This is a genomic window from Kitasatospora sp. NPDC032150 (assembly GCF_055579945.1).
On record NZ_JBVIMH010000029.1, the window covers coordinates 1 to 98,424 of the forward strand.

The window sequence follows — 98,424 nt, forward strand, 5'->3', positions numbered from 1 at the left end:
GCGACACCCCGGGGGTGTTGTCCACGAAATTGGTGATCAGCCAGTTCAGGTTCTGTGCGGCCTGGCTCATCTGACTCAACTCAACGCTCCTGGTGATCTGGGCCGAACTCGCCGAAGCCTCCGTTGCCCCGAGGGGCGTCGAAGCCGTCGAACCGCTGCGGACGGGTGGGCCGCTGGCCCGGGTATGCGGCGCCACCGGGGTTACCCATGGGTGCACCGGAACCGGGGACCGGCGTACCACCTGCGGGTGTCGTACCGCCCGCGCCGGCCTGGCGGCCCTGCTGGATGCCGCGGCGCAGGTTGGTCAGACGACCGCGGACCTCCTCGGGGGCTCGGGAGACCTGCGGGCCGGTCAGCGGCGCCGCCTCGGCGGTGCCGGAGACCAGGTTGGCCTGCGGCGTACGCCGGGGCAGGCCGGAAAGCGTCATGCCACTGGTCGAGGGCTGGCGGACCTGCTCGGCGCGGCGCCAGCGCTCGTCGTTCGCCGACGGGCGCCACGGGGCCTCGGAGGCCTGACCGGCCTGACCTGGCTGACCGGCCGGGCCCTGCTGGCCCTGCTGGTCCGGCATGACCGGCCGCGGGCGCTCCTGCTCCATGCGCTGCTGCGGGGCCTGGGCCTGGGGCTGCTGCACGGGTGGCTGCTGGCCGGCCTGCGGGGCCTGCGGCTGCTGCTGCGCGGCCGGGTCCGCGGGGAAGTTCGGCGCGGTGGTACCGGGACGCTGCGGCTGGTACGCCGGACGCGGGCGGCCGAGCGCCGGCTGCTGGAACTGCCGGCCGTCGCCGATCGTGCCCTGCGGGCCCTCGATGCCCGGACCGGTCGGAAGCGCCATCGGCTGCTGCCGCTGCGGGGCCGGACGCTCCTGAGCGGGCTGCGGCAGGTTCGGCTGCGGCTGTCGGCCGTCCGGGACCTGCGGAGCCGAAGCCGCCTGCGGGGCGGCCGGGTTGGGCACGCTCGGGAGGACCGGCTCTACCAGGCCGAGACCCAGCGGGTCACGCGGGTCGATCTGGCTGGCCTCGAACCGCGGCCGGGCGAGCGAACCGGTGGTCTCGGCCGGGGCGGGGGGCTGGGCCTGCTGAGCCGGTGCCTGGGAAGCCGGGGGCTGGGCCTGCTGAGCCGGTGCCTGGCCCTGGGCCTGCGGCTGCTGCGCGGGCGGCTGCTGGCCGGCCTGCGGGGCCTGCGGGGCCTGCGGGGCCTGCGGGGCCTGCGGACGGGCGGCGGGAGCGGGCTGCTGCGGCTGGCCGGGCGCGGCTTGCGGACGACGGGTGGGCCGCTCCTGCCCGGGACGGCCCTGCTCGCCCCGGGCGGGACGGGTCGGCAGTCCGCCGTTCGACGGCTGCTCGGCCCAACCGTGCTGCGGCTGCTCGGCGTTGGGCCGCGGACGTTCCTGCGCGGGGCTGGGACGGTTGGCCCCGGGCCCGGCATCGCCACGGCGCGGCAGACCGCCGCCGGGGCCAGCCGGCGCACCGGAGGCGCCCGGCGTACGGCGGGGCGGCTGGCCGGGGGCCGGGTTCTCGCGCAGTGACTTTCCGACCGAGCGGGTCGGCAGGCCGCCGCCGGCCTGGGGCGCGTTCGGGGCGCCAGCCGGCTGGCCGCCCTGCGGACCGCCCGGCAGGGTGGCCTGGGGGTTGCGGGTGGGCAGGCCGCCTCCCGGGCCGGCCGGTGCACCGGGTGCACCGGGTGCACCGGGAGCACCCGGAGCACCCGGAGCGCCGGGCATACCCGGAGCGCCGGGCATACCCGGTGCACCCGGGCGGCTGCCGCCCTGCGGGCCCTGGCCGAGCTGCGGACGCCCGGTCGGGGCACCGCCGGACGGGCCCTGGCCGAGCGCGGCGGCCTGGCGGCCGGACAGCGCCTCGGCGGCACCGCCGCGGCCCTGGCGCGGTGCCGGGGCGACGCCGCGCTGCTGCTTGGCCTGCGCTGCGCCGCCTCGGCCGCCGCGCCGGTCGGCCGAGGTGGTGACGTCGAGCGGGAGCATGACGAGTGCGGTGGTGCCGCCGGAGTCGCTGGGGCGCAGCTGGATCCGGATGCCGTGACGCAGGGACAGGCGGCCGACCACGAAGAGGCCCATGCGGCGGGAGACGGAGACGTCCACGGTCGGCGGGCTGGCCAGGCGCTCGTTGATGTCCGCCAGGTCGTCGGGGGAGAGGCCGATACCGGTGTCGTGGATCTCGACCAGCACCCGGCCGTCCGGCAGCGCGTGGCCGGTGACCCGGACGCGGGTCTGCGGGCTGGAGAACGAGGTCGCGTTCTCCAGCAGCTCGGCGAGCAGGTGGACGAGGTCGTTGACGACGCGGCCGGCGACCTCGGCCGAGGGGACCGCGGCGAGTTCGATGCGCTCGTACTGCTCCACCTCGGAGGCGGCGGCGCGGAGCACGTCGACCAGCGGGACGGGACGGGTCCAGCGACGGCCCGGGTCCTCACCGGCGAGAACGAGCAGGTTTTCGCCGTTGCGGCGCATACGGGTGGCGAGGTGGTCCAGCTTGAAGAGGCTGGCCAGCTGGTCCGGGTCCGCCTCGCGGCTCTCCAGCTCGGAGATCAGCGACAGCTGGCGCTGGATCAGACCCTGGCTGCGGCGCGAGAGGTTGGTGAACATCGCGTTGATGTTGCCTCGCAGCAGGGCCTGCTCGGCGGCGAGGCGGACGGCCTCGCTGTGCACCATGTCGAACGCGTGCGCCACGTGGCCGATCTCGTCGGCCGAGTCGATGCCGACGGGGGCGATGGAGATGTCGACGTCCTGCGGGTCGCTCTCGGAGAGCGTCTTGACCAGTTCCGGCAGTCGCCGCTCGGCGACGTCCTCGGCGGCCGCCTGCAGACGGGTCAGCGAGCGCACCATCGAGCGGGCCACGATGGCGGCACCGGCGATGGCGACGATGAGGACGAGGACGATCAGCGAGATGTTGATCAGGGTCTCGGTGTCGGCGTCGTCCTGGAGCTGCTGGGCCTTGCCGTTGAGCTGCTCCAGCAGCGAGGACTCGATCTTCTGCTCGGCGGTGATCTTCGCGCTGGCGTCGTCGTACCAGCTCTTGTAGGTGCGGACGTCGCTCTGCTTGATGCCGTTGGTGTTGAGGACGGCCTTGGTGTAGCGCTCGGCCTCGGCGATCACCTGGTTGTAGGTGAGCGGGGCGCGCAGCGCCACGGCTGCGGCGTCGCCGTAGATGGCGGTGAAGTTGGTGTTGGCGTTGTCCTCTTCGGTCTGCAGCCGGATACCGAAGGTCTCGTCCGAGGTGCTCAGGTCCTGGCCGCCGGTGCGGGCGAGCGCGGCGCTGATCAGCGCGCGCTGCATCGAGGCGGACTCCTTGGCCAACGAGAACTGCTGCAGGGCCCGGGTCACCTTGACCAGCTCGGTGCTGTTCGAGGCGATCGCGATGTCCTGGGTGATGCCCAGCAGGTCCTTGATGATCACGTCGTAGTTGGTGATCGTGGCCTGGATGTTGTCCTGGTTGGTGTACGCGGTGCTGCGGGCCTCGGAGAGCTGGTTGAGGTCCTTGCGGACCTGGAGCAGCAGCGCCTGGCCACCGGCGAGGTCGAGGTTGTCGAAGTTGTCGGCGCTGGCCGCGAAGGCCTTGCTGAGGGTGTCCGTGGTCTTCCGGGCGTTGAGGACGTCGGGGTCCTGCTGGTTGCTGCTGCTCACTGTCAGCGGACCGGCGCTGATGTCGCGCTCGGTCTGCAGCGCGTTCGCCAGCGCGGTGGCCTTCTGGGCCAGGTCCGACAGGCCGGTCATCTGCGACAGCTGCTTGGAGTTCTGCTCCGAGGACTGGATTCGCAGTCCACCGAGGACCAGGGAGACGACCACGGGGAGCAGCAGCAGGGCGATCAGACGGGTGCGGATTCGCCAGTTGCGCATGGCGAACCGGGACATACCGGTGGCACGGCGGCGGTTCAGCGAGCCCCGCAGCCGGGACCGGCGGTTCTCGCCGGCCTGCTCTGCCTCCGGAGCACCGTCCTTGCCTGCGGACTGCTCGGGGCCGGTACCGGCGCCGGTCGCCTGCTGGTCCGGCTCGTTGACCGGTGCTGCCTGGTGGGGGCCTGCCACGGGCTCGCGCGACTCCGGGTCACCCGCGGCGCCGCTGCCCCTCTTGAAACGTCCCTGCACTGGCGTCGCAACCTCTGGACCGGGCGTCCCTCTCCGCTGTCGCGGACGGGACGGTGTCGAGTTTTTCCGTGGCATTCCAGCACAGCGGGAGAAGTCCAACAAGGGCCGTTACCTGGCGGTGTCCTGAGCTACCCAGCGCATGCAGATTCTCACTGACTGTGTGGTAACCCCACCCGAATACGGTCTTTTTCGGACACTCGCCGGATACATGCCAACTTGGCCGTGGATCGCCAAGAGTCGCAGACGTTCTCATCTGTCCGAAATGCCGTAATTGTCAGGCCGATCGGCGGGGATGAAATGTCCGCAATGCACATTCTGTTACTCAATTTGTGAGTAAGATCACAGCCGAATGTATAGCTTTGATCGCGGCGCCTGTGGAATGAGATCCCTAATCTGGCTGTGCGGAGCAGTGCACCCATGAGCCTGCCCAAAGTCACGCAGGCCGACTCCTGTGAGTCGGCCCCGAGCCCCGAGGTGCTACGCGATGTCCCAGCCGGAGCAGAAGGCCGTCACCACGTCCACGCCCGTCAGCGATGCCACGGCGAACCCGCGCCGGACCACGCTGGCGGCCGCCGAGGGCTACGGAGACGCTCCGGAGCAGGTCGTCTACGCGACCGACCTGCCCGCCAGCACCGCCAACCCGCGCCGCACCGTCCTGATGGTCGCCCCGGCGCCGCGCAAGCCGCTGGACTGACCGGCGGGTGCACTAGGACCCGGACGGGGCGTCGGCCGCGACGCGCGGCGGGCGCCCCATTTCTCTTCTTCCGGGCCGCTTTTCCCTCCTTCCGGGCCGCGCCGGGCGCGGTGGCTGATTCGTCCGGACCGTCCCGCCCGGCCGTGCGCGAAGGGCCTGCGGCGGGCCACGCGATAGCCTGGGGAGCGTTCGAGCAGGGCCCGGTAAGGCCGGTGCCCGACTGACCGAGAGGCTCCCAACCGTGCGCATTGCCAGGTTCTCCGTCCGGGAAGGGAGCCCTGCCGCCGGCAGTGTCTCCTTCGGCGTGGTCGAGGGCGACCCCTCCCAGCCCGAGTCTCTGGTGGTCCACGCGCTGGCCGGCCACCCGATCGTCTCCATGCAGCTGAGCGGGGAGAGCTACCGGATGGAGGACGTCCGGCTGCTGGCGCCGATCCTCCCCAACAAGATCGTCGCGGTCGGCCGGAACTACGCGGCGCACGCGGCGGAGCTCGGCAACGAGGTCCCGGACGTCCCGCTCACCTTCTTCAAGCCCTCCACCGCGGTGATCGGCCCCACCGAGTCCATCGCGTACCCGCCGTTCTCCTCGGACGTCCAGCCGGAGGCCGAACTGGCCGTGGTGATCGGCCGGATGGGCCGGGAGGTGCCGCTGGAGCGGGTTCCGGAGATCGTCTTCGGCTACACCTGCGCCAACGACGTCACCGCGCGCGACGTACAGCAGCGCGAGGGGCAGTGGGCGCGGGCCAAGGGCTTCGACACCTCCTGCCCGCTCGGACCGTGGATCGAGACCGAACTCGACCCGGGTGATCTGGCGATCACCTGCACGGTCAACGGCGACCTGCGGCAGACCGGTCGGACCTCCCTGATGGTCCGTTCGATCGCGGAGCTGATCGTCCACATCTCCGAGGCGATGACACTGCTCCCGGGCGACGTCATCCTCACCGGCACCCCGGCGGGTGTCGGCCCCATCAACGTCGGCGACGAGGTCGCCGTCTCCATCGAAGGCATCGGCACTCTCACCAACAAGGTGATCAAGCGTGGTTAGCACTGAGCCGGGTACGACCCCGGCCACCCCGAAGGACTCGACCGTCCGGGTCCGCTTCTGTCCCTCCCCGACCGGCAACCCCCACGTCGGCCTCGTCCGCACCGCCCTCTTCAACTGGGCCTTCGCCCGCCACCACGGCGGCAAGCTGGTCTTCCGGATCGAGGACACCGACGCCGCACGCGACTCCGAGGAGTCGTACGACCAACTGCTGGACGCGATGCGCTGGCTCGGCTTCGACTGGGACGAGGGCCCCGAGATCGGCGGCCCGCACGCGCCGTACCGGCAGTCGCAGCGGATGGACATCTACGCCGACGTCGCCCAGCGCCTGCACGAGGCCGGCCACGCCTACCACTGCTACTGCACCACCGAGGAGCTGGACGCCCGCCGCGAGGCCGCCCGGGCGGCCGGCAAGCCCTCCGGCTACGACGGCCACTGCCGTGAGCTGACGGAGGACCAGGTCGCCGTCTACGAGCAGGAGGGTCGCAAGCCGATCCTCCGCTTCCGGATGCCCGACAAGACCATCTCCTTCGACGACCTGGTCCGCGGCGAGCTGAGCTTCGAGTCGGAGAACGTGCCGGACTACGGCATCGTCCGGGCCAACGGCGCCCCGCTGTACACCCTGGTCAACCCGGTGGACGACGCCCTGATGGGCATCACCCACGTCCTGCGCGGCGAGGACCTGCTCTCCTCCACCCCGCGTCAGATCGCCCTGTACGCCGCGCTGGCCGAGATCGGCATCGGCAACGGCGTCACCCCGCGCTTCGGCCACCTGCCGTACGTGATGGGCGAGGGCAACAAGAAGCTGTCCAAGCGCGACCCGCAGGCCAGCCTCAACCTGTACCGCGAGCGCGGCTTCATCCGCGAGGGCCTGCTCAACTACCTGTCGCTGCTCGGCTGGTCGCTCGCCGAGGACCGCGACCTGTTCTCCATGGACGAGCTGGTCGCCGCCTTCGACATCTCGAAGGTGAACTCCAACCCGGCCCGGTTCGACCTGAAGAAGTGCGAGGCGATCAACGCCGAGCACCTGCGCAGGCTGGCCCCGGAGGACTTCGTCCGGCGCCTGGTGCCGTACCTGCAGGCTCCCGGCCTGCTGCCGGCCGAGCCGAGCGCCGAGCAGCTCGACCTGCTGGCCAAGGTGGCGCCGCTCACCCAGGAGCGCATGGTCGTACTGAGCGAGATCGTCAACATGGCGGGCTTCCTCTTCGTCGGGCCGGCCGACTTCAAGGTCCAGGAGGAGGACGCGGCCAAGGCGCTCACCGCCGACGCCCGTCCGGTGCTGGAGGCCAGCATCAAGGCGCTGGAGGGGCTCGGCGACTTCACGCCCGAGCCGATCCAGGCGGTGCTGCGCGAGTCGCTGGTGGACGGCCTGGGCATCAAGCCCAAGTTCGCCTTCACCCCGCTGCGGGTGGCGGTCACCGGCCGCCGCGTCTCCCCGCCGCTGTTCGAGTCGATGGAGCTGCTCGGCCGCGCCGAGACGCTGCGCAGGCTGACGGCCGCCCTGGACCTCGTCCCGGCCTCCTGAGCCCCGGCTGCGGGGCGGCTGCGGGCCCGGTCCTGACCTGGCACGTAGCCGCCCCGCCCCCGGCCTGGGGTTATCGATTTTGGACCCAGGCCAGACGTCGGGTAATGTTCTTTCTGCGCCGCCCGGGAGGGAACGGACGAGGGAGTGAAACCCCGTCGGGAACCGAGCGAGAGGCGCAACGCTCGAGGAGAGCTCGCAAGGGTTCAACTCTGGTGGGGTATGGTGTAATTGGCAGCACGAGTGATTCTGGTTCATTTAGTCTAGGTTCGAGTCCTGGTACCCCAGCGCAGTACAAAACAAGATCAAGCCCCCGTTGTGTAGCGGCCTAGCACGCTGCCCTCTCAAGGCAGTAGCGCCGGTTCGAATCCGGTCGGGGGTACTGGTTCCGCAAGGAGCCGTTCGGAAAGCCCCCGTTGTGTAGCGGCCTAGCACGCTGCCCTCTCAAGGCAGTAGCGCCGGTTCGAATCCGGTCGGGGGTACTGGTTCCGCAAGGGACCATCTGAAAGCCCCCGTTGTGTAGCGGCCTAGCACGCTGCCCTCTCACGGCAGTAGCGCCGGTTCGAATCCGGTCGGGGGTACCAGAGCGGCTGGGCCGATGGGTGGAAATCCCATCGGCCGAGCGCTTTGTTGGGGTATGGTGTAATTGGCAGCACGAGTGATTCTGGTTCATTTAGTCTAGGTTCGAGTCCTGGTACCCCAGCCAGAAATTGAGTCCCGGTTCATCCGGGACTTTTTTGTTTTCCCAGAATGTGTCGGGTCAATGCGGAAGGGCCACTCCGAATTTCCGGAGCGGCCCTTCCGCATTGCTTTTCAGCCGCGGCGCAGTGCCTCGGTGAGCCGGTTCGCGGCCTCGATGATGGCCTGGGCGTGCAACCGGCCCGGGTGGCGGGTCAGGCGCTCGATCGGGCCGGAGACGGAGACGGCGGCCACCACGCGGTTGGAGGGGCCCCGTACGGGCGCGGAGACGGAGGCCACGCCGGGCTCCCGCTCCCCGATGGACTGGGCCCAGCCGCGCCGCCGTACGCCGCTCAGCGCGGTCGCGGTGAAGCGGGCGCCCTGGAGGCCCCGGTGGAGCCGTTCGGGCTCCTCCCAGGCCAGCAGGACCTGGGCGGCCGAGCCGGCCTTCATCGGCAGCGTGCTGCCGACCGGGACGGTGTCCCGCAGGCCGGAGAGCCGCTCGGCGGCGGCGACGCAGATTCGCATCTCGCCCTGCCGGCGGTAGAGCTGTGCGCTCTCGCCGGTGACGTCGCGCAGGTGGGTCAGGACCGGGCCCGCGGTGGCGAGCAGCCGGTCCTCGCCCGCCGCGGCGGAGAGTTCGGCAAGTCGGGGGCCGAGGATGAAACGGCCCTGCATGTCCCTGGTGACCAGGCGGTGGTGTTCGAGTGCGACGGCGAGTCGGTGGGCGGTGGGCCGCGCCAGACCGGTGGCGGCGACCAGCCCCGCCAACGTGGCGGGGCCCGACTCCAGTGCGCTGAGCACCAGAGCGGCCTTGTCGAGAACGCCGACGCCGCTAGTGTTGTCCATGTCTCGATACTGCAGTCTCAGTCCGCGAGACGCAAGTTCAATCCGGCTGGAAAAGCGCCACTCTTGAAGCAGCAGCCCGGGAGAAACCCAGGATCGACCCCTCGCCGGTGTGTCCACATCCTGGACAACAGATCCGGCGTGCGGGTCCGCCCGCGGAGCCCCACCGGGGCGGCACGGGAAGCGACCCCGACGACACGAGAAGGCCGGCAGAGCGGCCGGCTGGAGGGAAAGCGATGGGACGGACACTCGCGGAGAAGGTCTGGGACGACCACGTCGTCCGGCGCGCCGAGGGCGAGCCTGACCTGCTCTACATCGATCTGCACCTGCTGCACGAGGTGACCAGCCCGCAGGCGTTCGACGGGCTGCGGCTGGCCGGGCGGAAGGTCCGCAGGACCGATCTCACCATCGCCACCGAGGACCACAACACCCCCACCCTGGACATCGACAAGCCGATCGCCGACCCGGTCTCCAAGGTGCAGCTGGAGACCCTGCGCAGGAACGCCGAGGAGTTCGGCGTGCGCATCCACTCGCTCGGCGACGTCGAGCAGGGCGTGGTGCACGTGGTCGGCCCGCAGCTGGGCCTGACCCAGCCCGGCATGACCGTGGTCTGTGGCGACTCTCACACCTCCACCCACGGCGCTTTCGGAGCGCTGGCGTTCGGCATCGGCACCAGCCAGGTCGAGCACGTGCTGGCCACCCAGACGCTGCCGCTGGCCCCGTTCAAGACCATGGCGATCACGGTCGAGGGCGAACTACCCGAGGGCGTCACCTCCAAGGACCTGATCCTGGCCGTCATCGCCAGGATCGGCACCGGCGGCGGCCAGGGCTACGTCCTGGAGTACCGCGGCTCGGCGATCCGCAGCCTCTCCATGGAGGCCCGGATGACCGTCTGCAACATGTCGATCGAGGCCGGCGCCCGCGCAGGCATGATCGCCCCCGACCAGACCACCTTCGACTACCTGCGGGGCCGTCCGCACGCCCCCGAGGGCGAGGACTGGGACGCCGCCGTCGAGTACTGGAAGACCCTGGCCACCGACGAGGACGCGGTCTTCGACGCCGAGGTCTTCATCGACGCGGGCGAGCTGACCCCGTTCGTCACCTGGGGCACCAACCCCGGCCAGGGCGCACCGCTCGGGGCCTCGGTGCCGGACCCGGCCTCCTTCGCCGACCCGCAGGAGCGGATCGCCGCCGAGAACGCGCTCAAGTACATGGGCCTGGAGGCCGGTACGCCGCTGCGCGAGGTCGAGGTGGACGCGGTCTTCGTCGGCTCCTGCACCAACGGCCGGATCGAGGACCTGAGGGCCGCCGCCGCGGTCCTGCAGGGCCGCAGCGTCGCCGAGGGCGTCCGGATGCTGGTCGTCCCGGGCTCGGTCCGGGTCGCCCTGCAGGCCGTCGAGGAGGGCCTGGACAAGGTGTTCACCACCGCCGGCGCCGAATGGCGGCACGCGGGTTGCTCGATGTGCCTGGGTATGAATCCCGACCAACTGGCGCCCGGTGAGCGTTGCGCCTCCACCTCCAACCGCAACTTCGAGGGACGACAGGGCAAGGGCGGCCGTACCCACCTGGTGTCACCTCAGGTCGCCGCCGCGACCGCCGTTCTGGGCCGCCTGGCGGCACCGGCCGATCTGACCGCCGCCGTTTCGAACGTTCCCGTGGAGGCCTGATCATGGAGAAGTTCACCACTCACACCGGCCGGGCCGTCCCGTTGCGCCGCAGCAACGTGGACACCGACCAGATCATCCCGGCGCACTGGCTGAAGAAGGTCACCCGTTCAGGTTTCGAGGACGGCCTGTTCGAGGCCTGGCGCAAGGACTCGGAATTCGTGCTCAACCGGCCCGAGCGGCAGGGCGCCACGGTCCTGGTGGCCGGCCCGGAGTTCGGCACCGGTTCCTCGCGTGAGCACGCGGTCTGGGCGCTGCAGAACTACGGTTTCGCGGCGGTGATCTCCTCGCGGTTCGCCGACATCTTCCGTGGCAACTCGCTGAAGAACGGCCTGCTGACGGTGGTCCTGCCGCAGGAGACGGTGGAGCGGCTGTGGGCACTCACCGAAGCCGATCCGGCCGCCGAGATCACCGTCGACCTCGAGGCCCGCGAGGTGCGTGCCGAGGGCGTCAACGCCCCGTTCGAGCTGGACGACAATGTCCGCTGGCGGCTGCTGAACGGGCTGGACGACATCAGCATCACGCTGCAGAACGAGGCCGACATCGCGGCCTTCGAGCGCACTCGCCCGAGCTTCAAGCCGCGTACGCAGCCGGTCGCCTGAGTACGTCCTTTCTGACGGCCTGACGGATGGCCCGCTCCCCATCGGGGGGGCGGGCCATCCGCTGTTCCCGCCCTGAGTTCGGGTCTCACGCGGGCTCGGGATACTTGCCGGGATTTGTCGGAGAGGGGTGCGGACAGCGCAACTCTGTACAGATGGCACAATCGTTGCATGCACTGGCACCGTGAACCTCCGTACGAGGGTGGCGAACCCGCGTCGACGGAGGGGACGGACGGTGTCGCCGAGAGTCGAATTGGCGATCGGCAGGACGACCAGACCTCACCTGCTGAGGAACCGGACGAGCCGGAAGTCGCAGCGCTCTACGCGCTTGTGGCCGAGTGGTTGAAGCAAGCTCATGCACGCGTTCATGCGCTGAACGTGTCAGCAGAGGCAAAGACCGCTCTCACCCGTCAACTGTTGATGGTCACGGAGACCGCCAAGCGTGATCTTCCGGAGGCGGCAAGGCGGTTGAGTCGCTTTGTGCAAGACCTCGACGAGGGGCACCTGCCTCTCGGCTGAGGTCGCCGACGCGCAAATCCATTGCGACACTAGGGTGATTCGCGCGTTTGGTAATTGAAAGTCCGCAGATACATACCTAACGTGCGAAAAGAACGGATGGAATCATCCGGCGCCCGTTTCTGAAGGGGAAGACGTGAACAAGGCTCAGCTTGTCGAAGCGGTGGCCGAGCAGCTGGGTGGTCGCAAGGCTGCCGCAGAGGCCGTCGATGCAGTGCTCGACACGATGGTGCGTGCCGTGGTGGCCGGAGACCGGGTTTCGGTCACCGGTTTCGGCACCTTCGAGAAGGTGGAGCGCTCCGCGCGCTTCGCCCGTAACCCGCAGACCGGCGAGCGGGTCAAGGTCAAGAAGACCTCGGTGCCGCGCTTCCGTCCGGGCCAGGGTTTCAAGGACCTGGTCAGCGGCGCCAAGAAGCTGCCGAAGGAAGGCCCCTCGGTGAAGAAGGCCCCCAAGGGCTCGCTCACCCCGGGTAAGGCCGGCGTCGCCGCGACCCCGGCCGCCAAGCGTGCCGCGGCCAAGCGTGCCGCTGCGGCCGCCGCCCCCGCCAAGAAGGCGGCTGCGAAGAAGGTCACCGCTGCTGCGGCGAAGAAGGCCGCCCCGGCTGCGGCGAAGAAGGCCGCTCCGGCTGCGGCGAAGAAGGCCGCGGTCAAGAAGACCACCGCCACCAAGACCGCCGCGGCGAAGAAGACCACCGCCACCAAGACCACCGCGGCGAAGAAGACCACCGCCACGGTGGCCAAGAAGGCGGCGGCGGTCAAGAAGACCGCTCCGGCGAAGAAGACCACCACGCGCAAGACCACCGCGCGCAAGTCGACCGCCAAGTAAGGTCCGGCAGGTTTTCCGGGCGGTACCAGCGGACGGCCGGATCGGCCGTGAGCCGTGGCGGCTCGCTACCGGGAGATCCCGGGGCGAGCCGCCACGGCTCTTCCGCGTTCGGGGACCGGCCGGTCGGCGCCGGGTGGAAGGCGTGAACGGCAGGGGGACCGGTGCCCGGACGGCCGTCACGGTGCGTCGACCCGCCCGCCGTCCTCAGCCGGTTCCCGGACGCGCCAGAGCGCTCCGGGAAAGGCGCTCAGGGCACCGTCGCCGGGGTGGACGCGGTACGGGGCCCACCGGTACTTCCGCGGGCCCGGTGCGTCGGGAGCGGGTGGCGGCACCCCTGGGACGCTACGGAGAGTTGGCGCTCGGATTCACGCCGGCTGGACGCTCGCACGCCGTACGGGGGTGCCGGCTCGGGGCTAGTGCTGCCCCTCGGCCGGGTCGGGGAAGGTCTGCAGGGTCACGAAGACCACCCGGAGGCTCTCGCCGCTGCCCTCGGTACGGATCCGCACCCGCTGGCCGGGCCGCAGCAGGCGCAGGCCGCCGGCGTCGAAGGCCGCCGCGTCGAACGGCACCGGGGTGCCGTCGTCGAGCAGCACGGAACCCGCGTGCGTGTCGGGGTCGAAGGTGAACGCGGTGGCCTGCATACCCGCAGCATATCGGCGAGTTGGTGCGCGGGTGCCCGGGGGCGGCGCCGCCGGGGGGCGGCAGGTTCCCCACCTCGGTGCGCTGCACGGCCTCAAGGAGCCCGGAGTGCCGCGGGGGACGGGCTCTCCGTGAATACCGCGCACACCGCGCGCCCGGGAGGGGCCGGTCAGCGGCACCGCCCGCTCGGGGTGAACAGCGCGGCGGAGGCGGTGGTGCTGCGGGGGCCGAGGCCCAGGCTGCGGGCGGCGGCGAGGTCGTCGCCGGTGTCCACGTCGCGGCGGACCGAGGGGACGTCGGGCAGGGTGATCTCGTGCGCGCCGCCGGCCGCGTGGCGCTCCCGGCTCGCCCCGCCGAACTCCGGTCGCAGGGCGGAGCCCGCCGCGCAGGCGAGCAGTGTGGTGCCGATGCCGGGCGCGTCCGCCAGGAACGCCCGCCCGGTGGCCGGTACGGCGGCCAGCACCCGGGCGAGTTCGGCGGGCCGCAGCGCCGGGAGGTCGGCGGAGAGCGCGGCGACGGGGGAGTGCGGCGCGAGCCGGCGGGCGTACGCCGCGCCGTGCGCGAGGGCCGGGTTGAGGCCGCCGCCGGGTTCGTCGTCCAGGACCAGCGCGCCGAGTCGCGCCAACTCGGGCCCGGCCAACGGGTCCCGGGTGACCACCAGGACCCTGGCCACGTCCTGGCAGGCCAGCGCGGCCGTCACGGTGTCCAGCGCGAAGGCCAGCGCGAGCGCCGCGCGCCGTTCGCCGGCGAAGGCGCCGAGCCGGCTCTTGGCCATCGCGAGCGGCTTCACCGGCAGCACCAGCGACCAGCTGGGGCGGGCAGCAGGCGGAACCGCCTCGACGGGGCGTACCGTGTCCTGGGTCATCGGCGTCATTGTGGCGTCGGTGCCGAAGCCCTGGCCAGGCGGGTACCGCGTAGGTTGACGTGCGATTGGTCACTTGCCGCGGGCCGCGGGGGAAGGCTCCTCGACAGCCGGTGAGGCGACGGGCGAGACTGATCCGCGCCCGGGGGCCCGGGCACCGGGAACGGACTGCGGCACCTCGGAGTGCCGCACTTGATCGAGGAGGAGCTGGGGTGGCCCGCCGCTCGTACGCCAGATTCGGCAACGCCGACTACGGGTTCTGGTACCGCTTCGCGGCCGTGCTCGTGAAGCCGGTGACGACGGCACTGGTGAAGCCCGAGTGGCGCGGCTGGGAACACCTGCCCGAGAAGGGCGGGTTCATCGCGGTGGTGAACCACAACTCGATCATCGACCCGGTGGTGTACGCGCACTGGCAGTACAACAGCGGCCGCCCGCCCCGGATACTGGGCAAGTCTTCGCTCTTCTCGGTGCCGTTCATCGGGTTCATGCTGCGCAAGACCGGCCAGATCCCGGTGTTCCGCGAGTCCACCGACGCCGCCGAGGCGTTCCGCGCCGCGATCGACGCCGTCAACACGGGCCAGTGCGTGCAGTTCTACCCCGAGGGCACCCTCACCCGTGACCCCGACCTGTGGCCGATGACCGGCAAGAGCGGGGCGGCCCGGGTCGCGCTGATGACCGGCGCGCCGGTGATCCCGGTGGCGCACTGGGGCGCGCACGAGATCATCCCGCCGTACGGCCGGGGCGGAAAGGGCAAGTACCACCTCTTCCCCCGGCACAAGGTGACCGTCGCGGCCGGCCCGCCGGTGGACCTGAGCAAGTACCAGGGCCAGGAACTCACCGCCAAGGTGCTCCGTGAGGCCACCGACGACATCATGGCGGCGATCACCGCCGTGCTCGCCGACATCCGCGGCGAACAGCCGCCGGCCGAGCGCTACGACATGCGCAAGGCCGCCCAGGAGCGTGCCGCGGCCGCCGCCGCCAAGCGCGAGCGGGCGAGTGGCGGGCAGGACGAAGGCACCACCCCCGAGGAGAGTTCCAAGTGACCCGCTGCGCCGTCTTCGGAACCGGCTCCTGGGGTACCCCGTTCGCGATGATCCTGGCCGACGCCGGCTGCGAGGTGACCCTCTGGGGCCGTCGCCGGGAGCTGGTGGACACCATCGAGCGGACCCACGAGAACCCCGACTACCTGCCCGGGGTGCGGCTGCCGGACAGTGTCCACGCCACCACTGACCCCGCCGAGGCGCTGACCGGCGCGGACTTCGCCGTGCTTGCGATTCCGTCCCAGACGCTCCGTCAGAACCTGGCCGCCTGGGCGCCGTTGATCGGTCCGCAGACGGTTCTGGTGAGCCTGATGAAGGGAATCGAGCTCGGCACCGCCAAGCGGATGAGCGAGGTCGTCCAGGAGGTCGCCGGGGTCGGCCCGGAGCGGGTCGCGGTGGTCAGCGGACCCAACCTGGCGAAGGAGATCGCCAACCGGCAGCCGGCCGCCTGTGTGGTCGCCTGCACCGACGAGGGGGTCGCCAAGCGCCTCCAAGCCGCCTGCCACACCCCGTACTTCCGCGCCTACACCAACACCGACGTGGTCGGCTGCGAACTCGGCGGCGCGGTCAAGAACGTGATCGCGCTGGCGGTCGGCATGGCCGACGGGATGGGCCTGGGTGACAACAGCAAGGCCACCCTGATGACCCGTGGACTGGCCGAGACCACCCGCCTCGGCCTCGCCCTCGGCGCCGACCCGCTCACCTTCTCGGGGCTGGCCGGGATGGGCGACCTGGTCGCCACCTGTTCCTCGCCGCTCTCCCGCAACCACACCTTCGGCACCAACCTCGGCCGCGGCATGACGGTCGAGGAGACCATCGCCGCCACCAAGCAGACCGCCGAGGGCGTCAAGTCCTGCGAGTCGGTGCTCGATCTGGCCCGGCGCAACCACGTCGAGATGCCGATCGTCGAGGCCGTGGTGGACGTGGTGCACCACGGTCGGCCCACCCAGGAGGTGCTCGCCGGACTGATGGCCCGCTCCGCGAAGCCGGAGCGACGGTAGCGGCCGGACGGCGGGGAGAAGGCCGGACGGCGGGGAGAAGGCCGGACGGCGGGTAGCGGGGCGGCCCGGTTCGCGAAAGCGGCTGAAGTGTGCTGAAAACGGACAATGCCCGATTCGAGTAGTCGGCGTGACTTTCCCGAAACCGCTCGCACGGTAGTCTCAAGCGCGATATGAGCATCGAACAGCACTCCCCGAACCCGGGCGCTTCGGGCGCCAAGCCGCGCGTCGCGATCGTCTTCGGCGGTCGCAGCTCCGAACACGCCATCTCGGTCTCCACGGCCGGCAGCGTGCTCAAGGCCATCGACCGCACCAAGTACGAGGTGCTGCCGATCGGCATCACGCACGAGGGCCGCTGGGCCCTGGTCAGCGACGAGCCGGCCCGGATGGCGATCACCGACGGCAAGCTGCCGGCCGTGTCCCAGATCGCCGAGTCCGGCGAGGGCCAGGTCACTCTGCCGGTCAGCCCGGACAACCGGGAGGTGGTCCTGGCGACCTCCACCGAGGCGCCCAAGGCCCTCGGCGAGGTCGACGTGGTCCTGCCGCTGCTGCACGGCCCCTGGGGCGAGGACGGCACCCTCCAGGGCATGCTGGAGCTCTCCGGCGTCCCGTACGTCGGCTCCGGCGTGCTGGCCAGCGCGGTGGGCATGGACAAGGAGTTCACCAAGCGGATCCTCCAGTCGCACGGCATCGGCGTCGGCGCCTACACGGTGGTCAAGTCGCGCGAGTGGGAGTCCGAGGCGGGCCGCGCGGCGGCGCGCGAGCGGATCGCCGAGCTCGGTCTGCCGCTCTTCGTGAAGCCCTGCCGGGCCGGTTCCAGCGTGGGCATCAGCAAGGTCAAGGACCTCGCCGACCTGGACGCCGCGATCGAGGAGGCCCGCCGGCACGACCCCAAGGTGATCGTCGAGGCCGGGCTCGAGGGCCGCGAGATCGAGTGCGCCGTGCTGGAGTTCGAGGACGGCCCGCGGGCCAGCGTCCCGGCCGAGATCCTGGTCGGCGGCGACTACGAGTTCTACGACTTCGACGCCAAGTACATCGACTCCTCCGAGGTGCAGATCCCGGCGAAGCTGACCGAGGACGAGACCGCCGAGATCCGCCGCCAGGCCGTCGCCGCCTTCGAGGCGCTCGGCTGCGAGGGGCTGGCCCGGGTGGACTTCTTCCTGCTCACCGACGGCCGCTGGGTGGTCAACGAGATCAACACCATGCCCGGTTTCACCCCCATCTCGGCCTACCCGAAGATGTGGGAGGCCAGCGGCGTGGGCTACGCGGAGCTGATCGACCGGCTGCTCCAGGCGGCGCTGCGCCGCTCCACCGGCCTGCGCTGAGCCGTCGGGTCCGGAGCCCGCTCGCCCGGTCCCGGAGGGTTACAGGCCGTCCGGGACCGTGGACTTGATCGCGTCGGTGAGCGAGCTGAGCGGGTCGATGTAGTTCGGGTAAGCGCCCTGCGGCACGGTGATCTCGACGTACGCCTTGCGCAGCGTGGTGACGAAGCGGTAGCCGCCGTGGCCGTCCGGCGCCATGCCGAACTGCACGTCGTTCACCTCGGGCGCAGAGGCCGTGGGGTCGTCGTCGAGGTAGCCGGGACGGTCGATGCCGCACTTCAGCACGGTGTGCGGCGAGCTGTTCCAGGCGGCCGTGTACGGGGAGTCGGGCTTCGGGTCCTGCCGCTCGTGCCCCAGCACGGTGTCGGGCAGCGCCTTGTCCAGCGCGGCGCAGATCTTCGCCACGGCCGGTGCCGGCGTGGGCGGGGTGACGTTCGGAGGGGTGCTCCAGTCGACGAGCAGCAGTGCGATCCCGCCCAGCAGCGCGACCGGCGGTGCAGCCCAGCGCAGCGGGGCGGGCAGCGACATCAGGCGGGCGCTCGGACCGGGGAATCGGGGCATCCGCCGATGGTAACCGGGCCTACAGATGGACCACCGGGCAGGTCAGCGTACGGGTGATCCCCTCGACCTGCTGGATCCTGGCCACCACGAGGCGCCCTAGATCGTCCACCGTCTGGGCCTCGGCGCGGACGATGACGTCGTAGGGGCCGGTGACGTCCTCGGCCTGCACTACTCCGGTGATCTCGGAGATGGCCTGGGCCACCGCGGTGGCCTTGCCCACCTCGGTCTGGATCAGGATGTATGCCTGTACCACGGGAGACCTCCAGGCGGGGGTGGGCTGACCGGCAGTCTGGATCACCACGCTACCGCGCAGGGGGGTCGGGAGGGGAGACTTCGGCAGGGTCCGAGGGCGTACGCTGCGCGCGGGGGAGTGCGGAACGAGCGCGGGCGGGGACGGACGGGCACGGGGCGCGGCCGGGCGGGAGCCCGGAGCGGATCCGGATCCCTGAGGTGCTTCAGTCATCAGTTGCTTCAGGCATCAGTGGAGAGGACGGCAGATGCAGGGGACCGTGGGCGAGCTGGGCGAGTTCGGACTCATCCGGGAGCTGACCGCCCGGCTGCCGCTGACTCCGGCCGTCGAACTCGGCCCCGGGGACGACGCCGCCGTGGTCAAGGCGCCGGACGGCCGGGTGGTGGCCACCAGCGACGTGTTGATCGAGGGACGGCACTTCCGCCGGGACTGGTCCACCGCCTATGACGTGGGCCGCAAGTCCGCCGCCCAGAACCTGGCGGACGTCGCCGCGATGGGCGCCGTCCCGACCGCGCTGCTGCTGGGCCTGGTGACCCCCGCCGACCTGCCCATCACCTGGGCCACCGAGCTGATGGACGGGCTACGCGACGAGTGCCAGGTGGCCGGGGCGGCCGTGGTCGGCGGCGACGTGGTCGGCGGCGACACCATCACCCTGGCGATCACCGCGCTCGGCGACCTGCAGGGCCGGGCCCCGGTGAAGCGCTCGGGCGCGCAGGTCGGCGACGTGGTCGCGGTGACCGGTTGGCTCGGTTGGTCGGCGGCCGGACTGACCGTGCTGCAGCGCGGGTTCCGCTCCCCGCGCGCCTTCGTGGAGGCGCACCGGCGGCCCGAACCGCCGTACCACGCGGGCCCGGCCGGTGCGGACCTCGGCGCGACCTCGATGGTCGACGTCAGCGACGGCCTGGTGGCCGACCTCGGCCACGTCGCCAAGGCCAGCGGCGTCGACATCGACCTGCGCGCGGCCGACTTCGACATCCCCGCGCAGATGGCCGACATCGGCCAGGCGGTCGGGGTGGACCCGCTGGTCTGGGTGCTCTCCGGCGGCGAGGACCACGCGATCGCGGCCACCTTCCCGGCCACCGTCCAGCTGCCCGCACGCTGGCGGGTGGTGGGCAGTGTGGTCCGGATCGCCAGCGCCGCCCGCGGCGGCCAGGTCACCGTGGACGGCGCTCCCTGGGACCGCGTCGGCGGCTGGGACCACTTCGCGGCCCAGTAGCGGGCAACCGCGCGGCGCGGGACGGGCGTTCGTACCGGCGGGAGCGCCCGTGCGGGCCCGGGGGCAACCGCGGGCGACGTCGGGAGGAGACCAACTGCGCGCCTGGGTTGAGGTGTTGGGCCCACCCGCGCCGGCACCGCGCGATGGGTGCGGCAACTGCGCGTGAAGCCGGGCGGGTTCACGGCGGGGGCAGCGTACGGCTTGCACACCCCGGGAGGTCGCCCCGCCGCCGGAGTTTCCCCCAGGGGGTGGTACTGGCGCGGGGATACGGTTCGGGAGGGGTTCGGCGCGTAGGCTTGCGCTGTCGGTCCTGGCCGGGTTTGTCCGGTCTGTCCGGCCCGTACGGATCCATCGGCCCGGGGCGGTGCCGCCCCTGGAGCGGGAGAGCGCACCCACCATGCGAATCGGCGTCCTGACCAGCGGAGGCGACTGCCCCGGCCTCAACGCGGTGATCCGCTCGGTGGTGCACCGGGGTACCGATGTCCACGGTGACGAGATCATCGGCATCGAGGACGGCTTCCTCGGGCTGATCGAGGGCCGTGCCCGCCCGGTCTCGCACGACGACGTCACGGGTCTGCTCACCCTCGGCGGCACCATCCTGGGCTCGGCCCGGGTGCGGCGCGACCGGATCAACTGGGCCGTGGAGAACGCCCGTACGCTGGCCCGGAACCTCGGCATCGACGCCCTGATCGCGATCGGCGGCGAGGGCACGCTGACCGCCGCCAGGATGTTCTCCGAGGCCGGACTGCCCGTGGTCGGCGTCCCGAAGACCATCGACAACGACATCGAGGCGACTGACGTGACCTTCGGCTTCGACACGGCCGTTCACGTCGCGACCGAGGCGATCGACCGGCTGAAGACCACCGCCGAGTCCCACCAGCGGGTGATGGTGGTCGAGTTGATGGGACGCCACACCGGTTGGATCACCCTGACCGCCGGGATGGCGGGTGGCGCGCACGGCATTCTCATCCCCGAGAAGCCGTTCGACATCGAGGCGGTGGCCCGGATGGTCGAGGAGCGCTTCGACCGGCACAAGAAGTTCGCCATCATCGCGGTCGCCGAAGGCGCCAAGCCGGCGCCGGGCACGTTCCGCTTCGACCACGGCGAGGTCGACCAGTACGGCCACCAGACCTTCGGCGGGATCGGCAACCGGCTCGCGCACGAGCTGGAGGACCTGCTCGGCAAGGAGGCCCGCCCGGTCATCCTCGGCCACACCCAGCGCGGCGGCACCCCCACCGCCCGGGACCGGGTGCTCGCCTCCCGCTTCGGCTGGCACGCCGTGGAGGCCGTCCACCGGGGTGCCTTCGGACACTTCACCGCGCTGCGCGGCACCGAGATCAGGCTGGTGCCGATCGCGGACGCCGTGGTCAAGCTGAAGACCGTGCCCGAGGACCGCTGGCTGGAGTCGGAGGCGGTGCTCTGACCCGCGGGCCGGGACGGACGGCCGGACGCCGCCCGGGGCCCGGTAGGTTGGCGGCATGAGCAGCCAGTCAGCACCTCCCGTCGCGGCACCCCCGCGCGTCCTCACCGTCGCCGGCTCCGACTCCGGTGGCGGTGCCGGCATCCAGGCCGACCTCAAGACCATGCTCGCGCTCGGGGTGCACGGCATGAGCGTGATCACCGCCGTCACCGCGCAGAACTCGGTCGGCGTGCAGGGCTACTGGGAGCTGCCCGCCGAAGCCGTCCGCGCCCAGTTCCGCAGTGTGGTGGACGACATCGGCGTGCAGGCCGTGAAGACCGGCATGCTGGCCTCCGTCGAACTGGTCGAGACCGTGTCCGAGCTGCTCGCCGGTGTGCCGGCGCCGGTGGTGGTGGACCCGGTCGGCGTCTCGAAGCACGGCGACGCGCTGCTCGCCGCCGAGGCCGTCGCCACCGTACGGGAGCGGCTGCTGCCGGTCGCCACCCTCGCCACGCCCAACCTGCACGAGGTGGCGCAGCTCACCGGCATCACGGTGGAGCGGGAGGAGGGCATGCTGGACGCGGCCAGGGCGCTGCACGACCTCGGCCCCCGCTGGGTCCTGGTCAAGGGCGGACACCTGGCGGGCGAGGCCGTGGACCTGCTCTACGGCGGCCCAGGCGAGGAGCACTGGTACCGCGCCGAGCGCTATGACAACCGGCACACCCACGGCACCGGCTGCACCCTGGCCAGTGCCGTCGCCGCCGAGCTCGCCAAGGGCCTGGCGATGCCCGAGGCGGTCGGCGCGGCCAAGGCGTACGTCACCGGCGCGATCCGGCAGGGTTTCCCGCTCGGCGCCGGCATCGGCCCGGTCGACCACGGCTGGCGCTGGCGCTGACCCGGAGACGCGTACGGCCCGGGGTGGGAACCCCGGGCCGTACGGTCTAGACAGGACGTCCGTCCCGGCGCCGCGCGGGCGAGGCGCCGGACGGGTCCCGGGCGTCGGGACAAAGCAGATAGCCGACCCACCCGAGGGTGGATCGGCTGTCCGGAGGACCGGCTTACCGGTCTGCGCGTCAGCGCGAGACCTTACCGGCCTTGATGCACGAGGTGCAGACGTTGAGCCGCTTCGGCGTCCGCCCAATCACAGCGCGCACCGTCTGGATGTTGGGGTTCCAACGACGGGAGGTACGGCGGTGCGAGTGGGAGATGCTGTTGCCGAAGCCCGGCCCCTTGCCGCAGACGTCGCAGTTGGCAGCCACAGGAGTCACTCCAAGACTTCAGATCATTTACGTTCGAAAACCCCGGCTGAGCCTCCCGGACCACTCACGTGGACCGGATCGGTTCAAGGGGTGAGCCCGGATTGTTCCAGGCAACCGGAAGAGCATACAACGCCGCGTCCGGTTCAACGAAACTACCACGCCCCGGGCGGTGATCGTTCCCACCGCCCGCGCCGGTGCGCGATTCGCCCGCTCGCCTCCGGGCCCTCGTGCCCGGTGCCGACGCTCTTCGCTCGCCCCCTTGCCTGCCGACGGCCGGGCGCCGGCCTGCGCCGGGGGCGAGGGGCCCTCGCTCCTCGCTTTCACGCCGTACGTCAGCGGCTTCGCCGCGAGCAGCGGGCCGCCCCCAGCCTCCGGCCGGGGGCACCCCCTCGGCTCGGGGCGGGACCCCGGCGGTGCTCGCCCTGCGCGCGGCCCGCCGACGGCCACCGATAACCTGCGGGTATCGCCCCTCGCCACCGCGTTCATTCGCGTTCCCGTGGCGTTCACCCGGAGGAGAGCTGGTGCTGGACACGCTCGACGCCCCGACCGTCCGCACCTGGAGCCGGCTCGCCCTGACCGCCCTCGGCCAGGCCCGCGAGGAGATCGACGCGCTCAACGTCTACCCCGTCCCCGACGGCGACACCGGTACCAACCTGTACCTGACCGTCGAGGCCGCGGCCGCCGCCGTCGAGCGCTGCTTCGCCGAGCACGCCGGCGAGCCGGACCTGGCCGCCGCCGCCGCGGCGATGGCCAGGGGCGCGCTGGTCGGCGCCCGGGGCAACTCCGGTGTGATCCTCGCCCAGCTGCTGCGCGGCATGGCCGAGGTGCTCGCCCGGGGCGGTGACCCCGCGCTGCTGCGCCAGGCCCTCCAGCGGGCCGCCGAGGCCGCCTACCAGGCCGTCGCCGAGCCGGTCGAGGGAACCCTGCTCACGGTCGCCGCCGAGGCCGCCAGGGCCGCCGCGCTGACCGCCGGCGGCCTGGCGGAGACCGCCGACACCGCCTACCGGGCCGCCCGGACCGCACTGATGCACACCCCCGAGCAACTGGACGTACTGGCCGAGGCCGGAGTGGTGGACGCCGGCGGCCGCGGCCTGGTCGCCGTCCTCGGCGCCCTCGCCGACGCCGTCGCCGGACAGACCCCGATGGGACCGGTCGCCCTCCGGCAGGGCCTCGGCGCCACCGGACTCGCGGAGAGCTGCGAGGGACACGAGCGCCCGGCCGGTCCCGGCCACCCCGCCTTCGAGGTGATCTACCTGCTGGACGCCCCCGACGACGCCCTCCCGGCGCTCCGCGCCAGGCTCGGCGCCCTGGGCGACTCCCTGGTGGTCGGCGGCGGCGACGGCCTGTGGAGCGTCCACGTGCACGTGGACGACGCCGGGGCCGCCGTCGAGGCCGCCCTCGAGGCCGGACGGCCGTACCGGATCCGGATCACGCACTTCGCCGAGGCCGCCGCCCGCGCGGGGAAGCGGGCCAGGACCGCGCCCGAGGGCCGCGCCGTGCTCAGCGTGGTCTCCGGCACCGGCCTGGCCGAACTCTGCGAGCAGGTCGGATCCGCCGTCCTGCTGGCCGACCCGGACCGGCCGCCCGCCAGCGCCGAACTCGCCGAGGCCGTCCGCCGATGCGCGGCCCGCGAGGTCGTGCTGCTGCTCAACGACCCCGAACTGCGAGCCGCCGCCGGAGCCGCCGCCGACCAGCTCCGCGAGGAGGGCGTGCGGATCGCCGTCCTGCCCACCCGCTCGCCGGTCCAGGGGCTGGCCGCGCTCGCCGTGCACGAGAGCGCCCGACGCTTCGACGAGGACGTGGTCGCCATGACCTCCGCCGCAGGAGCCACCCGCTACGCCGAACTCGCGATCGCCGAGGGCGAGTCCTGGACCATGGCCGGGGTCTGCCAGGCCGGGGACGTCCTCGGCCTGATCGACGGCGACGTCGCGGTGATCGGCACCGGCCTCGCCGAGACCGGTGCCGTGGTGCTCTCCCGGATGCTCGCGGCCGGCGGCGAACTGGTCACCCTGGTGCTCGGCGAGGGCGTACCGGCGGGACTGGCCGAGGAGTTGGTGGCACTCGCGCGCAAGCAGCGGCCCGAGGTCGACACCGTGGTCTTCGAGGGCGGGCAGGAGGCCGCGCCGTTGCTGATCGGGGTGGAGTGACCCGGTCTGTCGCAGCCGTGGTGTACACAGGGTGCGATGGGCGCTCTCGATGAACCACTGACCAAGCTGGTCGGCGACCGCACCGCGAAGGTGCTGGCCGACAGCCTCAAGCTGCGCACGGTCGGCGACCTGCTGCACCACTACCCGCGCCGCTACGTCGAGCGCGGCCAGCTCACCAGCCTGGACGAGCTGGAGGTGGACGAGCACGTCACGGTGCTCGCCCGGATCGAGAAGGTGACGCTGATCCCCTTCAAGGCGCGCAAGGGTGACCGCCTGGAGGTGATCGTCACCGACGGCCGCAGCCGGCTCTCACTGGTCTTCTTCAACCAGGGCTGGCGGCAGAAGGAGCTGCGACCGGGCGCCCAGGGCCTGTTCGCCGGCAAGGTCGGCCTGTTCAATCGCACCCGCCAACTAGCCTCGCCCGACTACCAGTTGTTGGACGAGGAGGCAGATCCGTCGGCCGCCCGGCAGTTCGCCGGCCGGCTGATCCCGGTCTACCCGGCCAGCGCCCAGATGCCCAGCTGGAAGCTGTCCATCTGCATCGAGACCGCCCTCGCCAAGCACCTCGGCGACGTCGGCGAGCCGCTGCCCGCCGAACTCCGGGAGAAGCACCGGCTGATCCCGCTGCCCGAGGCGCTCGAACTCATCCACCGCCCGCGCAACCACGCCGAGCGCGAGCGCGCCCAGAGCCGCCTGCGCTGGGACGAGGCGTTCGTCCTCCAGGTCGCCCTGGCCCAGCGCCGGGCCGCCGACGCGGCACTTCCGGCCGTCCCCCGACAGGCCCGTCCCGGTGGTCTGCTGGCCGCCTTCGACGCCCGGCTGCCGTTCACCCTCACCGACGGCCAGCAGAAGGTCTCCGCCGAGATCGCCGCCGACCTCGCCTCCGCCCACCCGATGCACCGCCTGCTCCAGGGTGAGGTCGGCTCCGGCAAGACGCTGGTCGCACTGCGGGCCATGCTCACCGTGGTCGACGCGGGCGGCCAGGCGGTGCTGCTGGCGCCGACCGAGGTGCTCGCCCAGCAGCACCACCGCTCGATCGTGGAGATGATGGGCGATCTGGCCGAGGGCGGCATGCTCGGCGGCTCCGAACTCGGGACGAAGGTCGTGCTGCTCACCGGTTCGATGGGCGCGCCGGCCCGGCGGCAGGCGATGCTCGACATGGCCTGCGGCGACGCCGGGGTGACCATCGGCACCCACGCCCTGATCGAGGACAAGGTCCAGTTCCAGGACCTCGGCCTGGTCGTGGTGGACGAGCAGCACCGCTTCGGCGTCGAGCAGCGGGACGCGCTGCGCAACAAGGGCGAGCAGCCCCCGCACCTGCTGGTCATGACGGCCACCCCGATCCCGCGCACCGTCGCCATGACGGTCTTCGGCGACCTGGAGACCTCCGTCCTCGACCAGCTCCCGGCCGGGCGCTCGCCGATCTCCAGCCATGTGGTGCCGGCGGTCGAGAAGCCCAACTTCCTCGCCCGGGCCTGGGAGCGGGTCCGCGAGGAGGTGGCCAAGGGCCACCAGGCGTACGTGGTCTGCCCGCGGATCGGTGACGAGCCGGACGAGGCTGCTACCCGCCCGCTCGCCTCCGGGCGCTCTGACCCGGCTCGAGCCGGTGCGAAGAAGCGGGCCAAGTCCCTGCCGGACGACCCGGAGGACCTGGGCGCCGGTAGCGACGACCGCAGGCCGCCGCTCTCCGTGGTGGAGACCGCCGAGACGCTCACCAAGGGTCCGCTGGTCGGGCTGCGGGTGGAGATCCTGCACGGGCGGCTGGCGCCGGAGGCCAAGGACGACGTGATGAAGCGCTTCGCGGCGGGCGAGGTGGACGTCCTGGTCGCCACCACCGTGATCGAGGTCGGCGTCAACGTGCCCAACTCCACGGTCATGGTCATCATGGACGCCGACCGCTTCGGCGTCTCCCAGCTCCACCAGCTGCGCGGCCGGGTGGGCCGCGGCAGCGCCCCCGGCCTCTGCCTGCTGGTCAGCGACATGCCCGCGGGCAGCGCGGCCCGGGCCCGACTGGACGCGGTGGCCGCCACCCTGGACGGCTTCGAGCTCTCCCGGATCGACCTGGAGCAGCGCCGCGAGGGCGATGTGCTCGGGCAGGCCCAGTCCGGGGTGAAGTCCTCGCTGAAGGTGCTCTCCGTGCTGGACGACGAGGAGATCATCGCCACCGCCCGCGCGGAGGCCGCCGCCCTGGTCGCAGAGGACCCGGTCCTGGCCGGCCACCCCGAGCTGCGCACGGCCCTGGAGAGCCTGCTGGACGAGGAGCGCGCCGAGTTCCTGGAGAAGGGCTGACGGCCCGCCCGCGGCGGCCTCCGCACCCGGGGGACCGGCCCGGCCGGGCCCCCTCGATTGTCAGTGCCCCACGAGAGAATGAAGGTGTTCAGGGCGCACCTCAAGGCGCGTACCTGGCACGACATTTGGGGGTCCTGCCATGGCATTCCGTCATCTCAACGAGCTCCCGCTCGGCGACAAGATCTTCCGGATCGAGCTCGCCAGTGAGGACGACCGCGAAGTCACCCTGACCCTGACCGGCTGGCGCGAGGGTGCCGCCGCCAGCCCGCTCGCCTCCGGCAAGCTCCGCCTCCCCGTCGAGGACGTCGCCAACCTCCGGATCGCGCTGAACCGCGCGCTGCGGGCGCTGGCGATCGTCGCCGAGGTCTCCGAGCCCATCCCCGACCGTGACGTGCTGCGCGAGCTGTACCCCGGCCACGGCGCCCCGTGGGTGCCGCAGCACGAGGAGGAACTGGTCCGCCGCTTCCACGAGAGCGAGACCATCGCCCGGATCGCCGCCCGCTTCGGCCGTACGCCCGACTCCGTCCGCACCAAGCTGCGTGAGCTCGGTCACGACCCGCGGCGCCCCGACCACTGCCCGCCCGACGGCTGCCTGTCCTGGTCCCGCTATGCCTCCCCGGCCCTGCTCGGGGCGGCCCCGGCGGCCGAGTAACCACGGCCCGGCGGCGCCGTGGGGCGCCGCCGGGCCGCCCGGCGAGTGGGCGCCCGGGCGAGCGGCCCGTATAGCGTGGTGGCTGACCCACGAAAGGACTCTGCAGCTCATGACCCGCGTGATCGCCGGCGCGGCCGGCGGCCGGCGCCTGGCCGTGCCGCCCGGCCGCAACACCCGCCCGACCTCGGACAAGGCGCGGGAGGCGATGTTCTCCACCCTGGAGTCCCTGCGCGGGACGATCCACGGCGCCCGGATGCTGGACCTGTTCGGCGGTTCGGGCGCGGTCGGCCTGGAGGCGCTGTCCCGCGGTGCCGAGCACGCCCTGCTGGTCGAGTCGGACGCGAGCGCGGCCCGCACCATCCGCGCCAACATCCGTACCGTCGCCCTCCCGGGCGCCGAGCTCCGCGCCGACCGCGCCGAGCGGGTGCTCGCCGGCCCGGCTCCCGCGACCCCGTACGACCTGGTCTTCCTCGACCCGCCGTACGCGGTCACCGACGACGCGGTACGGGAGATGCTGATCACACTCCTCGCCGGAGGCTGGATCGCGGACGGCGCACTCGTCACCGTGGAACGCAGCACCAGGGGCGGAGAGTTCGGCTGGCCCGAGGGCTTCGAAGTGCTGCGCTCACGCCGGTACGGCGAGGGCACCCTCTGGTACGGTCGCGCCGCTGCCGAGGTTGATCAAGACTCGTAGCACTGCACCCCACAAGGGAGTCCACGCCATGCGCCGCGCCGTCTGCCCGGGATCGTTCGACCCGATCACCAACGGCCACCTCGACATCATCGAGCGTGCGTCGAAGCTCTACGACGTCGTCCACGTCGTGGTGGCGATCAACCCGAACAAGAAGGGCATGTTCAGCGTCGACGAGCGCATCGCACTGATCGAGGAGACCACCGCCCAGTGCGGGAACGTCGTGGTCGAGTCGCACCAGGGGCTGCTGGTGGACTACTGCCGGGAGCGCGGGATCCCGGCGATCATCAAGGGCCTGCGTGCGGTCAGCGACTTCGACTACGAGCTGCAGATGGCCCAGATGAACCACGGCCTCACCGGCGTGGAGACGCTCTTCGTACCGACCTCGCCGACATACAGCTTCCTCTCCTCCAGCCTGGTCAAGGAGGTCGCCGCGTACGGCGGCGACGTCTCGCACCTGCTGCCGGAGCCGGTGCACCGTCAGCTGCTCGCGCGGATCGCCGAGCAGAAGGCCCAGGCATAGCGCCGCGCCGGCCGGGCGTTTCTGCCGGCCGGTCACGTCGTACGTCCACCGTCGGGATGGCCGGAAGGGCACGGCCGTTGTGAGCTGCGGGGTGAGTGGACGTACAGTCAGTACTCCACTGCCCGGTGGCGAGCCGCGCCGTCCGGGCCTGCCTCCGCCACAGCCCGGCGGCACACGGAAAGACAGAAGCGCCCGTGGACGTGCAGAACAGACTCGACGCGATCGTCGCGGCGGTGGAGAATGCCCGCTCGATGCCCATGTCGGCGTCCTGCGTGGTGAACCGGGCCGAGCTGGTGGGCCTGCTCCAGGAGCTGCGGGAAGCCCTCCCCTCCGAACTCGCCCAGGCCAAGTCGGTGATGGCCGACCACGAGCAGGTGGTGGCCGAGGCACAGGCCCAGGCGGACGAGATCATCCGCGGTGCGCACGACGAGCGCGGTTCGCTGATCTCGGACACCGAGGTGGTCCGCCGGGCCCAGGCCGAGGCCGACCGGATCCTCGCCGAGGCCCGTGCCGAGATCGACACCAAGCGCGCCGAGGCCGACGACTACGTCGACGGCAAGCTGGCCAACTTCGAGGTCGTGCTCACCAAGACGCTGGGCTCGGTCGGCCGCGGCCGGGCGAAGCTGCGCGGCGAGGCCTTCGACGGGGCCGAGGGCGACGGCGACGAGTTCCGCCCGCGCGGCACCCCGAGCCCCGAGGTGGACGAGTACGTCGATGTGAAGCTCGCCACCCTGGAGGCGGTGCTCGGCGCCACCCTGGAGGCGGTCGGCAAGGGCCGCGACAAGCTCCTCGGCAAGAAGCCGATCGACGAGCTGGCCGCCTACCTGGCCGCCGCCGACGAGGCCCAGGAGCTCAAGGACCGGGCCGAGGCGGTCGCCGCCGGCTTCGCCGAGGACGGCGAGGAGCAGCCCTGGTACCGCGAGGAGGTGCCGCAGCAGCAGAGCTGGCCCGAGCCGGCCCCGGCCGCGGCCGGCTGGCAGACCGGCCAGGAGGGCGCGGGCGGGGAGGGCTTCGACAGCCACTTCACCCCGCCCGCCGACCAGTACGGCGAGGTCTACGCCGGCGGGTTCGACCCGGCCGGCCAGCCGCAGACGGACCCGTACGGCAACCCCTACGGCTACCCGCAGCAGCCGGCCTACCCGGCGCAGGAGCCCGCGCTGCACGACCCGTACGGCGTCCCGCAGGTGTACGGGCAGCAGCCGGTGTACCAGGAGCAGGGCTACGACGCCTACGGCTACCCGCAGCAGCCCCAGCAGGCCCCGCACGCACAGCTGCCCCAGCAGCAGGCGGGCCTGGACGAGACCAGCTTCTTCGACACCAGCATGATCGACATGACCCGGTTGAGGGAGCTCGGCGGCCGCTAGCGGCCGCCCGAAGTTGGGCCAGGCCCAAGTGTCCGGTACTCTGACCACTCCGGCCTGTTCAGCGCCGGATCGTCCGGCTGCTCGCTCGTAGCTCACAGCGCGGTGCCGCACATCGAACGAACCCGTTTCGCGCCACGCAGCGATGTGTGTCGCCACCAGGAAGCCAGGGAACCTTGAACCGCCTCGACCACCGCGACCCGCTCGTGTTCGACACGCATGAGCTGGGCCGTCGTGCGGGTTCGATGCGCCAGGTCTCCCGCGTCCTGGAGGCCCCCGCGGGCCTGGGCATCGCCGATGTGATCGGTGTCCCGGAGAAGAGCGAGCTCAAGCTGGAACTCCGCCTGGAGTCGGTGGTCGAGGGCGTGCTGGTGACCGGCACCGCCGAGGCCCACGTCGAGGGCGAGTGCGTACGCTGCCTGGAGCCCGTCGAGGACGACCTCGAGGTCGACTTCCAGGAGCTGTACTACTACCCGGAGTCCGACGAGCGCCATCGTGCCCGGACCGCCGGTGCCGAGGACCTCGACGAGGACTCGGAGGAAGAGACTTACCGCCTGGAGGGCGACTTCTTCGACCTCCAGCCGGTGCTGCGTGACGCGGTGGTGCTCGCACTGCCGTTGCAGCCGGTGTGCCAGGAAGACTGCCTGGGTCTGTGTCCCGAGTGCGGGGCACGCCTGAGTGACGACCCGGACCACCATCACGAGGCCGTCGACCCGAGGTGGGCGGCTCTGCAGGGACTCTCCGCCGCCCCCGGCGACGAGGGTGACGAGAACAAGAGCAGCGACACCCGTGAGGGTCTCGCCGAGAACCAGGAGAAGTAGCCGTGGCTGTTCCGAAGCGGAAGATGTCGCGCAGCAACACGCGCCACCGCCGTTCGCAGTGGAAGGCTGTCGCCCCCGCGCTCGTCGCGTGCGACCGCTGCCACGAGCCGAAGCTGGCGCACATCGCGTGCCCGAGCTGCGGCACGTACAACCGTCGCCAGGTCCTCTCGGTCTGATCGGCGGGTGTACGGATCGATGTCGGAAAGCAACTCTTCCCGCAAGTCGGCTTCCAACGGGAGCAAGGCCGGCGGGCCGGCTTCGACCGAATACGACGTCCTGGAAGGGCGCCTCGGGTATCCACTTGAGCGCGCCCTTCTGGTACGTTCCCTGACCCACCGCTCGTACGCGTACGAGAACGGTGGTCTGCCCACCAACGAACGCCTGGAGTTCCTCGGCGACTCGGTGCTGGGCCTGGTGGTGACCGACACCCTCTACCGCCTCCACCCGGAGGTCGCCGAGGGCACGCTCGCCAAGCTCCGTGCCGCGGTGGTCAACTCCCGCGCGCTCGCCGAGGTCGGCCGCGGCCTGGACCTCGGTGCCTTCATCCGGCTCGGCAAGGGCGAGGAGGGCACCGGCGGCCGCGACAAGTCGTCGATCCTCGCCGACACCGTCGAGGCCGTGATCGGCGCCATCTACCTGGACAAGGGCCTGGACTCGGCCACCGAGTTCGTCCACCGGCTGTTCGACCCGCTGATCGAGGAGTCCTCTCAGCTCGGCGCCGGACTGGACTGGAAGACCAGCCTGCAGGAGCTCACCGCCTCCGTCGGCATCGGCGTACCCGAGTACGTCGTCACCGAGTCGGGCCCCGACCACGAGAAGACCTTCGCCGCCGCCGCCCGGGTGGCCGGCGAGGACTTCGGACAGGGCAGCGGCCGCTCGAAGAAGGAAGCCGAGCAGAAGGCTGCCGAGAGCGCCTGGCGGGCGATCAAGGCCAAGTACGCCGACCAGCTGCCGGGCAACGCGGTCTGAGGCCGCGGGAGTGCCCGAACTTCCCGAGGTCGAGGTGGTCCGGCGTGGCCTGGCCCGCTGGATCACCGGTCGGACCGTCGCCGAGGTGGAGGTCCTCCACCCGCGCGCGATACGCCGTCAGGTGGGCGGCGCGCCCGACTTCACCGCCCGGCTGACCGGTGCCACCTTCGGGGAGGCCCGTCGGCGCGGCAAGTACCTCTGGCTTCCCCTGACCCCTTCGGGGGCGCTCGGCACGGGCTTCTCGATGATCGGGCACCTGGGCATGAGCGGGCAACTGCTCGTCCAGGACCCGGCGGTGCCCGACGAGACCCATCTGCGGGTCCGCTTCCGCTTCACCGACGGTGCGCGTGAGCTGCGCTTCGTCGACCAGCGCACCTTCGGCGGCCTCGCCGTCGAGGAGGCCGAGCCGGACGACCCCGAGGGCACCCCGGTCTCCATCGCGCATATCGCCCGCGACCCGCTCGACCCGCGCTTCGACGACGACGCCTTCATCGCCGCGCTGCGGGCCAGGCGAACCACGGTCAAGCGCGCCCTGCTCGACCAGACCCTGATCAGCGGTGTCGGCAACATCTACGCCGACGAGTCGCTCTGGCGCGCCAAGCTGCACTACGAGCGGCCCACCGCGACGCTCACCCGTCCGCAGGCCGCCCTGCTGCTGCAGCACGTCCGGGACGTGATGAACGCCGCCCTCGCGGTCGGTGGCACGAGCTTCGACAGCCTGTACGTCAATGTGAACGGCGAGAGCGGCTACTTCTCCCGGGACCTGGACGCCTACGGACGCGAGGGCGAGCCCTGCCGCCGGTGCGGCACCCCGATCCGCCGCGCCGCCTGGATGAACCGCTCCAGCTACTTCTGCCCCCGTTGCCAGCGCGCTCCGCGCTAGGAGCCAGGAGGCGCGGGAGCCGCGCAGCTCCCGCGCCCCGGCGCTGCCCTCAGGACCGGACCGGTTCGGGAACCGTGGGCCCGTCGGCGGGGTGGACCTCGGTCTCCTCCTGGCCGAAGTAGGCGACGCCGACCGCGCTGACCACCGCGAGGGCGAAGCCGGAGACGGCCAGCCAGCCCAGGCCGGCCCGGGAGGAGTCTCCCAGCCAGAGCACACCGACCGCGCCCGGCACGACCGTCTCCCCGACCACCAGCGCGGCCGTGGCGCCGTTCACCGACCCGACCTGCAGCGCCACGGTGTGCAGGTACATCCCGCCGACACCGCCGATGACGATCACGTACAGCGCCGGGTCCGAGACCAGCTGACCCAGGTCGAAGGGCTGGAGGCCGTTCAGCAGCCGGACCCCGATCCCCAGGGCACCGAAACCGAGCCCGGAGAGCAGACCGGCCACGATCGCCCCACTGGCACCGAGCCGCCGCACGATCAGGCTGCCGCCGGCGATGAGCACCACCGACACGCCGAGCAGCCACCAGTGCACCGCCATCTGGGCGTGGTGTCCGCCCTCGGGTCCGGCGGCCGTGGCCAGCAGCACCAGCGCCCCGCAGAGCACACCGATCGAGGCCCACTCCAGGCCCTTCAGCCGCAGGCCGAGCAGCTTGATGCTCAGCACGGCGGTGATCACCAGGTTGGCGCTGATGATGGTCTGGGACAGGAAGAGCGGCAGCAGCCGGGCGGCCAGCGCGCCGAGCCCGAAGCCTATGAAGTCCAGGACCGTGCCGAGGATGAACTCCCAGGTCACCACGGCCTTGGCGGTGGAGGAGAGGCTCGGCCCGCCGTGTTCGGTGACGCCGGAGACGGCGCCCCTGGCCGCCGCCTCCTCACGGGCCGAGCGGCGTGAGCCGACCGCCTGGAGTACCGAACCGGTGCCGTAGCAGGCGGACGCCGCGACGGCGGTGACAAGACCGAGGATCACCAGGAGCTCCGATTCGGATCTGGGCAGTGGATCTGGCAGTGCTGATCAGTCCGGGCAGTACTGATCAGCACAACTATGCCTGGTCCGGCGGACCACCGGGTCACCCGTCGGGAGGAGCCGGGACCGAACCGCTCGGCGGGGGTGGGCATCGGACCGGGGGCGGTCCCGGCACACGGGCGCGGCCAGGTACCTTCTCTCACATGAGAACTGTGCTCCGCCGTCCCCCGGCCGCCAGGCCAGCCGCCCGCTCGGCGGCGCTGCTGGCGGGCCTGCTCGGGCTGCTGCTCCTGCTGATCGCGCCCCCCGCCTCGGCGGCGGGCGGCATCGACGAGGCCGCGACCTCCCTGAAAAAGAGTCAGGTCTACGTCGATCCGGCGATGACCAGCCGGTTCTCCGAGGACCAGGCCGCCGCTCTGGGCAAGAAGCTCAGGGACTCCGGCAAGGCGGTCTACATCGCGGTCATCCCCGACAACGCGCAGTACCCGGCCGGCACCGTCGCCCGTGACCTGCGGGACGAGGTCGGCGTGGTGGGCCTCTACGGCATCTGGCGCGGTAACGAGTTCAAGGCCTTCGCGGACAAGGGCGTCGTCTCCAAGAACACCGTGTCGAACATGGCCGGGGCCGCCGTCCGCTCCCACCCGGGTGACATCAACGGCGCCCTGAACGACTTCGCCGACCACGCCGTCCGCCAGGTCAAGGGCCACGCGCCGGAAGCGTCCTCCGGCGGGATCAGCACCGCCGCGATCGTCATCCCGCTCGCCCTGCTGGTGCTCGCGGGCGGCGGTGTCTTCCTGCTGTTCCGCCGGGCGAAGAAGCGCAAGGAGGAGAAGGAGCGCGCCGAGCTGGCCCAGCTGCGCACTGTGGTGGACGAGGACATCACCGCCTTCGGTGAGGAGCTCGACCGCCTCGACTTCAACCCCGGCGCGCCCGGTGCCGACGACGCCCAGCGGGCCGACTACTCGCACGCCCTCGACGCGTACGAGCGGGCCAAGCAGACCATGGACGCGGCCAAGCGGCCCGCCGACGTGTCACAGGTCACCGAGGCGCTGGCGGACGGCCGGTTCGCCCTGGCCACGCTGGCCGCGCGGCGGGAGAAGCGCCCGCTGCCGGAGCGCCGTTCGCCGTGCTTCTTCGACCCGCGCCACGGTGTGTCCGTCCAGGACGTCTACTGGGCGCCGACCGGTGGCGCGCCGCGCACCGTACCGGCCTGCGCCGCGGACGCCGCCCGGGTGACGAGCGGCCAGGAGCCGGACATCCGCACCGTGCAGACCGAGTACGGCCAGCAGCCGTACTGGAACGCCGGCCCGGCCTACAGCCCGTGGGCCGGCGGTTACTACGGCAGCGGGGTGCTGCCGGGCCTGCTGGTCGGTACCGCGCTCGGCGCGATCATCGCCGGGCCGGACACCGCCTGGGCGGCTGGCTCGGAGAGCTACGGCCACGGCTACGGCGGCCTGGAGGCCGGCGACGACAGCGGTGCCAACTTCGACGCCTCCGACTTCGGCGGCTTCGACGGCGGCTTCGACGGCGGTGGTGACGGCGACTTCGGGGGCTTCTGACCGATCGCTCCCCGCGTCCGGCCCCGGTGACCTGCTCAGCAGGCCCCGGGGCCGTTGCCGTTCCCGGGGCCGCTTCCCGGGCTCCCCGGCCGAGCGGCGGCACCGGATAAGGTCTCTGCCATGCACGGTCATGACAGCACCCAGCCGGTCCGGGCCACCATCTGGGTCCGGGGAAAGGTCCAGGAGGTCGGTTTCCGCTGGTGGACCAGGGCCCGCGCGCTGGAGATCGGTCTGACCGGGTACACCAGCAACCTCGGCGACGGCCGGGTCCAGGTGGTCGCGGAGGGCTCCCGGCCCGACTGCGAACGGCTGCTCGCACTGCTCCGCGGCCATGGCACGCCCGGCCGGGTCACCGGGGTCACCGAGATCTGGGGTCCCAGCCGCGACGACTACGACGGCTTCGCACTGCGCTGAGCAGGCACACCGGGTGCCGGTCGGGCAACTGCCGGTGTCATGCGGTTGCCATCTGGGCAGACTCGTGGTTGACTCCGCAGCGAACAGTGATCCACCCGGTTCCGCGTGGCGCTGTTCCCGATGGCCCCGCCATCCCCATGGTGTGTCGACCCCGCCATGCAGGTGACAGGCGCGCGGTAGCGTGCGGTGATCGTGTTGACCCGTACGGTCTTTGGTGAGACGCTGAAAGCCCGCGCACCAGTCTGCGTACTCCCGGCAGGGTCATGTTTTCATGGGCGCAGTTCATGACGGCATTCCGGCAGTGCCCGGTCGGCACTTCCGGTGCGCTGACGGGTGCGTACCCCCCTTCCCCCTAGACCCAAACCGTTTCGGTTCGGTCACTCAGCGTGGAGGACCATTCATCATGGCAAAGGCGCTTCTCGGGTACGTCGGCGGTCCCGACCCGCGAATGCTCTCCGAGATGCGACGGCTGCAGCAGCGCGTTCAAGACCTGGAGGCCGAGTTGGCCCGGGTGCAGGAAGAGAACGCCGCACTCACCGCTGTCGCTGACGAGCACTCGCTGCTCAGCAGCATCGATCTGGATCAGCGGGAGCCCGCGCTCACCTGATCCTGACCCGATCCTCACCGATCGACGCTGCTGCGCACTCTGAGCTTCCCGTATACGCGGAGGTTGCCGTGTATGGGACGCAGCTTCCGAGGGACGCCCGGGTGGCGTCCCTTCGTCGTACCCGAGGACCGATGCCCCGAGGAGCGTCCTGGTGCGGACGCTCCGTCGAGGGGAGGCTGCCCTTCCTCCGGCGTGGTCAAACCGCCGTTCGGCGGCTTGGTGCGTGCCCGGCCGGATACAGTCGGCCGGCGGGCATCTGCCGAGGCCAGGAGGAAGGCGCGTGCACCTGAAGAGTCTGACGCTGCGCGGTTTCAAGTCCTTCGCCTCGGCCACCACCCTGCGCTTCGAACCGGGCATCACCTGTGTGGTCGGCCCGAACGGCTCCGGCAAGTCCAATGTGGTGGACGCGCTCTCCTGGGTGATGGGGGAGCAGGGGGCGAAGTCGCTGCGCGGCGGCAAGATGGAGGACGTCATCTTCGCCGGGGCCGGCGGACGCGCGCCGCTCGGCCGGGCCGAGGTCAGCCTCACCATCGACAACGCCGACGGTGCACTGCCGATCGACTACTCCGAAGTCACCATCACCCGGACGATGTTCCGCAACGGCGGCAGCGAATACGCGCTGAACGGCAGCGTCTGCCGGCTGCTGGACATCCAGGAACTGCTCTCCGACTCCGGCATCGGCCGGGAGATGCACGTCATCGTCGGGCAAGGGCAGTTGGACTCCGTGCTGCACGCCGACCCGATGGGCCGACGGGCCTTCATCGAGGAGGCGGCCGGGGTGCTCAAGCACCGCAAGCGCAAGGAGAAGGCGCTGCGGAAACTGGACGCGATGCAGGGCAACCTCAACCGGGTGCAGGACCTCGTCGCCGAACTCCGCCGCCAGCTGGGGCCGTTGGGTCGCCAGGCGAAGATCGCCCGCCGGGCCGCCGGGATCCAGGCCGAGCTGCGCGACGCCAGGCTGCGGCTGCTCGCCGACGACCTGCTCACCCTGCGCCGGGCCGTCGAGGCCGAGGTCGCCGACGAGTTGGCGCTGGGGCTGCGCCGGTCCACCGTCGAGCAGGAACTGGCCAGGGCCCAGCAGCGCGAGGCCGTACTGGAGGCGCAGGTCGAGCAGCTCGGCCCGCAGCTGGAAGCCGCGCGGCAGACCTGGTACCGGCTCTCCGCGCTCGCCGAACGCACCCGGGGCACCATCGGGCTGGCCGAGGCGCGGGTACGGCATGCGGTCTCGGACGGTGAGCCGGGGGAGGAGCGGCGCGGCCGCGATCCCGAGGAACTGGAGCGGGAGGCCGCCCGGGTCCGCGAGGAGGAGGCCGCACTCGCCGAGGCGCAGGAGCAGGCGCGGTACGCACTGGCCGAGGCGCTCGAGTGCAAGTCCGAGCTGGAAGGTGAACTCGCTGCGGAGGAAGGGCGGTTGAAGGCCGCCGCGCGCGCCCTGGCCGACCGGCGGGAGGGGCTGGCCCGGCTGCAGGGCCAGGCGGCCGCGGCCCGCTCCCGGGCGGCCGGCGCGCAGGCCGAGATCGGACGGCTGACCGAGGCCACGGATGCGGCGCTGCTGCGCGCCGAGGCCGCCGAGCAGGAGTACCGGCAGCTCCGGCAGCAGGTCGACGGCCAGGCGGAAGGGGACGCGGACCTGGACGCCGCGCACCGGCGGGCGCGGGAGGCGCTGGCCGAGTCCGAGCGCGAACTGGCCACCGTGCGCGAGGCCCTGGGCCTGGCCGAGCGCGAACGGGCCGGACTGGCCGCGCGGCACGAGACGCTGGCGCTGGGCCTGCGCCGCCAGGACGGCAGTGCCGCACTGCTCGCCGCCGGGGACCGGCCGGCCGGACTGCTGGGGCCGGTGGCGCAGTTGCTGCGGGTCGCGCCCGGGTACGAGGCGGCGCTGGCGGCGGCGCTCGGCGCGGCGGCGGACGCGGTCGCGGTGGACGGTCTGGACACCGCCGCGCAGGCGCTGCGACTGCTGCGCACGCGGGACACCGGCCGGGCCGCACTGCTGATCGCGAATCCCGCCGCGGAGCCGTACCGGCGTGGCGAGTTGCCGCAGGGTGCGCGTTGGGCGGCCGAGTTGCTGGAGGCGCCGAACGAGCTGCGAGCCGCCGTCGAGATGCTGCTGGCCGGCTCGGTGATCGTCGCCGATCTGGACGAGGCGTGGCAACTGGTCATGGAGAGGCCGGAGTTGACCGCGATCACGGCCGAGGGCGATCTGCTCGGCACCGGCTTCGCGCAGGGCGGTTCGGCGGGTGCGCCGAGCCTGCTGGAGACCCGGGCGGCGGTCGCCGAGGCGGCCGAGCGGCTCGGCGAGCTCGACCGGCGCTGCGCCGAGTTGACCGAGCTGCTGGCGCCCGCCGAGGAGCGGCGGCGAACGCTGTCCGGCGAGAGCGAGCAGCTGTCGGCACGGCGGCGACAGGCCGAGAAGGAGCAGGCGCGGACCGCCGGAGTGCTCGGACGGCTCGGAGGGCAGGCCAGGGCGGCGGCGGGTGAGGCCGAGCGGCTGGCGGCGGCGGTGGCCACGGCCGAGGAAGGGCTGTCCCAGGCGCTGGCGGCGGCCGAAGAACTGGCCGAACGCCTGGCCGTGGCCGAGGAGTCGGCCTCCTCGGGTGAGGACGAGCCGGACAGCGCCCGGCGTGACCTGCTGGCGGCTGAAGCCGTCTCGGCCCGGCAGACCGAACTCGAGGCCAGGCTCTCGCTCCGTACGCACGAGGAGCGGGTCCGCAACCTGGCCGGCCGGGCGGACCGGCTCGACCGCGCGGCACACGCGGAGCGCGAGGCCAGGGCGCGGGCCGCCGAGCGCCAGAAGCGGGCCCGGCACGAGGCGGCGGTCGCCACCGCCGTCGCCGCCGGGGCCCGGCAGCTGCTGGCGTGGCTGGAGGGGGCGCTGGTGCGGGCCGAGGCCGAGCGGGGGGAGGTCGAGGCGGCCCGTACCGAGCGGGAGGGCCAGCTGCGGGCCGGCCGGGAGAAGGGCCGGGAACTCAAGGCCGAGCTGGACCGGCTGGTGGACGCCGGACACCGTGACGAGGTGCTGCGGGCGGAGAAGCGGCTGCGGATCGAGCAGCTGGAGACCAGGGCGCTGGAGGAGTTCGGCATCGAGGGCGGTGAACTGCTCGCCGGCTACGGGCCGGACCAGCCGGTGCCGCCGGCCCTGCCGGAGGACGGCGGTGAGCCCGGTGAGCCCAGGCCCTACGACCGGGCCGAGCAGGAGCGCAGGCTCAGGGCGGCCGAGCGGGCCTACCAGCAGCTCGGCAAGGTGAACCCGCTGGCGCTGGAGGAGTTCGCGGCGCTGGAGGAGCGGCACCGGTTCCTCGGCGAGCAGTTGGACGACCTCAAGAAGAGCCGCCGTGATCTGCTGGACATCGTCCGGGACGTGGACGCCAGGGTGGAGCAGCTGTTCACCTCGGCCTACCAGGACACCGCGGCCCAGTTCGAAGGGGTGTTCTCCCGGCTCTTCCCCGGCGGGGAGGGACGGTTGGTGCTCACCGACCCGGAGAACATGCTCGCCACCGGAGTGGAGGTGGAGGCCAGGCCGCCGGGCAAGAAGGTCAAGCGGCTCTCGCTGCTCTCCGGCGGTGAGCGTTCACTGACCGCGGTGGCGCTGCTGGTCGCCATCTTCAAGGCGCGGCCGAGCCCGTTCTACGTGATGGACGAGGTCGAGGCGGCACTGGACGAGACCAACCTGCGGCGGCTGATCGCGATCATGGAAGAGCTGCGGGAGAGTTCGCAGCTGATCGTGATCACCCACCAGAAGCTGACCATGGAGTCGGCCGACGCGCTGTACGGCGTGACGATGAAGGGCGACGGGATCTCGCAGGTGATCAGCCAGCGCCTGCGCGACGAGCACCGTGAGCGCCGGCGCACCCCGGCGCCCCGGCGGGCGGAGACCGGGCTGCCGGCCGGGCGGCCCTCCGGCGGGTCGGAGGACCGATCCGGTACCCCGTGGGCGGAGGGCGGGGCGCCGGGCTGATCCGGCGATCCGGACACCGGTGCTTCTGCCGGTATCGCGGGCCCGTCGCGGATACTGGAAAGGTTGTGAATCCTCCCCCTCACCGACGAGGGGGCTTCTCACTCGGCCGCGGTGGCCTCACCGCGGCCAGGCCCCGGCAGGTCCCCGTCGGCCCGACCGGGGCGCAGCAGTGGAGCGGCAGCGCCATGCGCCTTGCCGACCGAAGGATCACTGAAACCCCCCGGCCGCCCGGCCGGGGAGCCAGCAAGGGAGATCTATGTGGAATACGTGATCCTTGCCGTCGTCATCGCCGTGATCGCCATCGGCGCGATCGCGGGACTCGTCGTCAGCGGCAGACGGAAGAAGCAGCTGCCTCCCCAGACCGGGGCGCCCGTCATCACCAAGCCGGCCGAGCCGAAGGCCGTACCGACGGCCGAAGCCGAAGCCGAAGCCGAAGCCGAAGCCGAAGCCGAAGCCGAGGCCGAACCCGAGGCCGAACCGGGTGCGCCGTCGGTGGCGGAGCCCGTCGAGGCGGCCGAGGCCGTAGCGGAGGTCGAGCTCCCGGAGGCCGCCGAGGCGGCTCCGGCCATCGAGATCCCCGAGCCCACCGCCGGCCGTCTGGTCCGGCTGCGCTCCCGGCTCTCCCGCTCGCAGAACTCACTGGGCAAGGGCCTGCTCACGCTGCTCTCCCGGGAGCGGCTGGACGAGGACACCTGGGAGGAGATCGAGGAAACCCTGCTCACCGCCGACGTGGGCGTCGCGCCCACCCAGGAGCTGGTGGACAAGCTGCGCACCCGGGTCAAGGTGCTCGGCACCCGGACGCCCGAGGAACTGCGCGGGCTGCTGCGCGAGGAACTGGTCGCGCTGATCGGCGCGGACGCGGACCGTGCGCTGAAGACCGCCAAGCACGAGGCCGGCCGCCCGGCCGTCGTCCTGGTGGTCGGCGTCAACGGCGTCGGCAAGACCACCACCTCGGGCAAGCTGGGCCGGGTGTTGGTCGCGGACGGCCGCAAGGTCGTGCTCGGCGCGGCCGACACCTTCCGTGCCGCCGCCGCCGACCAGCTGCAGACCTGGGGCGAGCGGGTCGGTGCGCGGACCGTGCGCGGGCCCGAGGGCGGCGACCCCGCCTCCGTCGCCTTCGACGCGGTCAAGGAGGGCATCGCCGAGCAGGCCGACACCGTCCTGATCGACACCGCCGGCCGGCTGCACACCAAGACCGGCCTGATGGACGAACTGGGCAAGGTCAAGCGGGTCGTGGAGAAGCACGGTCCGGTGGACGAGGTGCTGCTGGTGCTCGACGCCACCACCGGCCAGAACGGCCTGGTCCAGGCCCGGGTCTTCGCCGAGGTCGTGGACATCACCGGCATCGTGCTCACCAAGCTGGACGGCACCGCCAAGGGCGGCATCGTGGTCGCCGTCCAGCGCGAGCTGGGCGTACCGGTCAAGCTGATCGGGCTCGGTGAGGGCGCGGACGACCTGGCGCCGTTCGAGCCGGGCGCCTTCGTGGACGCCCTGATCGGGGACTGAGCACCGCCGACACCGCCGCATCGAGGGTCCGCTCCGCAGAGGGGCGGGCCCTCTTGCGTACCGGCCGACGCGCGGGGGACCCGGCAGTTCTTCAGGAGGCGAGCCAGGCCGGTTCGGCGGAGCGCTCGCGGCTGCGGTGGCAGGCGTAGGCGAGGGTGCCGAGCAGGAGGCGGGCCTCCGGGGGGCAGCCGGCGCTGTCGCGGGAGGGGCGGCGCAGCCAGCGGACCGGCCCGAGCGACCCGAACACGCTGGGCGGCGCGGCGATCCAGCTGCCCTCGCCGTGGCAGGCCAGGTCGAGGGCGGCGTCGTCCCACCCCATCCGGTACAGCAGCTCGGGCAGCCGCTGCGCGGTGCCCGCCGCGACGAAGAAGAGCAGCCGCCCGGTCGGCAGCGCGAGCACCGGGCCGACCTGGGTGCCCATCCGCTCCAGCCGGACCAGGGCCTGCAGACCGGGCTGCGCGGGGACGTCCAGGACGTCGAAGGAGCGCCCGGCCGGGAGCAGTACGGCCGCGTCGGAGGCCCAGAGCGCGCGCAGTTCCGCGGCGGGCGGCCCGGCCTCCGGGCGGGGGCTGACGGTGTGCTCCGGACCGACGGCGGTGTGCAGACCGGGCGCCGCGCAGTGGGGCTGCCGGCAGTCGCAGCCGCCGTCGGCCGGGGTGCGGCCGGAGCCGACGGCGACCGTCCATCCCCAGCGGCCGGTGTACTCGGCGGCGGCCTGGAAGGCGGTGGCCCGAGTGCGGCGGCGGGCACCGAACCGGAGATCGCCGAAGAGGTTGTCCATGCCTCCCCCAACAGATTGTGATTGCGGGTGGTTACGGGACTGTGACGGTGCGTCGATTGTCCGATGTAGAGTGCGTTGTGTGTCGGCGGCGCGCGCTGGACGGCGTGCTCCGATTCGGGTCGCCCGTGCGAGGAGCCGTCTTGCCCCGGAGTGCCGGATGCCGGATCGTCGTTGCTGCACTGGGTTTCTCCGTCCTCTTCCATGGCTGGCAAGGCCCATGTCGTAGAAGCGAGTTGACCGTGGAGCGGGTGGGCGGCGAGCGGATTGGCGCGGGCCGGCCGGACCGACTACCAGTGAAGCGTGGTGCGGCGCCGAGTAGTTCACTCGTAGGGGTGGCGAAAGGTGGCGATTCCCCGTTGCGGCTCCCTCGGATGGCGGAGGGGCGTTACGTTCGGCGTACGGAACGCAGCGGACCGTCCACCAGCGGGCGGGAGCAGAGCAGGTGCCGCCGACTGGGGCGGTCGGGTCATATGACAAAAGGGCCCCGTGGGGCCGGGCGGGATGGGGACGTTCCCATGGCAGAGAAGCAACCGAACGAGAAGCTGACGTCCTGGTTCGGCCGCAGTGGCTGGTCCAAGGGCGAGCTGGCCCGTCAGGTCAACCGCCGGGCACGTCAGACCGGGGCCCATCACGTCAGCACCGACACCTCGCGGGTGCGACGCTGGTTGGACGGCGAGCAGCCGCGCGAGCCGATCCCGAAGATCCTCTCGGAGCTGTTCTCCGAGCGCTTCGGTTCGGTGGTCTCGATCGAGGATCTCGGCCTGCGCACCGTGGTTCCGGTGAGCACCGTCGGCGGCGGGGTGGACCTGCCGTGGAGCGGCGCCCAGACGGTGCAGCTGATCAGCGAGTACTCGCGCAGTGACCTGATGCTCAACCGCCGCGGCTTCCTCGGCACTTCGCTGGCGCTGACCGCCGGTGCGGCGCTGATCGAGCCGATGCAGCGCTGGCTCAGCCCGAGTCCGAGCGGCGCCCCCACCCCGATCCTGGCCTCGGCCAACGGCGGTGAGCCCTACACCGGGCGGCTCTCCGAGCCCGAGCTCCAACTGCTGGAGCAGACCACGGTGATGTTCCGCCAGTGGGACGCGCAGAACGGCGGCGGTCTGCGCCGCAAGGCCGTGGTCGGCCAACTCCACGAGGTCACCGACCTGTTGCAGGAGACCTACCCCGAGCACACCACCAAGCGGCTGTTCCGACTGACCGCCGAACTCGCCCACCTGGCCGGGTGGATGTCGTACGACGTCGGTATGCACCCCAGCGCGCAGAAGTACTACGTGCTGGCGCTGCACGCCGCCAAGGAGGCCGGGGACCGGCCGTTCGGCGCGCTGATCCTCACCGACATGAGCCGCCAGATGATCCACCTCAACCGCGGCGAGGACGCCCTGGAGCTGATCCACCTGGCCCAGTACGGCAGCCGGGACACCGCCACCCCGCGGCAGCAGGCCCTGCTGTACGCGATGGAGGCCCGGGCGTACTCGACCATCGGTGAGGTCAATCGCTGCGCCCGCGCCGCCCGGCTGGCCGAGGACACCTTCAGCGACTGCCGTCCGGGTGACAACGACCCGAACTGGCTGAGGTTCTTCTCCGAGGCGGAGCTCAACGCGGAGAACGCGCACTCCTTCCGCGACCTCGCCTACAACTCCACCCGCAGCCCGCTCTACGCCTCGATGGCGGCGCCGGTGATGGAGCGGGCCGTGGACCTGTTCCGGCAGGACGCGGACCATGTCCGCTCCTACGCCTTCAACCTGATCGGGATGGCCAGCGTCCACCTGTTGCAGAACGAACCCGAGCAGGCCGTGGTGATGGCCGAGCAGGCCGTGGACATCGCCCGGACAGTGCGCTCCGAGCGGCTGAACACCCGAGTGCGAAAGACCGCGGCGGCCGCCTCGCGCAGTTACAAGGGGCTGGACGCGGTCGACCGGCTGGCCGAGCGGGTGGTGCACGACATTCCGGAGTTCAGCACTTCGATGTAATCGCCGCCGTGGACGGCATGGTCCGGACCGTCCCCCAGCTCCGACCGTGGACGCCCCCGTGGGTACGCATCCGATCGGGCTCCCCCGCCCGCAGCCCGGTGGGCGCCACGGTCGGTGATTCGTCGGCCGCAGTCGGTGGTGTGAGGGCGAACGGTAGCGCAGCTTCGTCGGTGACGCGGCCGCATTTCACGTGCTCGTAACTCTCCTGTCAACGCCGTCACGCCGGTGAAACAACGAGCCGCATCGGCCGAAACCAGCCTTCGGCACTCTCCTCTTCATCGCCGACACCCCGGGTGGCACGGGACAGGAATCCCGGGGGCGGTTTCAGCAGAGGAGACGCCGATGCCGGAAGGCTTCAGCGCGGGCGACACCGCATTCGTGTTCATCAGTGCGGCCCTGGTCATGTTGATGACACCGGGCCTGGCCTTCTTCTACGGAGGCATGGTCAGGGTCAAGAGCACGCTCAACATGCTGGCGATGAGCTTCATCTCGCTGGCGATCGTCAGTGTGCTCTGGGTGCTCTACGGCTACTCGCTCGCGTTCGGCCCCGACGCCGGCGCCGGCCTGATCGGCAATCTCGACTTCCTCGGCATGCGCGGCATCGGGCTGAACGACCTCAGCGGATCCATCCCGGTCACCGCGTTCGCCGCCTTCCAGCTGATGTTCGCCGTGATCACTCCGGCACTGATCAGCGGGGCGATCGCCGACAGAGCGAAGTTCTCCGCCTGGGCGCTGTTCGTGGCGCTCTGGGTGACGGTCGTCTACTTCCCGGTCGCGCACTGGGTGTTCTTCTTCGACAACGGCCACGGCGGCTGGCTCGGCGACCGCAGCGGAGTGATCGACTTCGCCGGCGGTACGGCGGTGCACATCAACGCCGGGGTCGCGGGCCTCGCGCTCTGCCTGGTGCTCGGCAAGCGGGTCGGGTTCAAGAAGGACCCCATGCGCCCGCACAGCCTGCCGCTGGTGATGCTCGGCTCCGGGCTGCTCTGGTTCGGGTGGTTCGGCTTCAACGCCGGGTCCGCGCTGGCCGCCAACGGCGTGGCCGGGATGGCCTTCCTGAACACCCAGGTCGCCACCGCCGCCGCGATGCTGGGCTGGCTCGCCTACGAGCGGATCAAGCACGGCGCGTTCACCACGCTGGGCGCCGCCTCCGGAGCGGTGGCCGGTCTGGTCGCCATCACCCCGGCCTGCGGCTCGGTCTCCCTGCTCGGCGCGATCGCGATCGGCCTGATCGCCGGAGCTGTCTGCGCCGCCGCGATCGGTCTCAAGTACCGCCTGGGCTTCGACGATTCGCTGGACGTGGTCGGCGTGCACGCGGTCGGCGGCATCGTCGGCTCGCTGGCGGTGGGACTGTTCGCCACCGGCCACGTCGGGCAGACTGCCCAGGGCCTCTTCTACGGCGGCGGGTTCCTGCAGCTGGGCAAGCAGGCGATGGGTGTGGTCGTGGTCGGCGTCTACTCCTTCGTGCTCTCCTGGCTGCTCGGCAAGGCGATCCAGCGGACCATCGGCTTCCGGGTCGCCGAGGAGGTCGAGGTCGCCGGGATCGACCAGGCCGAACACGCCGAGTCGGCCTACGACTTCAGCGCGGTCGGGGCCAGCCTGGCCCGGGCGCTGTCCGCCCCGGTGGCCGAGCGGCCCGCCGTGAGGCCCGCCGGGAAGCCGACCGTGAAGACCGCCGACAGGACCACTGAGAAGCCCACCGAGAAGACCGAGGTCGACGCCCGATGAAGCTCATCACCGCAGTCATCAAGCCCCACCGACTGGACGAGGTGAAGAACGCCCTGCAGGCCTTCGGCGTCCAGGGCCTCACCGTCACCGAGGCCAGCGGCTACGGCCGCCAGCGCGGGCACACCGAGGTGTATCGGGGCGCCGAGTACACCGTCGACCTGGTCCCGAAGGTCAGGATCGAGGTCCTGGTCTCCGACGAGGACGCCGACGAGCTGATCGACGTCCTGGTGAAGGCCGCCCGCACCGGCCGGATCGGGGACGGAAAGGTCTGGAGCGTCCCGATCGAGACCGCGGTGCGGGTCCGCACCGGCGAACGGGGCCCCGACGCCCTGTGAGCCGCCGGGCGACGGGGCAACTCCTCAAGGGCGCGGGGGACCGCGCGATCGGCCGGACACCCGTGTGACCGGCCGCCCGCGCAGCTCCCCGCGCCCGCGCAGCTCCCCGCGCCCCGCCGGTGCACCGCACCTACGATTCGGCACAGAACCACCGCACCACGGATGGGGACCCCGACGTGACACCCACCGACACCCCTCCCGCCGGGGACCCGACCGGCCCCTTCGACTTCGCCGCCGCCCGCTCGCGCCTGCTCGCCCGGCCGGGCCCCGGCGGCGCCGAACGCCGCGCCGCCCTCGCCGCCCTGGCCGACGACTGGCTCATCGGCCTGTACGAGGCGTCCGGCGCCCGGCCAGGGACCGCCCTGGTGGCCGTCGGCGGCTACGGCCGCGGCGAACTGTCGCCGCGCAGCGACCTGGACGTCCTGCTGCTGCACCAGGGCTCGCTCGACCCGGCCCTGCCCGAGCGCATCTGGTACCCGGTCTGGGACGGCGGCGCCGCGCTCGACCACTCGGTCCGCACCCTCGCCGAGGCCCGTACCGTCGCCGCCGAGGACCTCAAGGCGCAGCTGGGCCTGCTCGACGCCCGCCACCTGGCCGGTGACCGGGAGCTGACCGCGGGGCTCCGTGCCGCCGTACTCGCCGACTGGCGCGCCACCGCCGCCAAACGGCTGCCCGAACTCCGCCGGCTCTGCCGCGAACGGGCCGAGCGGCACGGCGAGTTGTCCTTCCTGCTGGAGCCCGACCTGAAGGAGGCCAGGGGCGGACTGCGGGACGTGACCGCGCTGGGCGCGATCGCCGCCAGCTGGCTCGCGGACGCCCCCAGGGACGGTCTGGAGGCGGCCGCGGCCAGGCTGGCCGACGTCCGGGACGCGCTGCACCTGACCACCGGCCGGGCCACCGAGCGGCTCGGCCTGCACGACCAGGACCAGGTCGCCGAGCGGCTCGGGGTGCTCGACGCCGACACCCTGCTGCGCCAGGTGTACGAGGCGGCCCGCACCGTGGCCTACGCCGGCGACGTCACCTGGCGGGCGGTCGAACGCGTCCTCGCTGCCCGGGGCGGCCGGGGCCGCCGGGCCGTCCGGCTGGCCTTCCCGTTCACCGGCGCCGGGCGCGGCACCGGTGCGGTGGCGCGCGGTGCGGTGGAGCGCAGGCCGCTCGCCGAGGGCGTGGTCGAACAGGACGGGGAGGTGGTGCTGGCCCAGAGCGCCCGCCCGGCGCAGGACCCGGTGCTGCCGCTGCGCGCCGCCGCGGCGGCCGCGCAGGCCGGGCTTCCCGTCGGGTACGCCACCGTGCGGCGGCTGGCCGCCGAGTGCCGGCCGCTGCCGGTGCCCTGGCCGGACGAGGCCCGGGAGCAGCTGACCACCCTGCTCGGCGCGGGGGAGTCCTGCCTGCCGGTCTGGGAGGCGATGGAGGCGGAGGGCCTGATCGGCCGCCTGCTGCCGGACTGGGAGCGGGTCCGCTGCCGGCCGCAGCGCAACGCCGTACACCGCTGGACGGTCGACCGGCACCTGGTCGAGACGGCGGTCCGGGCGGCCGCGATGACCCGCCGGGTGGCCAGGCCGGACCTGCTTCTGGTCGCGGCGCTGCTGCACGACCTCGGCAAGGGCTGGCCCGGTGACCACAGCGAGGCGGGCGAGGTGATCGTCCGGGACGTGGCGGCCCGGATGGGCTTCGACAAGACGGACGTCGAGACGCTGGCCCTGCTGGTCCGGCACCATCTGACGCTGATCGACACCGCCACGCGCCGGGACCCGGACGATCCGGACACCATCGACCTGATGACCAAGGCGGTCGGCACCCTGCCGCACCTGGAACTGCTGCACGCCCTCACCGAGGCCGACGCGGTCGCCACCGGGCCCGCGGCCTGGAGCAGCTGGCGCGCGTCACTGGTGGACCGGCTGGTGGACCGGGTGGCCGCCCAGCTCGCGGGCGACGCTCCCGCTCCGGGCCCGGACGCCGGCGCCGAGCCCACCGTCGAGCAGGAGCGGTTGGCGGTGGAGGCAGCCCGGACGGGTGAGCCGGCGCTCGCGCTGCTCGCCCAGCCGCACCCGGAGGCCCTCGCCGCCGAGCCGATGGGCGCCGAGCTGACCCTGGCCATCCCCGACCGGCCGGCGCTGCTGAGCACGGCGGCCGGGGTGCTCGCGCTGCACCGGCTGACCGTCCGCTCGGCGGCGCTGCGGATGCTGGACCCGGTCGGGGTCGGCCAGGTGCTGCTGATCCGCTGGAAGGTCGCCGCCGCGTACGGCGAACTGCCCGAGACCGACCGGCTGCGGGCCGACCTGCGCCGGGCCCTGGACGGTTCGCTGGACGTCGCCCGCAAGCTCGCCGAACGGGACGCCGCCGCCCCGCGCCGCCGGGGCATCAAGACCCCGCCGCCGGTGGTCACGGTCGCTCCCGGCGGTTCGTCCAGCGCCACCGTCCTGGAGGTCCGCGCGCACGACGCCCCCGGCCTGCTGCACCGGATCGGCCGGGCGCTGGACACGGCCGGTGTGGTGGTCCGTACCGCCCACGTCAGCACGCTCGGCGCGGACGCGGTGGACGCCTTCTACCTCACCTGCCCGGACGGCCGTCCGCTGACGCCCGAGCGGGCCCGGGAGGTGGCGGCCCAGGTGCAGGAGGCGCTGGGTGCGTGACGGATCGGTCCCCGCGACACCCGGCGTTTTCGAACGCATGCCGCAATCCCGCCCATGGCCTCCAGAACGCGCCGCTCCGCCGGCACCCGAACGTTCCTCGACGTGCTGCTCCACGTGTTCCGGATCCGGCGGCTGAGCACCGAGTGCGACCTCGCCGATCTGAAGGCCGGCACCACCCTGGAGGTGGCCTGCTCCAGCAGCACGCTCGGCACCGTCCGGATGCTGAAGATCGGCAAGGGTAGGGAGATCGCGCACACTGCCGGTGGCAGGCTCTACCTGGCCGATGGTGTCCCGCCGCGCTGGCGCAATGTCCGTACCGGGGAGACCGTCACGGTCGAGGGGCCGTTCACCGTGACGCCGTCCGAGCGGAAGGCGGTGCCCCGGCAGTTCGTCCGGCTCGACCTGACAGCGGGCGGCGAACAGCACGTGATCATAATTCCGAAGGCCGATCTCGCCCTGGTCACCCAGGTGCTGGAGGGCGTCGCGGCCTGAGCCCGGGGAAGGGGTGGAGACCGTTTCCGGGGCGGCCGGATACCCTTGGGGGCGACGACAGTACCCGTAACCGATGCCGCAAGGGACCCGCGACCGACGTGTTCGACACTCTCTCCGATCGCCTCGCAGCGACGTTCAAGAACCTCAGGGGCAAGGGCCGCCTCAGTGAGGCGGACATCGATGCCACCGCCCGCGAGATCCGGATCGCCCTGCTCGAGGCGGATGTCGCGCTGCCGGTGGTGCGGGCCTTCATCAAGCAGGTCAAGGACCGCGCGCTGGGTGCCGAGGTCTCCGGCGCGCTGAACCCGGCCCAGCAGGTCGTCAAGATCGTCAACGAGGAGCTCATCAACATCCTCGGTGGCGAGACCCGCCGGCTCCAGTACGCCAAGACCGGGCCGACCGTGATCATGCTCGCCGGTCTGCAGGGTGCCGGTAAGACCACCCTCGCGGGCAAGCTGGGTCATTGGCTGAAGCAGCAGAAGCACACTCCGCTGCTGGTCGCCTGCGACCTCCAGCGTCCGAACGCCGTCACCCAGCTGAACGTGGTGGCGGACCGGGCCGGGGTCGCCTTCTACGGCCCCGAGCCGGGCAACGGCGTCGGCGACCCGGTCAAGGTGGCCCGCGACTCGATCGAGTACGCCAAGCAGAAGCAGCACGACATCGTCATCGTCGACACCGCGGGCCGCCTCGGTATCGACGCCGAGCTGATGCAGCAGGCCGCGGACATCCGCGCCGCGATCAACCCGGACGAGGTGCTGTTCGTCCTCGACGCGATGATCGGCCAGGACGCGGTGACCACCGCGCAGGCCTTCCTCGAGGGCGTCGACTTCACCGGTGTGGTGCTGTCCAAGCTGGACGGCGACGCCCGCGGTGGTGCCGCGCTGTCGGTGGCCCACGTCACCGGCCGCCAGATCATGTTCGCCTCCAACGGTGAGAAGGTCGACGACTTCGACGCCTTCCACCCGGACCGGATGGCCTCGCGCATCCTGGGCATGGGCGACGTCCTCTCCCTGATCGAGAAGGCCGAGCAGACCTTCTCGCAGGCCGAGGCCGAGAAGATGGCCGCCAAGCTGCAGGGCGGCGGCAAGGACTTCACCCTCGACGACTTCCTGGCTCAGCTGGAGCAGGTCCAGAAGATGGGCTCGATCTCCAAGCTGCTCGGCATGCTGCCGGGCATGGGCCAGATCCGCGAGCAGATCAACAACATCGACGACCGGGACGTCAACCGGGTCGGCGCCATCATCAAGTCGATGACCCCGGCCGAACGCACCGACCCGAAGATCATCAACGGCTCGCGGCGAGCCCGTATCGCCAAGGGGTCGGGTGTCCAGGTCGGCGAGGTCAACAACCTGGTCGAGCGCTTCTTCGACGCCCGCAAGATGATGTCCGCGATGGCCTCCGGCAAGGGCCTCCCCGGCATGCCGGGCATCCCGGGCATGGGTGGCGGCGCCAAGAAGTCCGGCAAGAAGGCCCCGGCGGCCAAGGGCCGCAAGCGCTCCGGCAACCCGCTGAAGCGGGCCCAGGAGGAGGCGGCCGCCGCGCAGCGCAAGGCGCTCGGCGGTCAGCACGCCCCGGACCAGGGCGGTGCCTTCGGCCTCGGCGCGGGCAAGGGACCGGCTGACTTCGAGCTCCCCAAGGAGTTCAAGGACCTCCTCTGACCTTCCGTCCTCCGGGGGCTTCCCGCCCTTCGAGGCGAAGGGACGACCGATCAGGGGCGTGGGGAACCGCGCGACCGGCCAGCCATCGCGGCGCACGGTCGCCCGAGTGGTTCCCCGCGCCCCTGAACGCGTCATCACGGCCGCCGGGGACCGGCCCGGTGGCCCGTGCCCTCGCACGGCCGCCGGAGCTCGTGGCGCCGCCCGCCCGGGGAACCGGGGGCAGCAGCTGCCACAGCCGCCCTGGAGCTGCCTGGCCAGGGGCCGTCCGGATGGCGGATGATGAGGGTGTGCGAGTGATGATCCGTGCCCCGAAGCCCGCAGACGTGGCCCCGTACGCCGAGGCGGTCCGCCGCTCGGCCGAGCACGTCGGTCGCTGGAACCCGGTCGAGCCGGACGGCCTGGTGGACCTGTTGGAGCGTCAGGGCCCCGGTCTGCGCACCTTCCTGATCGTGGACCTGGACACCGGCGGCCTGGTCGGCAAGTGCAACGTGGCCAACATCGTGATGGGCCGGTTCTGCAACGGCGCGCTCGGCTACGACTCGTACCTCCCGTTCGCCGGCACCGGCCGGATGAGCGAGGGGATGCGACTGGTGATCGACCGTTGCTTCGCCCCGCAGGAGGCCGGCGGTCTCGGGCTGCACCGGCTGGAGATCAACGTCCAGCCGGAGAACGACCGCTCGATCGCGCTGGCCAAGCGCCTCGGCTTCCGGCACGAGGGCTACACGCCCCGGATGCTCTTCCTGGACGGCGCCTGGCGCGACCACGAACGCTTCGCGCTGACGGTGGAGGAGTGGGAGCCGCTGTCCGCGTCGTAGCGGTGGCACGGCGTCCCGAGCGGACCGTCCCGGCCGTCCGGCGCTCCGGATCCGCACCACGGACGTGCCGCTCCCGTCGCAGCGCGATACCGGCCAACTCGCTTGGGCGGCACCGGGGATGACCGGTGCCGACCCGGTGCGCGAGCTCACCGCGGTGCCGCGCGGCCGGGCCCGCAACGTCACCCGCTCCGCCCGGGCGGCCTCGGATGCGCGGGCCGGCGGACCCGGTCAGCCTCAGCGGACCTTCTCGGCGACCACGTACCGGAACAGGTTGGCCATCCGCACCGAGGCGTCCGGCTGGACGAAGGGATGCAGCGCCTCCTCCAGCTCCTTCTCCACCAGGGCCGCGCCGGAGTCGTCGATCGCCGCCTCGTACACGCCGGTCGAGAGCATCCCGCGCACCGCGCTCTCCAGATCCGGGTACGCGAACGGGCAGTTCACCCGCCCGCTGCCCGCCGGGCGCAGTCCGGTACCGGTCAGCAGTGCCTCCAGTGCGCCGGGCGTGCTCAGGGCGAACGGGTCGCAGCCGGACGCCGGGGCGGCCCGTCGCCGGGCCACGTCCAGTACGACGGCGCTCTCGCAGCGCTCCGGCGGGCCCCAGCCCGCCAGCACGACCTGCCCGCCCGTGAGGGCCAGCCGTGCCGCCAACGCCACCGACCGCTCCGGCTCGCCGGACGGTCGAAGGAAGGGTGCCTGCCACAGCTCGAAGAGAGTCACCAGCGAATAGGCCGTGCGGGGGAACGGGCCACTCGAACGGTCACGGTGCCCGGGACGGGACACCCGCAGCCGCCGGCCCTGCGCCAGCTCACGCAACTCGGTGTCCAGCTCCTCGCCGGCCACCTGGGCACCTCGCTCCGCCGCCAGCAGCAGGGACAGCCCCGACCGGCAGCCGAGACCGAGCAGACTGGTCGCCGAGCCGACCTCCAGGCGCTCGTACACGGCCTGGTAGAGCGGTACGAGCATGCGCTCCTGGATCTCCGCCCAGTCGCGTGCCCGCCCGTGTGCACGCGCCCCTCCACGGGCGCGGGGTCGCTGCGCGGTCGTACCCGTCACCTGCGCTGAAGCCATCGCGGCCTCCCATCCGGTCCTCTGGTGCTCTGCTCGTGACACCCCCCGGAAAGCTCCGCCCCCGAGTCCAGCGAACAGCGGCCGAGCCCCGGCGTCCAGAGGGGTGCGACGGAGTATCCGCGCGCCGCGGTCGTGCGCCCCCTGCCCGGTGGGATCGAAACCGATTCACGGTCAGGCGCCCGATCCCCGTACCATCTGCCCCATGGCAAAGGCACCCGTTCTCACCCCCCAGGCGGACGACTTCCCGCGCTGGTACCAGGACCTCATCAACAAGGCCGAGCTGGCCGACAACGGTCCGGTTCGCGGCACCATGGTCATCCGACCGTACGGCTACGGCCTGTGGGAGCGGATGCAGCAGGAGATGGACGCCCGGATCAAGAAGGCCGGCGCCCAGAACGCGTACTTCCCGATGTTCATCCCGCAGCACTACCTGACCAAGGAAGCCGAGCACGTCGAGGGCTTCGCCCCCGAGCTGGCCGTGGTCACCCACGGTGGTGGCAAGGAGTTGGAGGAGCCGGTCGTGGTCCGGCCGACCTCCGAGACCATCATCAACGAGTACTTCTCCAAGTGGGTGCAGAGCCACCGCGACCTGCCGCTGCTGATCAACCAGTGGGCCAACGTGGTCCGTTGGGAGCTGCGCCCGCGCATCTTCCTGCGCACCACCGAGTTTCTCTGGCAGGAGGGTCACACCGCCCACGCCACCTACGAGGACGCGCACGCGTTCGCCTCGATGATCCACACCGATGTCTACGGCGACTTCATGACCAACGTGCTGGGCATCGACGTGGTGCTCGGACGGAAGACCGCCAAGGAGCGCTTCGCGGGCGCCATCAACACCCTCACCCTCGAGGGCATGATGGGCGACGGCAAGGCCCTGCAGATGGGCACCAGCCACGAGCTGGGCCAGAACTTCGCCAAGGCGTTCAACACCACCTACCAGCTCCAGGGTGCCGAGCGCGAGTACGTCTGGCAGACCTCCTGGGGCGTCTCGACCCGCATGGTCGGCGGTCTGATCATGTCCCACGGCGACGACAACGGCCTGCGGGTTCCGCCGCGGCTGGCCGCCGTCCAGGCCGTGGTCCTCGCCATCAAGGGCGATGACGCGGTGCTCGCCAAGGTCCGCGAGATCGGTGCCCAGCTGGAGGCCGCCGGCATCCGCGTGGTGGTCGACGACCGCACCGACACCCCGTTCGGCCGCCGCGCCGTCGACTGGGAGCTCAAGGGCGTCCCGGTGCGCATCGAGGTCGGCCCGCGCGACCTGGAGAACGGCACCGCGATGCTCGCCCGCCGCATCCCCGGCGGCAAGGAGTCGGTCTCCATCGACGCGCTGGCCGCGCTGCTGCCGGGCATCCTGGAGGAGGACCAGGCCCTGCTGCTCCGTCAGTCCCGCGAGCGCCGCGAGGCCCGCACGGTCGACGTCAAGACCATCGACGAGGCCGTCGAGGCGGCCGCGACCGGCTGGGGCAGGATGTCCTGGGCCGAGCTGGGTCCGGAGGGCGAGGCCAAGCTGGCCGAGCAGGGGGTCTCGGTGCGCTGCATCGTCGCGGCCGACGGCTCGGTTCCGCTGACGGATGATCAGGAAGGCAACGTCGCGATCGTCGCGCGCGCCTACTGACGTTCCGATAGTCGGTTCCGGGTTCTGGTCCAGGTTCCAGGTTCCGGGTTCAGGTTCCGGGTTCAGGTTCCGGGTTCAGGTTCCAGGTCCTGGTTCCGGGTGCGGAGAAGGCGCTTGTTCTGCCGCCCGCAGACTGCGGGTTGAGACTACTGACCAGTCAACTGCCGGTCCTATGGAACTAGCGGTACGGTATACGGCCCGTGGCCTTGTCAATTTCCGACATTGTCACGGGCCGTCCGCCTTGGGGTGGCACCGGGGTGCCCGTGTACACGCGCGGGGCCCGGCCCCAAGGCAAATCCAAGAGCCCGGCGAGGCTTGTTGGGCCCACAGTTGCAGGGGGTTGGTCTTGCGTCAGATCCAAGCAGCGAAATTCGCGCAGCGATGTGCATTCCTGAGAGTTTCCTGGGAATTCCCCGCGAAGGGGAACTCGCGGAACATCGGCTCTCACTCCATCGTTGGCATAGCGTGAGCACGACACAGCCTCTCGTTCTCGCGGCCGAACTGGCCGCCGCCTGGAGCGACATCCAGGCATACCACCAGGACCTCCCCGATCTCGCCTCGCCCGAGGCGCTGATCGGCGAGTCCTCCTCGGCCTGCGGTACCCAGCTCGGCTTCGAGCGGCTGCTGCACGAGGCCGCCCACGGCCTGGCTGCCGCGCGGGACATCCGCGACACCTCGCGGGCCGGTCGCTACCACAACCGCCGCTTCCTGATGCTCGCCAGCGAGCTCGGGCTGGCCCACCCGGTCGAGCCGCACGCCAGCAGCGGCTTCTCCCAGGTGACCATGCTCAAGGAGACCCAGGAGCGCTACGCCCAGACCATCGAGCGGCTCGATCGTGCTCTCGGTGCGCATCAGCTGGCCGTGGCCGGCGAGGGCGGGCAGCGTACGTTCCGGGGTCCGGCGGCGCGGCACGGCTCCTCGGGAGGCGGCGTCCGGGTCAAGGCGGTCTGCGGCTGCGGCCGGAACGTCCGGGTGGTGCCCTCGGTGCTCGCCCAGGCGTCGATCGTCTGCGGGGCGTGCCAGCAGCCGTTCCGGATCGCCTGAGTCCTCAGGCGTCGTACGGGTGGGGGCTCTTGCCGTCGGGGTGTCGGCGAGGGCTCTTCCCGTCGGAGGTGTCAGGGGCCGGCGGGGTGTGGTCGGGCCTGACGAGGTCTGACGGAAGCGTTGCGGGTTCGGTCGGTTTGCCGGCGCCGCCGGGCCGGTGTGTGCTTGGCCGGCGTGCTTGCTGGCGGCGCCCGGGGCGTCTTCGGCGGGTGGCGTCTTTCGATGGTGCGGCGTGTCGGGTGATGGGGCGGCGTGTCGGGCGGGATGCCGTCTTCGGCCGGGTGACGTGTCCGGAGCTTCGGCGGTGTCCGTTGTTCGAGGCGCGCGTCGGTTCGAGGAGTGCGACTGTCGGCTCGCAGGGATCGGTGTTCTCAGCGCGGTCGTCGTTCCCGCCGGTGCGCCGTCCGGGGGATGGCCTGATTCGGGGCGGCGACCAGGGTGTGGCAGAATGGACAGCTGAGTACTCGGCAGCCGGGCAGGACCCCTCTCTCCTACGGCTGGCGTGTCCCTTGAACGGTCGGCCGCGCAACCCCACGCGATGGCAGTGGCCGCTCACCCACGTCAACACCAGGAGAATCCACTCCCGTGGCAGTCAAGATCAAGCTGAAGCGTCTCGGCAAGATTCGCTCCCCGCACTACCGCATCGTCGTTGCCGACTCGCGCACCAAGCGTGACGGTCGCGCGATCGAGGAGATCGGCATCTACCAGCCGACCTACAACCCCTCGAAGATCGAGGTCGACAGCGACCGCGCCCAGTACTGGCTGTCCGTCGGCGCCCAGCCGACCGAGCCGGTGCTCGCCATCCTGAAGCTGACCGGCGACTGGCAGAAGTTCAAGGGCCTGCCGGCTCCGGCGCCGCTGAAGGTCGCCGAGCCGAAGGTCGAGGACTACTCGCACCTGTTCGCCAAGGCCGTTGCCGGCTTCGAGGACAGCACCACCGGTGTTGCCATCACCCCGAAGGCCAAGAAGTCGGACAAGGCCGAGGCTGACGCCGAGGCCGCTTCCACCGAGGCCTGATCGTGATCGAGGAAGCCCTCGACCACCTGGTGAAGGGCATCGTCGAGCACCCCGACGAAGTGCAGGTTCGTTCTCGCAACCTGCGGCGGGGCAACACCATCGAGGTGCGAGTGCACCCCGATGACCTCGGCAAGGTGATCGGCCGGGGCGGCCGGACCGCGCGCGCTCTGCGCACCGTGGTCGGCGCTCTCGGCGGTCGCAACGTCCGAGTCGACCTGGTCGACGTGGACAGCATTCGCTGACGCACAGCCGTCAGGCTTGGGGCCGGTCGGGACGCTCGTCGTCCCGACCGGCCTTCTTCGTTCCTTCCATGCTTTTCCTTCTGTTCTCGTTCCTTCGTTTTTCCGTTCCTTCGATCCTTCGCAGCGCAAGCCCAGCAACTTCAGGAGAGCGATCACCGTGCAGCTCGTCGTCGGCAAGATCGGCCGCGCCCACGGCATCAAGGGGGACGTCAGCGTCGAGGTCCGCACCGACGAGCCGGAGCTCCGACTCGGCCCCGGGGCGGTTCTGTTCACCGACCCGGCGTCGGCGGGGCCGTTGACCGTTGAGTCCGGCAGGGTCCACAGCGGCCGGCTGCTGCTGCGCTTCGCCGGGGTGAAGGACCGCAACGGCGCCGAGGCGCTGCGCGGAACCCTCCTGATCGCGGAGGTCGACCCGGATGAGCGGCCGGAGGAAGAGGACGAGTACTACGACCACCAGCTGATCGGTCTGGACGTGGTCCTGCTGGACGGCACCCTGGTCGGCGAGCTGACCGAGATCATCCACCTGCCCTACCAGGACCTCCTGACCGTGAAGAGGGTCGACGGGACGGAGGTGCTGGTGCCGTTCGTGGAGAAGATCGTTCCGACCATCGACCTGGAGAACCAGCGCGCCGTGATCGACCCGCCGCCCGGCCTGATCGACCCCGAGCAGGCGGTGGTGGCCACCGGCTCGGCGGAGGGCGACGCCGGTACGGAGCCTGCCGAGGGCGGTACCGGTGCAGGGTCTGCCGAGGGCGGTGCCGGTCCCGACAGCGAGGGTGACGCCGTAGGTGACGCCAGTGAGGGCAAGGCCGACGCATGAGTGAAATGCGGATCGACGTCGTCACGATCTTCCCCGAGTACCTGGAGCCGTTGAACGTCTCCCTGGTCGGCAAGGCGCGCGCCCGTGGCCAGCTGGACGTCCACCTGCACGACCTGCGCAGCTGGACCACGGACGTTCACCGCACCGTGGACGACACCCCATACGGTGGTGGACCCGGCATGGTGATGAAGCCCGAACCGTGGGGGGCCGCGCTGGACGCGGTGGTCTCGCAGGGGCCCGAGGGCGCGGTTCCGACCCTGGTAGTCCCCACCCCGAGTGGCCGTCCGTTCACCCAGGAGCTGGCTCAGGAGCTGGCAACGCAGCCCTGGTTGGCCTTCGCGCCTGCCCGCTACGAGGGCATCGACCGTCGGGTGATCGAGGAGGCCGCGACCCGGATGCCCGTGGTCGAGGCGTCGATCGGCGACTACGTGCTGGCCGGCGGCGAGGTCGCCGTACTGGTCATGGTCGAGGCGATCGCCCGACTGCTGCCCGGCGTCCTCGGTAACGCGGAGTCGCACCGGGACGACTCGTTCGCCCCCGGCGCCATGGCCGACCTGCTGGAGGGTCCGGTCTACACCAAACCCGCCGAGTGGCGTGGACGGGCCGTGCCGGAGGTACTGCTCAGCGGACACCACGGCAAGATCGCACGCTGGCGTCGTGAGCAGGCGTTCGCCCGTACTCTGGCCAACCGGCCCGACCTCGTCGATCGTTGGAAGTACGACGCGTTCGACAAGAAGGAGCGGGAAGCCCTCGGCGTTCTCGGCCTGGCCTGGGACGAGCGGCTCGGCCGATTTCGGTCCGTGGCCGATGCTGTGGAAGAATGAGCGACTGTTGTCTGTCGCCGGGCTCCTCTCGTAGGGGCCGGTGGTCCGACGCCCCCGCCACGGGGGGAACGTCGAAGACCGAGGCGGCCCGCAGCACACCCCATTGAGACGAATTTCCGTGGGCGGCCCGTGGCGCCTGCGATGGAGAGCATCATGAGCAACAAGCTCGCTGCTGTCGACGCGGCCTCGCTGCGTACCGACATCCCGGCGTTCCGCGCCGGTGACACCCTGAAGGTTCACGTCCGGGTTATCGAGGGCAACCGCTCCCGTATCCAGGTCTTCCAGGGCATCGTCATTCGCCGCCACGGCTCGGGTGTCGGCGAGACCTTCACCGTCCGCAAGGTCAGCTTCAACGTCGGCGTGGAGCGTACCTTCCCGGTTCACACCCCGGTCGTCGAGAAGATCGAGGTCGTGACCCGCGGTGCGGTCCGCCGTGCCAAGCTGTACTACCTGCGTGACCTGCGCGGCAAGGCCGCCAAGGTCAAGGAGAAGCGCGAGAGCTGATCCGCTCACCCTCGGCTCTGCCGAGGGCCGGGCACGCCCGGACCGGGCTGAGAACCCTAGGGATAAGCTCAGCCCCGATGAGTACGCACGAACATCCCGTGGACCGCGACGGCAGTCCTGCACCTTCGGGTGCGGACTCGCTGCCGCGGTCCGCGGTCGTTTCCGGCGAAGGTCGGCCCTCGGGAGAAGCCACGGTGGACATCGACGGGGCCGGGGCCGGTGCGGACGGAGCCGGGCCAGGTGCGGATGAAGCCGTACCCAGGGCAGGCGGAGCCGTTCCAGGTGCGGGCGAAGGAGCCGGGCCCGGTAGCGGTGGGACCACGGTCGGCCCGAGCGCTGCCACACCGAGTGCGGACATCGCCGTAGCCGACGCAGAAGTGCCGCCGGACGATGCGGAGCACTCCGAGAGCGGGGCACGGTCGGTGGGTGGGGATCGGTGGTTCTCACGGACGTTCCTCCTGGGGGCCGGGCTCTGCCTGGTGACGTTGCTGCTGCTGAACTTCTTTGTCGTCCGCCCCTTCGGCGTGCCGTCCGAGTCGATGGAGGGCACGCTCCGACCGGGAGACCGCCTTCTGGTGAACCAGTTGGCATACGACTTCGGCAGGCGCGTTCAACGTGGGGACGTGGTGGTCTTCGACGGCATCGGCTCCTTTCTCCCGTACGCGTCGGAACCGTCCGCCGCGCAGCGCTTTCTCGCTGGATTCGGACTGTCCTCCGGTACTGACTCGGTCTATGTGAAGCGAGTGATCGGGATCGGTGGGGACCGGATCACCTGCTGCGGTTCCGACGGCAGGATCAAGGTCAACGGCGCGCCGTTGAATGAGTCGGAGTATCTGTATCCCGGTGACACCCCCTCGAAGGTCGCCTTTGATGTGGTGGTGCCGGCGGGGAAGTTGTGGGTGATGGGAGACCACCGGAGTGACTCCCGGGACTCGCGGGACCACCTCGGTGAGCCTGGCGGCGGCTTCGTACCCGAGGCCGAGGTGATCGGCCGCGCGGACTGGGTGGTCTTCCCGATCGGGCGCTGGTCTTCACTGGGGCACCCTGCCGGGTTCACCGCTGTGGAGGGGACTGGTGGCCATGGGGGTCAGAGGTAGGGGTCGGCCGGTCGCTTCGCCGACCGGCTCGCCAGCTCTCGCAGCGACGGAGCCGATACCTGGACCAGTGGCCGAGTCAGCTCCTCGGCCCGGGCCCGAGCAGGTCGTTGTCCGAGGGCGCGCCGAGCGCCGACGGACAGCACGTCGAGCAGAGCGCCGCAGACACCGGTCCCTGTTGCGTGAACTGCCCATGATCCTGGTGGTCGCATTGGTGATCGCGATGCTGCTCAAGACGTTTCTGGTACAGGTCTTCGTCATCCCTTCCGGCTCGATGGAGCAGACCATCCAGATCGGTGACCGGGTGCTGGTGGACAAGGCCACTCCTTGGTTCGGCGCGCAGCTGCAGCGCGGCGAAGTGGTTGTCTTCAAGGATCCCGGCGGCTGGTTGGAGTCGGAGCACAAGCCTTCCTCGGACGGACCGGTGCTCCGCAGGGTGAAACAGGCCTTCTCCTACGTGGGTCTGCTGCCGTCAGAGGACGAGCAGGATCTGATCAAGCGGGTTATCGGTGTTGCCGGGGACACGGTTGAGTGCTGCGACGCCAAGGGCCGGGTCAGCGTCAACGGCACGCCGCTAGACGAGCCTTACGTCGCGCCGGGCAACGCGCCGTCGAGCCGGCCGTTCAAAGTCACCGTCCCGCCCGGAAGGCTCTGGGTGATGGGTGACCATCGGGATGTCTCGGCCGACTCCAGGTTCCACATGGACAGGCCTGGTGACGGCACCGTCCCCGTGGCCAATGTGATCGGTCGGGCCTTCGTGATCGCGTGGCCGATGGGACGCATGCGCCAACTTGACGTACCTACCTCATTTTCCGCGCTTCCTTCGTCCACGAGGACCTTCAATCCGCACGACTTCGACCGTGCTTCGGGCACTGCGGAATCGGCCGGGGCCAACCCGGATCCAGCGGAACCTCCGCTCGTTATGGGTGTGTTGGGCGTAGCTCCGTTCCTCGCGCGACCGAGGCGGGCGGCGGTCTGGCCTGGGTGGCCGGCCGGTTGATCACCGGATCTGCCGTGTGGGAGCGGTGACGTGATGTCCTGGAGTGATAGAGAAGTGCTGGAGCGCTCGGTGCACGTTCCGGTTGCCTCCGGAGGCTGTGCCGGTGTCAGGAACGCCCGTGCTGGGCAGGCCTGAGGCGGGTTGACGGTCGGTCACAGAGCGTGGTGCCCGCTGTGCGGCACTGGTGAGCGCGGGCGCGCGGGCGTCCGCACAGCAGGGAGGAGATGTTGTGGGGGATCTGGTGATCGGCGCCCGCTCGGGGGCTCCCGAGCCGGAAGGCGCCGGTGGTCGTACTGTCCGGTCCGCCGAGTCCGCGCAGCCGCCGGAGCCCGGCGAGGGCGGATCGGCTTCCAAAGCGGGTGAGTCGGACACCGGGGGACCGGACGGCGGGGCCGCCAGGTTGGGCGGTGGCGACGGCGGAGACGGTTCGCCGCGCGCATCGGACGATGACTCCGAGGAGACTCCGGAGCCCCCGAAGCAGCGTTCCTTCTGGAAGGAATTGCCCATCCTGGTCGGCATCGCGCTGATCCTGGCGTTGGTGATCAAGACATTCTTCGTCCAGGCGTTCTCGATTCCTTCGGGGTCGATGGAGAACACTCTGCGGATCGGCGACCGGGTTCTGGTGGATAAGCTCACGCCGTGGTTCGGTGCGGAGCCGGAGCGCGGTGACGTGGTGGTCTTCCAGGACCCGGGCGGCTGGCTGGCCGACGAGCCCGTCCAGCAGAGTGGCAACTCCTTCGTCCGGGGTGTGCAGGACGTGCTCAGCTTCATCGGCCTCATGCCCTCGGCCAACGAGAAGGACCTGATCAAGCGGGTCATCGCGGTCGGTGGCGACACCGTCGAGTGCGAGGGCACTGGGCCGGTCAAGGTCAACGGGGTCGCGCTGAACGAGCCGTACATCTTCCCGGGCAACACGCCCTGCGGTGACAGGCCGTTCGGTCCGGTGAAGGTGCCGGCGGGGCGGATCTGGGTGATGGGCGACCACCGGGGGAACTCGCTGGACTCCCGGTTCCACCAGGACCAACCAGGCGGAGGGACGGTACCGGTGGGCAACGTGATCGGCCGTGCCTTCGTGGTTGCCTGGCCGATCAGCGACTGGGCGACGCTGCCGGTGCCGAGCACCTTCGACCAGAAGGGACTGGCCTCCGCGGCAATGCCGTTCACGCCTCCGGTGGCTGGGGCGGCGGCCGCGCTGCCGGTGGTCTGGTGGCTTCGGCGGTCTCGCCGCTGAGACGTTCCGAGTCTGCTGGCGGGTCTTGCGCGGGCCGTGGTATCGGCGAGTAATCTGCTCGCACGTGCCACGGCCTGGCGGCTTTTCCGCGCCCGCCGCGGCGCATCGTGTCGGGCGCGATTCGACCTGGAAGGGGCGGTGGCGATGAGCGGTGTCGTGGAGCACACGACTCCGGCGTCGGCAGCGGCCGGCAGACCGGGCGCGGTGAAACGGCGGAGCCTGGTCTCGGTACTGCACGGCCTGGTGATCGGCCTCGGCTTCGCCGCGATGATCGGCGGATTCGTGGTGATCGCGCTCAACTACCGTCCGTACCGGGTTCCGACCGATTCGATGTCCCCTACGGTGCTCTCGGGGGACACCGTGCTGGCCCGCACGGTGAACGGCGGAGCCGTCGGCCGGGGGGACATCGTGATCTTCCGGGACCCGCAGTGGGGCGATCAGACGATGGTCAAGCGAGTGGTGGCGGTCGGCGGGGACACCGTGGCGTGCTGCGACTCCAAGCTGCGCCTGCTGGTGAATGGCAAGTCGATCGACGAACCGTACGTGGAGACGTCGGCGATGCCCGGAGCCGATTTCAAGACGGCCGTCCCGGCCGGGCGGCTGTTCCTGCTCGGGGACTTCAGGGCGAACTCGCTGGACTCGCGAGCGCATCTCGATGTCGCGAGCGGGACCGTCCCCGTAACCGACGTGACCGCTCGGGTCGAGGCGACGGTCTGGCCCTATGCCCGCTTCGCCGTGGCCAAGCGTACGGTTGCGTTCGACGGACTCGGCGCGCCGCTGGCCGCCAGGCCGGGGCTGGCCGGCCCGGCGATGTACGCGATGGCCAGTGGCGCGGGGGTGGTCGTGCTTGCCTCGGCCGCCGGTGGGATCGTGTCGCTCGCCCGCAGGCTCGGGCGCCGCAGCGGTTGATGAGCGTTTCGGCGGACCGGTCCCGGTCGGGTGGCCGGGAAGTTCGGTGCGATTCGCCGGGAACTCCCCAGGGCAACGCGCGATCGGCTGGCTGAGGCGCCTCCTGGTGCTTCCGAGGTGAGCGGGGTGCCTTCCGGTGCTCCCCTGGCGAGCGGGACGGCTTCCGCACGGTGTGGAGGTGACGGGGATGGTCGAGCGGCGGCGCGCGGCGCGGGTCCTGCTCCTGGACGGAGAGGGCCGGATCCTGCTCCTCCGCGGCACGGACCCGGCTGTCCCGGGCGTCAGCTGGTGGATCACACCCGGCGGCGGACTGGAGCCGGGCGAGGAACCGCGCGATGCGGCACTGCGGGAGCTCGCGGAGGAGACCGGGCTGACGGATGTCGAGCTGGGGCCGGTGGTGGCGTACGACACGGTTGTCTACTCCTTCCAAGGGCGGCATTACGAGCAGGACCAGTGCTTCCACCTGGCCCGCCTCCGGGACGGTGGCCGCGGGAGCGGGGAGGGTTGTGGACTGGTGGACGGACAGGGCGGCGGGCCGGGAAGCGAGACAGGAGCCGGAGCCGGAGGCCGGAGTACCGACCGGTGGCCCGTTGCGTGCAATGCTGAGGAACACGCACAGCTGATGACCGCACGCTGGTGGACGGTGCCGGAGTTGCGGGCGACCGAGGAGACGGTCTACCCGGCGGCGCTGGCGGACTTGGTCGACCGCCTGCTGAAGGACGGCCCGCCAGTCCTGCCGGTAAGGCCCTCCCGGCGGGTGCGGTGGTCCACAATGGGGTGGACCAGACGAGTTGAGGGGACGCCTGAATGAGTGCCGAGGATCTCGAAAAGTACGAGACCGAGATGGAGCTCAAGCTCTACCGGGAGTACCGGGACGTCGTCGGCCTGTTCAGGTACGTGATCGAGACCGAACGACGTTTCTATCTGACGAACGACTACGAGCTGCAGGTGCACTCGGTCCAGGGCGAAGTGTTCTTCGAGGTGTCGATGGCGGATGCCTGGGTCTGGGACATGTACCGACCGGCCCGGTTTGTCCGCAAGGTGAGAGTGCTGACCTTCAAGGACGTGAATATCGAGGAGCTGGCGAAGAGCGACCTGGAGCTGCCCTCCGACGATGCGGCGTTCGGCAGCTGACATTGGTCCGGGCTCCGGCCCGATGTCGAGTGTTCTGCCCGATATTCACTCTTGTGGGCTACTTGGGTTATCCACAGCCCAGGGTTATCCACAGGAATTGAGAGCTCTCTGGCCTGAATGTAGCCGGAACGGCAACCTCCCTGGCACGGAGGTGATAGCCGTGCAGAGTTCCAACAACGGCCTTGGCCGTTACGGCGAAGAAGTGGCCGCCCGGTGGCTCACCGCAGGCGGCCTGAGAATCCTGGAGCGCAACTGGCGTTGCGCGGAGGGCGAGCTGGACATCGTCGCCCTGGATGGCGACACGCTCGCCGTCTGCGAGGTCAAGACTCGTTCCGAGCGCGGGTTCCAGGAGCCGAGTGAAGGCATCGACCGGACCAAGGCGGAGCGTCTGCGGCACCTGGCCGAGCGTTGGCTCGGCGAACGCTGGCCGGCCCACTTCGACGGCCTCGCCCGCATCGCGACGGCAGCCGGGGAGGATCCGGCGGACGAGCCCGGGGCCGAGCCGCAGGCGGCCCTGCTGGCCAGCCCGGCGCCTCTGCCACCCGGTGGGGTCCGGATCGACCTGATCGCGGTGATCAACCGGCTGAAGGGCGCCGCCCAGGTCGAGCACTACCGCGGGGCGGTGTGAGATGGCCTTCGCCCGGACGTGTTCGGTGGCGTTGGTCGGGGTGGACGGCGTGGTGGTCGAGGTGCAGGCCGACCTCGAACCCGGCGTCGCGGCCTTCACACTGGTCGGTCTGCCCGACAAAGCCCTCACCGAGGCTCGGGATCGTGTTCGCGCGGCGGTGGTCAACAGCGGGGAGAGCTGGCCGCAACGGAAGTTGACGGTAGGACTCAGCCCCGCCTCCGTACCGAAGAGCGGCAGCGGCTTCGACCTCGCCGTCGCCTGCGCGGTCCTGGCAGCGGCCGAGCGGTTGGAGCCGGCCTCCATCGCCGATCTGCTGATCATCGGCGAGCTGGGCCTGGACGGGCGGGTCCGTCCGGTGCGGGGAGTGCTTCCGTCCGTCCTCGCTGCAGCGGACGCGGGGTACAAGCAGGTCGTCGTCGCGGAGCCGACCGCCCCCGAGGCCGCCCTTGTCCCAGGGGTCTCCGTCCTCGGCGTCCGCAGCCTGCGCCAACTGATCGCCGTACTCACCCAGGCACCGGTACCGGACGAGGAGCCGGACCAGCTGTCCGGGCGGCGCGATCCGTCACTAGCGGGCCTGATGGTTCCCGGGGCCGGGGTCCACGGCCACCTGCGAGAGGGGGCCGCCAGGCTGGACCTCGCCGATGTCACGGGGCAGTACGAGGCCCGTCGTGCTCTGGAGATCGCTGCTGCAGGAGGGCACCACCTCTACCTCAAGGGTCCGCCGGGCGCGGGGAAGACGATGCTCGCCGAGCGACTTCCCTCGCTGCTGCCGCCGCTCAGCCAGGCCGAGGCACTGGAGGTGACGGCCATCCACTCGGTCGCCGGGTTGCTGCCGCCCGACCGGCCGCTGATCGACACCCCGCCCTACTACGCGCCGCACCACTCCACCACCATGCCGGCCATCGTCGGAGGAGGCAGTGGTCTGCCCCGGCCCGGCGCGGTCTCACTGGCGCACCGGGGCGTCCTCTTTCTGGACGAAGCCCCGGAGTTCCCCGTCAGAGTGCTCGACGCTCTGCGACAGCCGCTCGAATCCGGCGAGGTGACCATTGCACGAGCCGCCGGATCATTGCGGCTGCCGGCCAGATTCCAGCTCTGCCTGGCAGCGAATCCCTGCCCGTGCGGCCGCTTCTCCCAACGGGGCGAGGGCTGCGAATGCACCCCGGCGATGGTCCATCGCTACCAGGCCAGGCTCTCCGGGCCGCTGCTGGACCGGGTGGACCTCCAGGTCCAGGTCGCCCCGGTGACGAGGGTGGAGCTGCTGGACGGTGGCAGAGCGGCCGAGAGCACCGCCACGGTGGCAGCCCGGGTACTGGACGCGCGCGCCCGTGCGGCCACCCGGCTCAGCGACACCCCGTGGCGTACCAATGCCGAGGTGCCGGGGCACTTCCTACGCACGCGGTGGAAGTTGGCGCCCGGTGCCCTCATCGATGCCGAGCGGGAGCTGGAGCGCGGCATCCTGACGGCCCGAGGGCTCGACCGGGTCCTCCGGGTCGCCTGGACGGTCGCCGATCTGGTCGGCCGCGACCACCCCACCAGGATTGACGTCCATACCGCCCTGGTTCTTCGAACCGGCGTCGGACGCGGTCGTCCGGCCACGGGTCCCAAGCCGCTCGCCTACCAGGATCCCGACCTGTACCTGGGCGGCGAGAACTGACCAGCAGTCGGGGCTGATGAGCAAAGCCACCGAGCTGCCACACCCATGATCGATCTGCCGTCCCATGGAGGTGCAGATGAACCGCACCAGTGCTCCCGGCGACTCGAAGCCCGGTCGCTCGAAGCCCGCCCGCTCCACGCCCGCCCGTAGGGCACTTTCCGACAGACCGCCCGGAGCGCCGGAAACGGCTCCTGCGCCCCGATCCCCGTCAGCACGCACGACACCGACCCGCCCCCTGTCGGTCCAGCCGCCGCTGATCCCCTCGGCGGGGCCCGGCCACCCCGATCAGGCCAGGGCGGCCGCCCGGTCGGCGGGCGATCCCGTCCTCGGACCGAATCCGCCGAGTCGCGAGGGACGGGAACCGGAGCGGCTCGCCCGAGCGGCCCTGGCACGCCTCACCGAGCCTGGCGACGCGGTGATCGGGCGATGGCTCACCAAGGTCAGCGCGCCCACCCTCATCGAGGCCATCCGCGCGCGTACGGTGCCCGGATACCTCGATCTGGACGCCACGAGACTCGACGGCTACCGGGCCAGACTCCCGGGCCTCGACCCCGAGGCGGATCTGGAGCGGGTGCGCAGCCTTGGTGGGCGGTTCATCATTCCGGGCGACATCGAGTGGCCCTCGCAGCTCGATGACCTGGGGGACAACAGACCTGTCGGGCTCTGGACCAGAGGTACCGGCTCGCTCCGCCTGCTCGCACTGCGCTCGGTCGCCGTGGTGGGCGCCCGGGCCTGCACCACCTATGGAGCGCACGTCGCCGGAGAGCTGGCGGCCCAACTGGCCGAACGCGGCTGGGTGGTCGTCTCGGGTGCGGCGTACGGAATCGATGCCGCGGCTCACCGGGGCGCGCTCGCGGTCGGCGGCATCACCATCGGGGTCCTTGCCTGCGGGGTGGACGAGGTCTATCCGCCGGGCAATTCCGAACTCATCTCACGGATCGCCGAACAGGGCCTGCTGCTGAGCGAATTGGCGCCTGGCGAACACCCCAACAGATTCCGGTTCGTGCTCCGGAACCGGGTGATAGCGGCACTGACCCGAGGGACGGTGGTGGTCGAAGCAGCCCTCCGCAGCGGTGCCTTGAGCACGGCCCGCCGCGCCCGGGACCTCAACCGTCACACCATGGGCGTGGCCGGCCCGGTGACCTCGGAGCTCTCTGCCGGAGTACACGCCTTGATCCGCAGCGGCGGCGCCACACTGGTCACAGACGCCGCCGAGGTCGGTGAGTTGATCGGAGCCATCGGGGACGACCTGGCACCGAAGCGTTCCGGGCCCGTCCTGCCCAGGGACCACCTGGAGCCCGCTGTGGCAAGAGTGTTGGAGGCGGTGCCAGCCACCGCCGACGGTGCGCCCGTCGAGTGTCTGGCACGCGCGGCGGGGCTGCCGCAGGACGAAGCGCTGCAGCGGCTCTACGAGTTGGGCTCGCTCGGTTTCGTGGAGCGGTTCGGGGCGCATTGGAGGCTCGTCAGGAGAGCCCGACCTGAGACGCACTGAGACACCGGACGTCCTGGGGTGCGCCGCTACGGGGCCCGGCGGGCGGTGCGCCACCACGGCGCCCAGCAGGCAGCGTGCCGCTGGGCGAGGCCCCGATGGTCCGCAAGACGTCACACCGGACCGTGCGCCGACGGGACAGTCAGGCGGAGCGCAGGTCCATGCCCTGCCGGATCACCTGCCGGCTGCCCGGTTCGACCGTGCCGGATCGCCCTGGAGGTGGTGAACCCGTCGCGGCGGTGGCGAGTGCGGAACGACGCGCCGGGCTCGCCACCGGTTCGAGGGACGACCGAGTGGCGGTAGCACACTGCAGCGAGTTGGTCACGCTACGCTCGCAGTGCCTCCTATCAGCACATGACTCGGCAGAACGGCGCAGACCAACGCATGCCCACACACATTCCCGGACATCGGGTAGTCGGTGGCCTCCGGTCCTCGGGAGGGCCAGGGGCCGAGGCGCGACCCACCGCTGATCACCAGCCGAAGGCGCCAGGGGTGATGGGGCTGACCCGGCAGGCCGGGCGGCCACCGTCCTCGGGTGGCAAGGAGGAGACCTCGCCCCCGGTCGGTGCCCGGCCGCCGGCCGCCCGGCGCGGTCCTGGCAGTGCGGTACCCCCAGGTGCCGCGCCCGCCTCCACGCCGGTGTCCGCCGTGCCGCCCGCCGCTGTGCCGCCGGCCGTTGTGTCCGCGACGCGGTCGGCTGCCACACCCGTGCCGGCCTCCGCGGCCGACGCCCGCGCCACCGCCGAACGAACAGCCCTGGAGTCGCTCTGGCGCTCGTACAAGGAGACAGGGGACGCCAGGCTGCGCGAGCAGCTGATCCTGCACTACTCGCCGCTGGTGAAGTACGTGGCGGGCCGAGTCAGTGTCGGTCTCCCCACCAACGTGGAGCAGGCCGACTTCGTCTCCTCGGGGATCTTCGGCCTGATCGACGCGATCGAGAAGTTCGACGTCGACCGGGCCATCAAGTTCGAGACCTACGCCATCAGCCGGATCCGCGGCGCGATCATCGACGAGCTCCGGGCGCTCGATTGGATCCCGCGCTCGGTCCGGCAGAAGGCCAAGGCGGTGGAGCGGACGTACGCGACCCTGGAGGCCCGGCTGCGCCGCACCCCGCACGAGCCGGAGGTGGCCGCGGAGATGGGCATCGCGATCGAGGACCTGCACGCCATCTTCAGCCAGCTCTCGCTCGCGAACGTCGTCGCCCTGGACGAGCTGCTGCACCCGGTGGGGGAGAGCGGTGACCGGCTGAGCCTCATGGACACCCTTGAGGACACCGGCGCGGACGACCCCGTCGAGATCGCCGAGGACCGCGAGTTGCGCCGCCTGCTGGCCACAGCGGTCAACACCCTCCCCGAACGGGAGAAGACGGTGGTGACGCTCTACTACTACGAGGGCCTCACCCTCGCCGAGATCGGCCAGGTGCTGGGTGTCACGGAGAGCAGGGTCAGCCAGATCCACACCAAGTCCGTACTGCAGCTCCGGGCCAAGCTGACGGACATCCGCTGACGGATTTCGGCCGACGCCTCCCATCGGCCGGCATCGGCTTGCGGACCTCTGTCGGCTGGACATCGACTGACGGACTTTCCGTCGGCGGGTGTTCGCTGACCGTCGAGATCGGCGGGCTGTCGGGCCCGCCTTGCCCAGGACGTCCGGCGGCCGCGGACGTGTGGTGCTGTACCGGGCGGTCATCGGTCTCCGTACAGTAGGAGCGTGCCGAAAATCCGAGCAGCCACAGTGGCCGAGCATCGTCAGCTGCAGCGCGCAGCCCTTCTCGACGCTGCCCGGTCTCTGCTCACCGACGGTGGGATGGACGCCCTCACCTTCCCGGCCCTCGCGTCGAAGACCGGTCTGGCCAGGTCCTCGGTGTACGAGTATTTCGGATCGCGCGCCGCGGTGGTCGAGGAGCTCTGCGCCGTGGACTTTCCGCTCTGGGCGGCCGAGATCGAGGCGGGCATGGCCGCCTGCGACGGTCCGGAAGCCCGGGTCGAGGCCTATGTCCGCGGGCAGCTGGCGCTGGCCGGTGACCCGAGGCACCGCGCGGTCACGGCCATTTCGATGCTCGAACTGGACGCGGCGGCCCGAGGGCGCATCCGTGCCTCACACGCCGAGCTGGTCTCGTTGGTCGTTCAGGCCCTCCGGGAGCTCGGACACGAGCAGCCCAGGTTGGCGGCGGCGCTGCTGCAGGGCGTGGTCGAGGCAGCGGTCCGGCAGGCCGAACGTGCCCCGGTCGAGGACGCGGTGGCCATCGCGGACGCCGCCGTCACCTTTGCGCTGCACGGACTCGTCACCGAGATGGCGACGGCGAAGACGGCCGAGTCCCCGTCCCGGACCGCCTGAGTCACGCCTGGCCAGCCGGGGCTCTCCAGTCGTGCCCGCCACGCCGGGCGGCTGGCCCGGTCGAGGTTCTCGCGAGCGGTGCCCGCCCGCCAGGCCCGTGGCTTGGACCGTAACCGTCCGGCCGAGCTGACGTCACGCGGCTGATGTCATTCGGGCCGACGTCATGTGCCGTCCAGCGGCAGGAGCCGCGCCTGGCCGCCTCCGAGCAACGCCAGAGGGTCGAGATAGCGCTTCCCGCGGAGCAGCCCCCAGTGCAGACAGCCGGTTGCGCAGTGTCCGGTCCCCGCGGAGACCGTCCCGATGGCCTCTCCTGCCGCCACCGAGGTACCGATCGGAACGCTTCCGGTGACCGGCAGGTAGGTGGTTCGCAGCGGGGGCGTGCCGGAGGAGGGGTGGGTCACCGTCACCACCGGGCGGCCGGCGACCATGCCCGCGAACGACACCAACCCGGGTGCGGCGGCTCGTACCGTCGCGCCTTCCGGCGCCGTGAGGTCCACCCCGCGGTGACCGGCCGCCCACCGCTCCGGTGGCGCGTCGAAACGTCGCAGCAGGCCGGATCGTCCGCCGACCGGCCACGCACGACCGGTACCGGGGCCAGGGCCAGGACCGAGTGCGGAAAGCGCGGACCAAGAGCCGGCCCCGAGTGCGGACGTGGCACCTGACGCCGCCACCGCATGGGCGGAGGGCGGCGGACAGGCCAGCATCAGGGCGGCCAGCAACAGCGTGAGCAGCATCGCCTCCAGGCGCCGGTCCGGTGCGGGCGGTGGCATGGCCGCGTCGGCGCCCCACTTGGTGCTGCCTCGGCAGCCGAATCGCGGCAGGCCCGGAGGCTTCGAACGGAAGCCCGGAAGCCTGCCGGCAGAACGCGAGCGCGCGTGGTGCGCCCGCACCACAGCAGCGCGCACCACAGGAGAGAGAAGGAGGTTCGCCATGGACAGGAGGTTGCTGCCGGCCCGCCGACCTGGCCACCCCCGCCCCGATTCCTGTGGACAACCCCCGCCTGTGGAAACTCGGCCACCCGGACGGGTGAAAGGACAGGGGCACCCGCACCAAGCCCGTACCGAGCAGCCGACGGTCCGCAGGGCGGCGGGACGGCGCTCGGCGCTCGATGGTCGGCCTCGAGACCACCCACGAGCCCTCCGGCAACCGCGGCAAATCGGCCGGAGTCGCCCGCTGCGCGGCGCTTCCCGTACACTTCACACGCGACCCGGTCCACCCGGGTCGACTTCGCACGCCCCGCCACCGGTCGAATTGCGTCGGAAGGTGAAGGTCCGCAAGGGCCGGAACCGCCCCGACACATCCGGTGCGAGTGCCGCTCGGTCCACCGAGCCTGCCACGGCCTTCAGGCCGTCACGGCCGGGTGGCTCGGCACGTTCGGGGCGTCAGGCGTGGCGGTCACCCCGACCGCCACGGACAAACCGAGCCAGACCTGGCCGCTTCCCGACGACGGTGCCCGACAACGGCAGCGACGAGGGGCGACGAGCCAGGCGCAACAACTGAGGAGCACGGCCATGGCCGTCGTCACGATGCGGGAGCTGCTGGAGAGCGGCGTCCACTTCGGTCACCAGACCCGTCGTTGGAACCCGAAGATGAAGCGCTTCATCTTCACGGAGCGCAACGGCATCTACATCATCGACCTCCTGCAGTCGCTGAACTACATCGACCGCGCCTTCGAGTTCGTCAAGGAGACCGTTGCCCACGGCGGCAGCGTCCTCTTCGTCGGCACCAAGAAGCAGGCCCAGGAGGCCATCGCCGAGCAGGCCACCCGCGTTGGCATGCCCTACGTGAACCAGCGCTGGCTCGGCGGCATGCTGACCAACTTCTCGACCGTCTACAAGCGTCTGCAGCGCCTCAAGGAGCTCAGCGAGATCGACTTCACGGATGTGGCCGGTTCCGGCCTCACCAAGAAGGAGCTCCTGGTCCTCCAGCGCGAGTACGACAAGCTGGAGAAGACCCTCGGTGGTATCCGCGACATGCAGCGCGTTCCCAGCGCTGTCTGGATCGTGGACACCAAGAAGGAGCACATCGCGGTCGGCGAGGCCCGGAAGCTGAACATCCCGGTCGTCGCCATCCTCGACACCAACTGCGACCCGGACGAGGTCGACTACAAGATCCCGGGCAACGACGACGCCATCCGCTCCGTCACCCTGCTGACCCGCGTGATCGCCGACGCCGTGGCCGAGGGCCTGAAGGCTCGCGCCGGTGTCGCCAAGGGCGACGCCAAGGCCGAGCCGGGCGCCGACCAGCCGCTGGCCGCCTGGGAGAAGGACCTGATCGAGGGCCAGAAGGCCGCCGAGGAGGCCCCCGCCGCCGAGGCGCCGGCCGCCGAGGCGCCGGCCGCCGAGGCCGAGCAGGCCTGACGTACCAAGGGCGAGGGGCACCCGCCGGTACGACACCGGTAGGTGCCCCTCTCTCCACGTGCCGGGGACTGAACCACCAGCCCCCGGCACCACCCCACGCAGACACGCGAGACGCGAGAAGAGATTCACACCATGGCGAACTACACCGCCGCGGACGTCAAGAAGCTCCGTGAGCTCACCGGCGCCGGCATGATGGACTGCAAGAAGGCTCTGGACGAGGCCGAGGGCAACGTCGAGAAGGCCGTCGAGATCCTGCGCATCAAGGGCCAGAAGGGTGTCGCCAAGCGCGAGGGCCGTGACGCCTCCAACGGCGCCCTGGCTCTGGTGCTGGAGGGTGGCAACACCGGCGTTCTGGTCGAGCTGAACTGCGAGACCGACTTCGTCGCCAAGGGTGAGAAGTTCGTCGAGGTCGCCGACAAGCTGGCCAAGCACGTCTCCGCCACCGCTCCGGCTGACGTCGAGGCCGCGCTGGCCAGCGAGATCGAGGCCGGCAAGACCGTCCAGCAGTTCGTGGACGAGGCCAACGCCAACCTGGGCGAGAAGATCGTCTTCAAGCGCTTCGCGCAGTTCGCCGGTGAGGGCTTCGTCGCCGCCTACATGCACCGCACCTCCCCGGACCTGCCGCCGCAGGTCGGCGTCCTGGTCGAGCTCGACAAGGAGAACGCCGAGGTCGCCAAGGACGTCGCGCAGCACATCGCCGCCTTCGCGCCGACCTACCTTTCCCGCGAGGACATCCCGGCGGAGATCCTGGACAACGAGCGCCGCGTCGCCGAGGCCACCGCTCGCGAGGAGGGCAAGCCCGAGGCCGCCCTGCCGAAGATCGTCGAGGGTCGCGTCACCGGCTTCGTCAAGGAGAACGCCGTTCTGGAGCAGGCGTTCGCCAAGGACAACAAGAAGACCGTCGCCAAGGTCCTCGACGAGGCTGGCGTCAAGCTCGTGCGCTTCGCCCGCTTCCGCGTCGGCGCCTGAGCCACGTTCCCTAGCGCTTCCCGCCTAAGGTAGGAAACGCCCGGTCACCCGGACGGGTGGCCAGGAACGCGCCGATCGGGCTCATCCAGCGCCGCCGAAGACGAAGGGCGGGCCGCGTCGGCACCATGAACGACGAGGAGGCCATTGCCGTGCAGGACACCGTACCGGTTCCCGCGGCAGTGGCCTCCTTGCGTGTACGCGCAGGTCTGGGCCTCACACGGCACACTCGGCCCTGTGAGACATCCAGCCCTGTGAACCAGTAGGTGGAGAAGGAGAAGTCCATGCAGGAGACGCAGGAGACCGCGCTGGGCGGTTCGCGCCGCCGCGTTCTGCTCAAGCTGTCGGGTGAGGCGTTTTCCGGCGGTGGCGGCCTCGGCGTCGACCCGGACGTCGTGCACGCGATCGCCCGGGAGATCGCCACGGTGGTCCGCGCCGGTACCGAGGTCGCGGTCGTGATCGGTGGCGGCAACTTCTTCCGCGGCGCCGAGCTGCAGGTCCGCGGCATGGACCGGGCCCGCTCCGACTACATGGGCATGCTCGGCACCGTGATGAACTGTCTGGCGCTTCAGGACTTCCTGATCAAGGAAGGCATCGAGACCCGGGTCCAGACCGCCATCACCATGGGCCAGGTCGCGGAACCGTACCTGCCGCTGCGCGCCGTCCGGCACCTGGAAAAGGGCCGTGTGGTCATCTTCGGTGCCGGTATGGGCATGCCGTACTTCTCCACCGACACCACGGCCGTCCAGCGTGCGCTGGAGATCCACGCCGAGGTGCTGCTGATGGGCAAGAACGGCGTGGACGGCGTCTACGACTCGGACCCGCGGACCAACCCGGAGGCGGTGAAGTTCGACTCGCTCGACTACACCGAGGTGATCGCCCGAGACCTGAAGGTCGCGGACCTGACCGCGATCACCCTGTGTAAGGACAACGGGCTGCCGATCCTGGTGTTCGAGCTGCTGGCCGAGGGCAATATCGCCCGGGCGGTGAAGGGTGAGAAGATCGGCACACTCATCAGCGAGGACTCCGGCCAGGCCTGAGCCGCCGCCACTCGCGCCGTAGTCGGCCGTGCAGCAAACAGCCGTCCGGGGCACCGGTACGGGACAACAGCAGATGAACCGGACAGGGAGCACACAGTGATCGAAGAGACCCTCCTCGAGGCCGAGGAGAAGATGGAGAAGGCCGTTTCGGTCGCGAAGGACGACTTCGCCGCGATTCGCACCGGCCGCGCGCACCCGGCGATGTTCGCCAAGATCGTCGCGGACTACTACGGCGCCATTACGCCGATCAACCAGCTCGCTTCGTTCGCCGTGCCGGAGCCGCGGATGGCGGTCGTCACCCCGTTCGACAAGTCCGCCCTGCGCAACATCGAGCAGGCGATCCGCGACTCGGACCTGGGCGTCAACCCGTCCAACGACGGTTCGATCATCCGGGTGGTGTTCCCGCAGCTGACCGAGGAGCGCCGCAAGGAGTACATCAAGGTCGCCCGCGGCAAGGGTGAGGACGCCAAGGTCTCCATCCGTTCGATCCGTCGCAAGGCCAAGGACGGCATCGACAAGCTGGTCAAGGACGGCGAGATCGGCGAGGACGAGGGCCGTCGCGCCGAGAAGGAGCTCGACGACACCACGGCCAAGTACGTGGCCCAGATCGACGAGCTGCTCAAGCACAAGGAAGCCGAGCTGCTTGAGGTCTGATCCGGCCGCCGCCCCGACGGCTCCGGCTCGCGGGGCGGCGCTCGGCAGACTTCCGGGCGCTCCTGTCACGGGTGACCCCGTACTCCGTACCGGTTGACCTGAAGGCCCGTTCGGCGTGCCATCCGCCGAACGGGCCGTTTGCAAGCAGACCCCGGTGCCACCGGGGCGCCACCAGCGGCACAGACTCTGATCATGCCCTCTGTCCAGGAGACATCCTTGGCCCAGTCCGACCAGCAGCCCCGTAAACAGCGCGGCGGCCGCAACCTCCAGGCCGCGATAGGGGTCGGTGTCGGCCTCGGCGCGGTCATCGTCGCTTCGCTGTTCTTCGTGAAGGTGCTGTTCCTGGTCGTCGTGGTGGCGGCTGCGGCGGTCGGCGTCTGGGAGCTCAGCAGCCGGCTGACCGAGCGCAAGGGCATCGCCACACCGCTGTACCCGCTGCTGGCGGGGGCGGTCGCGATGCCGGTGCTGGGCTACTGGGCCGGTGCCCAGTGGGCGGCTGCCGCGCTGGCCCTCACCGGACTCGCGATCATGATCCGGCGGATGAACCAGCCGCCGGAGAACTACCTGCGTGACATAACGGCGGGCATCTTCACCGCCTTCTACGTCCCGTTCCTGGCCACCTTCGTGGCCCTGATGCTCGCCGCCGCCGACGGCCCGCAGCGGATCGTGCTCTTCCTGGTCGTCACCATCTGCAGCGACACCGGCGCCTACGCCGTCGGCTACAAGTTCGGCAGGAACAAGCTGGCGCCGACCATCAGCCCGGGAAAGACCCGCGAGGGGCTGGCCGGCGGCGTCGGCCTCTCGATGATCGCCGGCGCGCTGATCATGCAGTACGTGATCGACGGCGGCCAATGGTGGCAGGGTCTGGTCCTCGGCGGCTGCGCGGCGGTCACCGCGACCCTCGGCGATCTGGCCGAGTCCATGATCAAGCGGGACCTCGGCATCAAGGACATGGGCACCCTGCTCCCCGGACACGGCGGAATCATGGACCGGCTCGACTCGCTGCTGCCGACCGCTCCGGTGGTGTGGCTGCTGCTGGCGGCCTTCGTCGGCAGCTGACCTCGGCCGGATCGGTCACAAGGCCCGGATGCTTCGCGCGTCCGGGCCTTCCGCGTTCGAAACCACCGCTTCCCCGGAGCACTTCGCCGATCTGCGACACCGGATGAACCGTGCCTAGGCCCGGAGAACAGCGTCCGGCGCGGCGACGAAAAGCCCTCCACCAGCGGTTTTTCGACCGGGAGAGGGCTTTCGTGTGGGTGCTGGGCCCCCACGGGTTCCGATTCAAGAGCCTGTCGTCCACGGCGGCAGACAGCACTGCCCGTACGTCGGAGTAGATGTTCCGCGTACCCACCCGAGATCGGACTGGCCGGCGGCGTCGGCCACGCCCCGCACGACCGCCGCCGCGGCGTCCCGCCCCGGTCGCCTGGCCGCCGCCGATGGGGACACCTTTCCGCCGGGCGTTTGCGAGCGGATGGCATACTCAGCTGGATCCAGTGCACTCTCACGTCACCCGTGAGCCTCGCCTACGGAGATGTGCTGATCGCCAACGATGACAAGTGACGGCCAGCACTGAGCACGTCTCCCCTGACAGGGAAGGGCTCAGCGCTCGGCATCTGCGACACTGGATGAACCATGCCTAAGCCCGGAGAACTGACGTTTGTCGCGCCGCGCGGCGCCAAGCCCCCGCGACACCTTGCCGACCTCAGCCCCGCCGAGCGCAAGGAGGCCGTCGCCGAGCTGGGCGAGCAGCCGTTCCGCGCCAAGCAGCTGTCGAACCACTACTTCGGCCGGCTGTCCGACGATCCGGGTGCCTGGACGGACATCCCCGCAGCCTCGCGCGGCAAGCTCATCGAGGCTCTGCTGCCCGAGCTGATGACGGTGGTCCGGCACGTCTCCTGCGACGACGACGCCACCCGCAAGACGCTCTGGAAGCTTTTCGACGGCACCCTGGTCGAGTCGGTGCTGATGCGCTACCCGGACCGGGTCACCATGTGCATCAGCTCGCAGGCCGGCTGCGGCATGAACTGCCCGTTCTGCGCCACCGGCCAGGCCGGTCTGACCCGCAACCTCTCCACCGCCGAGATCGTCGAGCAGATCGCGGCTGGCATGCGCGCACTCAAGGCCGGGGAGATCCCCGGCGGCGAGGCACGGCTGTCCAACGTGGTCTTCATGGGCATGGGCGAGCCGCTCGCCAACTACAACCGGGTGCTGGCGGCGATCCGCCGTCTGACCGACCCGGCCCCGGACGGCTTCGGGCTCTCCCAGCGGGGTATCACGGTCTCCACCGTCGGCCTCGTGCCGGCGATGAACCGACTCGCGGACGAGGGGCTCAGCTGCCGGCTCGCGCTCTCGCTGCACGCGCCCGACGACGAGCTGCGCGACGAGTTGGTCCCCGTGAACACCCGCTGGAAGGTCGCCGAGGTCCTCGACGCGGCGTGGAACTACGCGGAGAAGTCCGGGCGCCGGATCTCCATCGAGTACGCGCTGATCAAGGACATCAACGACCAGGCCTGGCGCGCCGACCTGCTGGGTCGCCTGATCAAGAACCACCGGGTGCACGTCAACCTGATCCCGCTGAACCCGACGCCGGGTTCCAAGTGGACGGCCTCCCGCCCCGAGGACGAGCGTGAGTTCGTCCGGCGCCTCCAGGCGCACGGCGTGCCGACCACCGTCCGCGACACCCGCGGCCAGGAGATCGACGGGGCCTGCGGCCAGTTGGCCGCCGCCGGCTGACGCGTCATCCAGGGACGCACGGGGAAGCCGCGAGCGCTCCGTACCGCCCGTCCGGCGCCTTCGCGCTCCCGGACGGTACGGGGCGGGTTCACGCGGACGAGGGCTTACGGCCGGCCGCGCTTCCCCGTGCCGTGAAGGCGCGTTCAGCGCAGCGCGGCTGCCGCCAGTGCGGCGGTCAGGCCGCCGGTGACCAGCAGAATGGTCCCGGCGGCCGCCGTGCGCAGTACGGCAGCCCCGAGCAGCAGCCGGGGCGCGGCCCCGAGCTGAACCAGTGCCGCGGTCACGCCCCGCCGGGAGTCGCGGATCTGGGCCGCCCGGATGAGCACCGCCACGACCGCGCAGCCGACGATCAGCGTCGCCTCGAGTGCGGGGACCGTCTCGACGGTGCCCGGCCGGTGCGCCCAGGAGCGGATGGCCGTCAGCCCGGTCGCCAGGCTCAGCGCGAGCACTGCCAGCGGTGCGCCGAGCCGATGCGCCTCGGCGGTCAGCCCGCGTCCGGCGAGCAGCCGGAGGGGGGTGGGCCGGCCGAGCACCAGCAGCCGCCCGCCCCAGGCCAGCAGCGGAGCGGTGAGCAGGGCCAGGCCGAGGGCGGCGAAGGCCCAGCCGATCAGGGCGGCGGAGTTCGTGGCGCCGAGCCCGGCGGGCAGCCCGAGCGGCCAGCCGTCCTGGGCTGCGCCGGGACGCAGCCCGTACAGCTCGAGCGAGAGGCCGATCAGGACGAGTCCGATGGGCAGGGCGAGGCGCGGGCCAGCGAAACCGGTGTGGTGGGGGCCCTCGCTGCGTCCCGGCAGGGCTTCGGTGAGCGGGACCGCCACGGCGGCCGAGACACCGGCGACCAGCGGGACCAGGAACAGCAGGGTGACCGGCGCGGCGGCCGGAAGCGGGCTGCCGAGGCCGACGTCGGGGGCCAGCGAGGGGCCCGCGATGTCATTGCGCAGGACCAGGAAGGCCAGCAGGGCAAGTCCGCTGCCGACGGCACTTACGAGGGCCGTCTCCCCGGCGATCAGGGCGCGGATGGTGGTGGGGCCGGCACCGGCGGCGATCAGGCCGGTGATCCGTTCGGCACGCACGACGGGCAGCGCGCGGGCGGCGACGGCGGCGAACCAGCCGACGGCGGCGAGCGGGGGGAGGCACCAGAGCAGCCGTTCGACCGAGGCGCCAGCGGGTTCGGCGAGTGCGCGGCCGAGGGCGCGCAGCAGGAAGACGGCCACTGCCGCGGCGGTGGCCGCGGTGAGCAGGCAGCGGCCGAGGTCGGCCGGCCGGTAGCCCCGGGCCAGGCGGAGGTAGAGCAAGGAGAGGTCCCTTTCAGCGCCCGGCGGAGACCGGGGAGGCGCCGCGCGGCACGGATGCGACGGGGGCGGCCAGCTTGCCGTCGACCAGCGCGAGGGTACGGTCCGCGACGCGGGCCAGCTCCGGCTCGTGGGTGGCGAGCACCAGGGTGAGCTGGTGCGAACGGGCCGCGGTGACCAGTATCCGCAGGAGCTGGTCCTTGGCTTCGCGGTGCAGCGGCGCGGTGGGGTCGTCGGCGAAGACCACCGGGGGCAGCGGGGCCAGGGCACGGGCGACGGCGATCCGCTGCCGCTGGCTCTGGATCAGTTCACCGGGCCGGAGGGCGGCGCAGTCGGCGACGTCGAGGCGCTCCAGCCACTCGGCGGCGGAGTTGCGGGCGGCCTTGTGCCCGGCGCCGGCGAGCAGCAGCGGCAGTGCGACGTTCTCCCGGGCGGTCAGTTCCGGTACCAGGTGCGGCTCGGAGCCGACGAAGCCGAAGCGGTCGCGGCGGAGCCGTTCCCGGCCGGTGCGGGTGAGCGTGTGCACGGGCGAGCTGTTGAACCAGATCTCACCGTCGTCCACCGGGAGCAGCGCGGAGAGGCAGCCGAGCAGGGTGCTCTTGCCGGAGCCGCGCGGTCCGGTGATGGCGAGTACTTCGCCGGTTCGGACGCCGATGGTGACGCCCCGTAGGGCGGGGGTGCCGTGGTGGGACTTGACGATCCCTCGGGCCCAGAGCACGTCGTTGTCGGGCGGGGCCGCTGACATGGAAGTCCATCCTGGTGCCGATGGGGATATGACAGTCGTCAGATTAGAACGACAAGGTCGCGTTGCGGTTGCGGCACACTGGCTCATTCACGGGCAAAGCCGCCCGAACCCGGCAGGCTTGTTTTCCGCGGAACCGCCGAAGGCGCCGAAGGGCGGCCCCACCCGGCAGTGGGGCCGCCCTTCGGCGGAGGGTTGCGGCAGGAAGATCAGATCTTCGCCCAGGCGTCGGTCAGCGTGGTCCGCAGGATCTGCTCGATCTCGTCGAAGGTCGACTGGTCGGAGATCAGCGGCGGGGCCAGCTGGATGACCGGGTCGCCGCGGTCATCGGCGCGGCAGTACAGGCCGTTGTTGAAGAGTTCCTTCGACAGGAAGCCGTAGAGCACGCGCTCGATCTCTTCGTCGTTGAAGGACTCCTTGGTGGTCTTGTCCTTCACGAGCTCGATGCCGTAGAAGTACCCATTGCCGCGGACGTCGCCGACGATCGGCAGGTCGCGGAGCTTGTTCAGCGTGCCCAGGAACTTGGACTCGTTGTCGAGCACGTGCTGGTTCAGGCCCTCGCGCTCGAAGATGTCGAGGTTCGCCAGCGCGACGGCGGCCGACACCGGGTGGCCACCGAAGGTGTAGCCGTGCAGGAAGGTGTTCTCGCCCTTGTAGAACGGTTCGGCGATGCGGTCCGAGATGATCGTGGCGCCGATCGGGGAGTAGCCCGAGGTCATGCCCTTGGCGCAGGTGATCATGTCGGGCTGGTAGCCGAACTTGTCGGCGCCGAACATGGTGCCCAGGCGGCCGAAGGCGCAGATGACCTCGTCCGAGACCAGCAGCACGTCGTGGCGGTCGCAGATCTCGCGCAGGCGCTGGAAGTACCCGGGCGGCGGCGGGAAGCAGCCGCCGGCGTTCTGCACCGGCTCGACGAAGACGGCGGCGACGGTGTCCGGTCCCTCGAACAGGATGGCCTGCTCGACCTGGTCGGCGCACCAGCGGCCGTAGGCCTCCGGGTCGACCGACCCGTCCGTGCCCTGCAGGTAGGCGGGGGCGCGGTAGATGTTGGTGTTGGGAGCCTTGTGGGTGCCCGGCACCAGCGGCTCGAACGGGGCCTTCAGGCCCGGCAGGCCGGTGATGGACAGAGCACCCTGCGGGGTGCCGTGGTAGGCGACGGCGCGCGAGATGACCTTGTACTTGGTCGGCTTGCCGGTCAGCTTGAAGTACTGCTTGGCGAGCTTCCAGGCGGTCTCGACGGCCTCGCCGCCACCGGTGGAGAAGAAGACCTTGTTCAGGTCGCCGGGCGCGTAGTTCGCCAGGCGCTCGGCCAGCTCGACGGCCTTCGGGTGGGCGTAGCTCCACACCGGGAAGAAGGCCAGTTCCTTGGCCTGCTTCGCGGCGGCCTCGGCCAGCTCCTCGCGGCCGTGACCGGCCTGGACGACGAACAGGCCGGCGAGCCCGTCCAGGTACTTCTTGCCCTTGTCGTCCCAGACGTAGGTGCCCTCACCGCGAACGATGGTGGGAACGGGCGAGTTCTCGTACGACGACATGCGGGTGAAGTGCATCCACAGGTGGTCGTAGGCGGTCTTGGAAAGGTCCTTCTGCGCCGGGTCGGCTGTCATCGGGTGCCCCAGGTGTAGGTCTGTTTCCGGAGCTTCAGATAAACGAAGCTCTCGGTGCTCCGCACGCCGGGAAGCGCGCGGATGCGCTTGTTGATCATTTCGAGCAGATGTTCGTCGTCCTCGCACACCAGCTCGGCCAGTAGGTCGAACGAGCCCGCGGTGCAGACCACGTAGTCGACCTCGTCGAGGGCGGCCAGCGCGTCGGCCACGGGCTCCACGTCACCCTCGACCGTGATCCCGACCATCGCCTGACGGGTGAATCCGACGGTGAGGGGGTCGGTCACGGCGACGATCTGCATCACGCCCTGGTCGAGCAGCTTCTGGACCCGCTGCCGCACGGCCGCCTCGGACAGGCCGACGGCCTTGCCGATGGCGGCGTACGGGCGGCGCCCGTCCTCCTGGAGCTGCTCGATGATCGCCTTGGAGGCGGCGTCGAGGGGAACGCTGGCGTTCCGGTCGCGGTTGGCCACGTCGCCACTGTGCCTGATCCACTTCGGTCATGCAAGCCTGTGCGCTGCTGATTTCGTTGCCGTTTCGAAAAACGAGTGCGGATTGCGTCGTGTACCAGCTCGGGGCCTGTCGATAAGCGCAGTACACGGGTAGTGTGGCCGGGTGCTCGCGTGGGCGTGCACACCCACAAGTGGAACGCGGCTCGCAGGCCCCGGCCACTCGGCGTCAGAGGTACCCTGGCGCCGGATTCTGCAACGCCGCAGGCCCAGACCGAGGAGAAACCGTGAGCGACCTTCGTACGCTGCGCAACTACATCAACGGCGAGTTCGTCGATGCGGCTGACGGCCGCACGCTGGACGTGATCGACCCGAGCACCGGCGAGGTCTACGCGACGTCTCCGCTGTCCGGTGCGGCGGACGTGGACGCGGCGATGGACTCGGCGGCCGCGGCCTTCCCGATCTGGCGCGACGCCACTCCTAGCACGCGGCAGAAGCTGCTGCTGAAGATCGCCGACGCGGTCGAGGCGCGCGCCGAGGAGATCGTGGACACCGAGTGCCGCAACACCGGCAAGCCGCGTGCGCTGACCCTCTCCGAGGAGATCGGCCCGATGGTGGACCAGATCCGCTTCTTCGCCGGTGCCGCCCGCCTCCTCGAGGGCAAGGCCGCCGGTGAGTACATGGACGGGATGACCTCGATCATCCGCCGCGAGCCGGTCGGTGTCTGCGCCCAGGTCGCGCCGTGGAACTACCCGATGATGATGGCCGTCTGGAAGTTCGCCCCGGCCATCGCCGCGGGCAACACCGTGGTCCTCAAGCCCTCGGACACCACCCCCGCCTCCACCGTGCTGCTGGCCGAGATCATCGGCGGCGTCCTCAAGGAACTGGAGCTCCCGGCCGGCATCTTCAACGTGATCTGCGGCGACCGGGAGACCGGCCGCATGATGGTCGAGCACCGGACCCCGGCGATGGCCTCCATCACCGGTTCGGTCCGCGCCGGCATCCAGGTGGCCGAGTCGGCCTCCAAGGACGTCAAGCGCGTCCACCTGGAGCTGGGCGGCAAGGCTCCGGTCGTGGTCTTCGAGGACGCCGACATCGCCGAGGCCGTCGAGGGCATCTCGGTGGCCGGCTTCTTCAACGCCGGCCAGGACTGCACCGCGGCCACCCGCGTGCTGGTGCACGAGTCGATCCACGACGCCTTCGTCGAGGCGCTCGCCAAGGCGGCCGCCGACACCAAGACCGGCGGCGTCGACGACGAGGACGTGCTGTACGGCCCGCTGAACAACGCCAACCAGCTGAAGCAGGTCTCCGGCTTCATCGAGCGGCTGCCCGCCCACGCCAAGGTCGAGGCCGGTGGCCACCGGGTCGGCGAAAAGGGCTACTTCTACGCCCCGACCGTGGTCTCCGGCCTGAAGCAGGACGACGAGATCATCCAGAACGAGGTCTTCGGCCCCGTCATCACCGTGCAGAAGTTCTCCGACGAGGACCAGGCCGTCGACTACGCCAACGGTGTGGAGTACGCGCTGGCCTCCTCGGTCTGGACCAGGGACCATGCGCGCGCGATGCGGATGTCCCGCCGGCTGGACTTCGGCTGCGTCTGGATCAACACCCACATCCCGCTGGTCGCCGAGATGCCGCACGGCGGCTTCAAGAAGTCCGGTTACGGCAAGGACCTGTCCTCCTACGGCTTCGAGGACTACACCCGGGTCAAGCACGTCATGACCGCCATCTGAGCAACCGTCCCGAAGGCCCGGACCGCGCTGCGCGGTCCGGGCCTTCGACCTGTCAGGCTGTCGGTGGAGCGCGGGACCGCCTGACAGGATGCACCTGCTGGCCGGGGGAGTGATTCCCTACGCTTACGCCCATGAGCATCCCCACCGCTGACCCTGCCGCCGGGCAGGCCGTCAAGGCCGCCGACCGCGCGCACGTCTTCCACTCGTGGTCCGCCCAGGCACTGATCGACCCCCTCGCGGTGGCCGGTGCCGAGGGCTCGTACTTCTGGGACTACGACGGCAACCGCTACCTCGACTTCTCCTCGCAGCTGGTGAACACCAACATCGGGCACCAGCACCCGAAGGTGGTCGCCGCGATCCAGGAGCAGGCGGCGAAGCTCTGCACCATCGCGCCCGGCTTCGCGGTGGAGTCGCGCAGCGAGGCGGCGCGGCTGATCGCCGAGCGCACCCCGGGCGACCTCGACAAGATCTTCTTCACCAACGGCGGCGCCGAGGCCGTGGAGAACGCCATCCGGATGGCCCGGCTGCACACCGGCCGGCACAAGGTGCTCTCCGCCTACCGCTCGTACCACGGCGCCACCGCCAACGCGATCACGCTGACCGGTGACCCGCGCCGCTGGGCCAACGAGACCGGCGTCTCGGGGATCGTGCACTTCTGGGGCCCGTACCCGTACCGCTCCAACTTCCACTCCGAGAACGAGGCGCAGGAGTGCGAGCGCGCGCTGGCCCATCTGGAGCAGACGATCGCCTTCGAGGGCCCGGGCACGGTGGCCGCGGTGATCCTGGAGACCGTGGTCGGCACGGCGGGCATCCTCGTTCCGCCGGTCGGCTATCTGGCGGGGGTGCGGGAGATCTGCGACCGGTACGGGATCGTCTTCATCCTGGACGAGGTGATGGCGGGCTTCGGCCGTACCGGTGAGTGGTTCGCCGCCGACCACTGGGGTGTGGTGCCCGATCTGATGACCTTCGCCAAGGGTGTGAACTCCGGGTACGTCCCGCTGGGCGGGGTGGCGATCTCCGCCGAGATCGCGGCCACCTTCGCCGAGCGGCCCTTCCCGGGCGGGCTCACCTACTCGGGCCACCCGCTGGCCTGCGCCTCCGCCGTCGCGACCATCGAGGTGATGGCCGAGGAGGGCATTGTCGAGAACGCCAGGCACATCGGGGAGAATGTGCTCGGCCCCGGCCTGCGCGAGCTGGCCGAGCGCCACCCGTCTGTCGGCGAGGTGCGCGGCCTCGGTGTCTTCTGGGCGCTCGATCTGGTGAGGAACCGCGAGACCCGCGAACCGCTGGTGCCGTACAACGCCGCCGGTGCCGACAACGCGCCGATGGCCGAGCTTGCCGCCGCCTGCAAGAAGCGGGGCCTGTGGCCCTTCGTCAACATGAACCGCTTCCACGTGGTTCCGCCCTGCACCATCACCGAGGAGGAGGCCAGGTCCGGTCTGGCGATCCTTGACGAGGCGCTCACGCTGACCGACGCGCACACCGTCTGACGGCTCCGCACCGACGCGGCCCCGGGCACCCCCATGGCCCGGGGCCGTCCCCTGCCCACGCCCCTCCTCCCTCACGTTCTCTGCCCAGGAGCACGCCCATGCGCTCAACCATGTCCCGCCGCGCCGTCCTCGGTGCCACCGGTCTGCTCGGCGCGGCCGCGCTGTCGGGCTGCGGCATCCCTGCCGCCTACGTACCCCAGGAGCGGCGCTCGGCGCCGGACCGCTCGGAGCGGGACAAGACGCTGACCTTCTCCAACTGGACCCAGTACATCGACGTCGACAAGGCCGGCCACCGTCCCACCCTGGACGAGTTCACCAAGCGGACCGGCATCGAGGTCACCTACACCGAGGACATCAACGACAACGACGAGTTCTTCGGCAAGATCAGCCCGGTACTGGCCCAGGGCGGCGACCCGGGCCGGGACCTGATGGTGATCAGCGACTGGATGGCGGGACGCTACGTCAACCTCGGCTGGGTGCAGACGATGGACCGGGACCGGATGCCGAACGTCGCCAAGTACCTGGACCCCCAGCTGCGGAACCCCGCCTTCGACCCGGGGCGGAGGAGCAGCGTGCCGTGGCAGTCGGGCATCACGGGGATCGCCTACAACCGCAAGGCGCTCGGCCGGGAGATCAAGTCCACCGCCGACCTGTGGGCGCCGGACCTCAAGGGCCGGGTGACGCTGTTCTCCGGGATGGACGAGGCACTGGGCCTGCTGATGCTCTCCCAGGGCTCCGACATCACCAGGTTCACCGCCGACGACGCGCACCGGGCGATGGACCTGGTGCAGAAGATGGTGGACCGCAAGCAGATCCGCCGGTTCACCGGCAATGACTACACCAGCGACCTGGCCTCCGGAGCGGCGATAGCCTGCCAGGCGTACTCGGGGGACGCGATCCAGCTCAAGGCGGACAACCCGGACATCGAGTTCGTGGTGCCCGAGGAGGGCGCGGAGCTCTGGGCCGAGAGTCTGATGATCCCGAACAAGGCCGAGCACAAGCAGAACGCCGAGCAGCTGATCGACTACTACTACCAACCCGAGGTGGCCGCCAGGCTGGCCGCGTTCGTGCAGTACATCTGCCCGGTCCCGGCCGCGCGCGAGGTACTGGCCCGGAGCGACGACCAGGACACGGCCGCCCTCGCCGAGGAGCCACTGATCTTCCCGACCGACGAGATCCGGGCCAAGCTGCGCACCATGCGGGACGTCAAGGCCGACGAGCGGCCCGGCTTCCACCAGATCTGGGGCAAGGTGGCCGGAGTCTGACGCCCGCTCAGCGCCGTACGGCGTCCAGGGCGAGCAGGGCGACGTGCAGGGAGAGGCAGGACTCGACCTGGTCGAGGTCGACGCCGAGGATCCGTTCGACCTTGTGCAGCCGGTCGTAGAAGGACGGCCTGGACAGGTGCGCCGCGTCGGCTGCGGCCGACTTGTTGCGCCCCTGGTCCAGGTAGATCCGCAGCATCCGCACCAACTGCCCGCCGTGCTCCGCGTCGTACGCGAGAAGCGGGCCGAGCTCGCGCTCGACGTACGTCTGCAGGCGGGCGTCGTCGCGCAGCAGGTGGAGCAGCCCGCGCAGCCGGACGTCCGGGAGCCGGTAGTAGGAGGAGGTCCGGCCGCCGTCGTGCAGGGCGGCGTCGGCGACCTGGGTGGCCTCCAGCAGGGTGCGCCGGGCGTCCCGGACCGAGCCCACCGAGGAGCCCACCGCTATCACCGGTTCGGCCACGGGCGCCGGGGTGTCCCTGGAACTCTCCGTCACCAGCCTGCGCAGTGCGGTGGCGAAGGAGTCGAGCGCGGTGTGCTCGTCCTGCTGCGAACCGAGCGTGATCAGCAGGCCGACGCCCTCGTCGTCCAGCGCGCCGACCAGGGCGGTCAGGCGGCAGGCGCGGATCGCGCCGGCGGCCAGCTCGGTGAAGTCGCGCAGTCGGGCCTGCGCCTCCAGCGCGGCCGGGATCGGTTCACGGCGCTGGCGCAGCACCACCCCGACCAGGCGGCGGCTCTCCAGCGGCACCCCCAGCGCCTGGGCGCGCAGCGCCACCTCGGAGACGGTCAGCGAGTGGGTCAGGATGCCGGAGAGCAGGGTGCGGTGGGTCTGCCGCTCCAAGCTCTCCCTGTCGCGGACAACCAGCCGGTTCAGTGCCAGGGTGGCGGCGCCGCGCTCCAGCAGCATCGAGTGCGGGTGCGGGGTGCTGGCGGGCAGCGGGACCGGCTCCTCGACCAGGACCAGCCGGCCCCAGTCCTGGCCGCGCGCGCCTACGGCGGTGACGAGCCAGCCGCTGCGCGGGTCGTAACCGGTCCGGCCCGGCGGATGGACCCCGCGCGAGCGGCGCTCCCAGCCCTCCAGCAGCTCGGTCTCCGAACGGCCGGCCGGATCGTGGGTCAGCACCTGGTGCGCCAGGTTCTCCAGCACCACCGGACGGCCAGCCATCCGGGCCACCTGGCGGACCACCTCGGCCGGCTCGGCGCCCTCCACGGCCAGCTCGTTGAAGACCTGGTGGACCGCCTCCGAGGTGCGCAGCTGCTCCAGCTGGGCGTTGACCACCAGGGCGTGCACCGCCTCGGTGATGGCGACGAAGCGCAGCTCGCGGCGGAGCACGATCAGCGGCAGTCCGTGCTGATCGGCGGCGTGCACCAGGGCGCGCGGAAGGCTGTCGAAGTAGCGGCGGCCGAACTCGACGACCAGTCCGGCGACACCGACCTCGTCCAGCTCCCGGACATATCTGGCAAGCCCGTCCCGGTCCTCGGGCAGGGCGATTCCGGTGGTCAGCACCAGTTCGCCGCCCTGGAGCATGCCGGCCACATCGGGGAGCTCGCTGACGTGCACCCAGCGCACCGGGCGCTCCAGCTGGGTGGCGCCGGCCACCACCTCGGGCAGGCCGCGCCGCATCACGTCCAGGTCGAGTACGCGGGCGACGGTGGGGAGCATCGCGGGCCTCCAGCGAGTCAGGGTGTCAGGGAAATCATCCATCGACTAGACGCTCTGTCGGCCTTTCACGTTGTAAACCCGTTGCGGGGTGGCCTGCCGGAGTGACCCTTGTCACCCGGATGCCGCAGCGGGCAAGGTCAGCGGAACGGTTGTGGAGAAGCCGGGCATCACCGCCGGAATCCGTGGCGCGGCCGGACGGCGACAGCGGAATCCCTTGTGGAAGCCAGGAGCGCCTGCCAGGATCGCGCATCCCGGTGGACGAACGGCTCTCGCATTGCGGTGACCGGGCAGTTGGCCGGCGCGCGGCCGTCGAATCACCGGGTACATGGAGGAACCTGATGGATCTGACCAGTCTCAGCGCGGGCGCGCACCACATCGCGGGCCGCCTGACCAGGGGCACCGGGGCGGAGCCTTTCCAGGTCGTCAACCCCGCCGACGGGAGTGTGGTGCAGGAGGTCCTGCTCGCGTCCGGCGCCGACGTGGACGCGGCGGTAGGCGCCGCGAAGGCCGCACTGCCCGAGTGGTCCGGCGCCACCCCGGGGGCCCGCGCCCAGGCGCTGCTGAAGCTGGCGGCCGTGCTGGAGGAGCACGCCGGGGAGTTCACCCGGGTGGAGACCGCGCAGACCGGCAAGCCGATCAAGCTCTCCAGTGAGTTCGACGTGCCGGGCACCATCGACAACACCTCGTTCTTCGCCGGAGCGGCCCGCAACCTGGAGGGCAGGGCCGCGGGGGAGTACTCCGGTGACCACACCTCGTACGTGCGGCGCGAGGCGATCGGCGTGGTCGGGTCCATCGCTCCGTGGAACTACCCGCTGCAGATGGCGGCCTGGAAGATCCTCCCGGCGATCGCGGCTGGCAACACCATCGTGCTCAAGCCGGCCGAGCTGACCCCGTTGACCTCGCTGATGTTCGCCCAGGCGTGCACGGAGGCGGGCATCCCGGACGGTGTGGTCAACGTGGTCACCGGCGCCGGGGGTACCGCCGGTGAGCGGCTGATCTGCCACCCCGACGTCGCGATGGTCTCCTTCACCGGCTCCACCGCGGTCGGCAGGCGGGTGGCCGAACTGGCCACCGCCACCGTCAAGCGCACCCACCTGGAGCTCGGCGGCAAGGCGCCGTTCGTGGTCTTCGACGACGCCGATCTCGAGGCCGCGGTGCATGGCGCGGTCGCCGGTGCGCTGATCAACAGCGGACAGGACTGCACCGCCGCCACCCGCGCCTACGTCCAGCGCCCGCTGTACGAGGCCTTCGTGGCGGGGGTCGCCGAGCTGTTCGCCGGGATCCGCCTGGGCGACCCGCTGAACCCGCAGACCGACCTCGGCCCGCTGGTCTCGTACACCCACAGGGACCGGGTGGCGGGCTTCGTCGAGCGGGCCCGCGGGTACGGCGCCACCGTGGTCACCGGCGGACGGGCCCCGGCCGAGGGCCACGACGGTACGGACCTGACGCTCGGCGCGTACTACCCGCCCACCCTGATCACCGGGGCCGCCCAGGACAGCGAGGTGGTGCAGGGCGAGATCTTCGGGCCGGTGCTGGTCGTCCTGCCCTTCGACAGCGACGAGGAGGGGCTGCGGCTGGCCAACGACACCCCCTATGGGCTGGCCGGCTCCGCCTGGACCAGCAACGTGCACCGCTCGCTGCGCGCCACCCGGGAGATTGCGGCCGGGTGCGTCTGGATCAACGACCACATCCCGATCATCAGCGAGATGCCGCACGGCGGCTACAAGTCCTCCGGCTACGGCAAGGACATGTCGCAGTACTCGCTGGACGAGTACACCCAGGTCAAGCACGTCATGTACGACACCACGGCGGTGGTCCGCAAGGACTGGCACCGCACGGTCTTCGGAGACAGATGACCCCGCCGGCGAGCCGTCCCCCACCGGCTCCCCGCCTCTTCCCCCCAGGAGGGTGTCCCCGCATGGAGTTCAACGAGATCGCCGACGGACTGTCCGAACCCGTCCGCAGGGCGTGGGAACGCAGTCTGACCAACGGCCGGGCCGCGCTGACCCGCCGCTCACTGCTGCGCGGCGTGGGCCTGGCGGCTGCCGCCGGGACCCTCGCGGCTTGCGGTATTCCACCCGCGAAGGGTGGGACCGGGGCGGCCCTCGACAACTCCGTCAAGGACCTCTCCGATTCGGAGAAGGTGGTGAACTTCTCCAACTGGCCGCTGTACGTCGACGTCGACGGGAAGAACAAGGACCGGCACCCCACCCTCGACGAGTTCACCGCAGCCACCGGCGTCAAGGTCAGGTACAACGAGGACGTCAACGACAACGTCGAGTTCTTCGGCAAGATCAAGCCGCAGCTGGCGGCAGATCAGGACACCGGCCGGGACCTGATGGTGCTCACCGACTGGATGGCCGGGCGGCTGATCCGGCTCGGCTGGGTGCAGCGGCTCGATCCGGCGAACGTCACCAACGCGATCCTCAACGTGGAGAACCGTTTCCGCGTCCCTGACTGGGACCCGGGCAACCGGTACTCCTACCCTTGGGCAGGCATTCAGGTGGTCGTCGCGTACAACCGCAAGGCGACCAAGGGGAAGCCGGTGGGCAGTGTCGGCCAACTGCTGGACGACCCCGAGCTGAAGGGCCGGGTCACCTTCCTCTCGGAGATGCGCGACACGGTCGGGATGGTGCTGCTGGACCAGGGCAAGGACCCGGCGAAGATCACCACCGCCGACTACGACGCCGCCATCGCCCGGCTGCAGAAGGGCGTGGACGACGGGCAGATCCGCAAGTTCACCGGAAACGACTACGGTCAAGAGCTGTCCTCCGGGGACATCGCCGCCTGCCTGGCCTGGGGCGGCGACCTGATCCAGCTCCGGGCGGACAATCCCGACATCGAGTTCGTCATCCCCGAGCAGGGGTACGTCGGCTCGACCGACAACATGCTGATCCCCGCCAGGGCTCAACACAAGAAGAACGCCGAACTCCTGATCGACTTCTACTATCAGCAGAAGATCGCAGCCGAACTCACGGCAGGCATCAACTACGTGTCCCCGGTCGCCGGCATCAAGGACGAGCTCGCCAGGCTCGCCCCCGACGTCGCCGAGAACCCGCTGGTCGTCCCCACCCCGGAGATGGCCGCCAAGGTCCACGTCTTCCGTACCCTCTCCGAGCCGGAGGAGACGGACTTCGAGGGCAAGTTCTCCAAGTTGATCGGCGCCTGAGTCGATCGGCGTCCGACCCCACATCGGCCCCTGCATCTGTAGTACGGCACCTGACAGAGAGACACCATGACTGAGCAGCTGCGCGACGCGGCGACGGCCGGCGGAGACGTCCGTCTCACCGGCATAGGCAAGACCTACGGCGACTTCACCGCCGTCCATCCCCTGGACCTCACGGTGCCGCAGGGCTCCTTCTTCGCCCTGCTCGGTGCCTCCGGCTGCGGCAAGACCACCACGCTGCGGATGATCGCCGGCCTGGAGGAGCCCACGACCGGCACCGTCGTGATCGGCGGGCAGGACGTCACCGCGCTGCCGCCCTACAAGCGCCCGGTGAACACCGTCTTCCAGAGCTACGCGCTCTTCCCGCACCTCGACATCTTCGAGAACGTCGCCTTCGGCCTGCGTCGCCGCGGCAAAAAGGACGTCAAGAAGCAGGTCGAGGAGATGCTCGATCTGGTCGAGCTCGGTCCGATGGCCAGGCGCAAGCCGCACCAGCTCTCCGGCGGCCAGCAGCAGCGCGTCGCGGTCGCCCGCGCGCTGATCAACCACCCCCAGGTGCTGCTGCTGGACGAGCCGCTCGGCGCCCTCGACCTCAAGTTGCGCCGACAGATGCAGCTGGAACTCAAGCGGATCCAGACCGAAGTCGGCATCACCTTCGTCCACGTCACCCACGACCAGGAGGAGGCCATGACCATGGCCGACACCATCGCGGTGATGAACGGCGGCCGGGTGGAGCAGCTCGGTGCCCCCGCCGAGTTGTACGAGAACCCCGCCACCACCTTCGTGGCCAACTTCCTCGGCCAGTCCAACCTGATCCCCGCCGAGGTCACCGGCCGCAGCGACGGTGACCTGCTGCTCAGCGCCGCCGGGGTCCGGCTCACCGTGCCCAGGTCCCGGTGCGCCACCGAGGCCACGCGGATCCACCTGGGTGTCCGCCCAGAGAAGATCACCATCGCGCACGCCTCCGCGACCGTCCCCGAGGGCCGGAACAGGATCAGCGGCACGGTGGCCGACTCCAGCTTCATCGGTGTCTCCACCCAGTACGTGGTCCGGTCCGAGTCCGGCCAGGAGATCGCCGTCTTCGAACAGAACATGGAGCGCGACAGCCGGATCGCTCCCGGCGCCCCCGTCGTCCTGCACTGGAACCCAGCGCACTCCTTCGGCCTCGACGCCTCCCAGGCGATCGACGCGGGCACCGGGGAGGAGGCGGCGTGACCACCCACACCGAGGCCGCACCACCCCAGGTGATCCCCCTCCCCGACGCGCCGAGAAGGCGCCACAAGCTCACCGCCTACTGGCTGCTGCTCCCCGGCATCGCCTGGCTGGTGGTCTTCTTCGCGGTGCCGATGGTCTACCAGGCCTCCACCTCGCTGCAGACCGGTTCGCTGGAGCAGGGCTTCAAGCTGACCTGGCACTTCGCCACCTACTGGGACGCCCTGAACGAGTACAAGTGGCACTTCGTCCGCTCGTTCGCGTACGCGGCCGTCGCCACCGTGCTCTGCCTCGCCATCGGCTACCCGCTGGCGTACACCATCGCCTTCAAGGCCAACCGGCGGTGGCGGAACGTCATCCTGATCCTGGTGATCGCGCCCTTCTTCACCAGCTTCCTGATCCGCACCCTGGCCTGGAAGACCATCCTCTCGGACGGCGGCCCGGTGGTGAGCACGCTCAACAGCCTGCACCTGCTGAGCCTCACCGACGCCGTCGGCCTGACCTCCGGCCACCGGGTGCTGGCCACCCCGCTCGCCGTGGTCTGCGGTCTGACGTACAACTTCCTGCCGTTCATGATCCTGCCGCTCTACACCTCACTGGAGCGGATCGACCCCCGGCTGCACGAGGCGGCGGGCGACCTCTACGCCCGGCCCTTCACCACCTTCCGCAAGGTCACCTTCCCGATCTCGCTGCCCGGTGTGGTGGCGGGCACGCTGCTCACCTTCATCCCGGCCTCCGGCGACTACATCAACGCGCAGCTGCTCGGCTCGCCGAGCGAGCAGATGGTCGGCAACGGGATCCAGAAGCAGTTCCTGAACGTGCTCGACTACCCGACCGCGGCCGCCCTGAGCTTCATTCTGATGGCCCTGATCCTGGGCATGGTCACGGTTTACATGCGCAAGGCCGGGACGGAGGAGCTGGTCTGATGTCCCGCGTCTTCAAATGGATCCGCGAGCACCTGGTGGTGCTGGCCGGCATCCTCGCCCTCGTCTACCTGGTCCTGCCGAACCTGGTGGTCTTCGCCTTCTCGTTCAACAAGCCCGTCGGCAAGTTCAACTACGAGTGGTCGCAGTTCTCCACCGATGCCTGGACCCACCCGTGCGACGTCGCCGACATGTGCGGCTCGCTCTCGCTGAGCCTGCAGATCGCCACGCTGGCCACCATCGGCGCCACCGTGCTCGGCACCATGGTCGCCTTCGCGCTGGCCCGCTACCGCTTCCGCGGCCGGGCCGCCACCACCGCGCTGATCTTCTTGCCGATGGCCATGCCCGAGGTGGTGATGGCCGCCTCGCTGGGCACGCTCTTCCTCAACATGCGCATCCAGTTCGGCTTCCTGACCATCCTGATCGCGCACATCATGTTCTGCCTCAGCTTCGTGGTGACGGCGGTCAAGGCACGCGTGATGTCCATGGACCCGCGGCTGGAACAGGCCGCCCAGGACCTCTACGCCACCCCGACCCAGACCTTCCTGAAGGTCACCCTGCCGCTCGCCGCCCCCGGTATCGCGGCCGGCGCGCTGCTCAGCTTCGCGCTCTCCTTCGACGACTTCATCATCACCCAGTTCAACTCGGGCCCGACCACGGTCACTTTCCCGATGTTCGTCTGGGGCGCCTCCCAGCGCGGTATCCCGGTGCAGGTCAACGTGATCGGCACCGCGATGTTCGTCGCCGCGGTGCTACTGACGATCGCCGGCCAGTGGGTCGGCAACCGTCGGAAGGCGCGGCACTGACCCATGTCCCACCTCTTCCACCACTACTGATCACCTACAAATCATCAGAAAGTAGCTGATACAGCATGGACTCTGCCCGTGCGCTCAGTGATGCTCAGCCCACCCCCTTCTGGCTGGAGGACCCCGGTCGGCCGCAGGCCCTGCCCGCGCTGGTCGGTGACACCAAATGCGACCTGCTCGTGGTCGGCGGCGGCTACTCCGGCCTGTGGACCGCGCTCATCGCCAAGGAGCGCGACCCCGCACTGGACGTCGTCCTGGTCGAGGGCCACGAAGTGGGGTGGGCGGCCTCCGGGCGCAACGGCGGATTCTGTGCCGCCAGCTTGACCCACGGTTTCGGCAACGGCCTGGCGCGCTGGCCCGGTGAACTCGCCGAGCTGGAGCGCCAGGGCGCGGCCAACCTCCAGGCCATCGAGGACACGCTCGAGCGCTACGACATCGACGCCGAGTGGGAGCGCACCGGCGAGATCGACATCGCCACCCAGCCGCACCAGCTGGAGGAGCTGCACGAGGTCGTCGATGCCGTCTCCCAGTACGGCATCGAGCTGACCTTCCTCGACGCCGCCGACCTGCGTGCAGAGGTTGACTCGCCCACCTTCCTCGGCGGCCTCTGGGACAGGAACGGCGTGGCCATGCTCCACCCGGCCAAGCTCGCCTGGGGCCTCAAGGCGGCCTGCCTCGCCCAGGGCGTCCGTGTCTTCGAGCGGACCAAGGCCCTGGACCTCTCGGAGTACGGCAGCGGCACGGCCGTCCGCACCTCCTACGGCCGGGTCTTCGCCCGCCGGGTCGCGCTCGGCACCAACGTCTTCCCGTCCCTGGTGAAGCGGGTCCGGCCGTACATCGTCCCGGTGTACGACTACGCGCTGATGACCGAGCCGCTCACCGGGGAGCAACTCGCCGCCATCGGCTGGGCCAACCGGCAGGGGCTCAGCGACAGCGCCAACAAGTTCCACTACTTCCGGCTCTCCGCCGACAACCGGATCCTGTGGGGCGGCTACGACACCATCTACCACTACGGCGGTCAGGTCCGGGCCGAGTACGACCAGCGGCCGGAGACCTTCCGCACCCTGTCGCGGCAGTTCTTCCAGACCTTCCCGCAGCTGGAGGGCGTCCGGTTCACCCACGCCTGGGGCGGCGCGATCGACACCTGCAGCCGCTTCTCCGCCTTCTTCGACACCGCCTACAAGGGACGCGTCGCCTACGCGGCCGGCTTCACCGGGCTCGGGGTCGGCGCGACCCGGTTCGGCGCCGAGGTGATGCTCGACCTGCTGGCGGGCCGATCGACCGAGCGGACGGAGCTGGAGATGGTGCGCAGCAAGCCTCTGCCTTTCCCACCCGAGCCGGTCCGCTGGGCCGGGATCGAGATGACCAAGTGGTCACTGGACCGCTCCGACCACAACGGCGGGCAGCGCAACGTCTGGCTGCGCACGCTGGACCGGCTCGGCCTCGGCTTCGACAGCTGACGGCGGGAGGGCTTGGCCGGATCCGGGGACCGGGGCTGTCCTGGGGCCAGGGTTTCGGTGATGTTCCGGGTGCTGGGGTTGCGGTGATGCTCAGGAGCCGGGGTCTCCGGTGATGTTTCGGGGGTGCGTCCCACTTTGGGAGGCGCCTCCGAAACATGTGCGCTCCGACTGCGAATCGGGTGGGAACCGCGGCCTGCCTCTTCTCTGGTGTCGGTCCGGCCGGGATGGACAGGTCCTGGCCGGTGCCTCCCCGACCGCTCGGGCGTCCTGACCGAACCGGTCGACCTGGAGCCGGCCCTGCAGAAGCCGCCGTTGAGCTGTACCGGATCGAACCGAGGCGGTCGTCAGCACATCGATCCTTCGACGACCTGTAAGGCTGAATCCCGGATCCCCGTCATGCTGTTCGTTGAGCCCGGCCTCGCCGGTCCGCAGACTGGAATCGAGCGCGGTAGCGCCGGAATCCCGTCGCCCGGCCCGGGTCGGGAGGCGCCGCACAAGGGCCCGGCGGCAGGTGAGCCGCACGGGGACTTCGGAGGATGACCTTGAGCAAGCACATCACCCACTGGATCGACGGCGCATCCGTCGCCACCGCCGGCGCCGCGCCGCGCCGGGGTGACATCTTTGACCCGGCCACCGGCCAGGTGACCGGGCAGGTGGATTTCGCGGAGATCGCCGAGGTTGACCAGGCGGTCGCTGCCGCCGCCTCGGCCTTCGCCGAGTGGCGCAACGCCTCGGTCGCCAAGCGGACCCAGGTGCTCTTCGCCTTCCGCGAGCTGTTCAACGCCCGCAAGGACGAGCTCGCCTCGATCATCGTCTCCGAGCACGGCAAGGTGCACTCGGATGCGCTCGGCGAGCTGGCCCGCGGCCAGGAGGTCGTCGAATTCGCATGCGGCATCCCGCAGCTGTCCAAGGGCGGCTTCACCGAGCAGGCGTCCACCGGCATCGACGTCTATTCGATCCGCCAGCCGCTCGGCCCGGTCGCGATCATCTCGCCGTTCAACTTCCCGGCCATGGTGCCGATGTGGTTCTTCCCGATCGCCATCGCGACCGGCAACACGGTCGTGCTGAAGCCCTCGGAGAAGGACCCGTCCGCCGCCAACTTCCTTGCCCAGCTGTGGAAGGAGGCCGGCCTGCCGGACGGCGTCTACAACGTGGTGCACGGTGACAAGGTCGCCGTCGACCGGCTGCTGGAGCACCCCGACATCAAGGCCGTCAGCTTCGTGGGCTCCACCCCCATCGCCCGCTACGTCTACGAGACCGGCACCCGCTACGGCAAGCGCGTCCAGGCCCTCGGCGGCGCCAAGAACCACATGCTGGTCCTTCCCGACGCCGATCTAGACCTGAGCGCCGACGCCGCTGTCAACGCGGGCTTCGGCGCGGCCGGCGAGCGTTGCATGGCGGTGTCGGTCCTGGTCGCGGTCGACCCGATCGGCGACGAACTGGTCGAGAAGATCAAGCAGCGGATGGCCACCCTCAAGGTCGGCCCCGGCTGCAACGGCGACTCCGAGATGGGCCCGCTGGTCACCGGCCAGCACCGCGACAAGGTCACCTCGTACGTCGAGTCCGGCCTCGCCGACGGTGCCGAGCTGGCCGTCGACGGCCGGAAGCACCTGATCGCCGCCGAGGACGCCTCCGGCACCCCCACCACCGACGGCTTCTGGCTCGGCCCCACCCTGTTCGACCACGTCAAGCCCGGCATGTCCGTCTACAACGACGAGATCTTCGGCCCAGTGCTGTCGGTCGTCCGGGTCTCCTCCTACGAGGAGGGCCTGGCGTTGATCAACGCCAACCCGTACGGCAACGGCACCGCGATCTTCACGAATGACGGCGGCGCCGCCCGGCGCTTCCAGCACGAGGTCGAGGTCGGCATGGTCGGCATCAATGTGCCGATCCCGGTCCCGGTCGCCTACTACTCCTTCGGCGGCTGGAAGGCGTCCCTCTTCGGTGACGCCCACGCCTACGGTCCCGACGGCGTCCAGTTCTTCACCCGCGGCAAGGCCGTGACCCAGCGCTGGCTGGACCCCTCGCACGGAGGTATCAACCTGGGCTTCCCGACCAACTCGTGACCCGGGGCCGTTGGCCTCGATGATCTCTGAGGTTGCACGGCGTTGAGGCTGTTCGGCTGTGGAGCTGCACGGTTGTGAGGGCTGCCCGGTCCTCCGCGCACGGTATGAGGTGCGGGGAGAACCGGGCAGCCCTCATCGGTTTCTCCCGGCTGTTCGGGAAGAGCCGTTTGCATCACCTCGCGGGGAGGGGTAGTGTTCTCTAGTCGCTCGGCAGGGAGCACCGGACACGCATCGGCGCGGACGGTCCCGGGGCGGCCAATTCTCTGAAACACCACTTCTTCTGTTCGGGCTGGGTCGTGTCTTGTCGCGGCTCGGTGTGAATTGGTGTGTTTTTCTGGATTGCGGCCGGGATTCGCTTTGTGGAGCGGGGATCGGCTAGGGTTTGAAACGTCGGACGGGCCGTCAGGTCGGGTCCGGTG

85 protein-coding genes, 5 tRNA genes and 1 pseudogene are annotated in these 98,424 nt (G+C 71.0%); 74 read left to right on the forward strand and 17 right to left on the reverse strand.

The window, feature by feature from the left end:
• Together ACZ5ON_RS27315 and ACZ5ON_RS27320 are read right to left on the reverse strand one after the other, a co-directional pair.
• Positions 1-70: pseudogene (locus ACZ5ON_RS27315) on the reverse strand (roadblock/LC7 domain-containing protein); the annotation flags it as partial.
• Between the two features lie 10 nt (positions 71-80).
• A complete protein-coding gene (locus ACZ5ON_RS27320) occupies positions 81-4,034 on the reverse strand; it encodes a sensor histidine kinase (protein WP_465598105.1) in 3,954 nt (1,317 codons plus the stop codon).
• Positions 4,035-4,578: 544 nt separating this feature from the next.
• Between ACZ5ON_RS27320 and ACZ5ON_RS27325 the strand changes: the two genes are divergently transcribed.
• The 8 genes from ACZ5ON_RS27325 to ACZ5ON_RS27360 all read left to right on the forward strand — a co-directional run bounded on the left by ACZ5ON_RS27325 (position 4,579) and on the right by ACZ5ON_RS27360 (position 8,055).
• Positions 4,579-4,788, forward strand: coding sequence for a hypothetical protein (locus ACZ5ON_RS27325; RefSeq protein ID WP_465598108.1), 210 nt, complete (start codon positions 4,579-4,581; stop codon positions 4,786-4,788).
• A 241-nt stretch (positions 4,789-5,029) separates the two neighbouring features.
• Positions 5,030-5,830, forward strand: a complete 801-nt coding sequence (locus tag ACZ5ON_RS27330; RefSeq protein WP_465598111.1) for a fumarylacetoacetate hydrolase family protein — start codon at positions 5,030-5,032, stop codon at positions 5,828-5,830.
• A complete protein-coding gene (gene gltX, locus ACZ5ON_RS27335; RefSeq protein ID WP_465598114.1) occupies positions 5,823-7,352 on the forward strand; it encodes a glutamate--tRNA ligase in 1,530 nt (509 codons plus the stop codon). Before ACZ5ON_RS27330 ends, gltX begins: the two co-directional genes overlap by 8 nt.
• Positions 7,353-7,565: 213 nt before the next feature.
• Positions 7,566-7,637 (forward strand) — tRNA-Gln (locus ACZ5ON_RS27340).
• Positions 7,638-7,658: 21 nt separating this feature from the next.
• A tRNA-Glu gene (locus tag ACZ5ON_RS27345) sits at positions 7,659-7,731 on the forward strand.
• Between the two features lie 27 nt (positions 7,732-7,758).
• A tRNA-Glu gene (locus ACZ5ON_RS27350) sits at positions 7,759-7,831 on the forward strand.
• 26 nt (positions 7,832-7,857) lie between these two features.
• Positions 7,858-7,933, forward strand: a tRNA-Glu gene (locus tag ACZ5ON_RS27355).
• A gap of 47 nt (positions 7,934-7,980) precedes the next feature.
• Positions 7,981-8,055, forward strand: a tRNA-Gln gene (locus tag ACZ5ON_RS27360).
• A gap of 107 nt (positions 8,056-8,162) precedes the next feature.
• Here the strand turns inward: ACZ5ON_RS27360 and ndgR are convergent.
• A complete protein-coding gene (gene ndgR, locus ACZ5ON_RS27365) occupies positions 8,163-8,876 on the reverse strand; it encodes an IclR family transcriptional regulator NdgR (RefSeq protein WP_030275730.1) in 714 nt (237 codons plus the stop codon).
• A gap of 233 nt (positions 8,877-9,109) precedes the next feature.
• Here ndgR and leuC point away from each other — a divergent pair, with 233 nt between their 5' ends.
• The 4 genes from leuC to ACZ5ON_RS27385 all read left to right on the forward strand — a co-directional run bounded on the left by leuC (position 9,110) and on the right by ACZ5ON_RS27385 (position 12,478).
• Entirely contained in the window at positions 9,110-10,540 is a 1,431-nt protein-coding gene (leuC, locus tag ACZ5ON_RS27370; protein ID WP_465598117.1) for a 3-isopropylmalate dehydratase large subunit, read from the forward strand.
• Positions 10,541-10,542: 2 nt separating this feature from the next.
• On the forward strand, positions 10,543-11,139 hold the full coding sequence (gene leuD / locus ACZ5ON_RS27375) for a 3-isopropylmalate dehydratase small subunit (protein WP_465598120.1): 597 nt from the start codon (positions 10,543-10,545) through the stop codon (positions 11,137-11,139).
• 168 nt (positions 11,140-11,307) lie between these two features.
• Positions 11,308-11,655 (forward strand): SCO5555 family protein, encoded by a 348-nt coding sequence (locus ACZ5ON_RS27380; RefSeq protein WP_465598123.1) that lies wholly within the window; start codon positions 11,308-11,310, stop codon positions 11,653-11,655.
• A gap of 133 nt (positions 11,656-11,788) precedes the next feature.
• Entirely contained in the window at positions 11,789-12,478 is a 690-nt protein-coding gene (locus ACZ5ON_RS27385) for an HU family DNA-binding protein (RefSeq protein WP_465598126.1), read from the forward strand.
• Between the two features lie 413 nt (positions 12,479-12,891).
• Here ACZ5ON_RS27385 and ACZ5ON_RS27390 read toward each other — a convergent pair whose 3' ends face one another.
• Together ACZ5ON_RS27390 and cofC are read right to left on the reverse strand one after the other, a co-directional pair.
• The gene (locus tag ACZ5ON_RS27390; RefSeq protein ID WP_465598128.1) at positions 12,892-13,119 is read right to left on the reverse strand and encodes a hypothetical protein; all 228 of its coding nucleotides are present in this window, start codon (positions 13,117-13,119) and stop codon (positions 12,892-12,894) included.
• A 167-nt stretch (positions 13,120-13,286) separates the two neighbouring features.
• Positions 13,287-13,982, reverse strand: coding sequence for a 2-phospho-L-lactate guanylyltransferase (gene cofC, locus ACZ5ON_RS27395; protein ID WP_465598131.1), 696 nt, complete (start codon positions 13,980-13,982; stop codon positions 13,287-13,289).
• Between the two features lie 209 nt (positions 13,983-14,191).
• Between cofC and ACZ5ON_RS27400 the strand changes: the two genes are divergently transcribed.
• The 3 genes from ACZ5ON_RS27400 (at position 14,192) to ACZ5ON_RS27410 (ending at position 17,342) form a co-directional block, all read left to right on the forward strand.
• Positions 14,192-15,022 (forward strand): lysophospholipid acyltransferase family protein, encoded by an 831-nt coding sequence (locus tag ACZ5ON_RS27400; RefSeq protein WP_465598134.1) that lies wholly within the window; start codon positions 14,192-14,194, stop codon positions 15,020-15,022.
• Entirely contained in the window at positions 15,019-16,020 is a 1,002-nt protein-coding gene (locus tag ACZ5ON_RS27405) for an NAD(P)H-dependent glycerol-3-phosphate dehydrogenase (RefSeq protein WP_465598137.1), read from the forward strand. Before ACZ5ON_RS27400 ends, ACZ5ON_RS27405 begins: the two co-directional genes overlap by 4 nt.
• A 170-nt stretch (positions 16,021-16,190) precedes the next feature.
• Positions 16,191-17,342 carry a D-alanine--D-alanine ligase family protein gene (locus tag ACZ5ON_RS27410; RefSeq protein ID WP_465598140.1) on the forward strand — a complete coding sequence of 384 codons (1,152 nt, stop codon included), beginning with the start codon at positions 16,191-16,193 and terminating at the stop codon, positions 17,340-17,342.
• A 39-nt stretch (positions 17,343-17,381) separates the two neighbouring features.
• Here the strand turns inward: ACZ5ON_RS27410 and ACZ5ON_RS27415 are convergent, their stop codons facing one another.
• Together ACZ5ON_RS27415 and ACZ5ON_RS27420 are read right to left on the reverse strand one after the other, a co-directional pair.
• Entirely contained in the window at positions 17,382-17,900 is a 519-nt protein-coding gene (locus ACZ5ON_RS27415) for a DUF3515 domain-containing protein (protein WP_465598143.1), read from the reverse strand.
• A 19-nt stretch (positions 17,901-17,919) separates the two neighbouring features.
• Positions 17,920-18,153 carry an Lrp/AsnC family transcriptional regulator gene (locus ACZ5ON_RS27420; protein ID WP_344639853.1) on the reverse strand — a complete coding sequence of 78 codons (234 nt, stop codon included), beginning with the start codon at positions 18,151-18,153 and terminating at the stop codon, positions 17,920-17,922.
• 244 nt (positions 18,154-18,397) lie between these two features.
• Here ACZ5ON_RS27420 and ACZ5ON_RS27425 point away from each other — a divergent pair, with 244 nt between their 5' ends.
• The 3 genes from ACZ5ON_RS27425 (at position 18,398) to thiD (ending at position 21,660) form a co-directional block, all read left to right on the forward strand.
• A complete protein-coding gene (locus ACZ5ON_RS27425) occupies positions 18,398-19,366 on the forward strand; it encodes a thiamine-phosphate kinase (RefSeq protein ID WP_465598146.1) in 969 nt (322 codons plus the stop codon).
• Positions 19,367-19,763: 397 nt separating this feature from the next.
• Positions 19,764-20,789 (forward strand): 6-phosphofructokinase, encoded by a 1,026-nt coding sequence (locus tag ACZ5ON_RS27430; protein ID WP_465598149.1) that lies wholly within the window; start codon positions 19,764-19,766, stop codon positions 20,787-20,789.
• A gap of 55 nt (positions 20,790-20,844) precedes the next feature.
• Positions 20,845-21,660: a bifunctional hydroxymethylpyrimidine kinase/phosphomethylpyrimidine kinase gene (gene thiD / locus ACZ5ON_RS27435; RefSeq protein WP_465598152.1), complete on the forward strand. Its 816-nt coding sequence runs from the start codon at positions 20,845-20,847 to the stop codon at positions 21,658-21,660.
• 178 nt (positions 21,661-21,838) lie between these two features.
• Here the strand turns inward: thiD and rpmB are convergent, their stop codons facing one another.
• Entirely contained in the window at positions 21,839-22,024 is a 186-nt protein-coding gene (gene rpmB, locus ACZ5ON_RS27440; protein ID WP_344639849.1) for a 50S ribosomal protein L28, read from the reverse strand.
• Between the two features lie 521 nt (positions 22,025-22,545).
• On the opposite strand from rpmB, the gene ACZ5ON_RS27445 reads away from it, so the two are divergent.
• The 10 genes from ACZ5ON_RS27445 to mutM all read left to right on the forward strand — a co-directional run bounded on the left by ACZ5ON_RS27445 (position 22,546) and on the right by mutM (position 32,360).
• Positions 22,546-24,171, forward strand: a complete 1,626-nt coding sequence (locus ACZ5ON_RS27445) for a DAK2 domain-containing protein (RefSeq protein WP_465598156.1) — start codon at positions 22,546-22,548, stop codon at positions 24,169-24,171.
• Between the two features lie 36 nt (positions 24,172-24,207).
• The gene (gene recG, locus ACZ5ON_RS27450; protein ID WP_465598160.1) at positions 24,208-26,460 is read left to right on the forward strand and encodes an ATP-dependent DNA helicase RecG; all 2,253 of its coding nucleotides are present in this window, start codon (positions 24,208-24,210) and stop codon (positions 26,458-26,460) included.
• 139 nt (positions 26,461-26,599) lie between these two features.
• Complete coding sequence (locus ACZ5ON_RS27455; protein WP_465598163.1) at positions 26,600-27,112, forward strand: hypothetical protein; 513 nt, start codon at positions 26,600-26,602, stop codon at positions 27,110-27,112.
• 109 nt (positions 27,113-27,221) lie between these two features.
• A complete protein-coding gene (gene rsmD / locus ACZ5ON_RS27460) occupies positions 27,222-27,806 on the forward strand; it encodes a 16S rRNA (guanine(966)-N(2))-methyltransferase RsmD (protein ID WP_465598166.1) in 585 nt (194 codons plus the stop codon).
• Positions 27,807-27,834: 28 nt separating this feature from the next.
• Positions 27,835-28,326 carry a pantetheine-phosphate adenylyltransferase gene (gene coaD / locus ACZ5ON_RS27465; protein WP_465598169.1) on the forward strand — a complete coding sequence of 164 codons (492 nt, stop codon included), beginning with the start codon at positions 27,835-27,837 and terminating at the stop codon, positions 28,324-28,326.
• A gap of 194 nt (positions 28,327-28,520) precedes the next feature.
• Positions 28,521-29,690 carry an ATP synthase F0 subunit B gene (locus tag ACZ5ON_RS27470; protein ID WP_465598172.1) on the forward strand — a complete coding sequence of 390 codons (1,170 nt, stop codon included), beginning with the start codon at positions 28,521-28,523 and terminating at the stop codon, positions 29,688-29,690.
• Between the two features lie 173 nt (positions 29,691-29,863).
• On the forward strand, positions 29,864-30,508 hold the full coding sequence (locus ACZ5ON_RS27475; RefSeq protein ID WP_465598175.1) for a YceD family protein: 645 nt from the start codon (positions 29,864-29,866) through the stop codon (positions 30,506-30,508).
• A 2-nt stretch (positions 30,509-30,510) separates the two neighbouring features.
• On the forward strand, positions 30,511-30,684 hold the full coding sequence (gene rpmF, locus ACZ5ON_RS27480; RefSeq protein ID WP_344639841.1) for a 50S ribosomal protein L32: 174 nt from the start codon (positions 30,511-30,513) through the stop codon (positions 30,682-30,684).
• A gap of 19 nt (positions 30,685-30,703) precedes the next feature.
• Positions 30,704-31,477 carry a ribonuclease III gene (gene rnc, locus ACZ5ON_RS27485; RefSeq protein WP_465598178.1) on the forward strand — a complete coding sequence of 258 codons (774 nt, stop codon included), beginning with the start codon at positions 30,704-30,706 and terminating at the stop codon, positions 31,475-31,477.
• Between the two features lie 10 nt (positions 31,478-31,487).
• Positions 31,488-32,360, forward strand: coding sequence for a bifunctional DNA-formamidopyrimidine glycosylase/DNA-(apurinic or apyrimidinic site) lyase (gene mutM, locus ACZ5ON_RS27490; protein WP_465598181.1), 873 nt, complete (start codon positions 31,488-31,490; stop codon positions 32,358-32,360).
• Positions 32,361-32,409: 49 nt separating this feature from the next.
• Here mutM and ACZ5ON_RS27495 read toward each other — a convergent pair whose 3' ends face one another.
• Entirely contained in the window at positions 32,410-33,333 is a 924-nt protein-coding gene (locus ACZ5ON_RS27495) for a DMT family protein (protein WP_465598183.1), read from the reverse strand.
• A gap of 200 nt (positions 33,334-33,533) precedes the next feature.
• On the opposite strand from ACZ5ON_RS27495, the gene ACZ5ON_RS27500 reads away from it, so the two are divergent.
• From ACZ5ON_RS27500 to ftsY, 5 genes are all read left to right on the forward strand, one after another.
• On the forward strand, positions 33,534-34,889 hold the full coding sequence (locus ACZ5ON_RS27500; RefSeq protein ID WP_465598186.1) for a hypothetical protein: 1,356 nt from the start codon (positions 33,534-33,536) through the stop codon (positions 34,887-34,889).
• Positions 34,890-35,009: 120 nt separating this feature from the next.
• On the forward strand, positions 35,010-35,303 hold the full coding sequence (locus ACZ5ON_RS27505) for an acylphosphatase (RefSeq protein WP_465598188.1): 294 nt from the start codon (positions 35,010-35,012) through the stop codon (positions 35,301-35,303).
• Positions 35,304-35,706: 403 nt separating this feature from the next.
• Positions 35,707-35,910 (forward strand): hypothetical protein, encoded by a 204-nt coding sequence (locus ACZ5ON_RS27510; protein WP_344639835.1) that lies wholly within the window; start codon positions 35,707-35,709, stop codon positions 35,908-35,910.
• A gap of 280 nt (positions 35,911-36,190) precedes the next feature.
• The gene (smc, locus tag ACZ5ON_RS27515; RefSeq protein ID WP_465598191.1) at positions 36,191-39,865 is read left to right on the forward strand and encodes a chromosome segregation protein SMC; all 3,675 of its coding nucleotides are present in this window, start codon (positions 36,191-36,193) and stop codon (positions 39,863-39,865) included.
• A 258-nt stretch (positions 39,866-40,123) separates the two neighbouring features.
• Complete coding sequence (ftsY, locus tag ACZ5ON_RS27520; protein WP_465598194.1) at positions 40,124-41,371, forward strand: signal recognition particle-docking protein FtsY; 1,248 nt, start codon at positions 40,124-40,126, stop codon at positions 41,369-41,371.
• Between the two features lie 91 nt (positions 41,372-41,462).
• On the opposite strand, the gene ACZ5ON_RS27525 is transcribed toward ftsY, so the two are convergent.
• Positions 41,463-42,152, reverse strand: a complete 690-nt coding sequence (locus tag ACZ5ON_RS27525; RefSeq protein ID WP_465598197.1) for a bifunctional DNA primase/polymerase — start codon at positions 42,150-42,152, stop codon at positions 41,463-41,465.
• A gap of 515 nt (positions 42,153-42,667) precedes the next feature.
• Between ACZ5ON_RS27525 and nsdA the strand changes: the two genes are divergently transcribed.
• From nsdA to ACZ5ON_RS27560, 7 genes are all read left to right on the forward strand, one after another.
• Positions 42,668-44,122: a transcriptional repressor NsdA gene (gene nsdA, locus ACZ5ON_RS27530; RefSeq protein WP_465598200.1), complete on the forward strand. Its 1,455-nt coding sequence runs from the start codon at positions 42,668-42,670 to the stop codon at positions 44,120-44,122.
• 342 nt (positions 44,123-44,464) lie between these two features.
• Positions 44,465-45,850: an ammonium transporter gene (locus tag ACZ5ON_RS27535; protein WP_465598203.1), complete on the forward strand. Its 1,386-nt coding sequence runs from the start codon at positions 44,465-44,467 to the stop codon at positions 45,848-45,850.
• On the forward strand, positions 45,847-46,185 hold the full coding sequence (locus tag ACZ5ON_RS27540) for a P-II family nitrogen regulator (RefSeq protein ID WP_465598206.1): 339 nt from the start codon (positions 45,847-45,849) through the stop codon (positions 46,183-46,185). The genes ACZ5ON_RS27535 and ACZ5ON_RS27540 overlap by 4 nt, the downstream gene beginning before the upstream one ends.
• Positions 46,186-46,361: 176 nt before the next feature.
• On the forward strand, positions 46,362-48,818 hold the full coding sequence (locus tag ACZ5ON_RS27545; RefSeq protein ID WP_465598208.1) for a [protein-PII] uridylyltransferase: 2,457 nt from the start codon (positions 46,362-46,364) through the stop codon (positions 48,816-48,818).
• Between the two features lie 54 nt (positions 48,819-48,872).
• The gene (locus ACZ5ON_RS27550) at positions 48,873-49,310 is read left to right on the forward strand and encodes a hypothetical protein (RefSeq protein ID WP_465598211.1); all 438 of its coding nucleotides are present in this window, start codon (positions 48,873-48,875) and stop codon (positions 49,308-49,310) included.
• Positions 49,311-49,408: 98 nt separating this feature from the next.
• A complete protein-coding gene (ffh, locus tag ACZ5ON_RS27555; RefSeq protein WP_465598213.1) occupies positions 49,409-50,968 on the forward strand; it encodes a signal recognition particle protein in 1,560 nt (519 codons plus the stop codon).
• A 296-nt stretch (positions 50,969-51,264) separates the two neighbouring features.
• Positions 51,265-51,783 (forward strand): GNAT family N-acetyltransferase, encoded by a 519-nt coding sequence (locus ACZ5ON_RS27560; protein ID WP_465598216.1) that lies wholly within the window; start codon positions 51,265-51,267, stop codon positions 51,781-51,783.
• Between the two features lie 234 nt (positions 51,784-52,017).
• Here ACZ5ON_RS27560 and ACZ5ON_RS27565 read toward each other — a convergent pair whose 3' ends face one another.
• Positions 52,018-52,746: a class I SAM-dependent methyltransferase gene (locus ACZ5ON_RS27565; RefSeq protein WP_465598219.1), complete on the reverse strand. Its 729-nt coding sequence runs from the start codon at positions 52,744-52,746 to the stop codon at positions 52,018-52,020.
• Between the two features lie 307 nt (positions 52,747-53,053).
• Between ACZ5ON_RS27565 and proS the strand changes: the two genes are divergently transcribed.
• The 18 genes from proS (at position 53,054) to ACZ5ON_RS27655 (ending at position 70,393) form a co-directional block, all read left to right on the forward strand.
• Positions 53,054-54,466 (forward strand): proline--tRNA ligase, encoded by a 1,413-nt coding sequence (gene proS / locus ACZ5ON_RS27570; RefSeq protein WP_465598222.1) that lies wholly within the window; start codon positions 53,054-53,056, stop codon positions 54,464-54,466.
• Positions 54,467-54,931: 465 nt separating this feature from the next.
• Positions 54,932-55,510 carry a hypothetical protein gene (locus tag ACZ5ON_RS27575; RefSeq protein WP_344639822.1) on the forward strand — a complete coding sequence of 193 codons (579 nt, stop codon included), beginning with the start codon at positions 54,932-54,934 and terminating at the stop codon, positions 55,508-55,510.
• A 585-nt stretch (positions 55,511-56,095) separates the two neighbouring features.
• Positions 56,096-56,527: a 30S ribosomal protein S16 gene (rpsP, locus tag ACZ5ON_RS27580; RefSeq protein ID WP_344639821.1), complete on the forward strand. Its 432-nt coding sequence runs from the start codon at positions 56,096-56,098 to the stop codon at positions 56,525-56,527.
• Between the two features lie 2 nt (positions 56,528-56,529).
• Positions 56,530-56,769 (forward strand): RNA-binding protein, encoded by a 240-nt coding sequence (locus tag ACZ5ON_RS27585; RefSeq protein WP_030275689.1) that lies wholly within the window; start codon positions 56,530-56,532, stop codon positions 56,767-56,769.
• Between the two features lie 157 nt (positions 56,770-56,926).
• Entirely contained in the window at positions 56,927-57,589 is a 663-nt protein-coding gene (gene rimM / locus ACZ5ON_RS27590; protein ID WP_465598227.1) for a ribosome maturation factor RimM, read from the forward strand.
• A gap of 5 nt (positions 57,590-57,594) precedes the next feature.
• On the forward strand, positions 57,595-58,413 hold the full coding sequence (gene trmD / locus ACZ5ON_RS27595) for a tRNA (guanosine(37)-N1)-methyltransferase TrmD (protein WP_465598311.1): 819 nt from the start codon (positions 57,595-57,597) through the stop codon (positions 58,411-58,413).
• A 153-nt stretch (positions 58,414-58,566) separates the two neighbouring features.
• Complete coding sequence (rplS, locus tag ACZ5ON_RS27600) at positions 58,567-58,917, forward strand: 50S ribosomal protein L19 (RefSeq protein WP_344639819.1); 351 nt, start codon at positions 58,567-58,569, stop codon at positions 58,915-58,917.
• Between the two features lie 479 nt (positions 58,918-59,396).
• Positions 59,397-60,014 (forward strand): signal peptidase I, encoded by a 618-nt coding sequence (lepB, locus tag ACZ5ON_RS27605; protein WP_465598231.1) that lies wholly within the window; start codon positions 59,397-59,399, stop codon positions 60,012-60,014.
• A 175-nt stretch (positions 60,015-60,189) separates the two neighbouring features.
• Entirely contained in the window at positions 60,190-61,011 is an 822-nt protein-coding gene (lepB, locus tag ACZ5ON_RS27610; protein WP_465598234.1) for a signal peptidase I, read from the forward strand.
• Positions 61,012-61,240: 229 nt separating this feature from the next.
• Entirely contained in the window at positions 61,241-62,242 is a 1,002-nt protein-coding gene (lepB, locus tag ACZ5ON_RS27615; RefSeq protein ID WP_465598237.1) for a signal peptidase I, read from the forward strand.
• 144 nt (positions 62,243-62,386) lie between these two features.
• Entirely contained in the window at positions 62,387-63,151 is a 765-nt protein-coding gene (lepB, locus tag ACZ5ON_RS27620) for a signal peptidase I (protein ID WP_465598240.1), read from the forward strand.
• A 187-nt stretch (positions 63,152-63,338) separates the two neighbouring features.
• Positions 63,339-63,962 carry an NUDIX hydrolase gene (locus tag ACZ5ON_RS27625; protein WP_465598314.1) on the forward strand — a complete coding sequence of 208 codons (624 nt, stop codon included), beginning with the start codon at positions 63,339-63,341 and terminating at the stop codon, positions 63,960-63,962.
• A complete protein-coding gene (locus ACZ5ON_RS27630; protein ID WP_344639814.1) occupies positions 63,959-64,285 on the forward strand; it encodes a DUF2469 domain-containing protein in 327 nt (108 codons plus the stop codon). Before ACZ5ON_RS27625 ends, ACZ5ON_RS27630 begins: the two co-directional genes overlap by 4 nt.
• A 160-nt stretch (positions 64,286-64,445) precedes the next feature.
• Positions 64,446-64,913 carry a YraN family protein gene (locus ACZ5ON_RS27635; RefSeq protein WP_465598243.1) on the forward strand — a complete coding sequence of 156 codons (468 nt, stop codon included), beginning with the start codon at positions 64,446-64,448 and terminating at the stop codon, positions 64,911-64,913.
• 1 nt (position 64,914) lies between these two features.
• Complete coding sequence (locus ACZ5ON_RS27640) at positions 64,915-66,567, forward strand: YifB family Mg chelatase-like AAA ATPase (RefSeq protein WP_465598246.1); 1,653 nt, start codon at positions 64,915-64,917, stop codon at positions 66,565-66,567.
• A 76-nt stretch (positions 66,568-66,643) separates the two neighbouring features.
• The gene (dprA, locus tag ACZ5ON_RS27645) at positions 66,644-68,059 is read left to right on the forward strand and encodes a DNA-processing protein DprA (protein WP_465598249.1); all 1,416 of its coding nucleotides are present in this window, start codon (positions 66,644-66,646) and stop codon (positions 68,057-68,059) included.
• A gap of 705 nt (positions 68,060-68,764) precedes the next feature.
• Positions 68,765-69,562, forward strand: coding sequence for an RNA polymerase sigma factor WhiG (whiG, locus tag ACZ5ON_RS27650; protein ID WP_465598252.1), 798 nt, complete (start codon positions 68,765-68,767; stop codon positions 69,560-69,562).
• A 228-nt stretch (positions 69,563-69,790) separates the two neighbouring features.
• Positions 69,791-70,393 (forward strand): TetR/AcrR family transcriptional regulator, encoded by a 603-nt coding sequence (locus ACZ5ON_RS27655; protein ID WP_465598255.1) that lies wholly within the window; start codon positions 69,791-69,793, stop codon positions 70,391-70,393.
• Positions 70,394-70,554: 161 nt separating this feature from the next.
• Here the strand turns inward: ACZ5ON_RS27655 and ACZ5ON_RS27660 are convergent, their stop codons facing one another.
• Positions 70,555-71,325, reverse strand: a complete 771-nt coding sequence (locus tag ACZ5ON_RS27660; protein WP_465598258.1) for a M23 family metallopeptidase — start codon at positions 71,323-71,325, stop codon at positions 70,555-70,557.
• A 579-nt stretch (positions 71,326-71,904) separates the two neighbouring features.
• On the opposite strand from ACZ5ON_RS27660, the gene rpsB reads away from it, so the two are divergent.
• The 6 genes from rpsB to rlmN all read left to right on the forward strand — a co-directional run bounded on the left by rpsB (position 71,905) and on the right by rlmN (position 78,146).
• Positions 71,905-72,753 carry a 30S ribosomal protein S2 gene (gene rpsB, locus ACZ5ON_RS27665; protein ID WP_427394450.1) on the forward strand — a complete coding sequence of 283 codons (849 nt, stop codon included), beginning with the start codon at positions 71,905-71,907 and terminating at the stop codon, positions 72,751-72,753.
• A 132-nt stretch (positions 72,754-72,885) separates the two neighbouring features.
• Entirely contained in the window at positions 72,886-73,722 is an 837-nt protein-coding gene (tsf, locus tag ACZ5ON_RS27670; RefSeq protein WP_465598261.1) for a translation elongation factor Ts, read from the forward strand.
• 281 nt (positions 73,723-74,003) lie between these two features.
• Positions 74,004-74,759, forward strand: a complete 756-nt coding sequence (gene pyrH / locus ACZ5ON_RS27675; RefSeq protein ID WP_344639806.1) for a UMP kinase — start codon at positions 74,004-74,006, stop codon at positions 74,757-74,759.
• Positions 74,760-74,855: 96 nt separating this feature from the next.
• A complete protein-coding gene (gene frr / locus ACZ5ON_RS27680) occupies positions 74,856-75,413 on the forward strand; it encodes a ribosome recycling factor (protein WP_436561932.1) in 558 nt (185 codons plus the stop codon).
• A 192-nt stretch (positions 75,414-75,605) separates the two neighbouring features.
• Entirely contained in the window at positions 75,606-76,472 is an 867-nt protein-coding gene (locus ACZ5ON_RS27685; RefSeq protein ID WP_465598266.1) for a phosphatidate cytidylyltransferase, read from the forward strand.
• Positions 76,473-77,045: 573 nt separating this feature from the next.
• Positions 77,046-78,146, forward strand: a complete 1,101-nt coding sequence (gene rlmN / locus ACZ5ON_RS27690; RefSeq protein WP_465598269.1) for a dual-specificity RNA methyltransferase RlmN — start codon at positions 77,046-77,048, stop codon at positions 78,144-78,146.
• Positions 78,147-78,289: 143 nt separating this feature from the next.
• Here rlmN and ACZ5ON_RS27695 read toward each other — a convergent pair whose 3' ends face one another.
• The 4 genes from ACZ5ON_RS27695 to ACZ5ON_RS27710 all read right to left on the reverse strand — a co-directional run bounded on the left by ACZ5ON_RS27695 (position 78,290) and on the right by ACZ5ON_RS27710 (position 82,251).
• Complete coding sequence (locus ACZ5ON_RS27695; RefSeq protein WP_465598272.1) at positions 78,290-79,438, reverse strand: hypothetical protein; 1,149 nt, start codon at positions 79,436-79,438, stop codon at positions 78,290-78,292.
• Between the two features lie 13 nt (positions 79,439-79,451).
• Positions 79,452-80,180 (reverse strand): ABC transporter ATP-binding protein, encoded by a 729-nt coding sequence (locus tag ACZ5ON_RS27700; RefSeq protein ID WP_465598275.1) that lies wholly within the window; start codon positions 80,178-80,180, stop codon positions 79,452-79,454.
• Between the two features lie 206 nt (positions 80,181-80,386).
• Positions 80,387-81,781 carry an aspartate aminotransferase family protein gene (locus ACZ5ON_RS27705; protein ID WP_465598278.1) on the reverse strand — a complete coding sequence of 465 codons (1,395 nt, stop codon included), beginning with the start codon at positions 81,779-81,781 and terminating at the stop codon, positions 80,387-80,389.
• Positions 81,778-82,251 (reverse strand): Lrp/AsnC family transcriptional regulator, encoded by a 474-nt coding sequence (locus ACZ5ON_RS27710; protein WP_045301249.1) that lies wholly within the window; start codon positions 82,249-82,251, stop codon positions 81,778-81,780. The genes ACZ5ON_RS27705 and ACZ5ON_RS27710 overlap by 4 nt, the downstream gene beginning before the upstream one ends.
• Positions 82,252-82,514: 263 nt before the next feature.
• Here ACZ5ON_RS27710 and ACZ5ON_RS27715 point away from each other — a divergent pair, with 263 nt between their 5' ends.
• The 3 genes from ACZ5ON_RS27715 (at position 82,515) to ACZ5ON_RS27725 (ending at position 86,715) form a co-directional block, all read left to right on the forward strand.
• Entirely contained in the window at positions 82,515-83,960 is a 1,446-nt protein-coding gene (locus tag ACZ5ON_RS27715) for a gamma-aminobutyraldehyde dehydrogenase (RefSeq protein ID WP_465598281.1), read from the forward strand.
• Between the two features lie 131 nt (positions 83,961-84,091).
• Entirely contained in the window at positions 84,092-85,450 is a 1,359-nt protein-coding gene (locus tag ACZ5ON_RS27720) for an aminotransferase class III-fold pyridoxal phosphate-dependent enzyme (RefSeq protein WP_465598284.1), read from the forward strand.
• Between the two features lie 98 nt (positions 85,451-85,548).
• Positions 85,549-86,715 carry an ABC transporter substrate-binding protein gene (locus ACZ5ON_RS27725; protein ID WP_465598287.1) on the forward strand — a complete coding sequence of 389 codons (1,167 nt, stop codon included), beginning with the start codon at positions 85,549-85,551 and terminating at the stop codon, positions 86,713-86,715.
• A 7-nt stretch (positions 86,716-86,722) separates the two neighbouring features.
• Here the strand turns inward: ACZ5ON_RS27725 and ACZ5ON_RS27730 are convergent, their stop codons facing one another.
• Positions 86,723-88,372, reverse strand: coding sequence for a PucR family transcriptional regulator (locus ACZ5ON_RS27730; RefSeq protein WP_465598317.1), 1,650 nt, complete (start codon positions 88,370-88,372; stop codon positions 86,723-86,725).
• 338 nt (positions 88,373-88,710) lie between these two features.
• On the opposite strand from ACZ5ON_RS27730, the gene ACZ5ON_RS27735 reads away from it, so the two are divergent.
• The 7 genes from ACZ5ON_RS27735 (at position 88,711) to ACZ5ON_RS27765 (ending at position 98,005) form a co-directional block, all read left to right on the forward strand.
• Entirely contained in the window at positions 88,711-90,228 is a 1,518-nt protein-coding gene (locus tag ACZ5ON_RS27735) for a gamma-aminobutyraldehyde dehydrogenase (protein ID WP_465598290.1), read from the forward strand.
• Between the two features lie 62 nt (positions 90,229-90,290).
• A complete protein-coding gene (locus tag ACZ5ON_RS27740; protein WP_465598293.1) occupies positions 90,291-91,541 on the forward strand; it encodes a polyamine ABC transporter substrate-binding protein in 1,251 nt (416 codons plus the stop codon).
• A gap of 66 nt (positions 91,542-91,607) precedes the next feature.
• Positions 91,608-92,753, forward strand: coding sequence for an ABC transporter ATP-binding protein (locus ACZ5ON_RS27745; RefSeq protein WP_465598296.1), 1,146 nt, complete (start codon positions 91,608-91,610; stop codon positions 92,751-92,753).
• Positions 92,750-93,676, forward strand: coding sequence for an ABC transporter permease (locus ACZ5ON_RS27750; protein ID WP_465598299.1), 927 nt, complete (start codon positions 92,750-92,752; stop codon positions 93,674-93,676). The genes ACZ5ON_RS27745 and ACZ5ON_RS27750 overlap by 4 nt, the downstream gene beginning before the upstream one ends.
• The gene (locus tag ACZ5ON_RS27755; RefSeq protein ID WP_465598302.1) at positions 93,676-94,479 is read left to right on the forward strand and encodes an ABC transporter permease; all 804 of its coding nucleotides are present in this window, start codon (positions 93,676-93,678) and stop codon (positions 94,477-94,479) included. The genes ACZ5ON_RS27750 and ACZ5ON_RS27755 overlap by 1 nt, the downstream gene beginning before the upstream one ends.
• A gap of 65 nt (positions 94,480-94,544) precedes the next feature.
• A complete protein-coding gene (locus ACZ5ON_RS27760) occupies positions 94,545-95,939 on the forward strand; it encodes an NAD(P)/FAD-dependent oxidoreductase (protein WP_465598305.1) in 1,395 nt (464 codons plus the stop codon).
• A gap of 536 nt (positions 95,940-96,475) precedes the next feature.
• On the forward strand, positions 96,476-98,005 hold the full coding sequence (locus ACZ5ON_RS27765; RefSeq protein WP_465598308.1) for a CoA-acylating methylmalonate-semialdehyde dehydrogenase: 1,530 nt from the start codon (positions 96,476-96,478) through the stop codon (positions 98,003-98,005).
• Positions 98,006-98,424: the final 419 nt, after the last annotated feature.

Bases quoted from the DNA above. Each gene is read 5' to 3' on its own strand.
- ACZ5ON_RS27325 (WP_465598108.1), top strand. From the start codon at position 4,579: ATGTCCCAGCCGGAGCAGAAGGCCGTCACCACGTCCACGCCCGTCAGC.
- ndgR (WP_030275730.1), bottom strand. From the start codon at position 8,876: ATGGACAACACTAGCGGCGTCGGCGTTCTCGACAAGGCCGCTCTGGTG.
- leuC (WP_465598117.1), top strand. From the start codon at position 9,110: ATGGGACGGACACTCGCGGAGAAGGTCTGGGACGACCACGTCGTCCGG.
- leuD (WP_465598120.1), top strand. From the start codon at position 10,543: ATGGAGAAGTTCACCACTCACACCGGCCGGGCCGTCCCGTTGCGCCGC.
- ACZ5ON_RS27380 (WP_465598123.1), top strand. From the start codon at position 11,308: ATGCACTGGCACCGTGAACCTCCGTACGAGGGTGGCGAACCCGCGTCG.
- ACZ5ON_RS27390 (WP_465598128.1), bottom strand. From the start codon at position 13,119: ATGCAGGCCACCGCGTTCACCTTCGACCCCGACACGCACGCGGGTTCC.
- cofC (WP_465598131.1), bottom strand. From the start codon at position 13,982: ATGACCCAGGACACGGTACGCCCCGTCGAGGCGGTTCCGCCTGCTGCC.
- ACZ5ON_RS27410 (WP_465598140.1), top strand. From the start codon at position 16,191: ATGAGCATCGAACAGCACTCCCCGAACCCGGGCGCTTCGGGCGCCAAG.
- ACZ5ON_RS27415 (WP_465598143.1), bottom strand. From the start codon at position 17,900: ATGCCCCGATTCCCCGGTCCGAGCGCCCGCCTGATGTCGCTGCCCGCC.
- ACZ5ON_RS27425 (WP_465598146.1), top strand. From the start codon at position 18,398: ATGCAGGGGACCGTGGGCGAGCTGGGCGAGTTCGGACTCATCCGGGAG.
- ACZ5ON_RS27430 (WP_465598149.1), top strand. From the start codon at position 19,764: ATGCGAATCGGCGTCCTGACCAGCGGAGGCGACTGCCCCGGCCTCAAC.
- thiD (WP_465598152.1), top strand. From the start codon at position 20,845: ATGAGCAGCCAGTCAGCACCTCCCGTCGCGGCACCCCCGCGCGTCCTC.
- recG (WP_465598160.1), top strand. From the start codon at position 24,208: ATGGGCGCTCTCGATGAACCACTGACCAAGCTGGTCGGCGACCGCACC.
- ACZ5ON_RS27455 (WP_465598163.1), top strand. From the start codon at position 26,600: ATGGCATTCCGTCATCTCAACGAGCTCCCGCTCGGCGACAAGATCTTC.
- rsmD (WP_465598166.1), top strand. From the start codon at position 27,222: ATGACCCGCGTGATCGCCGGCGCGGCCGGCGGCCGGCGCCTGGCCGTG.
- coaD (WP_465598169.1), top strand. From the start codon at position 27,835: ATGCGCCGCGCCGTCTGCCCGGGATCGTTCGACCCGATCACCAACGGC.
- rnc (WP_465598178.1), top strand. From the start codon at position 30,704: ATGTCGGAAAGCAACTCTTCCCGCAAGTCGGCTTCCAACGGGAGCAAG.
- ACZ5ON_RS27500 (WP_465598186.1), top strand. From the start codon at position 33,534: ATGAGAACTGTGCTCCGCCGTCCCCCGGCCGCCAGGCCAGCCGCCCGC.
- ACZ5ON_RS27505 (WP_465598188.1), top strand. From the start codon at position 35,010: ATGCACGGTCATGACAGCACCCAGCCGGTCCGGGCCACCATCTGGGTC.
- ACZ5ON_RS27510 (WP_344639835.1), top strand. From the start codon at position 35,707: ATGGCAAAGGCGCTTCTCGGGTACGTCGGCGGTCCCGACCCGCGAATG.
- ACZ5ON_RS27525 (WP_465598197.1), bottom strand. From the start codon at position 42,152: ATGGACAACCTCTTCGGCGATCTCCGGTTCGGTGCCCGCCGCCGCACT.
- nsdA (WP_465598200.1), top strand. From the start codon at position 42,668: ATGGCAGAGAAGCAACCGAACGAGAAGCTGACGTCCTGGTTCGGCCGC.
- ACZ5ON_RS27535 (WP_465598203.1), top strand. From the start codon at position 44,465: ATGCCGGAAGGCTTCAGCGCGGGCGACACCGCATTCGTGTTCATCAGT.
- ACZ5ON_RS27540 (WP_465598206.1), top strand. From the start codon at position 45,847: ATGAAGCTCATCACCGCAGTCATCAAGCCCCACCGACTGGACGAGGTG.
- ACZ5ON_RS27550 (WP_465598211.1), top strand. From the start codon at position 48,873: ATGGCCTCCAGAACGCGCCGCTCCGCCGGCACCCGAACGTTCCTCGAC.
- ACZ5ON_RS27560 (WP_465598216.1), top strand. From the start codon at position 51,265: ATGATCCGTGCCCCGAAGCCCGCAGACGTGGCCCCGTACGCCGAGGCG.
- ACZ5ON_RS27565 (WP_465598219.1), bottom strand. From the start codon at position 52,746: ATGCTCGTACCGCTCTACCAGGCCGTGTACGAGCGCCTGGAGGTCGGC.
- proS (WP_465598222.1), top strand. From the start codon at position 53,054: ATGGCAAAGGCACCCGTTCTCACCCCCCAGGCGGACGACTTCCCGCGC.
- trmD (WP_465598311.1), top strand. From the start codon at position 57,595: ATGCGGATCGACGTCGTCACGATCTTCCCCGAGTACCTGGAGCCGTTG.
- rplS (WP_344639819.1), top strand. From the start codon at position 58,567: ATGAGCAACAAGCTCGCTGCTGTCGACGCGGCCTCGCTGCGTACCGAC.
- lepB (WP_465598240.1), top strand. From the start codon at position 62,387: ATGAGCGGTGTCGTGGAGCACACGACTCCGGCGTCGGCAGCGGCCGGC.
- ACZ5ON_RS27625 (WP_465598314.1), top strand. From the start codon at position 63,339: ATGGTCGAGCGGCGGCGCGCGGCGCGGGTCCTGCTCCTGGACGGAGAG.
- ACZ5ON_RS27630 (WP_344639814.1), top strand. From the start codon at position 63,959: ATGAGTGCCGAGGATCTCGAAAAGTACGAGACCGAGATGGAGCTCAAG.
- ACZ5ON_RS27640 (WP_465598246.1), top strand. From the start codon at position 64,915: ATGGCCTTCGCCCGGACGTGTTCGGTGGCGTTGGTCGGGGTGGACGGC.
- dprA (WP_465598249.1), top strand. From the start codon at position 66,644: ATGAACCGCACCAGTGCTCCCGGCGACTCGAAGCCCGGTCGCTCGAAG.
- ACZ5ON_RS27660 (WP_465598258.1), bottom strand. From the start codon at position 71,325: ATGGCGAACCTCCTTCTCTCTCCTGTGGTGCGCGCTGCTGTGGTGCGG.
- rpsB (WP_427394450.1), top strand. From the start codon at position 71,905: ATGGCCGTCGTCACGATGCGGGAGCTGCTGGAGAGCGGCGTCCACTTC.
- tsf (WP_465598261.1), top strand. From the start codon at position 72,886: ATGGCGAACTACACCGCCGCGGACGTCAAGAAGCTCCGTGAGCTCACC.
- pyrH (WP_344639806.1), top strand. From the start codon at position 74,004: ATGCAGGAGACGCAGGAGACCGCGCTGGGCGGTTCGCGCCGCCGCGTT.
- ACZ5ON_RS27685 (WP_465598266.1), top strand. From the start codon at position 75,606: ATGCCCTCTGTCCAGGAGACATCCTTGGCCCAGTCCGACCAGCAGCCC.
- rlmN (WP_465598269.1), top strand. From the start codon at position 77,046: ATGCCTAAGCCCGGAGAACTGACGTTTGTCGCGCCGCGCGGCGCCAAG.
- ACZ5ON_RS27700 (WP_465598275.1), bottom strand. From the start codon at position 80,180: ATGTCAGCGGCCCCGCCCGACAACGACGTGCTCTGGGCCCGAGGGATC.
- ACZ5ON_RS27705 (WP_465598278.1), bottom strand. From the start codon at position 81,781: ATGACAGCCGACCCGGCGCAGAAGGACCTTTCCAAGACCGCCTACGAC.
- ACZ5ON_RS27720 (WP_465598284.1), top strand. From the start codon at position 84,092: ATGAGCATCCCCACCGCTGACCCTGCCGCCGGGCAGGCCGTCAAGGCC.
- ACZ5ON_RS27725 (WP_465598287.1), top strand. From the start codon at position 85,549: ATGCGCTCAACCATGTCCCGCCGCGCCGTCCTCGGTGCCACCGGTCTG.
- ACZ5ON_RS27730 (WP_465598317.1), bottom strand. From the start codon at position 88,372: ATGCTCCCCACCGTCGCCCGCGTACTCGACCTGGACGTGATGCGGCGC.
- ACZ5ON_RS27735 (WP_465598290.1), top strand. From the start codon at position 88,711: ATGGATCTGACCAGTCTCAGCGCGGGCGCGCACCACATCGCGGGCCGC.
- ACZ5ON_RS27740 (WP_465598293.1), top strand. From the start codon at position 90,291: ATGGAGTTCAACGAGATCGCCGACGGACTGTCCGAACCCGTCCGCAGG.
- ACZ5ON_RS27745 (WP_465598296.1), top strand. From the start codon at position 91,608: ATGACTGAGCAGCTGCGCGACGCGGCGACGGCCGGCGGAGACGTCCGT.
- ACZ5ON_RS27755 (WP_465598302.1), top strand. From the start codon at position 93,676: ATGTCCCGCGTCTTCAAATGGATCCGCGAGCACCTGGTGGTGCTGGCC.
- ACZ5ON_RS27760 (WP_465598305.1), top strand. From the start codon at position 94,545: ATGGACTCTGCCCGTGCGCTCAGTGATGCTCAGCCCACCCCCTTCTGG.
- ACZ5ON_RS27765 (WP_465598308.1), top strand. From the start codon at position 96,476: ATGACCTTGAGCAAGCACATCACCCACTGGATCGACGGCGCATCCGTC.